Raw genomic sequence first — 115343 nt, forward strand, 5'->3', positions numbered from 1 at the left:
ACCGCTATCGGCGGCGATGAGCGCATAGGCAACCTCGCCGATCTGCCAATAGGCGGCTTCTGCTTTCTCAAGTGTGAGATGGCTGACCGGCTTCACCTCGAAGGCGCCCGGGCGGACGGCGAAGAGCGACAGCCGCTTACCATCCGACTGCACGATCGCCATCTCGACGCTGGGACCGAATTCGGACGGGAAGATCTGCACGTCGGCAACCTTCCAATCCCCAGGCAGTTCCGGCATCACGATCGCGGTGGCGGCGCGAATATCGTCGGCGCCTAAAATGCTTGGCCGTTGCGCAGGCATCGACTGGCGCAGCGCCGCGGTCTGATAGGCGCGGACGGCATCCTCGACATAGGCGGGGGCCGGCACGGAAGCCGACACTTCGGTCGCCGAGAAAGCGCCGAAGGAATTGTGCGCCACCCAGCCGGCGGTCACCAGAATACCGACAGCGGCAATGCGCTGCATGGAATGGAAAATCCGGCCATAGGAAAGGCCCCGTTCCAGCCGGCGGGCAGCATCGCGGGTCTCGGGGCGGCCGAAGGCGCTTTCGCCGGCAAGCGCCAGGCGCAGCTCGCCTTTGACGCTCAGGTCGGCCATGACCTTTGCGGCAATCGCCGGGTGGTCGGAAAGATAGGATTCCACCTGGATGCGGCGGGCGACATCGAGCTCGCCATCGACATAGGCGTCGAGATCGGCATCGAGGATCGGATCAATTGCTTTCATTGCCGTCTCCTCCGATTAATCTCAGATGCGACTTGCGCGGCCTCTTCTCCTCGAATTCGCGCAGTTGCGCGCGGGCACGCGAGATGCGCGACATCAGCGTCCCGATAGGAATGCCGAGCGAATTGGCGGCTTCCTGGTAGGAAAGGTCTTCGATCGCAACGAGATGCAGCGCTTCGCGCTGTTCCTCCGGCAGGTTGAAAAAGGCGTCGCGCACCTGTTGCAGCCGTACCGCATGCTCCTGGCCGGCCGGCAGCGACTGTTCGGCCTCGACAGCCGCCTCGTCATGGCGGCGCGTCAGCGACCGGTTCTGGCGCAGACGGTCGATATGAGCATTGTGCAGGATGGAGAGCAGCCAAGTGCGCAGATTGCCGCCGCTGCGGAAGCTTTTTTTCTTCTCGAGGGCGCGCACAAGCGCATCGTGCACCAGATCCTCCACCTCGTCCGAATTACGCACCAGCGAGCGAGCGTAGCGCCTAAGCGCTGCAAGCTGGCCGATGACGTCGAAGGGGCGGTCTTTGCGTTCCATGATTGAGTATACGCAAGCGCGGTGGATTTTATTCCAACCGACGCAAAAATATGTACGAGCCGAAGATCGCTGCCTGAAAAATGATCAAAATATCCTTCTCCAGCGGACGTGCACCTTAAATCGGCGATTGTTTATGACAATTACATGACAGATCATGACGCCGCTGATTTGTAGGGGAAAATCAAGAATGAAGGAAAAGAAGCGGGTCTACGAAGCTCTCGTAGACGGCGCCATGGAAGGGCTGACGGATCAGGCGCTCTATGATTTCGTCAAGGCGCGTTGTCCAAACGCCACCAGCAAGAAGATCGTCCGGGCCTCGCTTCTCGCGCTCACCGATCCTCATCTCAGGGACCGCAATATTCTCGACGTAATCTACGCGCTGGCGATCAAGCATCGGCTGGATGACGGCGTGCTGGATGATGGCGAGGACGAGGAGCTCGACGAGCGGGCTTGCGCCTCTCTGGCGGCCAACCAGAACATGCCGCAGCTTACCTGAAGCGCGCCGTCTGCGTCTTCCGAAATGCTCAGGCACTGTGCGAAAGCTCTTCGAGGATCGGACAGTCCGGCCTGTCATTGCCGTGACAGGCATGCACGAGATGTTCGAGTGTGCGCCGCAGTTCGGAGAGCTCGCGGATCTTGCGGTCGATCTCCGAAAGCTTGCTCTCGGCGATATCCTTGACGTCGGCGCTCGCCCGGCTTTTGTCCTCGTAGAGCGCCAGCAATTGCCGGCATTCCTCGACGGAAAAGCCAAGGCCACGCGAGCGCTGCAGGAAGCGCAGCTTATGAACGTCGGTCGCGGCATAATCGCGGTAGCCGTTTCCGCCTCTTTCGGGGCGGATGAGGCCGATATCCTCGTAATAGCGGATGGTCTTGGAAGGCAGGCCGGAACGTTCCGATGCTTCGCCGATATTCATCGCCGTCTCCTACAGTTTTGCAAAACGCAGTCTCAGCGCATTCGATATCACCGAGACCGACGAGAGGCTCATCGCCGCCGCCGCGATCATCGGCGACAGCAACAGCCCGAAGACGGGATAGAGCACGCCGGCTGCGACCGGAACTCCGAGCGCATTATAGCCGAAGGCGAAGCCGAGATTCTGACGAATGTTGCGCATCGTTGCCTCTGCCAGCCGCCGCGCCCTGACGATGCCGGTGAGATCGCCCTTCACCAGGGTGATGCCGGCGCTTTCCATCGCAACGTCGGCGCCGGTGCCCATGGCGATGCCGACATCGGCGGCGGCGAGCGCCGGCGCGTCGTTGACGCCGTCTCCAGCCATGGCGATGACGGCACCCTTGGCACGCAATTCGTCGATCAGCGCGCTTTTGCCCTCCGGCAGCATGTCGGCGCGGACCTCATCGATGCCGAGGCTCTTTGCCACCACATCCGCCGTGCGCTTGTTGTCACCCGTCGCCATGATGATCTTCAGGCCGCTGTCGTGCAGCGCCTTGATCGCGGCTGATGTCGTTGGCTTGATCCGGTCGGCAACGGCGACGAGGCCGGCAAGCGCGCCGTCGACCACCACGAACATCACCGTCTTGCCGTCGCCGCGCAGGGCTTCGGTCTTTTCGGTCAGCGCTGCCGGATCGACGCCGAGATCCCCGAGCATTGCCGCATTCCCAAGCGCCACCGCCGTGCCGCCCGCAAGACCTTGAACGCCCTTGCCTGTCTTTGCGTCGAAACCGGTGACCTCGACGAAGGTAACGCCGCGCTCCTCGGCGCCTGAGACGATCGCTTCGGCGAGCGGATGTTCGGAACCGCGCTCCAGACTTGCCGCCAGCGACAGCAACCGGTCTTCAGCGACCCCGCTGACTGCGACGATGTCGGTAAGCTTCGGCTTGCCCTCGGTCAGCGTGCCCGTCTTGTCGACGATCAGCGTATCGACCTTGGAGAAACGCTCAAGCGCTTCGGCGTCCTTGATCAGCACGCCTTCGTGAGCGCCGCGCCCCGTCGCGATCATGATCGACATCGGCGTCGCCAGCCCGAGCGCGCAGGGGCAGGCGATGATCAGAACGGCGACGGCGGCAAGCAGCGCATTGGCCAGACTTGGCTCCGGGCCGACCGCGGCCCAGACGATGAAGGCAAGGATGGCCGCGACGACGACAGCCGGCACGAAGACCGCCGACACCCGGTCGACCGCACCCTGGATCGGCGCCCGCGAGCGCTGCGCCTTGGCGACCATATCGACGATGCGCGACAGCACGGTGTCGGCGCCGACCTTCTCGGCCGACATCACGAGGCTGCCGTTTTTGTTGATCGTGCCGCCGGTCAGTCCGTCGCCTTTCGACTTCTCGACGGGCAGGGGCTCGCCTGTAATCATCGATTCATCGACGGTCGACTGGCCCTCGAGGACGGAGCCATCCACCGGCACACGTTCGCCCGGGCGCACGCGCAGCCGGTCGCCGGTCTGGATCTCGTCCACTTCAACGTCACTCTCGCTGCCATCGGCACCAATGCGGCGCGCCGTCTTCGGCGCGAGGTCAAGCAGAGCGCGGATCGCCGAACCGGTACGCTCGCGTGCCTTCAATTCCAGCACCTGGCCGACGAAGACGAGCGCGACGATGACGGCCGCCGCCTCGAAATAGACGGGAACGGCCGCGCCGTGGCCGCGAAAACTCATCGGGAAAATGCCGGGCGCCAGCGTGGCGACGAGGCTGTAGACGTAGGCGGTGCCAACGCCGAGACCGATCAGCGTCCACATGTTGGGGCTGCGGTTGATGACGGACGATGAGGCGCGGCGGAAGAAGGGCAGCGCCGCCCAAAGCACCACCGGGCTCGCCAGCAGCAGTTCGATATAGGTCGCCAGCGGCTCACCGATCGTTTCCCGCAGCGGCAGGCCAAGCATCGGCCCCATGCCCAGCGCCAGCAGAGGCACGGCAAGGATGGCGCTGACCCAAAGCCGTCTGGTGAAATCGACGAGCTCCGGGTTGGGACCGTCGTCGGCGGGAGGAATGCCCATCGGCTCGAGCGCCATGCCGCATTTCGGGCAGTCGCCGGGGCCATCACCGACCACCTCCGGATGCATTGGGCAGGTATAGAGCGTGCCCTTCGGCGTCGGCTTTGCTACCGGGCGCTTGCCGTCGCGATAGGCGGAGGGATCGGCTTCGAACTTCGTCTGGCAGGCGGCCGAGCAGAAGTAGAATTTCTCGCCCTCGACTTTCAGGAAATGTTTCGCGGTAGAACGATCGACGGTCATGCCGCAGACCGGATCCTTTGCGGTCAGGTAATCCTGCGGCTGAGCCGCAAACTTCGTCCGGCAGCCCTCCGAGCAGAAATGGTAGAGGCGGCCGCTGTGATCGAGCGAGGGTTTGCCGACTTCCGGATCAACGGTCATGCCGCAGACCGGATCACGGGTCATGACGCCGGCAGTGTTTTCCCTGCCATGGCTGCTGCAGCTGTGGTCGTCGCTGTGGCCGTGATGATGATCGTGGTCATGTTTGATACTCATGGCTATCTCCTATGCCCCAGGGGGCAGTTGGAGAGGCTTATCCACCTTCCAGCAACTGGAAGGTCAAGTGCTATTTTTTGACAAGACGGTTTTTTCGAAGGCCGTCTGTCTCGCGCCCGATCCTCAGATCGGGCTGATCAGCGCAACCGGCTGGCTGCCGAGCAGGGCAGCGATCGCAATGCTTCCGCCGGGCTCGATCGTCTTTCCGGTCACCAGATCCGCTTTCAGCCCGTGAAGAGGGGAGGGGACGGCGATTGCGGTATCCTCCCAGAATTCCGGGCCGGCAAAAAGCACGCCGGGATCGAGCCAGCCGAACATCAGCCGGGGTGCGGCGACAATCGCGAAATTATCCTTATGCACCCGGGCAAATGCCAGCACGTGCTCGCGTCGGCTGCCCGTCACCTTCAGCGGCAGATAATCGCCTTTGGCAAAGAGAGCCGCTTGCCGCTGACGCAGCTGCAGGCCGATTGCGACGATGCGCTGCTTCAACGCGGCCGCCTGAAGCTTGGCGATCGGCCCGGCTTCATAAAGCCAGGCCGCCAGCCTGATATGATCGACCGGCCGGCGGTTGTCGGGATCGACGAGGCTGAAATCGAAACCCTCGGAGCCCTGGTAGATGTCGGGGATGCCGGGCGCGGTCAGCTTGAGGAGCGTCTGCGACAGGCTGTTGAGGTAGCCCGCCGCGATAAAGGGTTGCAGCGCCCTTTCGAAATCTTCGAGGAAGGCGTCATTCTCGGGCGAAACCAGCGCCGCCGCATATGCCGTCACCGCTTCTTCGTAAGCGGCATCCTGTTCGATCCAGCCGGTATGGAGTTTTGCCTCGCGCACCGCCTTGACCGCGTAATCGGTGAAGCGCTCGCGAAATTCTTCCGTCTGCCCGCGGTCGAAATCCTCCGGCCAGGCGCCGGCCAGCGCCTGATAGAGCATCCATTCGACATTCGGCTCCGGTGCCGCGCCATCCGACAGATCTTTAAGCCAGGAGCGGTTCATCTCACGCCAGCGCTCTGCCGCCTGCACGAACACATCCGCGCCCTCACTCAAAGCATAGAGCCTGGCGCGCGCATCCTCACCGCGTTTGGTGTCGTGGGTGGCGCTTGCCGACAGCCCATGCGGCTGCAGCCGCGCCCGCTCGGCCATGCGGCGATGGAATCCCTCCGGGCCATCAGGCGCCTTGCCGGGTTCGCCGCCGACTTCGTTTGCGGCAAGCAGTCTGTTGTAGCGATAGAACAGCGTATCCTCCGTCGCCTTCGCCATCACAGGCCCGCTCAATTGCTGGAAACGGATGCGAAACTCGTGGGCCGCATCCCCCTCGACCTTGCCTTCCAGAAGCTTCAGTACATGGTCGAGCGCACGCCGATCATCGAGCTGCGCCATGACTTGCGATGCGGTGGTGGCAAGCACGGCTGAATCCTGCCAGGCGAGCGGGCCGCCGTCGCCATAAGTGCGATAGACGGGAAAGGCGATCAGCAGCTCGCTGAGCGCGGCGGCGATCGCGTTGCTTTTCAAATCGGGAAAAATGCCGGCTGCGATCGATACCAGCCTGCCGGTCTCGCCGGCGAAATTACGCTCGACCATCAGTCGCTTGGCAAGCCGCCGGCCATCGTCGAGATCACCCGTCTCTCCGGCGAGCCTGCGATAGGCATCGTCCAATATCCGCAGGCCGCCGCCGTCGACGAAGAGTTCGCTCAGCGCAGCGATGAATTCATAGCCGGTGGTGCCGGCGACCGGCCAGCTTTCCGGCAAGACCTCGGCGGGGCCGAGGATCTTTTCGACGACGATGTAGGTGTCCGGTCCGACGGCTGCCCTCAGCCTGTCGAGATAGGCCTTGGGCTCAGCGAGCCCGTCGACATGGTCGATGCGCAGGCCCTGCACCTTGCCATGGCGCACCAGCTCGATCGTCAACCGGTGGAGATCTTCGAACACGAAGGGATCTTCGACGCGGGTGCCGACCAGCCCGGTCACCTCAAAAAAACGGCGATAGCTCAGATGCCGCGCCGCTTCCTTCCAATAAATGAGCCGCCAATGCTGTGCCTCATGCAGGCTTTGGAGGAAATCGTGATCGGCCGAGACATCCTCGAGTTTTTGCCGGAGAAGTGCCCGGTCGCCGCCTTCGAAGAGAATGTCGCGCATGGCGCGGGCGAAGTCCTCGCCGGAGGTTGTGGCTGCGGCCTCCGCCATTCTCGTAGCCACCGGATCGTCGAGCCGGTTTGCGATCGCGCCGTAACTGCGGGGGGTCAGCGGCAGCAGCGTTTCGAAATAGGCTAAGGCGAAGTTGCCGTGGGTTTCGTCGAGGGCGATGCGTAGCTCGCCGGCGGCGAGCGCCGCCTCGAAATCCTGGCCGAGCTGCGGCAGGGTCAGCGGCTCGCTCCAGTCGATATCGAAATGTCTGGCATAGGCGCTCCGCGGGCCGAAGGCCAGCACGTCGCGCCACCAGCCGTTCTCAGGCGAAGCGGCCATGTGGTTCGGAACGATGTCGAGGATCAGCCCCATGCTAGCCGCGGCGAGACTCTCCGTCAGCCGCTCGAACCCCGCCCGGCCGCCGAGCGCCGGGTCGATTTCATTGGCGTCAGTGACGTCATAGCCATGGGTCGAGCCGCTGACGGCGGTGAAGATCGGTGAGGCGTAGAGGTGGCTGATACCGAGTGTCTTGAGATAGGGGACGAGGGCGCAGGCACGATCGAAGGTCATGCCGTTGCGGAATTGTATCCGGTAGGTCGCTGTCGGAAGTGACATGAGGCCGTCTGACGTTGGAGGAAGGCCTTCTTCAACGGTTGTGGCCGTGTTTTTGTTCCCTCGTGATGCCGGCGTTTTACCCGCTAGTCGATGAAAACGCCCACGCTGGCCGCCCGTCCGGCCGAGTCAATGACGGTCAGTTTCGAGTAGCCGCCGCCGTCGGGCAGCCATTGCTGGGTGCGGCGGCGGGAGAGATCGGGCAGCGGCTTGCCGTTGGCAAGCCAGCGGAATGGGGCGCGGCCGCCTTGCAGCTTCAGCATCAGCGGTGACAGGTCGCCTGCTCCGGCGCCGAGATCGATATGGGCGCCCTCAGGGGGATAGACGATCTGCGGCGCGGGCTCACGGCCGGAGGCGACGAGCAGGCCGCTGGCATTCAGCGCAAAACGCCGCTGGCTGATCGGCAGCTCGGATTGGGCGATGCGCACCGCACCCGCCGGCGGGCGGGGCAGCGGCGTGGTTGATATGCCGGATTTGGCGAAAGCCTCGAACAGGATAGGTGCGGCGGTGCCATAGCCGGTCAAACCCGGAACGGCGCTGTTGTCGGGCCGTCCGACCCAGACGCCGAGCACATAACGCCCGTCATAACCGACCGACCAGGCGTCGCGATAGCCGTAGCTCGTACCGGTCTTGTAGGCGATGCCGCGCTGCGGCGCGCCGGCGGGGGGAATGACGCCGGAGAGAATATCGGCGACGTTCCAGACGGCGACCGGCTCAAGCAGCGCTTCGCCATCGAGCTCGGCCGGTTGGCCGGTGATGCCGTCGCCGAGCCTTGCCGGCTGGCCGCGATTGGCGAGCGCCGTATAGAGCTGCACCAGATCCTTCAGGGTGATGCCGATGCCGCCAAGACCGATCGCCAGTCCCGGCGTCTCGTTCGGCGGCAGGACCGGGCGCACCTCGGCACGGCGGAAGCGCACCAGCAGCCGCGATGGTCCGACGGCGTCGAGCAGCTTGACGGCCGGCACGTTCAAGGAGAGCTGCAGCGCCTCTCGGACAGTAACGTCGCCCTGATAGCTCATGTCGAAATTGCGCGGCCGGTAGCCGAAGAAATCGGCCGGCCGGTCCTCGATGATCGTCTCCTGCGAGACGAGCCCTTGCTCGAAGGCGAGCCCGTAGATGAAGGGCTTCAGCGTTGAACCGGGCGAGCGGTTGACGCGTGTCATGTCGATCCAGCCGGAGCGGCTGGCGTCGAAATAATCGGCCGAGCCGACCTCGCCGACGATTGCGCCGGTCTGAGCATCCGCCATCACCATGGCGAGCGAAAGCTTCGGCCCGAGCTTCATCGCCGCCGTCCGCGCCACCGATTCCAGCCCCTGCTGCACCTGTTTCTTCAAGGTCGTCTGGTGCTTGAGGACATCAGACTCCTTGCGCAATGCGGCTTCGGCGACATGGGCGGCCAGCGCCGGCAATTGCAGGCGCCGCGGCGGGATGGCGACAGCCTCGGCCCGCTCCGCCTCGCCGTCGCCGACGGCTTCGGCCACGGCGACACGCTCGAGCACGCGCTTGCGCGCCTCTTGCGCCGCCTTAAGATTGCGGTCCGGCCGGCGCCGTTCCGGCAATTGCGGCAGGGCGACGAGCAGGGCGGCTTCCGCGACCGTCAGCCGCCGCGGCTCCTTGCCGAAATAGGCAAGGCTTGCGGCGCGCACGCCTTCGAGATTACCGCCATAGGGCGCATGGGTGAGATAGAGGTCGAGGATCTGCTCTTTCGACAACCGCCGTTCGATCTGCACGGCGCGGACAAGCTGCAGCAGTTTTGCCGATAGCGAGCGTCCGGCCCGCGGCTCGATCAGCCGCGCCACCTGCATCGACAGCGTCGAGGCGCCGGAAACGATGCGGCCGTTGCGGATGAATTGCGTGGCTGCCCGCCCGAGCGCCCAGGCGTCGACGCCGTCGTGGTCGTAGAAACGCTGATCCTCATAAGCGATCAGCATGCGCAGGAATTGCGGATCGATGTCGGCGACCGTGGTCTTCAGCCGCCAGCGGCCTTCCGAAGTCGCGAAAGCGCGCAGCAATTGCCCGTCGGCATCCAGCACCTCGGCGGAAACCACGTCCGCTTTCGCGAGCGGCGGCGGAAAGGCCTTGTCGGCGGCGTCAAGCGCAAAGAGGGCCGCGCCGGCAAGAAGGATGCCGGCGGCGGACCCAATCACAAACTTGTGCCACAGCCTCATTATTGCGCTGTCACGACCTCCATCTTGCCGGTCGCCGTGCGGGCCGAAAGTTCCGGCCGGTACATGTCCTCGACGGTTGCGGCCGGATGGTCGTAGGTGCCGGGGGTGACGGCGCGCACGACATAGGCGACGTTGAATTCGCGCTCATCGCCCTGAGCGCGGTTGAAGGCGGCGACGAAGCGGTCGTAGCGGAATTCGGTATGGGCCGCTGATATTTCGCCGATCCAGTCGAAATTCGTCATCTGGGCGCTGTCGACGAGGTTCGGATTGTCGATCTCGAAACCGGCCGGCAGAAGGTCGGTGATGACGATGCGCGACGGCCAGTCGTTGGCCTCACGCACATGGATGACGACGACGTAGCGTTCATTCTGTTTCGCTTCGCTGACATTCGCCTCCTCGCCGTCGAGCGTGTAATAGCTGCGCTCGATGAGGAAGCCGTCGCCGCCGGCCGGCAACGGCACGGCCGGGGCGGCAACGGTGGTGACGACGGCCGAGACCGCGTCACTCGTCTGGTTGGTCAGCGTCAGCGGATGGTCGGCGAGCGCCTCGCCGGTCAGGCTGGCCATATAGGCGCCGGTGTGCGCGGCGCCGTTGACATCGATTTTAAGGTCGTCATCGCCGCCCTGGATGGCGCGCGCGGCAAGCAGCATCCAGGTCTCTTCCTGGGTGCTCTTATATTTGCTGCGTCCCCATTCCTTGGCGACGGCCTTGGAGAGTTCCGGAATGACCGGCGGCACTGGCCGGCTTTCGGCGGCAAGTGCGAGGATCGCTGCACCATCGCGCAGGATCGTGCCGTAGTCGGTGCGCGAGAGGTTCACGCGTGAGACCATCGACTGCTGCGACATTTGCAGCGCGTCGAGGAAGATGTTCTTCGAACGCTGCGCATCGCCGTAGAGCGCCAATGCGGCGGCGATATGCGCCTTTGCGAGCGGCGTCGGGAAGTCGTTGATCATCGTATCGGCGTAGTAGCGCAGATCGCTGATCGCCGCCTTCTTATTGCGGGCAAGCACGTAGACGGCATAGGCGATCTGGTCGCCCTGGCCCTTGATGTCGGTGGTATAGGAGAGCGTGTTCTGCAGGTTTTCAAGCGCCTGCACGAAAGCCCTTTCCGGCACGTCATATTTCATTTCGCGGGCCCGCGTCAGGAAATCGGTGACGTAGGAATCGAGCCAGACGTCGCCCGAATCCGGTCCCCAGAGGCCGAAGCTGCCGGCCGAGGCCTGGTAGGAGAGCACGCGGTAGATCGCATCCTGCACACGCTTGTGTACGTCGTCGTCATTTTCGATGCCGGCCTGCTTTGCCACTTCGGCGAGGTAGAGCAGCGGCAACGCCCGGCTGGTGGTCTGCTCGGCGCAGCCGAAGGGATAACGGTCGAGCGTCATCAGCAGGGCGGGAATGTCGAAGGCGGCGGACCGCGTGACGTTGACGCTGATCGAGGCGCCGGGCAGCACGCTGTCGGCGAGCAGGTTCTTGTCGACGGTGAGTTTGGCCCCGGGCTTCAGCGCCAGAACCCTGCGTTCGGTGATCGGCAGGGATGACGGGCGCACCGGCACGTCGACGGTCTGGTCGAGCGAGAGGCCGGCGGCGTCGGAGAGATTGATCGAGACGCTGCCGGCGCCCGGCTGTTTGCCGATCAGCGACAGCGTCAGCTCGGATTTGGCGCCGGCTTCGAGGTGGATCGTCTGGGCGGCGGAGGCTGCTTCGATGCCCACGGCGTCATTGCCGGTCAGCTGCAGCTTGTAATCGCCGGCCGGCGCATCGGTATTGGCGATGTCGAGGCGCAGATTGGCCTTGTCGCCGGGGGCCATGAATTTCGGCAGGCTCGCAGTGACGACGACAGGATCGCGGATGATGACGTCCTTGACGCCGTGGCCGACGCCTGATTTCGACCATGCCACAGCCATGACCCGCGCCGTGCCGTTGAACTGCGGAATGTCGAAGGAGACGTGCGCCTTGCCGTCGGCGTCGAGCTTCACCGGGCCGGAGAAGAAGGCGACGAGTTTCTGTGTCGGCGGGCTTGACTGCAGCGCAATGGCGCCGCCGTCGCCGCCGGTTCGGAGCTTGCCGGTAGCACCCAGCGAGCCGTCGATCAGCCGGCCATAGAGGTCGCGGATTTCAAGGCCGAGCTGGCGCTGGCCGAAATACCAGTCCTCCGGATTCGGCGCTTCATAGCGCGTCAGATTGAGAATGCCGACATCGACGGCGGCGACCGTAACATAGGCATCTTCATTGGCGCCGGCCCCAGCCACTTGCACGCCGATATCAAGTGGTCCACGCGGCAGCATTTTTTCCGGCGTATCGAGTTTGACCTGCAGCGCGCGCTGTTCGGGATCGACCTTCAGCCATTTGATGCCGATCGAGCGCATCGGCATATGGCTGTCCTGTGCGTCGCCGGGGCGGAAGAGGGTGGCTGTGACATAGGCGCCGGCGCCCCAGTCGGCGGTGACGGGGATGTCGACTTCGCCGCCGGTCTCGCCCATCGTCGCATTCTGAACGGCGACCAGCTTTTCGGTTCCGGCCGTTACCATCAGCTCGCCGCCGTAGCGCGACGTGACTTTCAGCTTGGCGGTGTCGCCGATCTTGTAGCTGTCCTTGTCGAGGGCGATCTCCAGCCCGTCGGGTGTTTCGGTCGAGGTCGAGGCGACGAACCAGCCAGCGTCGAATTCGACGCTGGAGGTCGGGCCGTCGGCATCCGGGCTTTCTACCTCGAGGCGATAGCGGCCCCACTTCACCGGCACGGAGATCTTGCCGCCATCCATCGTCGCGTCGACGCTGCCGTTGGCAACCTGCTCGGCGGTATAGACAGGTTCGTATTTCCAGGCGGTTCCCTCGCGATACCATTGGTATTCGCGGTTGAGACTGTAGAATTTCCAGCGCAGGCCCTTGCTCTCCTGCTTCTGTCCGTTGGCATCGACGCCGATGACCGTGAAGTTGGCGATAGAGTTTTCGGGCAGCTCGTCGGAAAATTCCGGCTTGATGCCGACCGAAGCGCGCTCGCTCTTCACCGGAAGCACGAGCGAGCGCTCGATGGCGCGCCCGCCCGCCTCCTGCATGCTGATATAGACGGTGGCGTTGAGCAGCTGCGTCGTTGCCGGCAGATCGCCGACGGTGAGATCGGTAGAGGCTTCGCCGTTTTCGTCGAGTTCCGGCAGGCCGTCGATCGGCAGGCGCGAGTCCTCGCTCGCCTCCTCGTCGGCAAGCCCGAACAGGAAGCCCTTATAGGCGGCGCTTTCACGCGTCGGCTTGACGACGACGTTACCCTCGAGCGTCAGGCCGGCGGCCGGCGCGCCATAGAGATACTTGCCCGCAATGGTGATTGTCGCCGGCGTATCCGGGCCAATTTCCTTGGCCTCGGTCTTGATCTCCATGTCGGTGCGATCGGGCACGAAATCGTCGACCAGGAAACTCTTGCTGGCGATCGCGCTGCCCTTGGGATCGGTATAGATATTCATCGTCCAGGTGCCGCGCATGGCGTTCTCCTGGGTGGCGAAATCGACGCTGTAACCGCCAAGATTGCTGGTCTGGCTGACGATCCGCCGGTCTTCGACGCCGTCCGGGCGGCTGAAGATGAAGGTGAGCGGCAGGTTCTCGATGGCGTTGCCGTCGGTGTCGCGGGCGAGCGCCTGCGCATGCACCGTCTCGCCGGCGCGGTAGATGCCGCGTTCGGTGAAGGTGAGGACATCGATCGCCCCGGGGGCAGCGCGGCCGGTAACGCCGCGGTCGGAGAGGTCGAAGCCGGCGCGCGTCATGTCGAGGAAGACGTAGTCCGAGGCGCCGTTCTTGGCAGTGATGACAGCGGGCGTCAGCGCCGCCGTGCCGCGGATCAGGCCGGCAGTGAAGGTGGCGCGGCCGTTTTCGTCGGTGGTCGCGGTACCAAGCACTTCATTGTTCTTGGCAAGCAGCTGCAGCTCGACGCCTGCGATCGGCTTGGCCGAAGCGAGCGAACGGGTAAAGACATTGAGCCCGTCGGTGCCGGCATAGGTAGTGACGCCGATATCGGAGACGAGGAACCATTGCGTCGCCTGCGAATCCCACTCCTGCGTCGGGCCGTTCGGGCCGGTCGCCGTCATCACGTAGATGCCGGGCTTGCGCTCGGGCAGCGCCTCGTCGACCGGGAAGCTGGTGACGATGTCCTTGTTGAGTTCGTTGGCAATGTCGATCGAACCTTGCCAGACGAGTTCGCCGTTCTGGTCTTCAATGTTCTGAGCACTGTAGCCGTCGAGCTGGCTCAGGAACTGCGAATTGGTCAAGAGCGGTGCAATGGCGCGATCGCCGATGCGGTAGAGTTTGAGGTTGGCCGACGCCATGTTGACCGAGACGATCGGGATGCCGCGGCGCGCCGTCGAGGGCAGCACGAAGCTGTCGCCGGTGAAACGCACCATCTGGCTGCGGTCCTTGATATAGACGTCGATGCTGACGGGGGCGTCGAGCGGCTCGTCGACGGATGACGGCAGGCCGGTGCGGAAGCCGATCTTGTAGGTCTCGCCATGGGTCAGCCCCTCGACGCAGATCTGCTTGTCCTTAGTTTCCAGCGCCTTCGGCGCTGCGCCGTTCAGCGTCACGAAGGGCGTGTAGTCGGTGGTCTTGATGAGCGCTTCGGAGAAGGTGACGCAGGCCCGCGGCGTGGCGCTGTCGGCATCGACCGTGTGTTCGGTGATCCGGAAGCCCTGCGTCGCTTTGAGCTGCACGTAGGCGGTCTGCACATCGTCGGAGGCAATCAGCGCCAGGCTCGCCTTATAGGCGTCGAGTGCCGGGCGGTAATTGGCGTTTCGCTCCAGAGCGGTGGCAAGGACGGAGAGCGCCTCGGCGCGCTTGGGCTTGGTGCGCGTCAGCTCGTAGCCATTCAGCGCGTCGACCACGGCCTGGCCGGTGACGCTGCTCTCGGTGCTGCCGTAGGAAATTGCAGCGCGGGCGGTTTCGAGCCAGAGATCGGCATCGTCGGGTGTGATCGACAGTGCGCCGTGGAAGGCGATCAGCGCGTCGGTCAGATTATTGGCGGTCATGTCGAGACGGGCATTGGCCGTCAGGCTGTCGACGCCCTGGCCCTGCTGGCCGTCGGTCAGAGCAAGATTGTCCTTGTAATCGTGCGCCTGCTGAATGAGGTCGTTGCTCAGGAAGGTCAGGCGCGGCGCCGCGCCGAGATCCGGCTCCTTCTGAGCTGCTGTTTCGACGATCTTGCCGGCGATGGCGCCGGGGAAGGCGTTCATCGTCTTGAAGTCCGATTTCAGGAAACACCATTTCACCTTGGGATTGTAGGTAAAGGCCTTGCAGCTCTTGTCGCCGATGCAGGAGGTCTTGCACTGATCGAGCGAGACGTTCTGCTCGGTGCGGAGATCGAAACCGAAGAAATCGGCGTCCTTGATCGTCTGGATGTCGCGCTTGGTTTCCGCGGCCGCGGCGGGAAAACCGACGGCGATCGTGGAAAAAAATGCGATTGTCACGAAAGCAAAGAACGAGCGCACGGACATAGGTTCCCCCCAAGGATACAGGCGATGCAGGCTCTGACCGGCGGGCACTCTCCTCACTCCACACGAGATTGTCAATCTCCACTCGCGCGCTGTTTCATCTTCGCACAGGCGCTTTCGTCCGGTTGTCACATTGGCGTGAGTGATCGCCTTGTGATTTGCGGCTTTTGCAGGGATAGGCAAGGATTTGGCTGATCGCAGGAGGTAGCGCCATGTCCACGTCGTCCCGCCGCCGGAGCCTTGTCGCGCTCCTGGCTGCCACAGTCTTTTCAATCGGTGCGGGTGCCGCAGGCGCGGCTGAAGATGCCGTCACCATCCCGCCACCTGCTGTCGATGAGGCCTCCGTGGCCGGGACCGAGACCGCCATCTTCGCCGGCGGTTGCTTCTGGGGCGTCCAGGGCGTCTTCCAGCACGTCAAGGGCGTCAAGAGCGCCGTTTCCGGTTATGCCGGCGGCGACGCCAAAACGGCGCAGTACGAAACTGTCAGCACTGGTTCGACAGGTCATGCCGAATCCGTCGAGGTGAAGTTCGATCCGAAACAAGTGAGCTATGGCAAGTTGCTGCAGATCTTCTTCTCGGTGGCGCATAACCCGACGCAGCTGAATTTCCAGGGTCCGGATCGTGGAACGCAATATCGTTCGGCGCTGTTCGTCGCCGGGCCAAAGCAGCGGGAGGTGGCCGAGCGCTATATCGATCAGCTCGACAAGGCGCGTGTCTTCCCGCGCAAGATCGTCACCAAGGTGTCCGATACCGCCGGCTTCTATCCGGCCGAAGCCTATCATCAGGATTTCCTGACGCTCAATCCGACCTATCCCTATATCGTCTACAACGACATGCCGAAAATCGAGAATCTGAAGTCGCTTTTTCCAGCCGACTACCGCACCGAGCCGGTGCTCGTCAGGGCCAAGGGATGACTCCCGTCAGGGCATGATGTCGATCGGCGTATGATCGGGGACGCGAGCCCAGATGTCGCGCATCTCGGTGTTGGTGACGGCGATACAGCCATCCGTCCAATCCCACAGCCGATGGGCATCCCCGAACAGGCCCCAGCCATTGGGAAGACCGTGGATCATGATGTTGCCGCCGGGCGGAAAGCCATTGGAGTGCGCATTGCGCCGGTCATCGGGGCCTGGATAGGAAATGTGCAGGCTGAGATGCGCCATCGACTTGGGATTGCGCCAGTCGATTTCATAACGCCCTTCCGGTGTCTTTTCGTCACCTTCCCGTTGTTTGGGACCGGCATCGGCAGCCTGCCCCAGGGAAATCCGATAGGTCGAAATCGGAACCTCCTCTTTGAGAAGAACCATGCGTCGTTCGGATTTATAAACGCGAATGAGATCGGCCTGTTGCTCCCGCGGCGCATCCGGGGGCGGTGAGCCCGAGCCGATCCTGGCCATCAATTTCGTATAGGCGAAAAGACTGACGACCACGATGGTCAGCACGATAAGTCTGTTTCTCACGTGATCCTCGATATCGAGCCAACGGAATAATCATATCGTGTCATTGCGCCATCATCCACAAGTACGCTTGAGATTCAGAATAGTCCGCCGCCAGTTTTTCTTTGCCGGCTTCTTGTTAAGAATTTATCAACGTTAACAACATCTTAATTCAGGAAAATCGCGTTCCACCGCGGAACATATCGTCAAGTTGCCCGTTACGACAATGAGTTTCGCGCAGGGACAGCTGCCGGAGCGGATCCCTCTTTCGGATTATGGCGTAACAAGGGGACGTATCATGGCCACCAATGTCGTGCGGCGCTGGCAACGAGATGATCTCATGAGACAGAGAGTATTGATCGTCGAAGATGAATTTCTGATCGCGCTGGATCTCGGGGCGACGGTGGAAGGCATGGGCATGCAGGTGGCCGGTCTTGCGAGCGATCGCGAACAGGCGCTGCGCCTGGCGCCGCTGGCCGATATCGCCTTTGTCGACGTCAATCTTGCCGACGGCCCGACCGGGCCCGAGATCGGTCGGCGGCTGGCGCAAGAGCACGGCATTGCGGTGGTCTTCATGACCGGCAATCCGGAGGTCGTCGCCGATGGGGTCAAGGGCGCAGTCGGCGTCGTGCAGAAGCCGGTCATGCCTTCTGTCGTGCAGCAGCTGGTGAATTATCTCGCCGCACGCCGTGTCGGCATGTTCGCCGTGGTGCCCTCGCAGATGACGATTTTTGCCTGATCAGCCCGCTATGGCGGCAAGCTCCGGCGGACGGCCGGCCTTATCTGCCGGTCTGCCATAGGCCTTGAGGAAAGTACGCACGGCATTGCGTGCCGCCTTATCAAGCTCTTCATCGGTGGGTGTTTCGCCGAAAAGCGTCATCATCTGCAGATCGGCATTGGCGAGCGCCACGAACTGCCGTGCGGCGACATCGAAATCGTCGATGACGAGCACGCCCTTATGTGCGAGCCGCGCGAGAAGCGCGGAAAGGGCAGTGGTCAGCTTCCCCGGGCCCTGCTGGCGCCAGCTTTCGAACAGGTGCGGATAGCGTTCACCCTCGGTCTGCACCAGCTTGCGCAGGAATTTTCCGTCGTGATTGCAGATGCAATTCTTGTTGAGGCGCACGGCAAATTCCGTCAGCCCGTCCTCCAGATTGTCGGCCTTCTCAGGGAAGCTCGACAGTACCGAGAAGAGCATGGCATTGGCGCGGTTCATGACGTCCTCGACGACGGCGACGAACAGCGTCTCTTTTTCACGGTAGTGATTGTAGATCGTCTGGCGGGAAACGCAGGCGACGGCGGCGATCTCGTCGATGCTGGCGCCGGCAAAACCCTGGCGGCAGAAGACGTCGGCGGCGGCATCGAGGATCGACATGCGCTTGGCGCATTGCCCGCGCTGCGTATGCCCAGCCATGCCTGCCGGTGTCATGCGATCTTTCATGAAGGCGAGGATAAGGCGTCTTGACGTTTTAGACAATGGCGTCTAGTTTTACATCAGTGTCCAAAATTATTGACACGCTTGGTTCCGCCGCTGGAGATATGAGCTCCCAACTTCGTCTTCGCGCGAACGATCATCATTGACCCCAGCGCATCGGCCGAAAATCGCAATCGATTTTCGGATAGCGCGATGCGCCGATTCTAAAGAGCTGTGCGACGGAGCGACGATCCGGCGCCTCCGCTGCGTTTTTATGAAAGATCACCCTATGACGGCTTCCTTCTTTCGCATGGCCCTCATTCTCGGCCTTCTCTCGGCCATCGGGCCTTTCGCCATCGACATGTATCTACCCGCTCTGCCCTCCATCGGCCAGGACCTGCATGCCGATAACAACGTCACCCAGCTGACGCTTCTCGCTTTCTTCATCTCCTTTGCTCTCGCGCAGCTCGTCTACGGTCCGCTGTCGGATATGTGGGGCCGCAAGCTGCCGCTTTATCTCGGCATCGGCGTCTTCGCCGTCGCCTCGATCGGCTGTGCGCTGGCGACCAATATCGAAACGCTGATCGCCTTCCGTTTCATCCAGGGCATTGGCGGTGCTGCCGGCATGGTTATTCCGCGCGCTATCGTCCGCGACATGCATACCGGCGTGCAGGCCGCGCGGCTGATGTCGCTGCTGATGCTGGTCTTTTCGATCTCGCCGATCCTGGCGCCGCTGACCGGTAGCGCCGTCATCGAATTCTATGGCTGGCGCGGGGTGTTCTGGGCGGTGACGATCGCCGCCTTCATCGGTCTCGTGCTGCTTGCGACCCAGCTTGAAGAAACCCGCCCGTCCAAGGAGCGCAGCGGCAGCGGCCTCGGCAGCGCCATGGCGGCCTACCGGCTGCTGCTGTCCGACCGCAATTTCCTGACGCTGACCTTCATCGGCGGCCTCGGGATTTCGAGCTTCCTGGTCTATCTCGCCAACTCGCCCTTCGTGCTGATCCAGCATTACGGGCTGACGCCGACCGAATACAGCTTCGCCTTCTCGATCAATGCCGTCTCCTTCTTCGCGGTGTCGCAGGCGACCGGCTGGCTCGGCGAGCGTTTCGGTCTGGTGCGGGTCATGCGGATTGCCGTCAGCGCCTTCGCGCTTGCCATGGTGGTCATGGCGGTGGTGATGGCTGCCGGCTTCAATCAGCTGCCTGTCATGGCGAGTTTTCTCTTCCTCGGCTACGGCTTCCTCGGCCTCGTCATTCCGATGAGCGCGGTGCTGGCGCTCGAAGATCATGGCGCCATCGCCGGCACCGCCTCGTCGTTGATGGGCACGCTGCATTTCGTCATCGCCGCCGTCGCCATGGTGATATCGAGCCTGTTCTTCGACGGCACCGCCGTTCCGATGGCCGCCGGCATCGCGCTCTGCGCCTTCGCGGCCTTCGTGCTGACCCAGGCGACGATCGGCCGCCGCGCCGCGGTTGCCGCCGCCGAATGATCGACGACAGGCCTCACCCGGTCTCCGGGTGCGGCCGCCAAGATACGCGGCGCTGCAGAGAAAATGCAACGCGCAATTGATTATCGGTGTGCCGCGCTATCTAGGCCTGACGAAGCATTGTTAGTCTGGAGAATACGCATGGTCGACGAGAAGCGGCTGATCTCGAAAATCACCTGGAAGCTGATGCCATTTCTCGGCATCCTCTACCTCATCGCCTATATCGACCGGCAGAATGTCAGCTTCGCCAAGCTGCAGATGGTCGATGCGCTCGGGATGAGCGAATATGCCTACGGCCTCGGCGCTTCGCTGTTCTTCATCGGCTATTTTCTGTTCGAGGTGCCGAGCAACCTCTTCCTCGAGAGGCTCGGCGCCCGCGTCTGGTTCGCCCGCATCCTGGTCTCCTGGGGCCTTGTGACCGTGGCACTCGCCTTCACGCAGAACGCGACGATGTTCTATATCCTGCGCTTCCTGCTCGGCGTCTGCGAAGCCGGCTTCTTTCCCGGCGTGCTCTACCTGCTGACGCTCTGGTTCCCCGCGGATTATCGCGGCCGGATGGTCGGGCTGTTCATGATCTTCAGCGCCATCGCCAATGCCGTCGGCGCGCCGCTCGGCGGCGTGCTGCTCGATCTCGACGGTCTCTATGGTTTTGCCGGCTGGGAGTGGGTGTTCCTGGCGACCGGCATCCCGGCTATTATCGCCGGCATCGTCACCTTCTTCTATCTTCCCGGCAAGCCGGAAAACGCTGGCTTTCTGAACGGCGACGAGAAGGCTTGGCTCGAACGGCGGCTCGCTTCGGAAAATGCCGGTATGGGCGAACATGCCGGAGACGGCTTCAAGGCCCTCATCGACCCGCGCGTGCTGCTGATGGCGCTCTGCTACATCGCCTTTCCACTGTCGGCCTATGGGCTGAGCTACTGGCTGCCGACCATCGTCAAGGCCTTCGGCGTCAGCAACACGGTCAACGGCTTTCTCAACATCATTCCCTGGCTTTTGGTGGCAGTCGCCCTTTATGTCGTTCCCACCATGGCCGACAAGGCGCAATCGAAGACGCCCTATATCGTCATCCCGGCCTTTATCGGCGCGGCCTGCCTGCTGCTCTCGGCGCTGATCCCGAACCACACGCTGCAATTCGCCTTCCTCTGCGTCGCCGCCGCCGGGATTTTCGCGCCGCAGCCGGTGTTCTGGAGCCTGCCCTCGCGCTTCCTCAAGGGGGCGGGTGCCGCGGCCGGTCTTGCCGCCATCAATTCGGTCGGAAATCTCGGCGGTTTCGTCGCCCAGAACGTCGTGCCCTGGATCAAGGATGAGAGCGGCAGTACGATCGCGCCGATGTTCTTCCTGGCCGCCTGCCTTGCCGCCGGCGCCCTGCTGGTCTTCTTCGTCACGCGTCAGCTGTCGAGCCGGGAGCCGCCGGCGGCCCCGAGCAGGATCTGAGCGATCCGCGTCAGGGCGTCAGCGTGAAAGCGTCGCTTTCGCCGGGAACGAGTTCCAGCGGCCAGATGCGGTTGCGGGCCCCCTGCGGATAGTGCTCGGCATAGGCCGGCATGGTGGCGAGCAGGGTTTCGCCGAGCTGGGCGCCGAGATCGCGCAGCGACATGCGGAAGGAGGTCAGCGAGGGCTGCAGGAAATGCGTGCGCGGCTCCTCGCGGAAACCGACGACGGCGAGGTCGCGGCCGGGCACGATGCCGGCCTCGGCAAGCCTGCGGTAAAGCCCGATCGCCATCAACTCGTGGATCAGTATGATCGCGGTCGGCCTCTCTTTAATCATCAGCAGTTCGTGGCCGGCCTGATAGCCGCCCTGCTCGCTCGACTTGACACGGATGACGAGCGCCGGGTCGAAGGGGATATCGTGGCGTTTCAGCGCCTGACGGTAGCTGTCGACGAAGATGTAGCCGAGATTGATGTCGGAGGAAGGGACGGCAACCGCGATCCGCCGGTGGCCCTTGGCCACCAGCCGGTCGACGCCGCGCGCCGCCACGCCTTCGAAGTCGAGGTCCATCCAGGTGTAGCTGCCGCCGGACGCGCTGCGGCCGAGCGTCACGAAGGGGATGCGGGCCTTTTCCAGAAGCTCGATACGCCGGTCGGTACGGCGTGTCGCCGAGATGATCAGCGCGTCGACGAGGCGGCGGGCCACCATGCGTTTCAGATATTCGTGCGGATCCTCGTCGTCAGGGCAGGGCAGCATGACCAGATCGAGCTTGTGGCGGGAAAACACGCTCTGCAGGCCGTCAGTGACTCCAAGGAAGAAGTCGTCGCTGTTTTCCACCGTCTCGCGGCTGACCTCGAGCATCAGGCCGATGACATTGGTCATGCCCTGGCGAAGGCTGCGGCCCGACTGGTTGGCGACATAACCGAGCTCTTCGGCGGCGGCGAGCACCCGCCGGCGCGTGTCTTCATTGACATCCGGCTTGCCGTTCAGCGCCCGGGAAACCGTCCCGATCGAAATGTCGAGATGCTCGGCGAGCTGGCGAATTCCCTTCATCTCCGACGATGTCCCTCCCGATCGGATCGCATTTGCCCTTTCTTGCCACAGGATGACGCCTGCGAAAAGTCGGGAGAGGGATTATGGCCTGAAGCTCTGGCGGATGACGAGTTCCGGAATAACGCGTTCGGAAGCCGGCGGGGCATCCGGATCTTCGAGCCGCCGCTCCATCAGCGCGACGGCGCGCTGCGCCATGGTCTGCGGATCCTGGCGGAAAGTGGTCAGCTGATAGCTCAGCCAGGAGGATTCCGGCACGTCGTCGAAGCCGATGACGGCGACATCTTCCGGAATGCGCTGCCGCGCTTCCTGGCGCACGATATCCATCAGTCCGAAGGCGATCAGGTAGTTGGCGCAGTAGACGGCGTCGGGCTTCATTCGCTGCGAGAATAGCGCACGGCCGGCGGTGACGCCGCCCTCATAATCGGAATCGTCGCCACGTGCGGCGGTGACGGATGCGCCGAGCGACTTGGCCGCCGACAAGAAGGCGTTTTCGCGCTCGACGATCGCAGGCGTTCCCGAATTGGAGCCGATGACCGCCAGCCGTCGCCGGCCGCTGTCGTAAAAGGCCGTCGCCGCCTTGCGAGAGGCTTCGATGTTGCCGGCGCGCACGTGGTCGGCGTCGGGCTCCGAGCGGCCGATGACGATAAGCGGGTGGCCGTTTCGCTGGGCGAGTTCGAGGAAACTTGCCGGCGGCGAGCCGGAGAGGATGATGATCGCCTCGGCGCGATGGCCGATCAGCATCTTCTGGGCGGCAAGCAGTTCCTCTTCCGTCCGGCCGGTGTTGATAAGGATCGGAATGCTGCCGCGGCGGATTAGGACTTTGGCGAGTGCGGCGGCCAGATGGGCGCGAAACCCCACTTCCGGGCGGGTCGCGACGATGCCGACAAGGCGGCTCTGATTGGCGAGCACGCCACGCGCGAGATCATTGACGTGATAACCGAGCTCTTCAGCCGCCCGCAGCACCTTTTCGCGCGTTGCCGGCGCCACGCTTGCGCCCGGCGTGAAGGTGCGCGACACCGCGGAACGCGAAACGCCCGCCAGCTGCGCCACCTGCTCGGCGCTGACGAAACCCATGCGCTCTTTTTTCGGCGTCTTGCCGTCGTTCACCAGACTATCATTCATCGGCTCTCAGCTATTGATCGTCTCTGACAGCTGGATGACAGGCGGCGCGGCGGAGGTTTTTTTCAAAGGTGCTATCGTCGGCATGACCGCCGGTTGGCGTCAAAGACCCTCCCCACAAGGGGGAGGGCAGGTTATGTGAACCGGTGCGGCACATTAGCCCTCCTCCTTGCGGGGAGGGGGGCGCGGCCGGGGAATCACGGCTGATCCCCCGGTCGGGATGTCACTGATGAACAAAAAAACACCGAGGCTGCGGGACGCAACCTCGGCTGAAGGCGAACCGGCGGCGTTGCAATGAACGCCACCGCAACAGGGACTACTCGCAGACGCGCACGGTTTCGGCGTGATAGCCCCCATCATAGCGGTTGCGCACATCGCGGTCCTCGTACCAGCATCTCGGCTCGGGTTCGACATAGCGGGGGCTCTCGACATAACGCGGGCCGTCATCGACGTAGCGAGGGCCGCCATTGACGAGCGCGCCGCCGATCAGGCCGCCGACGACGCCTGCGGCAACGCCGCCGGCGATGATGCGGCCGGTGTTATCGTGATGGCGATGGTGGTCGCGTGCGGCAGCAGGCTGAATGGCCGATCCAACAAGGGCCGTGGCGATCAACAGGCTGCTAATGACTCTCTTCATGACGTTCTCCTGAAATGGCACTCGCCCCGGATAAAAGAGAAATGCGGCAGCAAGTCGATTGTTCGTTCAAACTTTGCGACATGCATTAATGCATGTCTTCGCTGAAGACCATATCAGGTCGCCGATTCCGCAGCGGTCGTCGTTGGGCATTGTCGCTTATATAAGCTACAATGCCGTGAGCTGCCTGAGGCACTGGCTGACAATTTGCTGATGAACCACTTCCATAAAGGAAGCCCGCCTTAGCGGTCTAGGCGGGTTTTGAGTGGAGTGGGCCGCAGAGGCTACTTCCCGACGGTGATTAAAAAGCCCCGCAGTTCGCGGGGCCTAGGGTGCATGGAAAGGTGTTGCGCCGGTTTGGGAACGGACCTAGCGCATCGCTATTCCACCGTGAACGTTCCGGCCCCCTTGGAGTATTTCTTACCTCCAAGCGAATTGATCGTCGCACATTTTTCCTTATCGAACTTCTCGCACATCTTGTTGTCTTTGATGGCCCATGTGCCCTTGTAGGTGGCCTTGTCCCCCTCGACAGTCGCTTCAATCGTTCCGTCTGGTTTATAGGTTGTGACGCCCGATTGAGTCTTTGACTTCCAGTGAATTGGGTGGCCTACCAACTCACTTTTCATCTGCTCCGCTGTCATGGTCGCGGCATATGCACAAGATGCGAAGGCTAGGATAATGAGGCCAGAAACCGTGATCGCTTTCATCGTTCACTCCCTTCTTCTCAAACGAAGATTGTAACCGCGTGAGAGCGCGGCGAATATTTATCCAAAAGGCTTATCTCGACATATCAGTGTGGATGAGGGCTTCGACACGCTCGATTCTGGAAGATCGAAAACCCGGTCGATTCTTCCCGGGGGAAGACCTAGTTGCCCGGCTAGCAGGTTTTCTGTTTGGCGATGCGATTCATTGTCTCAAGTCCAATTGCTTGAAACAAACGGCCGCAGCGGCTCGAACTCCACCGCCGGCACATCCTCCGACGAGGTTATCATCTTTGCCCGCTTTTTGGCGAGCTTCGCCCACCACCTCGAATTGGTTCGGATCTGATCGATGCCATAAAGTATACGAAGCATGTGTCGGGCTTCCGCAGCCTCCATTGTTACGAGTGGTATGCCATCCAGTCGTGCCGGTGCATCAGTTGCTATGTCCACTATGGCCCAAGTGGTATCACTCGCTTCCAAACGGTAATTGCTCGCCATTTCGTCCCTCCGGTCGTAGGGCGAGATTGATGCAAAATCCCCGATGCGCACATCCGGCAAAAGGGATTGGCCCCACCACCAAAAGGTGAATGCGGCCGTTTGAACATAGCTCAGCGCCGACTTCTTCACCCTGCGAGGCGCCGTGGGTAAGCAGAGCATTCAAAGACTATTCGCCGCTCCTTTGTTCTGCCGGCGACTGTTGCGAAAAAGGCGGTCCAGTCGGATCTGCTGGCGCTCTGCTCCGATCCAAATTTTTTCGAGATCATTGTCGGTTTGCGAACGGCTGCTTCGTTGTCAATATGAGCGGGCTTGTTTAGCGGCAATGATGCCGGCGTCTCGCTCCTGGAGGAAAATTCCCATGCGTTTCATGTCCATCGTCACGTCCACCGATTCGATGCATCCGACGCCCGAGCTTATCGAGGCGATAGGCAAGCTTGCTGATCGGGAAATCAAGGCCGGCCGCATGCTCGACACCGCCGGGCTGATGCCGCTGGCGACCGGTGCCCGTGTCACGATCCGGGACGGCAAGTTGAGCGTTATCGATGGCCCTTTTGTCGAGGCCAAGGAGGTCGTCGGCGGTTATGCGATCTTCGAGCTGCAGAGCAAGGAGGAGGCCGTGGCGCTGGCGGTCGAGTTCATGCAGTTGCACAAGGATCTCATGCCCGGTTGGGATGGCACGTGTGAAGTGCGCGCCTATTTTGAACCGGGTGCGGAGGGGATCTGCGACCCGCTCGCCGAAGCAAGGGCATGATCCTTTCGACCCATAATCTGGGCGGGCGGTCGTGACGGCCGCCGGCACCCATCAAACGATCCTGGCCGTCTGGCGGATCGAACAGCCGCGGCTGATCACCAGCCTGGCACGATTGCTGCGCGACGTGCCGCTTGCCGAGGATCTGACACAGGAAGCGCTCACTGTAGCCCTGGAACGATGGCCGAAGACGGGAATCCCCGAACGGCCCGGCGCATGGCTTATGACAACTGCCAAGCGTCGAGCGCTCGATCATCTTCGTCGTCGCCGGATGCTGGATCAGAAGCACCAGATGATCGTTCGGGAAATGGAGGAGGAAGAGCAGATCATGCCCGATCTAGACACCCCTCTGGATGATGATATCGGCGATGAAATGCTGCGTCTGATATTTACGGCGTGCCACCCGCTGATCTCGCGCGAGGCGCGCGTAGCTCTGGCCTTACGGATGATCTGCGGCCTGACGACACAAGAAATCGCCAGGGCATACCTGGCGTCGGAAGCAACGATCGCCCAACGCATCCTCCGCGCCAAGAAGACATTGTCGGATTCGGGGCTCGCCTATGAGACGCCGCATGGCGAGCAACTGTCGCAACGTCTCGCCTCGGTGCTGGAGGTCATCTACCTGATCTTCAACGGGGGTTACACGGCCGCCCGCGGCGACAACTGGTTTCGGCTGCAATTGTGCAATGAGGCGCTGCGGCTGGGCCGGGTCTTGACATCCGTGGCGCCGCTGGAGCCGGAGGCGCATGCGTTGCTGGCGTTAATGGAACTGAACGCGTCCCGTGCTGCGGCGCGGACGGATGCTGCCGGCGATCCGATCCTGCTTCTCGAACAAAACCGTGACCGCTGGGATCGGTTGCAGATTCAGCGGGGGTTGAAGGCGTTGATGAGGGCCGAAGAGCTTGGCGGTGCCGGCGGGATCTATGCCCTGCAGGCCGCGATCATTGCATGTCATGCAAGGGCAATGACGGCCGATGAAACCGATTGGAGGCATATAGCCGGTCTCTATGCGGAGCTTGCCGGGCTTCTGCATTCGCCGATCGTCGAACTCAATCGAGCGGTGGCCATCGGCATGGTCGAAGGCCCCGAGGCGGCATTGGACATCATTGAAAGCCTGCGCGACGAGCCCGCATTGAAAGACTATCATCTTCTGCCCAGCGTTCGCGGCGATCTTCTTTATAAGCTTGGCCGATACGACGAAGCGTGGCGAGCCTTTCAAGCGGCGGCCGCCCTTGCCGAAAATAAGAGGGAGCACGATTTCCTCATGCGCCGTGCTGGTGAAGCTGCCGCAGCGAAGCGTTGATTGTAACGTATCTCGGTCTTCATGGCTGAGGTGGCTCGCCCTACATGGTCTTCCGAGGGTTGCCCGGACAGGCCGAACCGCTCCTCATCGCAGGAGGACATTGGAATCGATTCTGCCAAACTGAAGACCGGCTAGTTTAGGTCATACCGGTATGTTTTAGGTCATAGCCAGTGGCGTCCAACACATCTTCGGGAATATCGTCGAAGGAGGCGTAGTTGAGGTTATAGAGCCTGGAATAGAGCTTGCCGTTCTTCATCAATTGCCGGTGGTTACCGCTTTCGATGATTTCGCCGTTCTGCAGCACGATGATGCGGTCGGCCTCGCGGATCGTGGCCAGGCGGTGGGCGATGACGAGGCCGGTGCGGTTTTCGAGCAACTTCACCAGAGCCTTCTGGATCAGCATCTCGGTATAGCTGTCGATATTGGCGGTCGCCTCGTCGAGCACGAGGATCTTCGCATCCGCCACAAGCGCGCGGGCAAAACTCAAAAGCTGGCGCTGGCCGAGCGAAAGATTGCCACCGCGCTCGCCGAGAACACTGTCGTAGCCATCGGGCAGGCGCATGACGAAATCGTGCGCGCCGACGGCTTTTGCAGCCTCGATCACTCGTTCGCGGGTCGCATCCTGCTTGTGGTAGCGGATGTTTTCGAAGACGGTGCCGGTGAAGAGGAAGGGTTCCTGCAGCACCATGGCGATTTCGGCCCCGAGCGAATCCTGCGTCACGTCACGCACGTCGTGGCCGCCGACCAGAACCTGGCCCTGCTGCACGTCGTAGAAGCGATGGATCAGCGACATGCAGCTCGATTTGCCCGAGCCCGTCGGCCCGACCAGGGCGACCGTCTCGCCGGGATTGACCTTGAAGCTCACATGTTTCAGCACCGGATGTTTCGGATTGTAGCCGAAGACGACGTCCTTGAATTCGACCGAGCCGTCCATGTCGCGCGACAGGGCCTTGGCATCCGGCGCATCCTTGATGTCAACCGGCACGTCGAGCACTTCCGTCAGCCGCTGGCCAGACGCCATGGCGCGCTGCATCACCGAATATTGCAGGGTCAGAGAACGGATCGGGTCGAAGAAGCGCTGGATATAGAAAAGGAAGGCGACGAGGACGCCGACATCGAGCGCCTGGTTGAGAACGCGGGCGCCGCCGACGACGATGACGAGGGCCATCGCCACGCCGGTCAGGCTGTCGACGATCGGCACCATCACCTGCGCATAACGCGCCGCCGTCAGATGCGTCTTGAGGTTGGCACGCGCCTTGTCGTCATAGAGCGTGAAGTTGACGCCCTGCCGGTCCATGCTCTGGACGGCGCGCACGCCGTGAATGGCTTCGGCAAGCGCGCCGTTGGCGACCGAATTGGTCTCGTGGGCTGCCATGAAGGACTTGCGGGCGAGCGGCAGCCAGAATAGCCGGACGACGAAGAGCACCGGCAGCACCGCGAGCGTCAGCAGGCCCAGCTTGAAATCGAGATAGAGCATCACGAAGACGATACCGAAGAGCAGCACGATGTCGCCGACTGAGAGTACCGAGGTTTCGAGGAATTCCTGCATCGAGTTGACGTCGCCCTGCAGACGCGACATCAGCCGGCCGACTTCGGTCTTGTCCATGAAGGAGAGCGAGACGCGCTGCAGATGCGAAAACATCGCCCTGCGGATATCGAAGAGCACGTCTTCCGCCACGCCGCCGACCAGCGTCTCCTGGGCGTAACTTGCCGCATAATTGATGAGAATGGCGACCGCGAAGGCAGCGATCGCCCAGATCAGCGCCGAAGGATTGCCGCCCGGCGCCATGCCGTGGTCGATGGCATAACGGATGATCAGCGGGATCAGCAATTGCATCATCGTGAAGGTCAGGACGGCGACGACGGCCCAGCCGACCTGGCGGCGATAGGGATGAACGAAAGCCCAGATGCGCTTGACGATATTGCCGTCGAAGGCCTTTCCGAACATCTCCTCCTCGACGCGATGCGAACCGACGACTGCCCGCGGCGGGCGGCGCCCATCCTCGCGAACGTCGGGACGCTCGGTTTCCAGTTCCTCGGCCATGCTATTCCTCCCGCGGCCATCCCAGCAGGTGGCCTGCACGTTCATTGCTCGTCCCCTTCTCTCCGCTGGGGAGAAGGGGTGATCTCATTACGCGCTCAACACCTCGTCGCCCGGCCGGACCTGCAGCTCGTAGAGCGCCTTGTAACGTCCGCCGAGCGCCAGCAGCGCCGCATGCGTTCCGCGTTCGACGATCTTTCCGTCTTCGACGAACAGGATCTGGTCGGCATGCATCAGCGAGCTCAGGCGATGGGCGACGATGATAGTCACGCGGTCGGCGGCATAGCGGCGCATGGCGCTGCGGATACGCTGTTCGGTGGCGGCGTCGATTGCCGCCGTCGAATCGTCGAACACCATCACCGCCGGCTTCAGCATCAGCGCGCGGGCGATCGAAAGACGCTGCCGCTGGCCGCCGGACAGCGAAACGCCGCGCTCGCCGACGACGGTATCGTAGCCTGTGGGCAGGCCGAGCACGTAATTGTGCAGCTGGGCGCTTTCGCTGGCGCGTTCGATGCGGCCTTCCTTTGCCCAGGGGTCGCCATAGGCGATGTTGTTTTCGATCGTCGTCGTGAACAGGAAGGAATCCTGCTGGACGACGGCAATCGCCCGGCGCAGCGATTGCAGCGTTGCCTTGCGGATGTCCTGGCCGTCGAGCGTGATCTTGCCGCCGCTGACATCGTAGAAGCGGGGAATGAGATGGGCGATCGTCGACTTGCCGCTGCCGGGAGGCCCGACGATACCGATTGTCTGGCCGCGCCTGGCTTCGAAGGAGACATCGTGGAGCACGGTGCGCTTTTCCGCACCGGGATAGGCGAAGCTGACATTCTCGAAGCGCAGCACGCCGTCGGTAGTGTTCAGGTCGCGCGCATCCGGCGCATCCTTGATCGCGATGTCGAGGTCGAGCAGGTTGAAGAGGCGTGAGCCGCAGGTGGAAGCGCGGGCGAAGGCATTGACCATCAGGCCGAGCTGGCGCACCGGCATCTGCAAAATGGTCATGAAGGTCAGGAAGGAGGCGAGCGTGCCGACGGTGATTTCGCCCGACATGACCTTGCCGCCGCCGACGAAGAGCACCAGGCCCATGGCTGCGAAGAAGGAGAAGGTCATGGCGCTGGTATTGGTCACACGGATGCCGACGCGCTGATGGGCGAGCGCCAGTGCGTTTTTCGAGGCCGCCTCGAATTTCGACATTTCGTGGTCCTGTGCGGCAAAGGCGCGCACGACGCGGATGCCGCCGAGATTTTCCTCCATGATGCGGGTCAGCACCGACAGCCGCTCCTGCAGGTCGAGCCAGGTGGCGCGCAGCTTGAGCTGCGTCACCGAGGAGCGCCAACCGACGAAGGGCACGAAGGAGAGCGCCAGAAGCCCGAGCACGACATCGGTCGACAGCAGCATATAGGCGCCGATGCCGATCAGGATCGACAGCAGGATCATCCGGACCAGCGCCGTCGAAAAATACATGCGCACGCCTTCGAGATCGAGCAGGCCGATGGTGATCAGGTCGCCGGAATGCACCGTGTCGTGAAAGCTGAAGGAGAGGCGCTGGATCTTCTCGTAGCAGGCCAGCCGCAATTCGTAGCCGATGTGATGGCCGACGGCTTCGCTGTAATAGTTCTGCACCATGGTGAACAGGCCGCGCAGCACCGCCGCGCCGAGCAGCAGCAGCGCCGTGGTCAAAAGCGCGTCCTGGGCCGCCTGGCCTGCAGCCCCGCCGCTCATCGCCATCTGCGTGTGGTCGACCGCCTGGCCGAGAAGGCGGGGGATCATCAGCTGGAAGGTGGAAGCGACAAGCGTGGCGCCGATCGCAAAGCCCGATTGCCAAGGGTGGCGGAAGGCCATCATGGTGATGCGCACCAAGGTGTAGAGGCCTCGGCCCCAGCCTGCCGCAGTTGCAAGCGCCATCGAAGCCGAAGGCTTCGTCGCGCGTATTAACGCATCGCTGCTCACGGTATTTTTTCCAATAGATGTGGTGCTCGGACGCTGGCCCGAAAAGACGGCAAATCCATGAAGGGATTGATAGCACCGTCACTTTTGCCGATTCCGCCCGGGGGTTCAAGTAAACAATTCACCAACTGGTTATTTTTACGTGAGGTCCTCTCGCATCCCCTTGGGAACAATCGGCGCGCGGGTGGGTTGCAGCAGGCGAACCCTTGAGGCAACCATCACCGGAGAGAGATCCATGCCGCTGAAAGCCCTCGCTCTCAATGCAACACTGAAGACCAGTGATGCCAAGGAGCCGTCTTCGACCGACCGGATGATCGGTCTTATCGACAAGGCGCTGTCGGCCTATGACGTCAAGACGGAGGTGCTCCGGCTTGCCGATTTCAACGTCAAGCCAGGCGTCACATCGGACGAAGGCGCCGGCGATGACTGGCCTGAAATTCGCGCCAAGCTGCTCGCCGCCGATATCTTGATCATGGCGACGCCGATCTGGCTCGGCCAGCCTTCCAGTGTCTGCAAGCGGGTGCTGGAACGGATGGATGCCTTTCTCGACGAGACGGACGATCAGGGCCGCATGATCTCATATGGCAGGGTCGCGGCCGTTGCCGTCGTCGGCAACGAGGACGGCGCCCATCATGTGTCGGCCGAGCTCTACCAGGCGCTGAACGACGTCGGTTTCACCATTCCGGCCAATGCCGTCGCCTACTGGGTCGGCGAGGCGATGGGCTCCACCAATTTCGTCGATATCGACAAGGTGCCGAAGGTCGTGACGAAAGCCGTCGACATGCTGGCCCGCAATACGGCACATCTGGCGGGCTTGCTGAAGGCGGAGCAATATCCGGGCGAGGGTGGCTGACGCCCGAACACACGCCCTTGACGCTTCAAAATCATATTATCTTTCAATAGCTTGAATCGGCATGACAATAAAGCTCTTGCCATGGGCGCCGTTTAGCGCTTTCATACACGACTAGTTTAATAGACTATCGGATGAGCGTGATTGCTCCGCTCGTGCACTTTCGAGGCCTCCGGCTCGGACCTCGATGCTGCGGCAGATGTTCGTGAATGGCCGTGTGAACCTCATCAACGCATGATCTGCCTTTTTTATGCGTTGAAACCTCGATCGACACACAGTGCGGATGAAGCCGCAAAGGAGTTGCGATGACGGTTCAGGGACTTTTTTCCGCCAGAGCCAATGCGGCGGCGCAGATATCCGCCGTGCCGCGCATTGCGATCGTCGGCCGCGGCTTTTCCGGCATGATGACGGCGATCGCGCTGATGAAGACGGTGCGCGCGCCCTTCCATCTGCAGCTGTTCGACCCCAATTCGTCGGTCAGCGGCGGGCAGGCGCTGGCCTCCGCCCGCGCCTCGACGATCCTCAACACCCGCGTGCGCGATCTCTCGGTCGCGGTCGGCGACAATGACGATTTCAACGACTGGCTCTGTAGCAATACAGCCTTTCGCGCCGCGGTACCCGCCGCCATCCCGGGTTTCCGGCAGATCTTCGTGCCGAAGGAAATCTTCAGCGATTATGTCTACCAGCGCTTTTCCGAAGCGCTTGCCGCCCGCCGCGACATTACCGTTCAGGTCTGCAACGATCCCGTCGTCGCGATCCGCCGGAGCCACGGCAACCGCTACCTGCTCGAAAGCGCCAATCCCGCCAACCCGCTGTTCGATACGGTAATCCTTGCCACCGGCTACGGCCTCGGCGATCAGGATACCGGTAAGCGGGAGGTTTCGCCGGTCAGGGCCCAGCGCCTGGTGGCAAGGCCGCATGCGGTGCTGCTCGGCAGCGGCATCCGCGTCGTCGACCAGTTGCTGCAGCTGCGCGATTGCGGTTATGCCGGCCAGGTGACGATCATTTCCCGGCGCGGCTTCCTGCCTCAAAGCCATACGCCGAATTCGGCCGATCCGGTGTTTCCGGCCGAAGCGCTGCCCGAGAGCCTGCCCGACATCGTGCGCTTCATCCGCCAGGCCTGTCGCGAGGCGGAGGAAGAGGGCCGAAGCTGGCAATCGGTGATGAACGGACTGAGGAAACATGCCCGCTCGCTCTGGCGCTCGCTGCCGGCGCGCGACAAACACCAGTTCAACCGGCATTTGAGGGCAATCTACGACAGCCATCGCAACCGCCTGCCGGAGGCCATGCATCTGCGGCTGAAACGCGAGCTTGCCGAAGGCCGCACGGTGTTGCGCCGCGGGCATGCCGGCCGCCGGGGCCTGAGCGGCCTGTTTTTCACGCCGGCCGGTTCCTCTACCGAGGAGATCATCCATGCCGAGCGCATCATCGATTGCCGCTGTCAGGCGCCGGATCTTTCGGCACCGCTGATCCAGAGCCTGTTTTCCGCCGGTCTCGCCATGCCGGACGAACTCTCCCTCGGGCTGGCGGTCAATGCGCGCGGAGAGCCTTTCCTCGAGGACGGCGCGGCGGTCGCAGGGCTTTTTGCCGTCGGTCCGCTCGGCCTTGGCAGCCTGCCCGATATCGATCTCGTGCCGGAAATCGTCTCGCAGGCCTATGCCGCTGCCGAACGGGTCGGCGAGCGGTTCTATCCGCAGGTGAAAGCCGTCTGAAAAACGAGGCTGGTTCGGAACCATCCGCCCGCCGCCGCGTTATAAAGCGCTGGTGACTCTGAGGGGCCGATGGAAGCATTGAATAGAAATGATACGTCTCTTAACGAGGAGGGACGATTTCGCTTACTGGTCGATGCCATCACCGACTACGCCATCTATATGCTCAGCCCCGAAGGCATCATCACCAGCTGGAATACCGGGGCTCAGCGTTTCAAAGGTTACAAGCCTTCCGAAATTCTCGGCGAGCATTTTTCGCGGTTCTATCTGGATGAGGACCGCGCCGCGGGAATTCCGGAGCGCGCGCTCACCACGGCGAAAGAGCAAGGCCGATTCGAAGGCGAGGGCTGGCGTAAGCGCAAGGATGGCAGCCGCTTCTGGGCCCATGTGATCATCGATCCGATCCGCCGTCCCTCCGGTGAACTCATCGGTTTTGCCAAGATCACCCGCGATCTGACTGAACGCAGGGCCGCCGAAAACGCGATCCGCCAGAGCGAGGAACAGTTCCGCCGGCTCGTCCAGGGCGTCTCGGACTATGCGATCTACATGCTCGATCCCGAAGGCAATGTCAGCAGCTGGAATTTCGGCGCCGAGCGCATCAAAGGCTATAGGCCTAAAGAAATCATCGGCCGGCATTTCTCGACCTTCTATACTCCCGAGGACCGCGAAGCCGGTATTCCGCAAACCGCGCTCAGGATCGCCCGTACCGAAGGCCGGTTCGAGAGGGAAGGCTGGCGCGTGCGCAAGGACGGCACGCGTTTCTGGGCCAGCGTCGTCATCGACGTCATCCGCGGCGATGACGGCGAGGTGCTCGGTTTTGCCAAGATCACCCGCGATATCACCGAAAAGATGGAGACCCAGCGGGCATTGGAGCAGGCGCGCGAAGAGCTCTTCCAGTCGCAGAAGATGGAAGCGATCGGTCAGTTGACCGGCGGTATCGCCCATGACTTCAACAATCTGCTGATGGCCGTGCTCGGCAGTCTCGAAATCCTGAAGAAACGGATGCCGCAGGATCTATCGCTGACATCGCTGGTCGACAATGCCATGCAGGGTGCGCAGCGGGGTGCTGCGTTGACGCAGCGCATGCTGGCCTTTTCCCGCCGGCAGGAACTGCATATGGAGCCGATCGACGTCTCCGGCCTGATGCGCGGCATGATGGATATGCTCAGCCGTTCGCTCGGGCCCCTGACCAGGATCGAGACCTCGTTCCCCATCCGGCTGCCGACGATCCTTACCGATCCCAACCAGCTGGAGATGGCGATCCTGAATCTCGTCGTCAACGCCCGCGACGCCATGCCATCCGGCGGCCGGATCGTGCTTCGCGCCTCCGAGGAATCGGTGCCGTCAGGCAAGGGTCCGCTGCGGTCTGGCCGGTATGTCCGTATCGCGGTGATCGATGAAGGCGAGGGCATGGATGCAAAGACGATGGAGCAGGCAGTGACCCCGTTCTTCACCACCAAGGGTGTTGGCAAGGGCACCGGTCTCGGCCTTTCCATGGTGCAGGGTCTTGCCTCCCAGTCCGGCGGCCGCCTCATGTTGAAAAGCCGCCTCGGCGAAGGCACGACAGCTGAATTGTGGTTCCCGGTCGTCACTGTCGAGCAGGTAGCCGAGGTCACAGCAAACCCGCCGCAACGCGCGGAAAATACGCCGCGCGGGCTGCGTATCGTCGCCGTCGATGACGATGGTCTGGTGCTGATGAATACGACGCTGATGCTGGAGGATCTCGGTCACACCGTGTTCGAGGCGATGGCAGGTCCCGAAGCGCTGGAGATCCTGCGCAGGCAGCCGGTCGATCTGGTCATTTGCGACCACGCCATGCCGCGCATGACGGGCGCCGAGCTCGCCGAGGTGATCCGCGAGGAGTGGCCCGAGATGCCGATCATTCTCGCAACCGGTTACGCCGAGCTCCCCGAGGGCACCCGCATTGCCAATCTGCCCCGCCTCGGCAAGCCCTTCTCGCAGGCGCAGCTCGCCGATGCGATCAGCCGGGTCGCTTCTTAAAGGGCGCGGAGCGGCTATGCGCGACGCTTATCATCGCCACTATCCTGGATGACGTCGCGGTCGGTTCCCCCGCGGAGTTCGCTCGGCGTCAAGACTTGTTGTTCACTCGCCGTGGCTGACGATGCACCGCTGAGGAGGCGTTTTTCGGTCTCTTGCAAGTCAAGGATCGCCCGTTCCATCCGCTCAGCCGGAGTTTCGCGTGCGGTGACTCGCCACCGGTGATGCTGCCACAAGGTAACGAGCAGGCGTCGGCTCGGAACTTCTATCGTTTCATGAAGGAACCATGCTCCCCCCACTGCAACGACAAGCGCGACCGCGATCACGGCCGATTCCGGCATCAGAGTTTCAAAAGTCCGATGCACCAGGAACATTATCGGCACGTGGAAAAGATAGAGCGAGAAGCTGATCGTCCCGAGAAACCTCGCAGGCGCAGCCGCCAGGACATAGGCTGCGATCGGAGGCTGCCGAGCAACCAGCGCGACAATGACGGCTGCGGCGACGGCGCTTTGCAGGCTCCAGAATTCAGGGGAAAAACCAGGCACGAGATGCCGGTAAGTGAAGAACACCGCCAGCAGGAAGAGCGTGAAAGTTCCGGTGAGAGGGGATGGCGTCCATCGATCCCAGCAGGAATGCATCTTCCCGGCAAGTGCGCCGAAAAGAAAATAGGGGAGCTTGGACAAGAGCATGATTCCAGGCCCAGGCAATTCAAGCAGACCATCGACGACGACGACCACTGCGAAGCCGGCGATCACCCCGCTGTAGCGTTGCGGGCGGGCTAGGCAAAGCCACAGGATCGGGAAGAGCAGATAGAATTGAATTTCAGGTGGAATTGACCAGAAAACGCCACTTGAGCCCAGAAGAAAGACATGGCGCACAAAATCGGTGCCGCCGATGATCGGCTGAACGAAGCCCAGATTTTGTATGCCGGACAGCATCGCCACGAGCAGAACGGCAGCCAGATAAACCGGATAGATGCGGGCAAATCGGCTCACCAGAAAATCCAGGACGTTTTCTCGGGTCACCGGCCGCGCGCCGTAGAGATGGGCCATCAGAAAGCCGCTGAGGGCAAAAAACAAGCCGACGGCTTCGCTGCCCATGGTCGTCAAAAGCGCGGATGCCCCTGGAAAGATAAGTCCGACATGCGCCTGCACGACCAGCAGGGCGGCGATACCGCGCAGGCCATCGAGACTGGGAATGTAATCCGGCCGGTTCATGTGCAGCTTTTGTAAAATTCCGTTCCGATAAGAAGTATCGGACATCGCTTTACACGATCTTAATCCGGTTGCGCTCGAGCCGCTTGGCGCAACCGCTTGCCGCACCCGGATTAAGCCCGGCGGCCTCTTCCCATCTCGCCGCGAAGGATGAACAGCAGCAAGGCGAGCGCCATCGCCGCCAACCCATACCAGGTGATCGCATAGACGAGATGGTTGTTGGGGAAATGGATGATCGTCAGACCGCCGACAGGCAAGCCGCCCGGATTGGCCGAGGCGCCGGCATCGATGAAATAGGGCGCGATCGCAGCGACGCCACGCTTTTGCGCGATCGCCGCGACATCGCGCGAATACCAGCGGTCGGCGGCAGCGTCGTTGGCTTGCAGCAGCGATCCCTTCGGCTCGGTCATCCGTATGAGGCCGGTGATCTCGACGGGGCCTGACAATTCGCCCCCGCGGCGCGTCGCCGGATCGCGTCTATCGATCGGCACGAAGCCGCGATTGACGAGAATGGCCGTGCCGTCGGCGAGTGTTAGCGGCGTCATTACCCAATAACCCGGACCGAGCGCCGTCGACGCATAGACCAGCGTCTCCTTGTCGTTTGCCAGAGCTCCGGTCGCACTCACCCGCCGATATTCGTCGTCGGCGGCATTGACCTTGCCCCAATCGGCCTGCGCCGGCGCCGGAACCGGTGGCGCATGCACACGCTGGTCGACGCGGGCGATGAGGCCGCTCTTCCAGGCGAGCCGCTGCACCTGCCAGGTGCCGAGCGCTGCGAGGATTGCGGCAAGCAGCGCCAGGCAGACGCAGAAGAACGCGCGTTTTGCCCGAGAGGGCCGTCTTGCCGATTTGTCCGGAGCCACGCTCATGGGCTGAACCGATGCCGCCGGCGCTGCCGCCGGCGCCCCGTGACCATCACGGCATGTTCTTCATCATCTCGGGGCTCATCGGCATCATGTTGGTGTTGAGATGATGCATGACCCAGAGAGACCCGGAGAGAGCGATGGCGACGATGATGATGGTGAAGATCAGCGCCATCATCGTCCAGCCGCCCTCACTGCGCGGGTTCATGTGCAGGAAGAAGACCATATGGACGACGATCTGGATGGCGCCGATGCCCATCACCAGCACCGCCGTCACCAGCGGGCTGGCGAACACGCCTGCCATGACGAGCCAGAACGGAATGGCGGTCAGGACGACGGAGAGCGCAAAGCCCGTCATATAACTCTTGAACGTGCCATGGCCGGCCTGGTGACCGTGGCTGTGGCCGTGATGGGCCTCGTGGGCATCCTCATGTGCGGGTGCTTGCGAACTCATCCGAGTACTCCGAGCAGATAGACGAAGGAAAAGACGCCGATCCAGACGACGTCGAGGAAGTGCCAGAACATCGAAAGGCACATCAGACGGCGGCGGTTGGCCTCGACCAGCCCGTGCATCGACACCTGCACCATCAGCGTGATCAGCCAGATGATGCCGAAGGTGACGTGCAGGCCGTGCGTGCCGACCAGCGTGAAGAAGGAGGAAAGGAAGGCGCTGCGCGTCGGCCCGGCGCCCTCATGGATCAGGTGGATGAACTCGTAGAGCTCGAGCCCGATGAAGGCTGCGCCGAACAGGCCGGTGACGGTGAGCCAGAACAGCGTTTCCGCCTTGGCATTGCGCTCCATCTGCAACATGGCGAAGCCATAGGTGATCGAGGAGAACAGCAGCATTGAGGTGTTGAGGGCGACGATCGGCAGATCGAAGAGATCGGCCGGCGACGGACCGGCCGCATAGTTGCGACCGAGCACGCCGTGCGTGGCAAACAGCACGGCGAAGATCAGGCAGTCGCTCATCAGGTAGAGCCAGAAACCGAGATTGGTGCTGTTCTCTGGGTGATGGTCTTCCGTCAGGTAGAATTCAGGCTTTTCGGCCGTGTCGATGGTCTGATCGCTCATGGTCTTTACACCTGCTCGGCAAGCAGCGCGGTGCGCTTGCCTTCCGTTGCGGTCACCTCTTCGGCGGGGATGTGGAAGTCGCGTCGGTAGTTGAAGGTATGGCCGATCGCCACGACCAGCAGACCGACGAAGGAGACGACGACCAGCCACCACATGTACCAGATCAGGCCGAAGGCGAGGGCGACGCTGATGGCCGAGAGGATTGCGCCGGTGCCGGTGTTCTTCGGCATATGGATCGGCCGGAAGCCTTCCAGCGGCCGGGCATAACCGCGGTTCTTCATATCGTACCAGCTGTCATGGTCGTGCACGACCGGCGTGAAGGCAAAGTTGTAATCCGGCGGCGGCGAGGCGGTCGACCATTCCAGCGTGCGGCCGTCCCAGGGGTCGCCGCTATCGTCACGCAGTTCCTCGCGCTTCATGAAGCTGACGGCGATCTGGATCAGGAAGGCCACGATGCCGAGCGCGATCAGTCCGACGCCGAAGGCGGCGATGATGAACCAGATCTGCAGCGACGGGTCTTCGAACTGGCTCATGCGGCGGGTGACACCCATCAGGCCGAGCACATAGAGCGGCATGAAGGCGAACCAGAAGCCGATCTGCCAGAACCAGAAGCTCAGCTTGCCCCAAAAGGGATCGAGCTTGAAGCCGAAGGCCTTCGGGAACCAATAGTTCACGCCGGCGAACATCCCGAAGAGAACGCCGCCGATGATGACGTTATGGAAGTGGGCGATGAGGAACAGCGAATTGTGCAGGACGAAGTCGGCCGGCGGCACGGCAAGCATGACGCCGGTCATGCCGCCGATGACGAAGGTAACCATGAAGCCGACCGTCCACAGCATCGGCACCTCGTAGCGGATGCGGCCGCGATACATGGTGAACAGCCAGTTGAAGATCTTCGCCCCGGTCGGGATCGAGATGATCATCGTGGTGATGCCGAAGAAGGAGTTGACGGAAGCACCCGAGCCCATCGTGAAAAAGTGGTGCAGCCAGACGATGTAGGACAGGATCATGATCACGCAAGTGGCGTAGACCATCGAGGCGTAGCCGAACAGGCGCTTGCCGGAGAAGGTGGCGACGACTTCGGAGAAGATGCCGAAGGCGGGCAGCACCAGGATGTAGACCTCCGGATGACCCCAGATCCAGATGAGGTTGATGTACATCATCGGGTTGCCGCCGAGGTCGTTGGTGAAGAAGTTCGTTCCGGCATAGCGGTCGAGCGACAACAGGGCGAGCGTTGCCGTCAGGATCGGGAAGGATGCGACGATCAGCACGTTGGTGCACAGCGCCGTCCAGGTGAAGACCGGCATCTTCATGAAGGTCATGCCTGGCGCGCGCATCTTGACGATGGTGGCGATCAGGTTGATGCCCGAAAGCGTCGTTCCGACACCGGCCACCTGCAGGCCCCAGATATAATAGTCGACGCCGACACCCGGACTGTAGGCCGCGCCCGACAGCGGCGGATAGGCGAGCCAGCCGGTCTGGGCGAATTCGCCGATGAACAGCGACAACATGATGATGATCGCGCCGGCCGTGGTCATCCAGAAGGAAAAATTGTTGAGGAAGGGGAAGGAGACGTCGCGCGCGCCGATCTGCAGCGGCACGACGAAGTTCATCAGGCCGGTGACGAAGGGCATCGCCACGAAAAAGATCATGATGACGCCGTGGGCGGTGAAGACCTGGTCGTAATGGTGCGGCGGCAGATAGCCCTCCGAACCATTGAAGGCGATCGCCTGCTGGATGCGCATCAGGATCGCGTCGGAGAAACCGCGCAGCAGCATGATGACGGCCAGGATCACATACATGATGCCGATCTTTTTGTGATCGACGCTGCAGATCCAGTCGTTCCAGAGCGGACCCCAGAACTTGAAATAGGTGATGAGGCCGAGCACCGCGATGGCGCCGATGACGACGCCGATGAAGGTCACGACCAGGATCGGCTCGTGATAGGGAATGGCATCGAGGGTCAACCGGCCGAAGACGAACTTCAGGAGGTCAGGATTGGAAAACATGGAACAACCCGTTCATTATGTCTTGCGACGCAAAGCGCCAGGTTAATTGTTGTCGTTGAGCTGCGCCGGCGCAGGATCGGCGCCGTTGGTCATGCCGGGCATGGAATGGCCGTCATGCTGCATGTCCATGCCGGGCGTGCTTTGCATGCCGGGCATATCGTGCTGCATGCTGTTGCCGTCGCTTGACTTGGCCGGTTCGCTGCGCGCCGGAGCACCCGTTGCCGGCACGGTGGCGGCGGGCGCCACGATGCCTTCGTCGGCATGGCGGTTGTCATATTGCAGCTTGTCGCGGTTCTCGGCACTTTCCTTGCCGCCGCCGCCCGTCATGTCGATGTGCATCATCTCGTTCATGCACATCTTGCCCGGCGTGGCGCACATGTTGAGGATGGCGTCATAGAGATCGGCATCGGCGCCGGCGAAATAGCGCACCGGCTCCTTCTCGCTCGGCTTTTCGAGCTTCAGATAGGCGTCGCGGTTGAGCATGGTGCCCTTTTGCTTGACCTGAGCCACCCAGGTGTCGAAGCCTTCGCGGCCGAGGCCGTGGAACTTGAAGCGCATATGCGAGAAGCCCGAGCCGCTGTAATTGGCGGAGAAGCCCTCATACTCGCCCTCTTTGTTGATGACGGCGTGCAGCTTGGTCTCCATGCCCGGCATGGCGTAGATCTGGCCGGCAAGGGCGGGGATATAGAAGGAGTTCATCACCGAGGAGGCGGTGATCTTGAAATTGATCGGCATGTCGACCGGGGCAGCAAGCTCGTTGACGGTGGCGATGCCGAGTTCCGGATAGAAGAACAGCCACTTCCAGTCGAGCGCCACGACTTCGACGGTCAGCGGCTTGGTATCGGCCGGGATGGTGCGTTCGGCATCGAGGCGGTCGAGCGGGCGGTAGGGATCGAGCTTATGGGTGGAAATCCAGGTGACGGCGCCGAGCGCGATGATAATCGCCAGGGGTGCCGCCCAGATGACGATTTCGAGGCGGGTCGAATGGTGCCATTCCGGGGCATAGGTTGCGGCGGTGTTGGAGTGGCGGTAGCGCCAGGCAAAGAGCAGCGTCAGGAAGATCACCGGGATGATGATCAGAAGCATCAGCACCGTCGAGATGATGATGAGATCGCGCTGTTGCACGGCGATGTCGCCGGACGGCGCCATGACCACCATGTTGCATCCTGCCAGGAAAAGCAGCGGCAAGACGGATAGAAGGCGGGAAAACTTCATGAGTTTTGGCACGTCTCTAAGCTCTTGTTGTTTCGTTTGTTCCGCGACTAAAGCACTGAACCGGATCGCGACATGAGGCCTTTGGTCGCAGTGCAGCAAGCATGCCGCACTGCGGCGTAAACCCGGGTGTCCTATAGCGTTGAAATCCTGACGGAATCCAGAAGGATTTTTCGCCAGCGCATGTTCAGTCCAATATATCCGCAAGAACCGGCCAGGCCAGCATTTGCAGGGGAAAATCACTGTCCGGATCCCGCAATTTTTTCCCCTCCACGCTCATTTGCGCCGCGATGATGAACTATTTCAGTCTTACGGACTTGATAAGCCTGCAGGTTTGATCAAGATCACGCTTGGGGCGCCTTGCCGGAAGCGCCTTAACGAGGAGGCGTTTATGGCAACAACATCGCATTACGGACCGTCGTCATCGTCGCTTGAACGCGACGCGCGGCGCATTCACGACGACAAGCCGGTTTCGCCGGGCAGCATCGCCATCGGCGTGGTGATCGGCCGCATGTCGGAATTCTTCGATTTCTTCGTCTACGGCCTCGCCTCCGTCCTGGTCTTTCCACAGCTCGTCTTCCCCTTCGCGCCCGACAGGCTGACGGGCACGCTCTATTCCTTCGCCATTTTCTCGCTCGCCTTCCTCGCCCGCCCCGTCGGCTCCGTCGTCTTCATGACGATCGACCGGATGTACGGGCGCGGCACCAAGCTGACGATCGCGCTTTTCCTGCTCGGCGGCTCGACGGCCTCGATCGCCTTTCTGCCGGGATATGAGGAGATCGGCGTCTGGTCGATCGCGCTGCTGGCGCTCTTCCGTCTCGGCCAGGGTTTTGCGCTCGGCGGTGCCTGGGATGGGCTTGCCTCGCTGCTGGCGTTGAATGCGCCGGCCAATCACCGCGGCTGGTATGCGATGATCCCGCAGCTCGGCGCGCCGATCGGCTTTGCGCTGGCCAGCACGCTGTTCGGTTATTTCGTCGCCAATCTTTCCAGCGAGGATTTCCTTTCCTGGGGCTGGCGTTACCCCTTCTTCGTTGCCTTCGCGATCAACGTCGTGGCGCTGTTTGCGCGTTTGCGGCTGGTGATGACCAAGGAATTCGGCACGCTGCTCGAACAGCACGAGCTGGAAGCCGCCCCGATCCTCGACGTGCTGCGCGTTCATGGCCGCGACATCCTGATCGGAGCCTTCGTGCCGCTCGCCAGTTTCGCCATGTTCCACCTCGTCACCATTTTCCCGCTCGGCTGGATGAGTCTCTACGGCAACCAGCCGATCGGCGCCTTCATGGTGGTGCAGGTGATCGGCGCCGCGGTCGGCATCCTCACCATCATCGCCTCGGGCCTGATCGCCGACCGTATCGGCCGGCGCGCCCAGCTTGCCATCTGCGCCGTTATCATCGCCGTCTTCAGCTTCGTCGGCCCGATTCTGATCGCCTCCGGCAATAGCGGCCATGACGCCTTCGTCATCATCGGCTTCGGCGTGCTCGGCCTGTCCTTCGGCCAGGCGACCGGCTCGATCTCGTCGCGCTTCGGCCGCGGCTATCGTTATACCGGCGCCGCCTTCACCTCGGATCTCGCCTGGCTGATCGGCGCCGGCTTTGCGCCGCTGGTGGCGCTCAGCCTCTCCAGCCGCTTCGGCCTCACCTTCGTCGGCTACTACCTGCTCTCCGGCGCCATCTGCACACTGGCCGCACTCGCCTTCAGCAAGGCGTTGGAGCAGCGCGAGTAGGTTTATTAAGCGGGCCTGCGTCCACGACGCGAGCCCCTCATCCGCCTGCCGGCACCTTCTCCCCGCGCGCGGGGCGAAGGGATATGCCGCACCGTTTCCGTTCCCTACCCACCTCTCGCAGGGCACGTACCCTGGGCGCCCGTAAAGGTTACGGGAGAGCGGCCGTCGGTGCGAAGTCGTGAAGCGTGTAAGCCCGGAGAGCAAGTGAAGAAAAGCGCTTACACGCCCTCATCAGATCGCCAGATCCGCAATTGGCCGACCGACGAGGCAGGACGCGGCGGTCGTCTCGATGGGACGCGGGAACTGGTCGTTCCGCGTACCGCATTTCTGCTGGTCTACCGTATCGACAGAAAAGCACAGAGAGTGGAAATATTGCGCTTTCTTCATGGCGCCCAGCAATGGCGGCCAAAACGCTGAATGCGTTTCTACTGCGCCATCTGCGGCTGCTTTGCCGCCCGCGCCGCGGTCAGTTCCGCCGTGGTGTGGTTCAGGCGGTCGGCGAGCACCCGCATGATTTCCACCGCCATCTCCGGAAAGTCGCTGAGCAGCTTCAGGAAGTGCTCCTTGCTGATGCGCAGCACCTCGAGCGGTGAGGTGGCGCGTACCGTTGCCGTGCGCGAGACGTCGCAGAGGATGGCGATTTCGCCGACGATGGAATTGAGTTCGACATCGGCGACCTTGATCTCGCCGGCCGGCGAGGAAACGATGATATCGGCGGTGCCGGAGAGGATGACATAGGCGGCATCGCCGACATCGCCCTGATGGAAGAGATTCTGTCCGGCCTTGTAGGTCATGCGGTCGGAGGTAAAGGCCAAAAGCTTGAGCTTGGCTGGCGCAATCCTTGAAAAGATCGGCACCCGGCGCAGCATTTCCACTTCGTCTCTCAACAGCATGAGCGTTTCAATCCCCTGACGCAGGGTTCTTGGAACCAGGCGCCTTCAATTCCGAGCGTCCCCCCGGGAACGCCTACCATCGCCGCGCCTATAGAATATTACGATAACAGTTCCTTGAACATCCCGTTTTTCTCGGAAAGTTCCGGATAGTTTCCGGCTTCGGCCAGGCCGCCGCGGTCGAAGAGCAGGATTCGGTCGAACATCTCGGCGAGCCGCGCATTGGAGAGTACCCAGATGATCGACGGGCGCTTGCCTTCTTCGTGCAGGTCTTCGACGATGTTGCGGGTGATCTGATCCTGAACGCGCTGGTCGAGCGCCGACAGCGGTCGGTTGAAGATGAAATAATCCGAGCGTTTCAACAGCGCGCGGGCAAGATTCAGCTTCTGCCGCTGCACCATGGTCAGCCGCTTGCCGCCGGAGCCGACGTCGAATTCGAGGCCGATCGCCAGCACGTCGTCGTAAAGATCGAGCGCATCGAAGAGCTCGCCCATGATGGCGCGGATGCGGTCGGAGGCGTCGGCCTGTTGATAGGCGATGCGGCCGAAAAGCACATTGTCCATCAGGCTTGCCGACGGGGTGAACCGTTCGGCGTCATAGCGCTCGATCAACTCGGCGAGGTCGGCCGGAATATGCTCGTGGAACTGCTTGCGGGCGCTGACGATCTTGGCCATCAGTTCGTCGGTCAGCAGACCGAAGCGGTGGCGCGGCTCGATATAGGCAAAACTCAAGCGGATGATGGCCGAACGTTCCTCGGGCGTGGCGTCCTCGAAGCGGCGGCTTTGCAGCTTCTGCAGCAGTGCCTGGTAGGTCGGTATATCGTCGGCCGTCATGAAGGTCAGTTGCTGGAAGAACGGATGGTCCGGCGGCAGGTCGTGGAAGAGTTCGACGGCGTTTTCGGCGATTTCGAGGCCCATGGCGTAGAGATCGGTGCTCAGGCCCGTCTCGCGGAACAGCTGCTGGAAATAGGGATGGGCAGCAAGCCGGCGATTGGTCATCAGCGGCCGCTTCATCGTGCCGAAGAGCAGGTTTTCGCCGACCGTTGCCTGGGCGTTATAGGCGTCGAAATCGAAAGGCACGACGATACCGTCGAGACCCTCGTCACGCAGCCGGTCTCGGAGCGAGGCGCGCAGCGCCACGACATGGTCGCTGACCGCCACATGCACCTCGGTGTTGACGTTCGAGCGCAGCGCCAGATCAAGGATGTCCTGCGAGATCAGCACGGCGTCGAGCACCGGGCGGATGGCTTTCAGCAGGTCCTCCGGCCCACTGGCGCCGGCTGCCTTGTAATCCACCCAGTCGCTGTTGAGGTCGAGCGTTGGATTGCCGGCCTTCACCGCCTCGACGGAATGCCATTTATACTCCAGCGCTTCCTTCTCGTCGTAGACGGGATCCGTCATCGGCGCGTGTTTGAGGCCGTAAAGCAGATTGCTGGCGAGCGTGCCATGGAAGAAGAAAGTATCGGCCGAGGCATAGGAGATGCGCCGGCCGGTGATGGATTCCGGCAAGTCCAGGAGGTCACGGCCGTCGATGGTGATACGGCCGGAATCCGGCCAGACCATGCGTCCGAGGGCTTCGGCGAAGGCTTCCGCGCCGCTGCCGTTCGGGCCGACGATCGCCACCGTCTCGTTCGGCTTGATCTCGACGGAGACGTGGTCGACGAGGCGGGCGCCGCTGTCGTCGGAGAGCGAGAGGTTGGTGACGACAAGTGCGCTCGTCAGCGCGCCGACGGGGGCGGTCGCCAGCTCCTGGATTCGGCTGTCGATCAGCGGCTCGACATTGAACTGCTCGTAGACCTGCTGGTACTTCACCTGCACGTCCTGGCGCATCTGGTCCCAGTCGATCAGTTCCTTCAGCGGTCCGGGCAGGTCCTTATAGGCCGAGATGACGGCGACGAGCTGGCCGATGTCGAGCCGGCCCTGCAGCGCCAGATAGCCGCCGATCGCGTAGAATAGGAAAGGCGTCACCTGGGCGAGGAAGTTGTTGATGAACTTTACCAGGAACTTCCACTGGTAGAGGTCGTAGCGGATGGAAAAGATCCGGCCGAGCCGCGAGGCGATGTCGGCGCGTTCGAGGTTGGATGTGTCGTTGCCGTGGATCGTGCCGATGCCGTCGACGATTTCGCCGACGCGGCCGGACAGTTCGCGCGCCGTCAGCTGGCGCTGACGGCCGAGATCCAGCAGACGCTTGCGCATGCGGGGAATGACGACGGCCTGGACGCCAACGATGCCGGCCGCGATCATGCCGAGCCAGAAATTCTGCACGATGATGAAGGCGAGCGCCGTGATCGCCTGGCCGCCGAGAAGGGCAGGCGAGACGAAGGCATCGCCGGTGAAGCCGCCCATCGGCTCCACCTCGTCCTTGATCATCGTGGCGATCTCTGCCGATTTCACCCGCTTGAAGTGGATGGGCGGAAAACGCAGCACCCGGTCGATCAGTTCGAAGCGGATGCGGCGCAGCATGCGCTCGCCGAGCCGGCCCTTATAGGTGTTGATATAGAACTTGAAGAGGCCGTTCAGTACCACCAGCGCCAGAAACACCAGGCTGAGGGCCATCAGCATCTGAAAGCGGTTGAGCTGCAAGCCTTGAAAGAATTCGACATGTCCGATCAGCGGAATGTCGTAGGCGATGTGCATGAAGGTCTGCCTGGCGCCCGGACCTTCGAAACCGTCGCCCTGAATCGGTCCATTGACGATCTGCTTCGGCAGGTCGAAGGACAGGAAGTAGGGCACCATCGAGGCGGCGACGACAGCCAGAATCCACAGCTGCTGCAGCCGCGTGTTCTTCCAGATGTAGCGGGCGAGGCTTTTTTCCATGGCTAACCGTCAGCGTGCTGGGAAATTCCGGGGGCCGGGATGGGGAGCAATTCTGAGAACAGGACCATGCAGCCGGACCGCCGATATCGCAATGAAAACAAGGCGAAGGGACCGGCTGCAGATGTGCCGATTCTCGCCGGAATATTGCTTATATCACAGGAATTTTGGATTACAGCGCCGCGCGTCTGAAAAGACGGCCAAAGGACACCATAACGCTTGGAATTGCTGCATAATTTTATCCTTAAATCGATTCCGATTTACGGAATTATGCGGCAGCAGATGGCTCGGCAATCATGCGGAGATCGGTGCAGCGAACAAAAACATACCCCCGGAGAAAATCCGGGGGCCGGTCGTTGAAGATCTGAAGAGAGGTCGCGCTCAAGCGGCGATCTTTCGCAGCATGGCGTTTGCAGAGGAGCAGCTCATCGCTTCCGCGATCATATCGGCATCCTCATTGCTGATGCCGAACAGGCCGAAGCGAAGCTGGTAGCCCCAGTTGGGGCCGACCCGTGTGAAGGCCAGCCGATCAAGCAGGGGCCGGATCGGCGTTTCCTCTGCAGCCCGCCAATCGACATCCCGCCGCCAGGGCCTGAAACCGCTTTCCATCTCCACCTGGTAGGGCTCGCCGTCGCGTGCCGCGCCGATCGCGGTGAAAGCCTGCAAGCGGTCCTTGCCGCCAAAGACGACGGTGGGCGAGTAGTAGATCACCCGATCCCCGGGCGTGATTCGCCTCAGAGGTGATGCCTTGCCGTGACAGACCTGCATGAAGCCGGCTTGGCGGCCGATTCGGACATGCGCTGCGGAAGCAACGGCGATCCAGGCTTTGGCCATGGGTCAAACCTCCTCGGCCATGGAGTAGACACGCAGGCGATGCCCATCCGGATCGGCGGCCACGAAGCTTCGGCCGAAATCGAGATCGGTCGGCGCCATGACGATATTCGCGCCCTTGGCCTGCCAATCGGCGTGGGTCGCATCGATCTCGCTTGATGTCGCGACCTTAAAGCCTATTTCGCAGCCACCGCCGGGGACTGCCGGCGCGGGCTCCACGCCCGCTTTGCCCCAGAGACCGAGCCCGAGGCCGGATGGCAAAATGAACATGGCGAAGGTCTCGCTCGCTTCCACGGGCTCCTTCCCGAGCAGCTTGGTGTAGAAGCGGGCGCTCGCCGGGGCGTCGTTTACGTAGAGAAGAATGCTGTTGCTGGCGGTCATAAAAGTCTCCTGTTGTTCGTTGGACAGCAGAAACTTATGACCTGATACTGCCAAATTCTGGCAGTATCATACGTCTCGATGCGGTATTCCCTGGATCTCCCGCCACTGTTTCAGCAGCGCCTGCCTGCGCTTGGGATAACGCGCGTCGAGCGCTTGCGCATGCACGATTCGATCCGTGCGGAACGAGCGGAAATCCTGGCGGAGTTCGCACCATCCGAGGAGGACGCGCACCTGGTCGAAAAAGGCAAGCGCGAACGGCCACACCAAACGCTCCGACGCCACGCCGGCTCCGTCGCTATAGGACAGGGAAAGCTTGCGTTCGGTGCGGATCGCCTTGCGCAGTAGCGCTGGATCGACCGAGTCGACAGGGATTTTGACGCCCGGCCCCACAAGAAGGGCGGATGCATCCAGCGCGTCGCGCAGTTCGGGCGGTAGCACGGCAGCGATCCGCGCCAGCGCATTTCGCGCCGCATCGCGTAATGGATCGTCCCCTCTGTCCGCCACCCACCGCGAGCCGAGGACGAGCGCTTCTATCTCCTCCGGCGGAAACATCAGCGGTGGCAGGAGAAATCCCGGTTTCAGGATATAACCGACACCCGGTTCGCCCTCGATGGCCGCGCCCTGGGCCTGAAGGCTGGCGATATCCCGATAAAGCGTGCGAATACTGACGCCGATCTCGTCGGCCAGCACGCCGCCGCTCACCGGCCGGCGGTGGCGGCGCAATACCTGAAGAAGGTCGAGGAGGCGTTCGGAGCGGGACATGCGGCAAACTTATACAGGCTTGCTGCTGCCAGATAGTGGCAGGATGCGATTTGGACGGGCCGGAGCCTTGCCTCAAAACCTCGAATTGCCGGCAATCATCGAGCGAATGATGCCAGCGGTTTTCTCAGCCCCTTCGAGATCGAGCGAGACCGGCCCGCGGCGCGGCGCGGCGAGCGCTTTTTCGACCGCTTCCTTCACATGGTCCGGCGTCAGTCCCGTTTCCGGCAGGATGTCGGCGAGATCCAGCGCCTGCAGCCGCTCGGCGCGCACCGTCTGCTCGGTCTCGCCGCCGGCGACGAAGGGGATGAGGATCGCCCGGCATTCGGTGCGCAGCAGATCGCCGACCGTGTTGTAGCCCGCCTGCGAGATCGAGACCTTGGCGCCGCGCAGCAGCGAGGGAAAATCCTTGCGGAAGCGCACCAGCGTCACGTTGTCAGCCGCATCCCGCGACAATGCAGCGAAATCGGCTTCCGGCAGGTTCGGGCCTGATATCAGCAGCCAGCGAAGATTGCGCGGCAGCAGGGCCGCCGCCTCTTTCGCCGCGCCGATCAGCGCGGCGCCGACCGCGCCGCCGCCGGCCGATGCGATAATATCGAAGGTTTCAACCGGTTCCGGCGCCGGCGGCGCTGCCACGAGGCCGGTATAACGCAGCCTGTCGGCGATTTCTGACGTCAGCGGGAAGGTGTCCTCGAGCCTAATGAAGCCGGGGTCGCCATGGACGAGCACCGCATCGAAATGGTCCTTGACCAGAGCTGCAGTCTCCGCGTCGCGGCCGGCCTTGCGGTTTTCCTGGAGGATGTCACGCACCGAGCTCAAAAGCTTCGGCCGCGGTTCGGCCGTGTCGATCGCCGCCAGCAGGGGCAGCAGCTCGAAGCGCATCTGCCGCCGGCCGAAGGGGAAGGCTTCGATGATGACGACATCGGGCCTGGCGGCACGGAAGGCGTCAAGCAGCAGATCGCGGCGGGCATTGAGGAAATCCTCGCCGGCCGGGCGGCCATCGGCATCGGCGAGGCCGGAAAAACCGGCATTGCTGGCGACAACCGGCGGCAGGGCGACGGTCTTCACGCCTTCGCCGGGAAAACCCGGCACCGGCAGGCCGCCGGTGACGACCGTGACGTCGAAACCGTCCTTGGCGAGCGCATTGGCGATGCGGCTGGCACGGGCGATATGGCCGATGCCGAGCAGATGCTGGACGTAGAAGAAGATACGCGGTGCCGTCATGACGCCTTCTGCCATTCGGCCTCGAACAAGCCGGTGAGCTGCCGGATGCTGGAGTGATAGTCGAAATCGGCGCGCACCCGCCTTTCGGCGGCGTCGCCAAGGCGCTTGCGCAGCGCCGGGTCGCGGATCGCCGTCTCCAGCGCTTTGGCAAGCAGCGCCGGATCCTCCGGCGGCACGACCAGGCCGTTTTCGCCGTCCTCCAAAAGTTCCGGCACGCCGGATACCGTCGTGGAGACGCAGACGAGCCGCTGGCTCGAGGCTTCCACAAGCACGTTCGGCAGGCCGTCGCGGTCGCCATTGGCGGCGATCCGGCAGGCAAGCGCGAAGAGGTCGGCGCGGCGGTAATGATCGAGCACGTCTTCCTGCGCCATGGCGCCCTTCCAGGCGATGCGGTTGGAGAGGCCGAGCTCTGCGGCCAGCGCCTTCAGTTTGGCCAGCGCCTCGCCGCCGCCGATATGGTCCATGCGCCAATGGAGGTCGGCGGGCAGCAGCGCCAGTGCCCGCAGCAGCACGTCGTAGCCCTTCTTCTCGACGGCCCGGCCGACGCTGAGGATGACGGCGGGATCGTCGGGGTCGCTGCCGGTGCGGTCCGAACGCTCCCCGGCAAAATGGCCGAAACGGGCGAGATCGAGACCGTGGTAGCTCAAGTGCACGGCGTCCTTGCGGGATGTCAGCGATCGCATGTGTTCATAGCCCGTCCGTGTGCAGGTGACGGCCCAGCGGGCGCTGCCGAGTTTTTCCTGCAGCTCCCAGTCGGGCGAGGTCCAGATGTCCTTGGCATGCGCCGAACAGGTCCAGGGTGTGCCGGTGAGGATGCTCGCATATTCCGCCACCGAGGCTGGCGTGTGGATGAAATGGGCATGCAGCCATTCACCGCCATCAGGCCATTCGCGTCCCAGCACCAGCGCCTGGCCGAGACGGCGGAAGCGGTTGCGCGAGAGGTCGCGCGGGAGGTCGGCGAGGAAACGTTTGATCAGCGCCTTGAAACCGGGTTTGGAGAAGCCGGCGACCAGTCCCTTCAGCACGCGGATCGGTTCCTCGTGCAGATATTCCGGCAGGTAGACGACGCGCGCCTTGATCTCGTCATGCACGGGATGGCGTTTCTTGTCGGTTGGCCGGCGCATCGAAATCAAAGTGAGGTCGAAGCCGGCCTTTTCGAGACCGAGCAACTCCTGGGCGATGAAGGTTTCCGAAAGGCGGGGATAGCCTTTCAGCACGACGAGGATCTTGCGGCGTGGCGGCAAGGCTGTGGCCTATTCCGCGACGAGGGAAAGGTGGCTGGCGCGGCCGTCGATCCATCGCCCGACTGTCTGCGAGATGTGGTCCAGCCCTTCGAGATGCATATTGCTGCCGCTCTTCGACGGCGGCAGGCGGAAGGGCAGGCGCTTCAGAGCCTCGGCCATGATGGTGGGATCGGCTGATTGCTCCGGCTGCAGCATATCGACGAGGCCGAGCTCGCTGGCGCGCTTGGCGCGCAGCAGCTGTTCCTCGCGCGGCTTGACGCGCGGCACGATGAGGGCCGGCTTGTCGAAGGAGAGGATCTCGCAATAGGTGTTGTAGCCGCCCATGGCAACGACGCCGGTGGCGCCGTCGATCAACTCTTCCATGTGGTTGTCGAACTCGATCACTTCGATATAGGGAATGGCTTCGCCCTTCTGCACCAGCTTGGCGCGCTCGGCGGCCGGCATATAGGGGCCGAGCACGACGAGCGCCTTCTGCGTCAGCGTCGGATCGGCCTCGTAGGCGTTCATCACGTCGTGGACGAGATCGGAGCCGTCGCCGCCGCCGCCTGTCGTGACCAGCAGGTAATTATCCTTGCGGGCGTTGATCGAGGTCTTGCCCTTGGAGACGCTGCGCTGCAGGAAGCCGACGAAATCCATCTTCCGGCGCAGGCTCACCGGCACGTCGAGACCGATCAGCGGATCGTAGAAATCAGGCGGGCCATAGACCCAGACGCTGTCGTAATATTGGTCGATCTTCTGCATGATGCCGTTCCTCTTCCACTCGGCCTCGAGCAGATGCGGCGCGTCCATGATTTCGCGCAGGCCGAGCACCAGTACGGTGCCGCGGGCCTTCAGATAGGCGAGCGTATCCTCGACCTCGCCCTTTAGCCCCATCGGCTCCTTGTCGACGATGAAAATATCCGGCTGGAACGTTTCGGCCGTGTGGCGGATGCTCGATTCGCGCATCTTCAGCGTTTCGTGCAGGTCGATGTGGCTGGCAAGCGAGGTATATTCGCCGTTGCGCAGCTTGATGACGCTCGGGATCTTCACGAAGTCGACGCGGGCGCGATAGTCGAAGGCGCCGGCGATGGTCGCGCCCGAAATGATCAGGATGTTGAGGCCGCGATAATCCTCGACCAGCGCATGGGCGATGGCGCGACAGCGCCTGAGATGGCCGAGGCCGAAGGTGTCGTGACTGTACATGAGGATGCGCGCATCTTCGAGACGTCTCACCATGGGTGTTCCCTCCGGGGTGAACAACATGCGTTAGTACCCCCACCGTCCGGAGGCCACGTGGCGGGGGCGGTGCCAGAAGGCGCCGCCGGGTTTTCTGCTATTTGTAGGGATCTGCCGCATCACGCAAGCCGTCTCCCAGAAAGTTGAACGCCAAAATGACAAGAACAACAGGAATGATTGGATAGAGCAGCCAGGGATAAAAGGCGATGACACTGACGCTTTTTGCCTCGGTCAGCAGAATGCCCCAACTGGTGATCGGCGGGCGAAGGCCGAGGCCAAGGAAGGAGAGCGCGGTTTCGCCGAGGATCATGCCGGGGATCGAAATCGTCGCCGAGGCAATCAGATGCGACATGAAGCCCGGCACCAGATGCCGGCCGATGATGCGCGGCGTGCTGGCGCCCATCAGTTGCGCCGCCTGGACGTAATCCTCCTCGCGCAGCGCCAGAAGCTTGGAGCGCACGGCGCGCGCCAGCCCCGTCCAGTCGATGATGCCGAGAATGACGGTGATGCCGAAATAGATGACGATCGGACTCCAGGTCACCGGCATGATGGCGGCCAGCGCCATCCACAGCGGCAGGCTCGGCAGCGATTGCAGCACTTCGATCAGGCGCTGGACGACGAGATCGAAAATACCGCCCCAATAGCCGGCAAGGCCGCCAATGACGATGCCGAGCACGAAGCTGATCGATATGCCGATCAGACCGATCGTCAGCGATATCCGCGCGCCGTAGAGGATGCGCGACAGCACGTCACGGCCGAGCCGGTCGGTGCCGAGCAGGAACATCTGGCCGCCGATCGACGGGCAGACCAGATGATAGTTCGAGGCGACGACACCCCAGAATTTATAGGCATCGCCGCGGCAGAAGAAACGGATCGGCTGCACGTCGTTCGGCCTGTCGGTATAGACACGGTGCAGCGTGTCGAGATCGAGCGTCATGCTGCGACCGTAGACGAAGGGTCCGACGAACTCGCCCTTGTCGAAGAAATGGACGCGCTGCGGCGGCGCATGGATGAAATCCACATTGCGCGTATGCAGGCCGTACGGCGCCAGGAACTCGACGATCAGGATCATCAGGTAGACGGCGGCGAGAAAAATGCCGGAGATCAAGGCCAGCTTGTGCTGCTTGAACTTCCACCACATCAGCTGCTTCTGCGAAGCGAGATGGATGCGCGATTGCGCCGCCGTCATGGTCTCGGTCGCGTGCGGATCGAAGGGAGCGGTCGAAACGTAGTGCGGCAGCGGCGCGCCGGGTGCGGGAAGGGGCGACATTATTTGGTGCTCCTGCCTTGCAGACGGATGCGGGGATCGAGGAAGCCGAGTGCGATGTCGGAGATCAAAACGCCGATGACGTTGAGGAAGGCCAAAAACATCAGGAAGGAGCCGGCGAGATACATGTCCTGGCTCTGCAGCGCCTTGATCAGCATTGGCCCCGTCGTCTCCAGTGACAGCACGATCGCGACGATTTCGGCGCCTGATATGATCGACGGAAGGATCGAGCCGATATCGGCGACGAAGAAGTTGAGCGCCATGCGCAGCGGATATTTGAGCAGCGCCCGCATCGGATGCAGGCCCTTGGCGCGCGCCGTCGTCACATATTGCTTCTGCATCTCGTCGAGCAGGTTGGCGCGCAGCCGCCGGATCATGCCGGCAGTACCGGCCGTGCCGACAATGATCACCGGGATCCACAGGTGAGAGAGGATCGAGCGCGCCTTCTCCCAGCTCATCGGCGCCGAGATATATTGCTGGTCCATTAGATGGCCGATCGAGATGCCGAACCAGATATTGGCGAAATACATCAGGATCAGCGCCAGCATGAAGTTCGGAATGGCGATGCCGAGCAGGCCGAGGAAGGTCAGCCCGTAATCGCTCCAGCTATATTGGTGCGTGGCCGAGTAGATGCCGATCGGAAAGGCGATCAGCCAGGTGAGCAGGATCGTTGTGAAGGAGACGAGGATCGTCAGCCACAGGCGCTCGCCGACCACGTCGGAAACCGGCATCTGGTATTCGAAGGAATAGCCGAAATCGCCGTGCAGCATGCCGCCGACCCAGTAGAAATAGCGCACGATCTCCGGTTTGTCGAAGCCGTATTGCTGGCGCATCTCCTCGATTTCCTGGAGATTGGCGGTTTCGCCGGAGGCGCGCAGCTCGGCGATCTGGCTCTCGAAGAAGTCGCCCGGCGGCAGCTCGATGATGGTGAAAACCAGCGCCGAAATGACGAAGAGCGTCGGCACCATGGCGGCCATACGCCAGAGAATATATCTGAGCACGCCTCAGGCCTCCTTGTACCAGAATGCATCCGGCATGTAGATGCCGAGATAGGAGGTGGGATCGAAGCCGTAGAGGGCTTTCTCCGGCAGGTTCTGCAGCTTGGCGGCGCGAAGGATCGGCTGCAGCGTGCTGTTGATCAGGCCGATCGAGAACACCTGCTGCGTATAGAGCGACAGCATCTTGTGCCAGATCACCTGGCGCTCCTCGAATTTCGCCGTCGAGCCCCATTGTTTGAGCAGGTCGACCAGTTCGGCCGCTTCCGGCAGGTCGGGGGCCGTGCCCTCCTGGCCGGCCGAGAGGTAATGCATGCCCCAGAGCGGCCATTGCAGCTGATCGTCGAGGGTCGGCGCCAGTCCCGAGGGCGACATGTCGGCTGTGGGAACGCCATTGTCGAGGCCGTACCAGATCGACATCATGATCGAGCCGCTCATGGCGCGGTTGCGGAAGACGTCGCGCTGCGAGGTGCGGGTATAGAGCGCAAGGCCGATATTGGCCCAGTGATCGTGCACCAGCTCCAGCACGTCGGTATCGAGATTGCTCTCGCCGGCGGTTTCGACGGTAATCTCGGCGCGCCGCCCGTCCGGCAGCAGCCTTATGCCGTCGTCGCCGCGCTTGGTCAGGCCGACCTCGTCGAGCAGGCGGTTGGCTTCGTCGGCATCGAACTTCACGAAGGCGTCGGCATATTCCTGCTTGAACAGCGGGCTGTCCGGCAGGACGGTATCGGCGCTCGGCGTGCCCAAGCCATAGAAGGCGACCATGTTGATCTCGTGCCGGTCGATCGCCAGCGACAAGGCGCGGCGCAAGCGCACGTCGCGGAACAGGCGGCGCCATACCTCGTCGGCGCAGTTGAGGTTCGGCAGCAGCGTGATGCGCGAGCCACGCGCCACCTTCCAGAGATTGACCTTTACCGGGAAGCGCTTCTCGGCCTCCTTGAGGAAGGTGTAGTCGTTGAAGTCGATGCCGGTCGCCTGCAGGTCGGCCTCGCCGGCACCCGCCTTGGCGGCGATGATCGACGAGGAGGAGACGTTGAGGATGAACCGGTCGAGATAGGGCAGCTGCCTGCCGGTCTCGTCGACGCGGTGAAAGAACGGGTTGCGTTCGAAGACGAATTGCTCGGCCGGCAGCGGCGTCGTGTTGCGCCAGGGATCGAGCGTCGGCAGGTTGGGATTCTCCGGCCGGTAGGAGCGGGCCATCTTGATGTGCAGGTCCTGCCATTTCTTGACGCGGCTGGCCTGCATCATCTGTTCCATCTTCGCCTGGTCGGGCTGGAACTTCTTGTGGAACTGCTTGAGATAATGTGCCGGCCCGACGATGACGAGCGGGATGGGGCCGGCGAGCGTCGGCAGGAACATCGGGTTGGGTTTGTCCCAGCTATAGCGCACCGTCAGCGGATCGAGCACCTCGAAGCGCGGCAGATTGCCGTGCGGGCGCAACTCCAGCGCGCCGCCGCCGGGCGTCAGCTTGTCGTTCAGGATGACGTCTTCCCACCAGTAGCGGAAATCGTCGGCCGTGAACGGCTCTCCGTCCGACCATTTATGGCCCTCGCGCAGCGTGAAGGTGAAGACCGTGTCGTCTTCGGAGTGGAAATCGGCGAGAATATCAGGCTGGAACTGCAGGTGCTTGTCGTAGCCGATCAGCCGGGCATAACCGTAGATCGTCATGAAGCGGATGTCGCGCTGGCTGCCGATGATGGTGCGCACCGTGCCGCCGTAGCTGCCGGGTGCAAGCCCCATCTCCTTCAGGTTGACGATGCGCGGGCGGGCGGGAATCCGCTCGGCCATCGGCGGCAGGCTGCCCGAGGTCAGCCGCTCCTTGAGAAACTCCGGCTCGCCGGCCTGTTCGGCCCGAAGCACGGCCGGTGCGATCGCCGCACCGACGAGACCGCCCAGAAAAATGCGACGCGTCACCATCAGCGCAACTCCCTGGCATCGGCGCCTTTGCGGGCGCGCACCAGATGGCCATCGCCGAGATCGGCATAGGCAAGCTCGGAGGCGTCGTCATGCTCGGCGGTGAAGGTCGCGCCCCAGTTCTGTTTGTCGGCGGCGCCGTTTTCGCGCAGCGCCTTGAAATCGAGCGGCCGGTCGAGATCGGGGAAGGGGACGGCGGCAAGCAGCGATTTCGTATAGGGGTGGACCGGATCGCGCAGGATGATCTCGCGCGGCGCGATCTCGACGATCCGGCCCTTGCACATCACAGCGATGCGGTCGGCCATATAATCGACGACGGCGAGATTGTGCGAGATAAACAGATAGGTCAGCCCCAGCTCCTTCTGCAGGTCCTTCAACAGGTTGAGGATCTGCGCCTGGACGGAGACGTCGAGCGCCGAGACCGGCTCGTCGAGGATGACGAGTTTCGGGCCGAGTGCAAGCGCGCGGGCGATGCCGATGCGCTGGCGCTGGCCGCCGGAAAAACTGTGCGGGTAACGGCTGAGATAACGCTTGTCGAGGCCGATCGCCGCCATCAGCCCTTCGACCTTGCGCTTGCGCTCGTCGCTGTCGCCGCGGTCGTGGATCTCCAGCGGTTCGCTGAGGATATTGCGCACCGTCATACGCGGCGAGAGCGAGGAGACCGGATCCTGAAACACCATCTGGATCTTGGTGCGCATATCCTGCAGGGCTTCGCCGCGCACGGACAGCACGTCGATCACGTCCTTGCCGTCGTTGAATACCACCGCGCCGCTGTCGGGTGTGACGGCGCGCATCAGGATCTTGCTGAGCGTCGTCTTGCCGCAGCCGGATTCGCCGACAAGGCCGAGACACTCGCCGCGGCGGATGTCGAAGCTGACATCGTCGACGGCGTGCACGATGGCGGCTTCCTGCTTGCCGAGCAGACTGCGCTTGCGCGTCTTGTAGGTCTTCGAGAGGTTGGCGACCGAAAGCAGCGTGCCCGGCGCTTCGGCCTGCAGCGGCTTCTTCTTGCCGACCAGCGTCTCGAGATTGACCGGCACGTCGCGCAGCGCCTTCAGCCGCTCGCCGGGTTTCATGTCGAAATGCGGAACGGCGGCCATCAGCGCCTTGAGATAGGGGTGCTGCGGATTGCGGAAGATCGCCTCGACCGGGCCGGCTTCCATGATCTCGCCGTGATAGATGACGACCACCTCGTCGGCCATGTTGGCGACGATGCCGAGATCGTGGGTGATGAGCAGCATCGCCATGCCGAGCTTGGCCTGCAGGTCGCGCAGCAATTCGAGGATCTGCGCCTGGATCGTTACGTCGAGCGCCGTCGTCGGCTCGTCGGCGATCAATAGCGCCGGCTTGCAGATCAGCGCCATGGCGATCATGGCGCGCTGGCGCATGCCACCGGACAGTTCGAACGGATACATGTCGTAGGTGCGGTGCGGATTGGTAAAGCCGACGAGGCCGAGCATTTCCTCGGTCTTTTCACGCGCTTCCTGCTTGTCGATCTCGGTATGGATTAAAAGCGCTTCGCTGATCTGGTTGCCGACGGTATGCAGCGGCGACAGCGAGGTCATCGGCTCCTGGAAGATCGTCGCCATGCGCTTACCGCGCAGATCGCGCATCTCTTCGCTGTCGCGCGGCAGCGACAGGATATCGGTGGTGCTGCCGTCGAGCGGATCGGTAAACAGGATGCGGCCGGAGGCTCTGGCCGGGTTGGGCAGGATGCCCATCACCGACTGGCTGATCACCGATTTGCCGGAGCCGGATTCGCCGACGAGCGCGGTTACCTTGCCCGGAAGGATGCGAAGATTGGCTTCCTTTACGACGCGTAGCCGGTCGCCGAAAACCGAGAAGGAGACGTCGAGATTTTCAATACGCAACAAATCGGCTGCAGACGCCATACCAATGAAATTCCCCAGTCTTCTGTGTTCCCTTTAAGGCACACTATCGTACCGCAAACGGGGTGTCTAGCAGATGACAATCAAAGGAAAACCGCCACATCTCGCCGAAGTTCCCCAGACGAGACGCGCAGATTCAGAGCAGGCGTTCGAGGATTTACTGGATGAACTTCTCCGTGGTTGTGCGCTCGACGTTTTTCTTCGCGTCCCGGTGCAGGAGAATGACCTGCTCGGCTTCGGAAAGCCCGTTCTGCACCGCCTCGCGGAAGCCCTGGTCGACGTTGATCTCGGGGGCCGGCGCCCGCGGCTGCAGCACCGTCACCTTCTGGCGGATGCCGCGCAGCTTCTCTTCGCCGAGCGTCGTCCATTCGCCGCCGCAATAACCGGCGAAGGCCTGGCTGGCGACGACCTCGCGGCCGTATTTCTTGGTCAGGATCTGCAGCCGCTGCACCTCGTTGACCGCCGAACCGAAGGCGGAGAAGGTCAGCCGGTCTTTCAGGCCGACATTGCCGAACATGACGTTGCCGACATGCAGGCCGATGCCGTAGCCGACCTTGCTGAGGCCTTTCGCCTCGCGATCCCTGTTGAGTTCGGCGACCCGCGCCTGCGCCTGATGGACGGCGGACAGCGCTGCCTCGCAGGCGATTTTCGACGGGTCCTTGTGACGCCCGCAGGGATAGACGGCGAGGAAGCCGTCGCCGAGGAAGCTCAGAATCTCGCCGCCATTGCGGTTGAACGGCGCGGCGATCGCGTCGAAGAACTGGTTCAGCGTGTCGATATAGGCCTGGCGGCCTTCCTTTTCGGCATACATGGTGGATTCGCGCATGTCGCCCATGACGAGGGCCGCGCGGATCGTCTCGCCGTCGCCGCGGCGGATCTGGCCGTTCAGCACCCGCTTGCCGGCGTCGCCGCCGAGATAGGTGGTCAGCATGTTGTTGGCGAGCTTGCCGAGCACCGCCATCTTGGCGGCGACCGCCAGATGGTTCTGCATCCTGAGCAGCGCGTCGATCATGTCGTCGGTAAAGCCGGTGTGATGGTCGGTTGACCACGAGCCCATCATGCCCTGCACCGAACCGTCGCCGAAGGGCTGCACGAAGGCGAGGTAATCGGTGATGGCGTCCTTGCGCAGGTCTTCGAAGATCGGGAATTCGGCCGGACCTTCCTGCATCAGCCGGCGGCGGATGTGCTGCAGATTGTTGTCGAGGAGGTAATAATAGGGGCTCTGCAGAAAACGGTCCGGCTTCTGCCCTGCCGGCATGCGGAAGCCCTCGATGGTGACGCCGCTGGCGCGCCGCCAGGTAAAACTCAGCGCGTCATAAAGCGGATGCAGCATCGAAAAGGTCAGATGCACGCGCGCGATCGGCAGGCCGGCGGCCGCCAGCCTTTCGCAGAAGCCGCGCACGATATTTTCAAGCTCGTCTCCAGCCAGCGAAGAATTGGTCAGCCATTCAGCAACCCGATCCAACAGGATGGACGACACGCTGGATTCGATCGTGCTCATTCTCGGTATGATCCTCATTAAGGCACGCCCATCCCCAAGAGCCAAAAATCCCCCGGCCGGCACATTGTCATGCGCAGGTCAAAAGGAAATCAGCATGTACGAGCGGTATTATTTGTCAACGATCTGCCGAGAGCCCGACAGCAGCACCCCTCTGCTCCCCGGGCGGAGATCGGACGGGTAGTCCTTTCACGGTGTTCATTATCAAAGTCAAAATAGGGATGCTGCAAATGCGAAACAATGGGACGGGGATTTTTTTGTGCGCTCAAGTTGCAGCAAAGGGTGGCGGCGGGGCATTTTGGCCACACCCGGCTAAGGGGTTTTCGATGTGGGTTATCGGCGAGACCAACCCTCGCCCGCTCTAAGGCTGCGGGCTGGGGTGGAGAAACGTGGCCCGCCTGGGCCGACGAATGGAGGCGGGCGCCGACGTCGAAGTTTGGCAGAAACAGACCCCATACTCCGTCATCCCAGGCCTTGAGCCTGGGATCCATGCTTTCTGCCGGTGTGGAGCCGGCGTGGGTCCTCGAATCAAGCCCGAGGACGACGGAGTGTGGGGTGGCTTTTGGAGCAAGGCAGCGAAAATACCGGGTGCGGCTGCGACTTTTACGTGAACTTTGCCGGCACCTTCATCCGCTCTACGGGCACCGACCCAGGTCGAGGTGACCGTAGCCGGTGAGTAGCCATTGGCGTAAACAGGGGTAGCACCGCTGGGGAAAAGAGGAGCCGGGTTTAATTTGCTCGGATCATGCACTAGATCAGCTTCCTCTTTTCCGTTTGAAAGATCCCGCCTTGGCCATCTCCACCTTCGACACGCTTTTGCAGAAGATCGAAACCCGCGCGGCGCGTGCCGGCGTCATCGGGCTCGGTTATGTCGGCCTGCCGCTGGCAATGGCGGTGGCGCGCAGCGGTTTTGCGGTCACGGGCTTCGATATCGATCCCGGCAAGATGGTGGCGCTCGATGCCCGCCGCTCTTATATCGACGCGGTCAGCGATGCAGCACTTGCCGCCGAGATCGAGGCAGGGCGCTTCCAGGCGACGACCGATTTCGCCGGCCTTGCGGCCTGCGACGTCATCATCATCTGCGTGCCGACGCCGCTGACCAAACATCGCGATCCCGACCTTTCCTTCGTCGAGGCGACGTCGCGCTCGATCGCCCAGCATCTGCGCCCCGGTCAGCTCGTCGTGCTGGAATCGACCACCTATCCCGGCACCACCGACGATATCGTCAAGGTGATCCTCGAAGGAACTGGGCTGAAATCCGGCGCCGATTTCTTCGTCGGCTTCTCGCCGGAGCGCGAGGATCCCGGCAACCAGCATTATCATACCGCCACCATTCCAAAGGTCGTCGCCGGCGATGGCGCCGACGCGCTGTCGCTGATGAAGGCCTTTTACGGTGCGGCGGTCTCGACCGTCGTTCCGGTCTCGTCCAATGCGACGGCCGAGGCCGTGAAGCTTACCGAAAACATCTTCCGTTCTGTCAACATCGCCCTCGTCAACGAGCTGAAGACCGTCTATGCGGCGATGGGCATCGATGTCTGGGAGGTGATCGACGCGGCCAAGACCAAGCCCTTCGGCTACATGCCCTTCTATCCCGGCCCCGGCCTCGGCGGCCATTGCATCCCGATCGATCCTTTCTACCTCACCTGGAAATCGCGCGAATACGAGCTGCCGACCCGCTTCATCGAGCTGGCCGGCGAGATCAATTCGGCGATGCCGCGTTATGTCGTCGGCAAGCTTGCCGAAGCGCTCGACATCCGCGCCGGCAAGGCGCTGAGCCGCAGCCGGGTGCTGGTGCTGGGGCTCGCCTACAAGAAGAACGTCGCCGATATAAGAGAGAGCCCGTCGCTGCGGCTGATCGAGATCATCGAGGAACGCGGCGGACGCGCCGATTACCATGATCCCTTCGTTGCCGAAATTCCGCCGACGCGGGAATACCAGGCGCTGAAGGGCCGCAAATCGGTGTCGCTGACGCCGGAGGCCATTGCCGGCTACGATGCGGTGCTGGTCGCGACAGACCATGACAGCGTCGATTATGCTGCGCTCGCAGAAAGCGCTGCGCTGATCGTCGATACGCGCAACGTCTTCAACCGGCTTGGACTTTCGGCCGATCAAGTCATCAAGGCGTGACGGAAACAGCCGAAAGCGATTTGCCGGTCATCCGGCTGGCGGCGACGGCATAGCCGCCTGATGCGCCGTCGATGAAATGCATGTGGTCGCGCGAAATCGGCGTCGGCACGAAGCAGGTCATCAGCGCCGAGGCCTGGCGATGCAGGCCGTAGCGGGCAATGCCCTTGGCCTGCGCCGCTTCCAGCAGCGTCTCGATCCGTTTCAGGTGCTCGGCATCGACGTCGACGGTCATCTTCAGCCCGTCGTCGAATTTGCGGAAATCAGAATTGCCGGCGACGTCGCTCTTGTAGCGGCGCGCATCGAAGCGGCCGAGCGGGATGCCGAGCTTGTAGCATGCCACGGTGATGGCAAGCTGCAGGACGATGATGAGCTTCTGCCGCAGCCGCCTTCCGGCCGGCGCGGTAGCCTTGGCCTCGCGATTGATGCCCTTCAGCGAGAAGGCGAATTTCGGGCCGTTGGCCGGCACCGGATGGCTGCCGCGGTTCTGCTCGGCGGTGATGGCGACGATGCCGTTGACGAGGGCGCGGAATTCTTCACCCGGCCGGCCTTCGCCGGGCACGGCGATGATCGAGACGATTTCGCCGTTCTCGGCTTCGATCGGGCTCCAGCGGCAGGAGAGGCCGGTCAGATCCGGGCGGGTTCCGGCCGCCGCGCGCTCGACGGCGTAACGGCCGAGCTTCATCTGTCTTTCCGCCCAGCTGGTGCCGCCGCCCCAGAACATCGCATAGGTGACATGCGGGCTGGCGGAATATCGCGCGACCCGCACGTCGAGCCCTTCGGCGCGGGTGTCAGTGACCGGTACGATGGCGATGCGCAGCATCAGGCCGAGATCCTCCTCCACCCAGACCTGCACGGCGGCGAGAGCATCGCGCGCCGCCTGCTCCAGCGAGCCCGGAAGCGCGATCAGGGCGCCGTCGCCGCCGAAGACGAAGGGATAGTCGCCCTTGCCGACGGCATTCAACACCGCCGATATGACGCTGGCGCCCGCCATGTTGACGTCCTTGTAGCGGCCGCCGGCGATTGCCTGCGTCGAGCCGACGATGTCGGCAAGCGCCAGCACCCATCCCTCGGGCAGCGGCCGATAGTTGGCGGCATCGGTCACGCCCTCGAAGGCGCTGAACAGCGGCACGGCGGCAAAGAATTCTTCGTCGGTCACGGTTTTCATGTCATCGACCTTAGCACAGACCCATGTTGCCACTGCAACGCCATTTCCCATTTACGGCAATCGACTTGGCAAGGTTTCATGTGTTAGCACCCGCGGACGATTTTTCATCACGGATACGGATTAGATGAGCCGCCTCGACAGCTTCATTCGCCGGTTGACGGCCCAACGCGACATTCTGAACGCGATCATCGATCTGGTCGGCGAAATCGAGGGGCCGGTGCTGGAATTCGGCCTCGGCAACGGCCGCACCTATGATCACCTGCGCGAAAATTTTCCCGGCCGCCGCATCGTCGCCTTCGACTGGGAGGTCCGCTCCTATTCGGCCTCGACACCGGATGCAGAGGACATGGTGACCGGCAATATCCGCGAGTCCGGTCAGGCCTTCCTCGGCATTGGTGCCGCCCTTGCCCATGCCGATATCGGCACCGGCCATGATGAGATCGACGCGGTGACGCTGACCTGGCTGCCGCAACTGATGGCCGGCGTGCTTGCCCCAAACGGCATCGCCGTCAGCGGCCTGCCGCTGGAGCATGCGCAACTGGTGGCGCTGCCGCTGCCGGAGGGGATCAAGGAAGGGCGGTATTTTCTGTATCGGCGGGTGTGAGGGGAGAGTAAGCTCCCCGCCTTTGAAGGCGGAGGAAAATGAAACGCCTCGAAATGGAAGTCAGCGGCGCCTGCCGGTGCGCTCAAAATACCGGTGCAACCGAAACCAACGGCGCCGACTGGGCCCCGGCAATCAAGCAGAGCAACAACCAGCACCCCGATCGCGATACCGCCTCATGGACGGGTGGGGCGTGACGGCTGATTTCTAGGAGCTTCCGCTCACGAGGCACAGGAATAAGCCGCAGCCGAACGCGCCGTCAGTTTTGCTTCGAATTCAGCCGCAATTTCCTCCAGGGTCACGTTGCCCAGCCGCCTCAAAAGCAGCGCCTCCGCCTCCTTCATCGCATCCGCCAGCGCGTTATTCACCGCCTGTTCGACCAGACATTTGGGCTGATCGTCGGCGGGGCCGATGGCAAAGACGTGCGGTTCGCCAAGCGCGTTGTAGACGTCGAGCAGCGTCATCTCGGACAAAGGCCGCACCAGCGTCCAGCCGCCGCCATGGCCTTTTTCCGAGCGCACATAGCCCTGGTCGCGAAGCCCGGCCATGGTGCGGCGGACGACGACGGGATTGGTGTTCAGCATCTTTGCAATCATTTCGGAGGTCGCCGCATTCTGATGCCGATCCATGTGGATCAGCACGTGCAACATGCGGGAAAGGCGGCTGTCGTTGCGCATGGTTCCATCCTGTCGATCGAGCGAGGCATTATCACGAAGATTTTGTAACAAGACAAGTGACATGAGCCTTGACCGCCGCGTTTCATGTAACTTATGATGATTCATGAGCCAATATCGAAGGAGTCAGCGCATGTCCTACGAAGTCATCGTCATCGGCGGCAATTTTGCCGGCCTGTCGGCAGCCATGCAGCTCACCCGGGCGCGGCGGCGGGTTTTGCTCGTCGATGCGGGCGCGCCGCGAAATCGGTTTTCGCATGCTTCGCACGGTTTTCTCGGACAGGACGGTCAGACGCCGGCGGCGATCATGGGTGAGGGGAAGAGGCAGCTTTCGCTTTATTCGAACATCACGCTGCGCGACGGCAAGGTTATCCGCGCCCAGAAGGAGGGCGAGGAATTCACAATCGCCATCGAAGGCGGCAGTGAAGAACGCGCTGCCCGCCTCATTCTCGCAACCGGCGTCAGCGACACGCTGCCTGACATCCCCGGTCTTGGCGACCGCTGGGGCCGCTCGGTGCTGCACTGCCCCTATTGCCACGGCTATGAGGTGAGCGGCGGCGAACTCGGCGTCCTTGCAAACCATCCGCATTCGGCCCATTCCGCCATGATGATCCCGGACTGGGGCACGACGACCTTTTTCACCCAGGGTCTTTTCGAGCCCGATGAAGAGCAGCTGGCACGGCTGACGAACCGCGGTGTGCGCATCGACCGCAGCCCGATCGTGGAATTGCTCGGCGACAGTCCGAAACTTCAAGCGGTGCGTCTCGCTGATGGCCGCATCGTCCCCCTCAACGCCGTCTTCGTCGCGCCGAAAACGGCGATGGCAAGCCCCATTGCCGGACAGCTCGGCTGCGCCTTCGACGACGGTGTGTTCGGGCCGGTCATCCGCACCGGTGAAAACAAGGAGACCAGCGTCAAGGGCGTCTTCGCCGCCGGCGATGTCGCGAGTTCAATGCACAACGGCACGCTCGCCTCCGCCTCCGGCGTCCTCGCCGGCGTGCATTGCCATCAGTCGCTGATCGTGTAGTTGGCGGCTCAAGGGCAGGCGCGGTCCGCAATAGCGGCTTGCACCCGTGTGGTGCGCGCAGTTTCCAAGGCTGCGCCAACCAAGCCGATATTGCAATTTATGCGTTTAAATCGTAGGCACTTTCCGGCGGAATGACCATCGTTCCGACGCTGGTGAGGCATCAACAGATTTACGGCAGCACGAATGGGGCATGGAAGTGGGGTTTACTGAAGCGGCTGGCACGGTTCTGGTGCAGAAATATGCAACTTTCTCGGGTAGGGCCTCCCGCGCGGAATATTGGTGGTATGTCTTATTCTATATTCTAGTGCTGCTTGCGATAGGCATCTTGTGCAATGTGGTTGCCGACTTTTCCGACTTCCGGGACGGAGTTCCCCCACCACTCGCCCTTCTCTTCTTCCTCGGCGGATTGATTTGGCTCGCGATGTTTTTGCCGGCGATAGCAGTTCAAGTTCGCCGCTTCCATGATCGCAACATTTCCGGCTGGTGGTATCTCGCGCTGTGCATTGCTAATTTCGTTCCCTACATCGGTCTCATTGCGGTTATTGCGATCCTAGTGATCAACGTGCTTCCTGGCACCGAAGGTCCGAACAAGTTCGGGGCCGATCCGTTGCGTCCTGAAGCGCGTGCAGAGGTCTTTGCCTAGGGGCATACCGCAACTTTGGGCCTGCTGGTGGCTCCGTTCCTACGGTTAGTCTCGATAGGAGTTAACCCCTGTTTGAAACAACCGGCTTATTGCAATTTCTGCGTTTGAATTGTAGCTATTTTTCATTCGAAATTACTATCGGGGCAAGACGATGCTGAATCCGCTGGTCACCGCGTTTGCAAGCGGACTTGGGGGCATTTCAAATGGGGTTTACTGAAGCTGTTCGGACAGTTCTAACGCAGAAATACGCAACATTTTCTGGCAGGGCATCGCGCTCGGAGTTTTGGTGGTTTCAACTGTTTTATACGCTGGTACTGATCGCATTTCTAATTGTAGCCGCTTTGTCCGGCGTCTTTACCAATATTGAGAATGAACCGTCGTCACTCCTATTCATTTTTGGAGGAATCGGCGGATTGTTCGCGCTTGCGATGTTTTTGCCGCAGATATCCCTTCAGGTTCGCCGCTTCCACGATCGCAACATTTCCGCTTGGTGGTATCTCACACTGTTTCTGTTGAATATGATTCCCGCCGTCGGCCCCATTGCGGGCCTCGCGATGCTTGTGATTACCATCCTCAGGGGCACCGAAGGTCCCAACAAGTTCGGACCGGATCCGCTGCGTCCCGAAGCGCGAGCAGAGGTCTTTGCCTAGAGTATGACCCTCCGCAACGCCGGCCTGCTGGTGGCTTTGTTCCTCGCCACCTTGGCTCCCTTTCCGCCTGCGCAAGCGCAGGACAGCGCCAGGCAGCAGGTCGATGGCGGTACTCGTCAATCGAGCGCCGCCGGCGCCGAATATGCCTCGCAGTGCCGGCAGAACGGCCTGCGCTGCACGCTCATCTATGGCGACGGTTCTGCGAAAGACGCACCGGCATCGAATACGACAACATCGTCACCGCAACGCAAGCCATTGTTTATCCCGCGCGAGCCGGTCATCAGTGGCCCCCTGGCGGTTGCTGTCGTGCTTGTCGGTCTGATCGTGGTCATCGGGCTGTGGATGCGCTTCGGAAACGGCGGCATCTTGCTGTCGTCGGCCCCTCGAGACATGAAGCGGCAGGGAGAGGCGCCGGAAAGCTGGCGCACCGCCGCGGCCGAGGCCGAGGAAGAGCCGAACGACGTCCTGCAGCGCATTGCGGCCATGGCGGATCGACGGCAGGCGGTTGTCCTGCTGCTCAGACATTGTCTGCTGCACGCGGCTGACATCAGCGGAACACGTCTTTTCCGTTCGGATACGGAACGCGCCGTTTTCGCCCGCCTGCCGAACTCGATACCCGACCGCGAGCGGCTTGCAAATTTCCTGACTGCGGTGGAACTCGTTCATTACGGCGGCCGAGCCGTTGCGGAAAACCATTTCAGCACCCTTCTCGCGACGGCGCGCGACCTGCTGTCGGTCGGCAGATTGACCCATGCGTAAGTCGGCCCCCGTTTTAATCCTGGTTCTGGTCCTCGTTCTCGCGGCACTGGCGCTCTTCCGGCTGCCGCGGGACGACGATTACGATCACTCGCCGCTCGGTAACAAGGGATTGGAATTGTGGCTGCGGGCCAAGGGAATCCCTGTTGTCCGATCCGACCCTCATGTCGCCCGAGCGAGTTCGGAAACCTCGCTGCGCATCGTTCCCCTGTCGATACGCCAAGGCGAGGTCGCACCTCAGCTTGGCGAAGAAACGGATGAAGCGAATCCAGAAAGCGCAGTCCAGGAATCAAGTCGCTACGCGCTGCCGACGCTAGTCATTTTGCCGAAATGGCGCGGCAACGTGTCGACCGATGGTGTTGCCAGCGCAGCGGGACTGGTTGATCTCGCCGACATACGCGGCGAACTCGACAGGATCGGTTATTCTGGTTTGAGTCTCGATCGCAGCGAGAAGGGATTTGAAGAGGCGCATCCGCGCCTGAAGCTGGATCAGCCAATCACGATCGCCTTGTATCACGCACAAACCTTCGATCTGGCGAGCCTGCCGTCCTCCTGCAGGGAGCTTGCCGGCACGCTGACCGGTGCGCTGCTCGTCCATTGCGAGAACTATCATCACGCCTATCTTCTGTCGGATCCCGACCTGTTGAACAACCACGGACTGGCGCTGGCCGATAACGCCTCCTTCGCCGTGTCGCTCGTTACGCGGCTGCGCGGCGCCGGCGAGACGCGGCCGGTCTATCTGGATACATTAGGCCAGCCGCTGGACAGCGAGAAACCGGTGGATGAGGGCAAGTCTTATGAGCGCTCTGCCTCCGATCTCCAGCGGTTTTTCGCCTATCCGCTCTCCGTCATCTGGGGAACGCTGCTCGTCGTCGCAGCGGTCTGCTTCTGGCGCGGCGCCTATCGCTTCGGGCCGCCTTTGCGTGAGGCATCCGCAAACATCGAGCTGTCGAAGACCGCCGCGATCGACGCCACGGCGCGGCTCTTGCGCCTGTCGGGCAATGACGGACGGATGGCCGGCCAATTCGTGCTGCATCTGCTTGCCGACAAGGCGCAACTACTCTTCGGTTCCGGAGCCGGCAATCAGGCAGGGATTGCGCGGCTATTTCAACGCCTGACCCGACAGGACAAGGCAGCCGCGCAGGCCTTGCATGCCGCAGCCGAGGCGATGATCGAACGCGGACATCAGATGACGCGGGCAGACCTGCACCGCAATCTCGAGACATTCAGAAAATCGCTGGGGAGCTTTGACCTTGGATCTAAGTGAATTTCGCAATCTTATCGCCACCGTTCGCGGCGAAATCGGCAAAGTCGTGCAGGGTCAGGATGCGATCATCGATCTCGTCCTGATCTCGATCTTTGCCGGCGGGCACTGCCTCGTCGAAGGCCCGCCCGGCACCGCCAAAACCCTGCTGGCTCGCTCGGTTTCCGCCGCCATGGCGCTCAATTATCGCCGCATCCAGTTCACGCCCGACCTGATGCCCGGCGATGTGCTCGGCGTCAATCTCTTCAATTTCCAGACCAATCAGTTCCATCTGACCAAGGGGCCGGTCTTTACCGACATCCTTCTCGCCGATGAGATCAATCGCGCTCCGCCGAAGACGCAATCGGCGCTGCTGCAGGCGATGAACGAGCGGATGGTGACGCTCGACGGAACCGATTACTCCCTGGGATCGGATTTCTTCGTGCTGGCCACACAGAACCCGATCGAGCAACAGGGCACTTATCCCTTGCCGGAAGCGCAGCTCGACCGCTTCCTGTTCAAGCTTGTCGTCGATTTTCCCGACCGCGATACGGAAATTGCCATCCTTTCCAAACACGCCAAGCAGGCGCTGCAATCGGATATGCGCAATGCCGGCATCCGCCCGCTCGTCACCAGTGCCGCGCTTGCCGAGGGACGGGCGTTGATCGATGCGATCCATCTGGACGGCACGATCCTGACCTACGTCGTCGACCTGGTTCGCGCCACCCGCTCCGATGCCGATATTCTCTACGGCGCATCGACGCGCGCCGCCGACGCTCTTGCCTCGGCCGTGCGCGTGCGTGCGGCATTCGAGGGCCGGGATTACGGCTTGCCGGATGATGTTCAGGCATTGCTCGTGCCGGCGCTGCGCCACCGCATCATTCTCTCGCCTTCGGCCGAAATCGACGGCCGCACACCGGACGAGGTACTCCGCAACATCATGAACCGCGTGGATGCGCCCCGTTAAATGCGGCCGTCCCGGTATCTGATCGCGCTTGTTCTGATTTTGGCGGCGGTGACGGTTTTCGTCAGCGTGTGGTGGCATGGCATGGGCTACCTCTTGCTCGGCCTGTGGGTTGCGCTTGCGGCGTTGACGGCCGGCGATCTGGCCATGTCGGCCTTGTCCGGCCGGATGACGGTGGAATTCGATCTGCCGCCGCAAGGCTTTGTCGGCCACACCGCCACGTTCACGCTCACCATCCGGCCGCAGAAGGGCGTCGTGCCTCAAAATATCGAGATGCGCCTCGATTGCGCGCCCGAGCTTGCCATCGGCGAAAGCAGATTGGCGAGTGGCGCATCGGGCGCGGGAGAAGACCAGACCAGGGCCGCTCTCGATCTCCGTCTGACACGACGGGGACGATACGCGGTCCATGACCTGTGGCTGAAATGGCCGTCGCGGCTGAGGCTCCTCGACATGATTGCGCGCATGCCGGTGGGAAAAGAGATCGCCGTGTTGCCCGACATATCGCCGGTGCTGTCGGGGGCGGTCAAGACCCAGATCCTGGCGCTGGACGCCGGCCAGAAGGATCTGCGGCTGCGCGGCGAAGGCTCGGAGTTCCATCAGTTGCGTGAATTTGCCAGCGGCATGGATCCGCGCAGCATCGATTGGAAGCGCTCCGCCCGCATGCGCAACCTCGTCGTGCGCGAAATGCGGGCCGAACGAAACCACCAGATCATCTTGTGCGTCGATTCCGGACGGCTGATGGCCGAGCAGCTTGGCGGCTTCACCAAGCTCGATCGCGCCATCAACGCGGCACTCGCCATGTGCTGGGCCGCAGGCCTTGCCGGCGATCTCGTCGGTTTTTACAGTTTCGACAGCCGCCCGCGCCTGGTCGTGCCGGCTCTGCCCGGAAGAGCGGCCTTTCCGCGGCTGCAGACGATGTGCGCCGAGCTTCGTTACGAAACCCAGGAGAGCAACCATACGCTGGGACTGACGCATCTGTCCGGGCGCTTGAAACGACGGTCGCTGATCGTGATATTCTCCGATTTTGTCGACAGCATCACGGCGGAGCTGATGATCGAGAACATCCAGGTGCTCGCCCGGCATCATTTCATCGTCTACGTCGCCTTGCGCGATCCGATGCTGGCGAAACTGACGGAACCCGAGGAGGTGACATTGGACGCCGTCGCCCGCTCCGTGGCAGCGCGCCAGATCCTCCAGGAGAGGCGTACCGTGATGGAAAAACTGGCGCGTCTCGGCGTACTCTGCCTCGACAGCACGCCGGAGGCACTGACTTCGGATCTCATTGCGCGTTACATCGAAATCAAATCCCGTGAGATGATATGATGGATATCGGCATCGGTGACAGGAGAGAGATGGGCGCGACGGTCAACGTCGGCGCCATCCAGACCGATATGCTTCGCTCGGCGCGCTTCCGGGTGGAGCGCGAAGCGCATTGGCGTCAGCTTGATGATCTCGTGACGCGGGCCGAGAAGGGTGGCGCAGCCGCACTCGGTTATGACGAGGTCCGCAATCTCGCTGGCGGCTACAGGCAGGCGATGAACTCGCTGAGCGTGGCGCGCGACATTTCCCTCGATCGTGCGCTGATCGCCTATCTTGAGAGCCTCTGCGCCCGAGCCTATCTGGTTGTCTATGCGCCGCAGGAAAGCCTCGGCGGCCTGGTCACCCGCCTGCTGGTCCAGGGCATTCCGCAGGCGGTGCGCCGATCGGCCCTGCCTCTGTTCATCGGTTTCCTCGCGCTCATTCTGGGGGCGCTCGCCGGCTATAAGCTCTGCACCAGCGATCCGAGCTGGTTCTATGCCTTTGTGCCGCCGGAACTCGCCGACCAGCGGACCCCGGACGCATCGGCCGATTATCTCCGCTCGACGATCTATGGCGATGATGAACATGCCGGCGACAGGCTGGCCGCCTTTTCCGCATTTCTCTTTTCCCACAACACCACCATCGTCGTGCTGATTTTCACGCTCGGCATTTTCGTGTCGCTGCCGAGCTTCATCTTGACCTTTTACAACGGGTTGATCCTCGGCGCCTTCTTCGCGATGTTTGCCCGCAAGGGCCTGGGTTTCGACGTGTTCGGCTGGCTCTCGATCCACGGCGTGACCGAGCTTGCGGCCATCGCCATTGCCTGTGCGGGGGGAGCCAGGCTCGGACTTGCCGTTCTCCTGCCGGGTGCGCGAACGCGAAAGGAAGCGTTGCGCCACCAGGGGCATGATGCCGTCAAGCTCGCGATCCTCGCTGCACTGATGCTCATCGTGGCAGCCTTCATCGAAGGCTTCCTTCGCCAGTTGATACAGGATCCGGTCTGGCGGCTCGCCATCGGCTGGGGCATGGGCGTCTTCTGGGTGGGCTGGCTGCTGTTGAGCGGCCGCGAAAACAACGTTTCGCGTGAGCCTGTCCGATGAGCCAGTCAGTTCAGAACGGCAAACGCGTCGAACAGTTCATCCCGCCGGAGGGTGTTCCGATCACTTTCGCGATCGGCTCCATCGGCAGCCGCCTCGGCGCGCAAATCCTCGACATCATCTTCACCGCTATCCTCATCTTCACCTGCGGCTTCGTTATTGCCTTTACGGGAATCCTGCCGTCGAACGTCGAGGCTATGCTGATCATCTTGCTGGGTTTCTTGGTGCGGACCCCCTATTACATTCTGTCGGAACTGATCTGGAACGGACGCACACTCGGAAAAAAGATAACCGGCATCCGTGTCATCAACGCCAGCGGACGGCGGCTGACGCCACACCAGGTTACCGCGCGCAACCTCATGAAAGAGGTGGAAATCTTCGGCCCGATGAGTCTTCTGGCGTCGATAGAATATCAGTCAGCCTGGGAAAACGGTTTGGCGGGCGCCTGGCTTCTGGTGGTCGTGATCGTTCCGCTTGCCAACCGCCGCCGGCAGCGGCTTGGCGACATCATCGCCGGCACCCTGGTGATCGACAATCCGCGCTCGGTGCTGCTTTCCGACCTCGCATTGACCCCTGCCAGCGCATCGTCACAGGCCGCCTTCGATTTCCAGCCCGAGCACCTCGATGTCTACGGCAAATACGAGCTGCAGACGCTGGAGGACGTGCTCCGCGACTCGACGAAGACGTCCAACCATAAAGAGATCGAACAGATCGTGCGAACCATCACACGGCGGATCCGGTATGAAGACAGCGTGAAGTCAGGCCAGGAGCTGCTTTTTCTCAACGACTTCTACCGCGCCCAGCGCGAGCATCTGGAGAGCTTGAAGCTGTTTGGGACGCTGCGGGAGAACAAGTATCATGAGGATACGCGGACAGAAACGAGGCGGCTTATTTGAGGGCTCCCGATCGAACCGTGAAAGAATCGTGGTTTTGAGCTGCAGCCAACTGACTGCGGAAATTCGGGAATTTGTATTGCGTCCAGAGATATAATTTAGGGATGATATAATGAAGCTGCATATCTTAGGCGCGGTCGCGCTTATACTTTCTGCCACAGGTCACGCTCAGGCCGACGATCGCACAGCCGCAACAGCAAACTCCTTTCGGGCTATCACCAAATCGGCATGCGGTTTCAACATGACGCCAGCATCGGCAATGAGGGCTGCAAGCACTCTTGGAATGTTGGATTTGCGCGAGCCATTGATTCCGGCGATGTTGGAAGTTTGCAAAGAGGAAATAAAGGGAAACGAAAGTAAAACCATTGAGATTCGGGTTCCCGACAACCACAAGGTGATGCGGAAAGTCGTGCTTGAAAGGGCCAAGTGGTGGCAATGATGGGGCGGCGAGGTTTGGCGGAGATGACACAGAAGATGACAACTCGCCATAGTCGCCGGATCACCAAGCAAGCGGCCGATGCCTGGCCAGCAGCCGTTTCAGCTGGCGCATGTCCACCTTGTCATTGCTGAACCGCCGGCTTTCGCCCAGCTGATGCAGATGAACATCAAGCCACTCTTTACAAACGCGAGGACGGCCGGACCAATCTCATCCCCGGTTTAAGCCAAGGGGCCTGCGGTCCCCGGCCGTCCGGAGCGCACACCAATCATCCGACAATCAGTGCGAATTGAACATGCAAGGGGCCACAGGCGCGAGGCCGCCTCGACAGCAAGAACAGACTCTACTGATCGAATACCTCTGGCAGGTCGCGGTCCTCGAAGGGGCATGCAGCGAACAAATAGCGGCTGCGTCGAGAGGAAGTCGAAACTATTGCGACAGAGACAATGCTAGAAAGTCGGCCGCGTTCTGCCGCGCTGCCTCAGCGTTTGGGCTTGCTGATCCCAGGAAAAAATCGTGCGCCCCTTCATAGACATCAAGCGCAACAGACCCTCCTAGCCGTTGCGCCGTCTGCTGCAACTCCCAGCCGATCGACAAGGGAAACATACGATCGGCACTTCCCCAAATCAGCAGCAGAGGCGGCAATGAACGGACAGGCTGCGAATAGCCGTTCGGGAAACCCCCATCGACCAGTACCAGAGCGTCAATATCGGCGCGTCCGACCGTAGCGGCCGAAGCAATTTGCGCGCCAAGGGAGATTCCGAGAACGCCGACTTTGCCGCCGTGGCGCGGTTGCTCCTCAAGATAGGTGGCCACGCCCTGAACGGCCGACGTCCACTCCGGCAATCGTTGCGCATAAAAGGCGATCCGCGCACCTGCCCCGCGCGCCGTGGCGATGGCGTTAAGGTCGGCCGCCGACAGGACATGAACGAGATAGGCATTCAAACCCGCCGCCCTGAAGGTCTGGCCGATCTTATCATAAGCGGGCGCTCCAAAGCCCTTGCTGCCGCCCAGGATCAGAACGGCCGGGCATATTGCCTTCGCGCAACTCCCGAAGCTCTCGACCAGAATGCTGCCGCCGGGCGTTAGCACGGTGAATTGCTGACGGGATGCGGCATGAGCATGGCCAAACATAAACGCGAGAAAAACGAGGATGCAGAAAAACAAGCGCATTTGCTTCTGAGGCTCTATTAAGGTGGGAAAGTTAAGCGTTTTTACGGGCGCGGCAATGACGCTTGTGGTCTATGCCGTAAGGTGGCCGATGCATCCTCAACGCAAGAAGCCGCCTCTACGGTAAAAACAGCACGTTATACTGCTCGAATTCCCCCGGCAGATCCCGCACCTTCATCTCCTCCTCGCGATCCTCGAACAATACCAGGCAATCCTCGTAGAATCCTGACAGCATCGATATGAAGGCCTTCGTGCCCTCTGGCCCATAAAACAGCGGCGTGAATTCCATATGCAGCGGCACGCGGCGGGCAAGCAGCGGCTGCATCGAGCGGCAGGCGACCGGCTCGTAGCCTTCGATATCCATCCAGACCAGGCCGATCGAAGCGGGATCGATCGAAAGGTCGGCGAGGATCTCGGAGACCGGTTTTACCGGCACGCTGATCTTCCTGTCGGTCGGGCTCTGGCGGATGGCGCTGCTTTTGCCGTGATTGTTGAGGTTGAGGAAGAAATCGATCTCGCCTTCGTGCTCGCCGGCGGCGCAATTGACGAGCCGGACCTTTTGCTCCAGCCGGTTCTGGCGGATGTTGCGTTCAAGCAGCGGGAAGTTGCGTGGGTCGGGCTCGACACTGACGATCTTGATGTAGGTGTTGCTGAGCGCAAAATAGACGGTCTGGGTGCCGATATTGCCGCCGATTTCGAGCAGTGTGGCATCCTTTCGCAGCAGCCCCCGCTCGCGCAGGATGACGATCAGCCGGTCGACGGCCTCGCGCTCGAAATGGCCCTTCCGGAAGACCTTGCGGCCGATATAGTCGGCTGGCGAGAAGGTCATCAGATGATCGCCGGCATCGACCGTCATCGAGACGACGCGCGGGCCGATATTCTCGATCAGCAGCCGGCGGCCGAAGCGGGTGTCGAAGAAACGCGAGGCGGCTCTGTTGCGCGCCTTGCGCAGCCGGCGGCTCCAGTATTTGGCGGTGAGCCACGGTTTGCCGGGCATCAGTCTTTTCCTTCGTGCGGTGCCGCCGCTTTCTCTCGCGGGATGACATAGACTTTCAAAGGCAGGGCCCGGCCGCGCACATTGATTTCGCGACTCTCGATGCCGGAAAGATCGGCGCCGGAAAGGTTTGCCACCGGCTCGGAGATGACGATCGCCGCTTCGAATTCCTTGGCCGCACTTTCCAACCGGCTCGCGACATTCACGGTATCGCCGATCGCCGTCATGCTGCGCACCCGCCCGTAGCCCATCGTGCCGACGACGGCGGGGCCGGTGTGAATGCCAATCGCGATGCGTAGCGGAAGCGCCAGTTCCTCGGCGAGTTCGGCGGCGAGTTTCTCGATCTCGGCGACGATTGCCGCGGCGGCGGTGAGCGCCTGGCGGCAGGCCTGTTCCGGCGCGGTATTGAGGCCGAAGAGCGCCATGGCGCCGTCGCCGATGAATTTGTCGAGCCGGCCGCCCGCCTGTTCCACCGCCTTGCCGATGATGGCGAAATAGCGGTTCAGCAGGAAGACGACGTCGAAGGGCAGACGGGTTTCGGTCAGCGTGGTGAAATGGCGGATATCGACGAAGAGCACGGCGATCTCGCGCTCGCGGCCAGGGCTGGTCTCCTGGCTGTTGGCCGGAAGGGCGGCTTCGACCGCCGGCACGAGCAACGGCGCGACCGCGAGGTCGCGGTCGGGGCGAAGCTGGCAGGCAAGCCGGACATCCGCGCCGGCATTGATGCGTCGGAGCGTCGTCCGTTCCATTTTGTCGGGGGTGGGCAGGCCTTCGTAATCGCCGAGGATCTGCACGCGGCAGGTGGAGCACTGGCCCTTGCCGCCGCAAACGGAATAATGCGGCAGGCCGCCGAGCCGGCTTGCTTCCAGCACCGAAAAGCCGCGCGGCACACGGATTACCTCGCCGCCCGGATAATGCACGGCCACCTGGTCGAGCCGCTCCTTCAGCTTGCGCCGGGCGCGGGCGACGACGACCGTCAGCAGCGACAGCGAGAATGCGCCGTAGAGCAAGGCACGGATCTCGGCAACTTCGCGGCGAACCTCGGGGTTGGAGGCGAAGTGGCTGTTGACGGTCGCCTTGTAAGGACTGTTGGCGACGGCCTGCTGGTAGGATGGGTCGGCGAGCGTGCGGCCCATTTCGACGAAGCCGAGCAGCGACAGAACCGGCACGAGGATCGCCAGCGCCAGCAGCAGCGGCGCGAAGTCCGGGTACCAGGGGCGATAGCGCAGCCAGAAATGCAGGCCGATGCAGCCGTGGATCCAGACGGCGATAACACCGAGCCCCTGCCGCAGGCCGTTTGCCGGCGCCCTGATCCACAGCGTACTGACGACCGTCTCGTAGTCGTCGACATAGCCGTAGAGCTCGTGGGCGATGCGTGTGCCGATGACATGATCCATGAGAAGCAGCGGGATCATCAGACCAAGCACGATCTGCGCCATTTCGCCCTTTGGCATGACGAGGCTGCGTCTGACATAGATGGCGCGCAGCACCAGTGCGATGTGGACCAGAACCGACGAATAGAAGATCGCCGTTCCGAGAGGATTGCGCCAGATCGCCATGAACACGCGGGCGGCCTTATCGGCGGCGGAGACTGAAATCAGGCCGATGGCATGGTTCGACAAATGCATGAGGACGAAGATGAAAATGACAAGGCCGGAACCAAGCCTTGCCCTTCTGATCGAGCGCTCCGAAAAAAACCCTGTGACTGAGGCCGTCGTCATTCATTCCCGTTCTTGTCGATGCAACCGCAGGCCCATAGAAATTGAGAAGGAGGCGGAATTGCTTCCAGCGCGATCACATTCCATATGCTTATGCGCAAGTTTTCGGGAAATGGACAATAGCGGAGTTGCGCCAGCGGGCATCCCGGGTGGAAACACTGTGTCTTTACGTGAGGGTCGTGAATGCGGGTGGCTTTTTACGCGCCGATGAAATCGCCGAACCATCCGGTGCCGTCAGGCGACCGGCTGATGGCGCGGCTGTTGATCCGGGCGCTGGAGATTGCCGGCCACGAGGTCGAGGTGATCTCCGAATTCCGCAGCTATGCCGCGACACCGGAGGCGGCAGCCGCCCTCGAACCGGCGATCCGCGCCGAGCTGCAGCGGCTGCGGGAAAAATGGTCTTCCGGGCCGCTGCCCGAGCTCTGGTTTAGCTACCACCCCTATTACAAATCGCTCGATTCTTTCGGGCCGGTGATTTCGGCCGAATTCGCCATTCCCTATGTGACGGCCGAAGCCTCCTATGCGGCAAAACGCGACCGAACCGGCTGGGCCGCCCAACAGAAGCGCGTCGGCGACGCGATCCTGAAGGCGGCGGTCAATATCAGCTTCACCGAGCGTGACCAGGCGGGCCTTTCGGCCGCCTTTCCGCAGGCGCGGCTTGCCCGCCTGAAACCCTTCATCGATACGGCGCTGTTCGAGAGCGTGTCGCCGGCCCCCGATCCGCTGCAGCTGATGGTGGTGGCGATGATGCGGGCCGGCGACAAGATGGACAGTTATGCGATGCTGGCAAAAGCGTTGCGGCTGATCGAAGACCGACCCTGGACGCTTGCCGTCATCGGCGATGGTCCGATGCGGCACGAGGTGCAGGCGCTGTTTGCCGGTTTCCCCGCGGGCCGCATCGAGTGGCTGGGCGAGCGGAATGCGGCTGAAATCGCCGGCCTGCTTGGGCGCGGCGGCCTTTATGTCTGGCCGGGCTGCGGTGAGGCCTACGGCCTTGCCTATCTGGAGGCCCAGGCCGCCGGTCTGCCTGTCGTCGCGCAGGAAACGGCGGGGGTGCCCGCCGTGGTCGAGGCTGGGGTGACCGGCCTGCTGACAAGGGATGGTGATGTCGCCGCCTATGCCGCGGCCGTGGCTGCCCTGCTGGACGACCGGGAAAGGCGCGACGCCATGGGGCAGGCGGCGCGGCGCTTCGTGCTCGAGGAGCGCTCGCTGGCGACGGCGGCCGAGCGGCTGGACGGAATTTTGCGGGATTATGCAGCAACAGGAGCGATGAGATGACCGACAGCAAGAGCTGGGAGCCGCTGCGCCGCGAGCTCGACCGCTGGCAGGCCGCCGGCCGCGTAGCCCGCTTCTGGCTGCGGGACGACGATGCGATCGAACCGACGCCTGATCTGGAGACACTGCTGGCATCGACCGGTGACAACGCGGTCCCGCTGACGCTCGCCGTCATTCCCGGCCTGACCGGAGAAGCATTGGCGGCGCGGCTGGCGGGGAAAGCAGGTGTCAGCGTCGCGGTGCACGGCTGGTTGCATACGAACCATGCTGGGCCGGAGCGGAAAAAACAGGAACTGGGGGCCGAGCGGCCGGCGGAAATCGTGCTCGGCGAGCTAGGCGACGGGTTCCGGCTGCTGCAGGGGCTCTATCCGGCCCGCTTCCTGCCGGTGCTGGTGCCGCCGTGGAACAGGATCGACGCCGCCCTCATCCCGGCACTGCCGGATCTTGGCTTTGCAGGGCTCTCGGTCTATGGGCGGGCAAAGCAGGGCGGGCCGATACCGCTTCTCAACACCCATGTCGACATCATCGATTGGCACGGCACGCGCGGCGGCCGAGCCGAAGAGGAGCTGGTGGCAGAGCTGGTGGTGGAGCTCAGCGACCGGTTTGCCGGCAGCGACGAGCCAATCGGCGTGCTCGCCCACCATCTGGTGCATGATGCCGCGGCCTGGGATTTCCTGTCGGCCTTGTTTGCGGTGACGAGCCATCCCGCCGTCCGCTGGTTGCCGGCGTCGGCACTTCTCGAGCGTTAGAGCAGCAGCAATCAGCCGGCATGAACACGCCCGAGGAAGTCTCGTATCAGCGCTGCGACCTCACCCAGATGTGTCTCAAGCAGCCAGTGGCCGCCGCCGAGCAGATGTAGTTCGGCATCCGGCAGATCGCGGAGATAGGCTCGCGCCGATTTTTCCGGGATGTAGTGGTCGTGAGGCCCCCAGACGATCAAGGTCGGAGGCTTGTTTTCGCTGAGGTATTTCCGGTGTTGCGGAAACCAGGCCCGGTTCTCCTTCAGCCCGGCGATCAGATCGATGGCGATTTCCTTGCGCCGCGGTGTCATCAGCGACCAATGTAGCTTCCAGAGATCGGGGGGGATGGCGTCGGCAAGGTGCGGCGGCAGGTCGTTGAGAAATTCCTCTTGGAAGACCTCCTCGCTGATCGTCTCGGCCAGCACCTTCCTCATCTCCGCTCGCGGAAGCGCCCACGTCGCCTCGATATCCGCATATTTCGGCCCGAGGGCATCCTCATAAGGAATATCGCCGTTCTGGATGATCAGCGCCACGATGCGCTTCGGATCCTTGATGGCCAGCCGGGCACCGATCGGCGAACCGAAATCGTGGAGGTAGAGGGCGAAGCGGTCGATCTCCAGCGCGCCGGCAAAGGCCTCCAGCCAGGCGGCGTAGCCATCGAAGCTGTAGTCGAAATCGTCAGGCGTGCCGCTATAGCCAGCACCCGGGAAGTCCGGCGCAATCAGCCGCCAGCGGTCCGCAAGCCGCGGCATGAGATTGCGGAATTCATAGGAGGAGCAGGGATATCCGTGCGGCAGCAGCAAGACCGGAGCATCGTGCCGCCCGGCTTCGCGATAAAAGGTCTCGACGCCCGCGACGGTGATGCGGCGATGCCGAACGAGGGCGGCCATCGCAGGCCCGCCGCCGCTCATCTTCGGTCTTCCTCATGCTGCGCGGCGCCCTCGACCGGCCGCAGCCACGGTTCGCGGCGTTTGATCCACAGTTCATAGCCCGGAACAAGCGGCGTTGGCGCCTCGGATAGGATGCCGAGCTTGATTTCCGCCTCCTCGTCATCGACGTAAAACAGCCGTGAACCACAGCCGGTGCAGAAATGCCGGCCTTTGAACTCGCGGGTTTCCCCCGTGTGCTCAAATTGGCCGGCGGGCCAGATTCCATAGAAGGTGAAGGCCGAACCGCTTTCCTTCCTGCAGTCCATGCAATGACAGATACCGACGCGTAAGGGCTCGCCGCGAACAGAGATGTGCACCTGCCCGCAAAGGCATTGTCCGGAAATTACGCTCATGGCTGATACCCGTTTCGACATTCTTGCGATGCCGGGAAAACGGTCTGGCCCGGGATCGGTTCCGCAAGAAGCCCCTGCGCAGGCCACAGCAGCCGGCAAAAGCGGCCTGCAGCGATCAGATCACAACGGTCTGATTGTCGCGGGCGGCGAAGGATTCGGGGAAGGCGGCCTGGGCCTGGGCTTCCATCTCCGCCAGTTGCTCGTCGGTGCGCGAGGGGGCGTGGTGGAACAGGGCGAAGCGTTTGGCGCCGGCGATCTTTGCCAGTTCGGTGCCGTGCTGCCAGGTCGAGTGGCCGAAACCCTTGAAACGCTGCATCTCGTCTTCGTTGTAGGTGCAATCGTAGACGACGAGGTCGGCGCCCTGCATCATCTCCAGCGAGACCGGGTCGTAAGCGCCCGGAATATGCTCGATGTCGTAGATCAGCGCGACCGAACGGCCCTGCCATTCGATGCGGTAGCCGATGGCGCCGCCCGGGTGGTTCAGCATGAAGGTCTTGATCTCGATGCCCTCGTGGGGCGTCAGCGCCTGGCCGGGATGGAAGTCGCGGAAGTTCATCGTCGCCTGGCAGATGTCGGTCTTGACCGGAAACCAGGGCGGGCTGATGAACTGCTCGACCATTTCGCGCGTGCTCATCTTGCCGTCGAGATGGCCGGACCAGATGTTGACGTTGATCGAGGGATAATAGATCGCCTTGAAGAAGGGCAGACCGATGATGTGGTCGTAGTGACAGTGACTGAAGAACAGGTCGACATCGCTGACGCCGTCGGCGAGCAACGACAGGCCCGCCTCGCGCAGGCCGGAGCCCGCGTCGAAGATCATCCTGTGTTTTCCGCAGCGAATTTCGATGCAGGACGTGTTACCGCCGTAGCGGTCGAACTCGGGGCCCGAAACGGGAATACTGCCGCGGACGCCCCAAAATTTTACCTGAAACAGTTCTATCGTCATCTTTCTTCAAACCGGCCTTCCCGCATCGCCATCGTAATCATAGTTTATCCCGATGCGAAGCAGCAGAATTTCACGGGTTTGCCTGTGTCCCCTTTCATTCTCCTAACCGCTAGCGGAAGAAGGAGTAGATTTTCCTAAGCAATCGGCTTTCGCGTCGGAAAGCAACCCAGTATGGTTGGTTTTCGGTAAACGGGCTGCTGGGGCGGGGACATTTCCCGTAACTCATGCCTATTAGATGGTTGCGCGCGATTGAAAAAACAATTGCCGCCGTTCTAGGCCCGAATCCACTGTCACTGCGCGCGTCAAGGTCTCGAGAACGCCCTGCAGCCACTGGCTCCGTTGGCGGGGCGTGGGCGGATTTTTCATCCCGGCCTCAACCGGAGACCCCGGTATCATATGAGAAAATTGTGTTCGTTCTGGCACGAATGTTTCCTTGATCGGCGTCGGCGAAAAGCGATATATCGGATGATATGAGAAATATAAGAGACTCGGTGATGCTGCAGCCTGTCGTGAACGAGACCATCGCCGAGAGCAGTTACCGGCGCATTCGCGCCGACATCATTTTCGGGCGGCTGGCGCCCGCTCAAAAACTCAAGCTGGAAAGCCTGAAGGAGTCCTACGAGACCAGCATCAGTACGCTGCGCGAGGTGCTGAACCGGCTCTCCTCCGAAGGGCTTGTCGTTGCCGAAGGACAGAAGGGGTTCGAAGTCTCGCCTGTGTCGGTTTCCGACCTCGAGGAGACGGCGGCGATGAGGCTGCTGCTCGAGAGCCATGCCTTGGAGCAATCACTTGCGCGTGGAGACGTGGAATGGGAGGCGCCGCTGGTCGCGGCCCACTACAAACTGGCGCGGATGGAAAAGGTCATGGCATCCGGCGATACCAGCCGGGCCGAGGACTGGAAGCGTTACGACTGGGAGTTTCACCAGGCGCTGATTTCCGCCTGCGGGTCGAAACTGCTGATGCAGACCCACTCGGTCATCTTCGACAAATATCTGCGATATCAGATGGTTGCCCTGTCCTACCGCGGCGACGTCGCCGCCGACGAACATCAACAGCTTTTAGATGCGGCCTTGCGGCGGGATGCGGAGACCGCCAAGCGGGTGCTTGCCTTCCATATTCAAGGCGGGGTCGAACATGCCTTGGCGCGGGGAACGTTGAAATGACAGCGGACGCTCGTCGGGCCATCACAGCAGGAAAAGCCATGCTCAAACAAGTCCACGACCCGGCCGAAACGGTCAGCGATATCGTTTTCCGGCAGATCCGCGAGGATATCATATCTGGGGTATTGCCGCCGGGGGCGAAGATCAAGCTGGAGCAGGCGAAGGAGCGATATTCCATCGGCATTTCGTCGCTGCGCGAAATTCTGAGCCGCCTGACCACGGAGAACCTCGTCGTCGCCGAAGGGCAGCGTGGTTTCGAAGTCAGCCCCGCGTCGCGGCGGGAATTGCTGGAGCTTGCCGACCTGCGGATCGTTCTTGAAACGCATGCAATCGGCCTTGCCTTCGCTGCCGGAAATCTCGAATGGGAAGGGCGCATCGTCGCTGCCCATCACCGTCTGGCTGCCGCTGAGCGCAAGCTGCTGGCGGGCGACGTCTCGCGCACCGTCGATTGGGTCCGCTACGATTGGGAGTTTCATCAAGCGATCGTCTCGGCCTGCAATTCAGCGACGCTGATGGCGACACTCTCGTCCGTCTTCGACCGCTTTCTTCGCTACCACATGCTGGCCGAAAGCTTTCGCGGCAGGCCTGTCGTCGACGACCACAGGCTGTTATTCGAACTGTCCATTCGACGTGACGTCGCCGGCGCCACCGAGGTGGTCAGACGGCACGTTCAAAGCGGCGTCGAGCATGTGCTGAAGAGCAGCCGAATTCTTTAAAGCGGCTCAGCTTTTCACGGAAACGCAGAACCGCTCTCAACTATTGTTTTGCGCAACTGCGGACGGAAAAACTGCCGACACTTTCGGCATCCTGCTTGGACAGAGTTCAATCACCTTTCGGAACGCCTTCCGGGCGCATCTGTCTTTTCAGCGCGGCGATCCGGAAAATGGCGTTCGGCGCACCATAACCGCGATAGCCGCGACGCTCGACGATCTCGAAAAAGAAACCCTCTCCATAGGTGCCGCTGTAGAGCTGGAAATATTCGCCATGCTCGTCGCGGTCATAGAGAATGTTTTCCGCTTTCAGCCGCTCGGTCATGACAGGATCGAGCCCGAAGCGGGCTTCGACGTCGTCGTAATAGTTCGGCGAAATATGCAGGGATCTGAAACCGCAGGCGCGAAGTTTTTCGGCGGTTGCAAAGATGTCGTCCGTCGAAAACGCCAGGTGCTGGATGCCGGATCCGAACTTCTCGGCAATGAAATGTCCTGCCAGGGTGCGGCGGTTTTCGGCGCCGTTCATGGTGATGCGCAGCGCACCCGACTGGTTTTCGACGACCTGGCTGCGCACCACGCCGGCCGGATCGATGATGTCGACCATCGGGGTCTTATGGGTCTCGAAGATCGAGGTAAAGAACAGCAGCCAGGTAAGCATTTCATCATAGCCGACCGTCTGAGCGACGTGATCGACGCGCAAAAGGCCGGCCGACGCCGTGTCGGTCTCGTCGGTGACCGGCCGGAAGTCGATTTCGGAAAAGCGGCCCAAGGCGCTCTTGTCGTCGATGAGATAGACGATGCCACCGCCGACGCCCCGAATGGCCGGCAGCTCGAGCTCGCCGTCGGCGACGGGCTGGATGAAGGGTTCGGCATCGAGCGCAAGCGCACGTTCATAGGCCTTTGCCGCATCGTCGACGACCAGTGCCATGGCATAGGCAAAGGTACCATGAACGACGTAGGCGGCATTGGCAAATCCTGCCTGATCGACATTGACGAGGATCCGGATCCCGCCCTGTTCGAACAGGGATACTTTCTTCGTGCGGTGGACGGCGGTCTGTTTGAATCCGAGGGTGCGCAGCAAGGCCACCAGCTCGACTTCATCCTGTTCGTCGGTGGCAAATTCGACGAAGCCGACACCTTCAACAGCGGCCCTTTGCGGCATCGCCGCACCGGCCATGCTGCCGGTGCCGAGATGGCGTCGGACCTGATCGCCGAGATAGATCAGCGAGCGGTGGCCATCGGCGGCAATCGCACGCGACAGGCCGCCTCGAAACTGATCATTGAAAATCTCGAGCGAGAAATAGCCGTCATAACCTGTAGCAGCGACGGCTTCGGTGAAGGCCGTAACGGGAAGGTCGCCTTCGCCAGGCATATTGCGGAAGTGGCGGCTCCAATAGAGCAGGTCCATGTCGATATCAGGCGCGTCGGCAAGCTGGACGATGAAGATCTTCTCCTTGGGAATCGAGCGGATGGAATTGACGTCGATCTTGCGCGACAGCGTATGGAAGCTGTCGAGGATGAGGCCGACATTCGGATGATCGGCGCGCCGCACGATCTCCCAGGCGTCGCGGTGGTCACTGATATGGCGACCCCAGGCGAGCGCCTCGTAGCCCACGCGCAGTCCGCGCCGGGCAGCACGTTCACCGAGTTCGCGGAAATCCTCAGCCGCCCGATCGATGCCGCCCAAGGCTGCCGGCGAGACGTTCGAGCAGACCAGCACCAGGTCCGTTCCAAGCTGCTGCATCACGTCGAACTTTCGTTCGGCGCGATCGAAGGTGCGGCTTCGCAGCGGCTCTGGCATGCCTTCGAAATCCCGGAACGGCTGAAACAGGGTGATAACAAGACCATGGTCGCGGACGAGTTTTCCGACGTCGGCGGGGCTTCCGTCGAAGGCCAGGAAATCATTTTCGAAGATCTCGACGCCGTCGAAGCCTGCTCGGGCGATCGCCTCGAGCTTTTCCGGCAGTTCGCCGCTGATCGTCACAGTCGCAATCGAGGTCTTCATATCAAACCCTTTCGGCATCCACCACGAGCGGCGAAAAATCGCTCTCACCTATTATTGCAAATCTCTTGAGTAATTCAAATAGCTTGATGTATCATAAATTCTCATACGATTTTGAAAAACTCTGTTGATTTAGCGGTCCGTCTCTGGCAATCATTCCTCCACAGTCAAAAGGTGAGGTGGCTGTCCGGTCGAAAGGCCGCCAAAGAGGAGGAAACATGATGTTCAAATCTATGCTGACGCGTCGAAACGCGATGCTCGGTGCCGCGGCCCTGGTGGCTGCCGTTACCTTGGCGCAACCGGCCGCCGCTATCACGCCCGAGGAAATCAAGGCTCGCGGCAAAATCATCGTCGGCATTCAGGGCGACAACCCGCCTTGGGGTTTTGTGACCAGCGGCGGCAAGCAGGACGGCCTTGACGCCGATATCGCGACGCTGTTTGCCAAGGAACTGGGCGTTTCCGTCGAGTTCGTGCCGCTTGAAGTCAACAACCGCATTCCGGCATTGACCGCCGGCCGCGTCGACGTTCTGTTTGCGACGATGGCAATGCTGCCGGATCGCGCCAAGGCCGTGCAGTTCAGCAAGCCCTATGTTGCCAATGCCATCGTTTTGATCGGGCCCAAATCGGCGGAAATCAAGACGAATGCCGATATGGCGAAGTTCACGATCGGCGTCGCCAAGGGTGCTGCGCAGGACACACAGGTGACCAAGAACGCGCCTGAGGGCACGACGATCCGCCGCTATGACGGCGACGCCGCCAGCGTTCAGGCCCTGGTGTCCGGCCAGGTCGAGACGCTGGGCGGCAACATCTTCTACATGGACCGCGTGAACAAGGCGCGCCCGGGCGAATTCGAAAACAAGCTTGAATTCCAGAAGCTTTACAACGGTGCCTGCACGCGTCTCGGCGAGAAGGAAATCAATGCGGCGCTCAACACCTTCATCGACAAGATCAAGGCAAACGGCGATCTCAAGGCCGTCTACGACAAGTGGATGAAGGTGCCGGTTCCGGAATTCCCGGAAACCCTGGAGGGCATCCCGTTCGCGGCGAAGTGAACTCGTCCCGCTGCGGACCGATTGGCAACGCAGGCTGCCCCTCACCCTAGCCCTCTCCCCGTAAGTACGGGGAGAGGGGACGTGCCCTGCGAGAGGTTGGTGGGGAACATAGAAGGTGCGGCTTGGTCCCTTCTCCCCGCGCGCGGGGAGAAGGTGGCGGCAGCCGGATGAGGGGCAGGCGACCTCCACCCTTACCAATGAAGGCGAGCAGGCCATGCCCGTCAAACGCAACCGCCATGCCCAAGGCCCTGAGGTGCGCGACATGACCAGAACCATCTTTGTGCTCAACGGACCGAACCTGAACCTGCTCGGTGAGCGCGAGCCGGCCATTTACGGCTCGACGACGCTGGCCGACATCAGGGACAACTGCCTGGCAAAGGCCGAAAGCCTCGGCTTTGTCGTCGACTTCCGCCAGACCAATTTCGAAGGCGAGTTGGTGGAAAGCGTGCATCAGGCCCGCAAACAGGCCTGCGGCATCATCATCAACCCGGCCGGCTATACCTTCACGTCGATCGCGCTTCTCGATGCGCTGAAGATGTTCGATCCGCCGAAGATCGAGCTGCATATTTCCAACGTGCATGCCCGCGAGGAGATCTATCACAAATCCCTGATCTCGCGCGTCGCCACCGCCATCATGATCGGCTTCGGCGCCCGCGGTTATGAGCTCGCCATAGAGGCCATGGCCGGCATGGCGGGAGCAGCGAAGGCATGAATTACACGTTGGATTTCACGCCCGTCATCGATGGTCTGCCGAGCCTGCTGCTCGGCTGCCTCGGTACATTCCTGCTTGCCATTTGCGGAATGCTGCTGGCGATCATCATCGGAATTGGCGGCGTTGCCTTGCGCGACGCGGCTTTCAAACCGGCGCGCTGGCTGGTCATCGCCTTTGTCGAACTGATCCGCAACACGCCGTTCCTGGTGCAGATCTTCTTTATCTATTTCGCGCTGCCGCTCACCGGCATCCGGCTCGATCCGACGCCGACGGCGATCATCGCGCTCGGCATCAACGGCGGCGCCTATGCCATCGAGATCATTCGCGGCGGCGTCCAGTCGATACCCAAGGGGCAGATGGAAGCCGGACTGGCGCTTGGCCTGCACAAGGCGCAAGTTTTCCGGCTGATCATTCTCAAGCCGGCATTGCGGGCGATCTATCCGTCTCTGACCAGCCAGTTCGTGCTGTTGACGCTGACAACCAGCATTGCATCGGCGATCTCGGCCTATGAGCTGACCTCCGTTTCCCAGCGCATTGAATCGGAGAGCTTCCGCAGCTTCGAGGTCTACTTCACGGTCACGCTTTTCTATTTCGTGATCTCCTGGGTGATGATGCGCCTGTTTGCGCAGTTTTCGGCCCGCTACTTCAAATATCCGGTCAAGTAGGAGGAATTCCATGGGTCACGACGAGTTCGTCTTCCTCCTGATCGGCCTGAAATGGACGGTGGTCCTGTCGGCCGTCGGCTTCGTCTGCGGCGGCATTGCCGGTCTTGGCGTTGCTCTCGCCCGCGCCTCGGGCAACCCGCTCCTGGAACGCGTGACATCAGGCTATATCGCCGTCTTCCAGGGAACGCCGCTGCTGATGCAGCTTTTCGTCGTCTATTACGGCCTGGCTCTGCTCGGGCTGATGCTCGATGCCTGGGTGGCCGTCGCCATCGGTCTGACGCTGCATGCCAGCGCCTATCTCGGTGAGATCTGGCGTGGATCGATCGAAGCGGTGCCGCGCGGCCAGACGGAAGCGGCAAAGGCGCTCAGCCTCAGATACATCTCCCGCATGAGGGACGTCATCCTGCCGCAGGCGCTGCGCATTTCGCTGCCGGCCACGATCGGCTTTCTCGTGCAGCTGATCAAAGGCACCTCGCTGGCCTCGATCGTCGGCTTCACCGAGCTGACGCGGGCCGGCAACATCATCTCCAATCAGATCTTCCAGCCGCTGACGGTCTTCGGCGTCGTCGGCATCCTGTACTTCCTGATGTGCTGCCCGCTGACCATTCTCGGCGCGCGCCTCGAGCGAAAGTTTGCCGCTTCTGCGCGCTGACCCGCATCCTCTTTTCTTCGATGCGGTCTTGGCCGCCAATCCTGGAGTTCTACCGATGACCAGACCCGTTCCCCCCCAACGCGCAGAAACCATGATCACCATGGCGCAGGTGGAAAAGTGGTACGGCTCGTTTCAAGCCCTTCACGATATCAACATGACCGTTCGCAGCGGCGAGAGGATTGTGCTGTGCGGCCCTTCCGGCAGCGGAAAGTCGACGCTCATTCGCTGCATCAACCATCTCGAGACCTACCAGAAAGGTGAAATCCGGGTCGGCGGCATCGTGCTCAGCGACCAGGCCAAAACCATCGATGCGATCCGCCGCGAGGTCGGCATGGTCTTCCAGCAGTTCAATCTGTTTCCGCATCTGACGGTGCTGCAGAACTGCATGCTGGCGCCGATGAAGGCGATCGGCGTCGGCAGGGCGGAAGCCGAGGAACGCGCCCGCGGGCTGCTCGAGCGGGTCAAGATCCTGGAGCAGGCCGACAAATACCCGGTCCAGCTATCGGGCGGCCAGCAGCAGCGCGTCGCCATTGCCCGCGCACTCTGCATGCGGCCGAAAGTGATGTTGTTCGACGAACCGACGTCGGCGCTCGACCCGGAGATGGTCAAGGAGGTGCTGGATACGATGATCGCACTCGCCGACGAGGGCATGACGATGATCTGCGTCACCCACGAAATGGGCTTTGCCCGCCAGGTCGCCGATCGGGTGATCTTCATGGCGAGCGGCGCAATCGTCGAAGAGGCTCCGCCCGCCGAGTTCTTCACCAACCCACAGCACGAGCGGACCCGAAAATTTCTCGGAGAAATCCTGCACAAGTAGGGCAAGCCGATACGTCGTCGAAATTCAGGAGCCGATCATGAAGCCGTTAGAGATTGCAGTGATGGGAGCCGGCCTGATCGGCAGACGCCATGCCGAGCGCGTGATGTCCGAACCCGGAACCGTACTTTCCGCGGTGATCGATCCTTCCGCTGCCGGTCGTGACTTTGCCCGAAATGCCGGAATCCGCTGGTACGCCAACTTCCAGGACATCGGTGCCGAGGACAGGCCTGACGGCGTCATTGTGGCAACGCCGAACCAGCTTCACGTCGAAAACGGAATGGAGGTTATCGCTGCCGGCATTCCTGTTCTCTTGGAGAAGCCGATCGCCGACGATGTCGATGCTGCAGCAAGACTCGTTGCCGCCGGCGAGACGGCGGGGGTGCCGCTCCTCATCGGCCATCACCGGCGCCACAATCCGATGATCCAGGCGGCCAAACAGATCGTCGACGGCGGCAGGCTTGGCCGGATCGTCACCGTCCACGGCACGTTCTGGGTCGCCAAGCCCGAGGATTATTTCGACATCGGCTGGCGGCGTGAAGCGGGCGCCGGACCAGTCTTCGTCAATCTGATCCACGATGTCGACCTCTTCCGCTTTCTCTTCGGTGACGTCGATGCCGTCCAGGCAATGGAATCGCACGCCGTGCGGGGCCACGCTGTCGAGGATAGCGCTGTCGTCTTGTTACGGTTCGCAAACGGTGTTCTCGCCACGCTCAACGGCAGCGATGCCGTCGCCGCGCCCTGGAGCTGGGAGGCGACCACCGGTGAAAATCCGGCTTATCCCCGTTACGATCAATTCTGCTACCAGGTCGGCGGCACGAAAGGGTCGCTCGGAATTCCCGACCTGACGATTTGGACAAGCCCGTCGAAGCCCGATTGGCTAAAGCCGCTTGCCGAGGAGCGCGTGCCTTTCCCGGCAGTTGATCCACTCTGCGTTCAGCTCAAGCATTTTTGCGATGTCATTCGTGGCGACGCCGCGCCCCTCATCAGCGGCCGAGAGGGGCTCGCGACCCTCAGGGTCATCGAAGCGATCAAGAGGTCGGCAGGCTCGGGGCAGATGATCCACCTCTCTGATGACGGCGCCTCTTCCGATCCCCAGAAAGTTTAGCCACATGATCACCGGGACGACCAAACTCATCGCCCATCTCGGTTATCCCACCGAGTCCTTCAAGGCGCCTCTAATCTACAATCCCTATTTCGAAGAGACCGGGATCGACGCGGTCGTCGTGCCGATGGGCTGCAGGCCGGAGGATTATCCGGCCTTCTTGAAGTTGGTTTTCCGGCTATCCAATATCCACGGCGCACTCATCACCATGCCGCATAAGATTGCGACGATGGCGCTGCTCGACGAAACGTCTACCAGCGCTAAAGTCGCCGGCTCGTGCAACGCCGTGCGTCTCAGCTCCGACGGCAGGCTGATCGGCGACATGTTCGATGGCGAGGGCTTCGTCCGCGGCGTTCTGCGCAAGGGCAAAAAACTCGAGGGCGCTCATGCGCTCGTCGTCGGCGCCGGCGGCGTCGGCTCGGCGATCGCCGCGTCGCTGGCGCAGGCCGGCGTCGCCCATCTGGCAATCTTCGATGCCAATGCAACGACCGCGACCGAGTTGCTCGATCGGCTGAAGACATATTATCCGCAGCTGCAGGTCACGATCGGCTCTCTCGATCCGGCCGGATTCGACATCGTCGTCAATGCGACCCCGCTTGGAATGCGAGGGGGCGATCCTCTGCCGATCGATGTCGACCGCATCTCGCCCTCGACCTTCGTCGGCGAAGTCGTGATGAGCCGGGAGATCACCCCTTTTCTCGAGGCGGCCCGAGCTCGAGGCTGCGCCTTTCAAGTCGGGACGGATATGCTGTTCGAACAGATCCCGGCCTATCTCGAATTCTTCGAATTCCCGACAACGACGGCCGATAATCTGCGGGCAATAGCGAAGCTTGGGTGATGGCTGAGCGGGTAGACGCGCTTTAAGCCGTTCCAAGCCGTCTGATATTCCCCACCAATTCCCCCGCCAACCGTAGCGAGGCGGCGGTTGCCATCGTCATCTGCGGCAGCAGCAGCCATTCGAGCGTCCAGGCGGCACCGGAGCGTTCCTGTTCATGAACAAGGGACTGGTGGATGCCTGAAAGAACAGTGGCGGTGAAGCGGGCGAGCGAGACCAGGACTTCGGCGGCAACCGGGTTCTGCTTGTGGGCCATCGCCGACGAGGTGCCGCCGCCTGCGATTTCGATCTCGTGGCCCATCTGAGCAAGCAGGGCGATATCCTGGCCGATCTTGCCGAGGCTGCCCGAAATCGACGAGAACAGGCCGGCAATATCGGCGATCGGAAGCCGCCCGCTCTGCCATTGCGTTATATCGGTCAGGCCGAGTTCCTGGGCGAGCGAGGCGCGGATTGCCGGGCCTTGCGCCCCGAGCTTGTCCAGCGTGCCGGCGGCGCCACCGAACTGGACGGGAAAATTTTGCTCGGTCAGGCGGTCGCGATAGGTGATCAGCGGTGCGCGCCAGGCATTGAGCCGGTCGGAGACCGTGATCGGGATCGCCACCTGCATGCGGGTATGGCCCATCAGCCGGTTGCCGCCGAACTGGCGATCGAGCCCATCGAGCCCTGCGGCAATAGTAGAAAGCCGGCCGGCAAACAGAAAGGTGATCGCCTTCAGGCGGATCATCAGGCTGGTGTCGATCACATCCTGGCTGGTGGCGCCGAGATGCAGGCTGTTGGCCGCTTCCTCGCCGACCGCGGCGCGCAGCTGTTTGACGAGATCGGGGACGACGACCCCGTCCCGTGCCGTTGCCGATCGCAGGCTGGCGAGATCGGGAGAGAAGCCGGCGCAGATTTCGGCGATCCGTCTTGCGGCTTCGGCAGGGATGAAACCATGGCCGGCTTCGGCCTTGGCCAGTGCCGCTTCGAAGGAGAGCATGGCGCGGATATCGGCCTCGGCGGAGAAGTAGGGCGCGATTTCGTCGTCGCCGAGCAGGCCGGAGAGGAAGGGGTGGTCGAAGGGCGATGCGGTCATGGTCTTCTCGTTCGTGATGGTGGCCCCCTCATCCGGCGCCGCCACCCCCGGGGTCGAGCCACTGGTCTCGACCCGTCCTTCGGGCCCCCGAGGGGCGAAAGGACTTGGGCAATGTCGGTGCCTATGAGCAGGCGATCTCGTATGGCACTGTTCCCCTCTCCCCGTCGAGGAGAGGGCAGGGTGAGGGGGCCACTTGCGCGGAGCCCTCAAACAAGCCACCCGCATACTCTCAAATATCCAGAAACACCGTTTCGTCAGCACCCTGCAGACGAATGTCGAAATGGCAAGTCGCGCCGTCACGACTGGCAATCATGGTTGCGACGCGCTCGCGATGTTCGATGCGCGACAGCAGCGGGTCGCCAGCATTGGCCTCCGTCTCCTCCGGGAAGTACATGCGCGTCTGCAGGCCGATATTGATGCCGCGGGCGACGATCCAGACCGTGATGTGCGGGGCCTGCCTGCGACCGTCCTTGAAGGGGACGCGGCCGGGCTTGATGGTCTCGAAGCTGTAGACGCCGTCTTCACTGCGGGTCGGGCAGCGGCCCCAGCCGGTGAAATTCGGATCGGCGGCGCCGCGCATCTCCGAGGGGCTGTTATAGAGGCCGGCGCTGTCGGCCTGCCAGATCTCGACGACGGCATCGCGCACCAGCGCGCCGGCGCCGTCGAAGATACGGCCGGTGACGGTGATGCGCTCGCCGAGCGTCTTGTCGTTGACCATCTGCGTGCCGAGATCGCTGTCGTAGACGCCCGTTATGTCGCAGAAATTCGGCGTCAGGCCGATATGGACGTACGGCCCTGCCGTCTGCGACGGGGTTTCCTTGAGATAGCCGAGCTGCTGCATGGTCAATTGCCCTCCAGCCTGTTTTCGAACATCGTCGAGCGGCGGCCGCGCAGGACGATATCGAATTTATAGGCTCGTGAATCCATCGGGATCGTGTTGCCCCAGTCGAGCGGCGCGATCAGCTGCTCGATCGCCGCCTTGTCGGGGATGGTGCCGACGATCGGACATTTCCAAATCATCGGATCGCCCTCAAAATACATCTGGGTGATCAGCCGCTGGGCAAAGCCGTGGCCGAAAATCGAGAAATGGATATGGGCGGGGCGCCAGTCGTTGACGCCGTTCGGCCAGGGATAGGCGCCGGGCCGCACTGTGCGGAAATGGTAGCGCCCCTCCTCATCGGTGATGGCGCGGCCGCAGCCACCGAAATTCGGGTCGATCGCCGCCAGATAGCTTTCCTTCTTGTGGCGGTAGCGACCGCCGGCATTGGCCTGCCAGAACTCGACCAGCGCGCCGGCAACCGGTTTTGCGCGTTCGTCGAGCACCCGGCCATGAACGATGATGCGTTCGCCGATGGCGCTTTCGCCGGGCCGCGCGTAATTCAGGATCAGGTCGTTGTCGAGTTCGCCGATCATCGAATTGCCGAAGACCGGGCCCGTCGTTTCGGAGATCGTGCCGTCGAGCGACAGCAGCGCGCGTTGCGGCGCGCGCAGCACTGACGTCTTGTAGCCGGGGGTCAGCGCCGGCGCATGCCAGGCTCGGTCGCGGGCAAAGAAGGCGCCGGTCTCGGGCTTTTGGTTGGGTCGTTCGGACATATCTCTCCCTCAGGCCGCCTTCTCGGCGTCCATCTGTGCAAAGGCCTGCTTGGCAATCTTGATCGCGTGGTTGGCAGCGGGAACGCCGGCATAGATCGCCACATGTAAGAGCGCCTCGCAAATATCCTCGCGGGTCGCACCCGTTTGGGCGGTGGCGCGCACATGCATGGCGACCTCGTCATCCTGGCCGAGAGCGGCGAGCAGCGCGATGGTGACGATCGAGCGCTCGCGTTTGCTCAACGCCGGGCGCGACCAGACATGGCCCCAGGCGGCTTCGGTGATCAATTCCTGGAAGGGGCGGTCGAATTCGGTCGTCGCGGCCGCGGCGCGGTCGACATGGGCGTCGCCGAGCACGGCACGGCGGGTCGCCATGCCCTGCCGGTAACGCTCGGAGGAGGAGGCGGTCTCGTTCATCGGTTGGTGTCTCCAGGTGGGATGGATGTGAGGAAGGCGCGGATGATCGCCGTCAGCGCCTCCGGCTGCTCGACGCAGGGAATATGCGCGCAGTCGGCGATCACCTCGTAGCGGGCGTCCGGGATCAGCCGCGCCGTGGAGAGCACGAGATCGGGCGGCGTCGAGCCGTCCTGGTCGCCGACGATGCAGATCGTCGGCACAGCGATCGCCTTGGCCGCTTCGGAAAAATCAGCATCACGGATGGCTTCGCAGGCGGCGATATACCCCTCGACCGGCTGGCGCGTCAGCATGTTGCAATAGCCGGAATAGGCGGTGTTTTCGGGCCGGCGGAAGGCCGGCGTAAACCAGCGCTCCATGATGGCGTCGACGATGCTGGCGATGCCGTTTTTCGCCACCGCGGCGATGCGGGCGTTCCAGCTCTCAGCCGTGCCGATCTTGTGGGCGGTGTCGCAAAGAATCAGCGCGCCGACCAGATCCGGCCGCCGCTGATAGAGCGACTGGGCGATCAGGCCGCCGACCGAGAGCCCACAGACAACGGCATTTTTCACCGACAGCAGATCGAGCAGGCCGGCGAGATCGGTGGCATGATCCTCGATCGACGAGGGGAGCTGACCGACATCGGAAAGGCCGTGGCCGCGCTTGTCGTAAAGCACGATGGCGTAGTCCCCGGCAAGCCGCACCACGACGTCGCGCCAGATGCGGAAATCCGTCCCGAGCGAATTGGTAAAGACGATCACCGGCCGGTCGGCAGGCGCACCGATGACCTGATAATGGATCGTCACGTCGTTTATGCGGGCAAATTGCACGTCGCTCTCCTCCATCAAGTCAGTCCAACCGAGAGGCTGGCATTGGTTTGGTTCCGCTAGCGAGGTCCGGACAAGGGCGCCTACGCTGCGAATGGCTCCGTCCGTCCCTCCATCCTCTCTCATGCTCGGCCTTGAGCAGAGCATCCCACGGCACCCACCGGTAGCTGTGGCATGGATCCTCGGGTCAAGCCCGAGGATGACGGAGAGTGGGGTTGGCTTCCCGCCAAACTTGTCACCGCCTCCGGATAGCAAAACTGAATGGTTGATCCGGTTAAGTAAAATGATATTTTCAGGCGTTTCGATAACCCAGGAGTTATGGGAGATGATCGACAGCCGCGTCAAGTTTCGTCATCTGCAGACCTTTGTCGAGGTGGCGCGGCAGAAGAGCGTCATGAAGGCGGCCGAATTGCTGCATGTCAGCCAGCCGGCGGTGACGAAGACGATCCGCGAGCTGGAGCAGGCGCTGGGTGTCGCCGTCTTCGAGCGTGACGGCCGCGGCATCAAGATCACCCGTTACGGCGAGGTCTTCCTGCGTCATGCCGGGGCGGCGCTGACGGCGCTGCGCCAGGGTCTCGATTCCGTCTCGCAGGAGCAGTTCGCCGATGCGCCGCCGATCCGCATCGGCGCGCTGCCGACGGTGTCGTCGCGCATCATGCCGCGGGCGATGGAACTCTTCCTCAAGGAGCGGACCTGGAGCCGGGTGAAGATCGTCACCGGCGAGAATGCCGTATTGCTGGAGCAGCTCCGCGTCGGCGATCTCGACGTCGTCGTCGGCCGCCTGGCCGGGGCGGAGAAGATGGCGGGCTTTTCCTTCGAGCATCTCTATTCCGAGCAGGTGGTCTTTGCCGTTCGCCCCGGCCATCCGCTGCTCGACGGCCGGCAATCGCCCTTTGCTGGTTTCGGCGACTATACGGTGCTGATGCCGACGCGGGGTTCGATCATCCGGCCGGTGGTCGAAAATTTCCTCATCGCCAACGGCGTCTCCAGCCTGCCGAACCAGATCGAGACGGTGTCGGATTCCTTCGGCCGCGCGTTCCTCAGGGGAGGCGACGCAATCTGGATCATTTCCAACGGCGTGGTGGCCGACGATGTGGCCGACGGCCGGCTGGCGCTGCTGCCGGTCGATACCGGCGAGACCAAGGGGCCGGTGGGGCTGACGATGCGTGCCGATGCCGTGCCGTCCGTGCCGCAATCGATCCTGATGCAGACGATCCGCGAAGCGGCCGGGCAGCTTTCCTGAAGCCAGGCTCTTTAAATCCGCTTGAAGATCGCCCAGATTTGGACTATGTCTAATTCAAGACAGGAGACTTTCATGCAGCACGCGCGACGCACGCAGCGGGAAAGCCAGGCGCCACAGCGGCTGGACATGAAGCGCTTTGCGCCGGCAAACCGTCGGAAGCTCAGCGCACCGGCCTTGCGAACCTTCCTGGCAATCGCCGATCTCTGGGGCCTGAGCGAAGAGCAGCGGCTGCTGGTGCTCGGCTATCCCTCCCGCTCGACCTACCACAGCTGGGCCAAGCAGGCGCGCGAGCATGGGGCTTTCACCCTCGATGTCGATACGCTGACCCGGATATCCGCCCTGCTCGGCATTCATCAGGCGCTCGGTGTGCTGTTTGCCGATGAACGCGGCGGCGTCGCCTGGCTGCGCACACCGCATCAGGCGTCGGTTTTTGGCGGGCATCCGCCGCTCGACGTGGTGACGAACGGAACCCAGGACGGCTTGATAACCGTGCGCCGCTTCCTCGATGGCGCCCGCGGTGGTGTCTATATGCAGCCGAACAGGCTCGACGACGCTTTCACGCCCTATGAAGATGCGGACATCGTCTTCCGGTGAGCGACCGTTTTGCCGAGGCACCGCGTCCATCCTACCGGCTGATCCCGTCGCAATTTCCGCCGATCGGGCTTTTCGAGACGGTGGCGAGGGCGGCCGATCTCGAAGCCGTGATGGAGCTTGTGGGATGGACCAACGACCGTCTCGTTGCCGACCGCATCCAGCGGCTTCCCGAGGATGAATGGGTTTACGGCGTGCCGAACGCCAGCATCGTCATGGCGGCTTTCCTGCATGTCGCCCCCGGTGGCATGCGCTTCAACGGCGCCGATCTCGGCGCCTGGTATGCCGCCGACCACCTCAAGACAGCCGCCGCCGAGGTCGGCCATCACCTCAGGCGCGAAACCGTCGCGCGCGGTGTGGCGACGATGGTGCGGACCTATCGAAGCTATTCGGCCATCCTGATCGGCGACTATCTCGACATTCGCGGCGAACAGGCGCTGCGGCGCGACGTCTATGACGGTACCAGCTATGCGGCGTCGCAGGTGCTGGGCGAAGAGGTGCGTTCGAGCGGCGGCGCCGGCATCCTCTATGACAGTGTCCGGCTGAGGGGCGGGGTCAACATCGCCGCGCATCGGCCGAGGAATATCCGCGACGTGGCGCAGGCCGATCACTTCGAAATCACCGTTTTCGCCACTGACCGCCGCATCGATGTCAGGAAGCTTGCCCCCTGACGACGGCAGTCGCAGGCGGCTTAAACCGGCAACCGCTCGGCCCAGGCCTTGGCCGCCTTTGCCATCGTGGCGAGGTGGTCGGCAGCGGAAAAGCCTGAGATTGTCTTGCGCGGCTTGAGGTCGTGGTCGCCGTCCTCGAGCCAGAGGATCTCGATCCGGTCGGAGAGATCATAGCCCGGCACCTCGTCACGCTCGGCCCAGGCCTTGGCCGCCTTTGCCATCGTGGCGAGGTGGTCGGCAGCGGAAAAGCCTGAGATTGTCTTGCGCGGCTTGAGGTCGTGGTCGCCGTCCTCGAGCCAGAGGATCTCGATCCGGTCGGAGAGATCATAGCCCGGCACCTCGTCCCGCGTCCCGAATTCGTCGCGTGTTCCCTGGCAGATCAGCGCGGGTGTTGTCATCCCCTTGAGATGACCGGTGCGCAGTTTCGTCGGCTGGCCGGGCGGATGGAAGGGATAGCCGAGGCAGAGCAGGCCGGCGATCTTCCCCCTGCCATGGAGATCGTCGGCGACCATGCTGGCGACGCGTCCACCCATCGACTTGCCGCCGATGATCAGCGGACCGCCGGCTTCGAGTTCGGCGATTGCCGCCTCATATTCAGGATTGAGTGTTTCGGCCCGCGGCGGCGGCTTGCGGCCTCCGGTGCGGCGGGCGGCCATATAGGCGAATTCGAAGCGGGCAACCCTGAAGCCGACGCCGGCAAGCGCTTCTGCCGCTGCTGTCATCGACCCCGAATCCATCGGCGCTCCGGCACCATGCGCAAGCAGGATGGTGAAACGGGCATTACGGGGGCCTTGAAGCAGAAACCTGTCAGACATCGACAATCCTCCATTCGGTCATCGGAACCATGTCGGCGCCCGTGACTTTTTCCTCGAAAGGAGACGGACAATGTCGACGAATGATGAAAACGTAAAGCCCGAGCAGCGCCGCCCCAAAGATGTGAGCGCCGTTCCCGAAAAGCCGGAGCCCGCCGACGCAGAATCGATGGCGCCGCCGACAGTACAGCCGGCCGGAGCAGGCGACAAAAGCGAACGGCCCGTGGTCAACCCAGTCACCGGCGTCGCCATTTAGGCGTCGCAAAACTATGATGCGGATCGGCCCTTGAAACCGCGGCGGAGAGGGTCCATATAGCGGTCCTGCCTGAAAAATGGATGCGCACGGTATCGACGTCGTCGAACTGTTCGCTGTCCGACAGGATAAGGGCGCTCCCCGCAAGGGTCGAGCGCCCTTTTTGCTTTTCGGACGTCAGCTGGAATGACGGTCTTGGGTTCGTGCTGGTGGCGATAGCGAGCATCTCCCACCATAATCTATATAGCACTTCGGAATCCCGAAATTGGTTGCGGCGTTGAAATCATTGCATGTTTTTCGCGGGTGACTCCTCAAAAACACCGGCGCATTTCGGAATCCCGAAGCGGTAGTCCTTCGGGATTCCGAAGTGAGAATTTTGCTGTGCCGTCAGCCGGTTTTCCCACGGTCCTGTCGATTTTCGCATCTGTGGATCGTCTTCCTAACGATGTGCTGGAAATCCGTTGCGGTCGCGGCACATCCTTTGAGCGTCCGAGACGCGCGACAACAGAAGGAGGATATGTGATGGATCATCAGCAGCTGGTACCCGCCGCCGTGCTCGCGGCCAAGAATGGTGTCCGTTTTCCCAATGAGAGCGAGGAATACCGCATCGCCCGCGACGCGCTGCTCGCCGAAGAGATCGAATTGCGCCGCCATATCGAGCGAGTGGCGGTACAGCGCCGGGCGCTGCCGCCCGGCGGCGAGGTGATAAAAGACTACCGCTTCGAAGGCGTTGACGGGCCGATAAGTTTCAGCGAGCTCTTCGCTGACAAGGACACGCTGGTCGTCTACAGCTATATGTTCGGCCCGGAGCGCGAGCGTCCGTGCCCGATGTGCACCTCGCTGCTATCGGCCTGGGACGGCGAGGTGCCTGACATGCAGCAGCGCGTCGCCCTTGCCGTCGTCGCGCTTTCGCCGATCGGCAGGCTGCTCGCCTTCAAGAAGGAGCGGGGCTGGCACTACTTGCCGCTCTATTCCGATCCGACGGGCGATTACAGCCGCGACTATCACGCCATCGGCCGGGGTGGCGGCGATGACGCGGCTTTCAACGTCTTCACGCGGCGCGACGGCACCATCCGGCATTTCTGGAGCGGGGAGATGGGCCAGGTGACGGCCGATCCGGGCGAGGATCCGCGCGGCGCGCCCGATCTGATGCCGCTCTGGACCGTGCTCGATTGCACACCCGAAGGCCGGGCGCCGGACTGGTATCCGAAGCTGTCCTATTAAGATTAGGCCGGCCGCGTCAGCCGGTGGAGCGGTTTCTGGAGGTCTCGATCCATTCGAGGTTGGCGACCGAGGCCTCCGGCAGCAGCGATGGATCGATGTCGTATACATAGCCGCTCAACATGTCGGCGGCGCGTTCGGTCGCCTTGATCTTCGCCTCGGTTTCCGCAACCGCCTTGGCGATCGCTTCGATGCGGGCGCGGAACATGTGGGCGAGCACATCGCGGCCGGACTGTTTTTCGAGCCGTTCCAGATGCAGGCCGACGCGCGAGGCGTGGCGCTCCAGCTCGCTCTTGCTGAAGCGCGCCTTGCGCAGTTCCTCCGAAAGGCTTTCCTGCATGACGGCGACGGGATCGAAACTTCCCGGCGCGCGCTCGTCGAGCACCGCGTCGGTGACGAGCTTCTCGATGATCACAAGCGCCTGCAGCTCGGCGGCATCGGCCAATTCGACATCATAGCCGGTATCATCGAACACCTTGCGCCGGACCGGATCGAGAAGCAGCGCATAGGCTTTCTGCAGATTGTCAAAGGCCTGCGAATCGCCCCCCGAATCCGGGTGGGCAACTTTCGCCAGGCGCCGATAGGCGGCCTTCAGCTGGGCCTCGTCCGCATCGCGTTCAACGCCGAGAATATCGTAGGGATCCGTCACGCCTGCTCCATTGCTACCCGGCACGCCCGGACAGTCTAGGTCTTCTTCTGCATCAGCAAGGCGAAGTTTAGACCAAAAGCAGGAATGACGTCCATGGCCGGAAATCGCAATCGTCGCCGCGAAAGCCTAAGCCACTTTTCGATTGTCCCATTTTTTCAAGCCGTTGTGCGAAGATCAGGGCGTGCTGATCGAGACAAGATAACATCTGGCTTCGCCATGGAGTTCCAGTGCGGTTCCAGCAGCATCCGCAATCAGCAGCGCATCGCCGGCCCCAAGCGCGCCGGTCTCATAGCCGTGCCGGAATGACAGCGCGCCGCGATGGCAGAGCAGCAGGCATGTCGACGAGGTCAGCGGCACGGACTTGCCGCCGTCGATGTCGATGCGGATCAGCGTGTGGGCGAGACCGTCGCGGCGGGTCATGACGTTGAGATCGGTGATCGCGCCGTCCTGAAGTGTCGCCGCGACCGGGATATCCGCCGGGAAGGGCAGGGGGTCGCTCGCGGTCGTCAGCAGCGCCGGTGCGCTGCCTTCGATGTCGAGCACCATGCCGTTACCGTCGAGAATCACAAGCGTCCGGTCGATGCCGGGGAAGATCGAAAACGGGCCGTCCGTTGCGACGGTCGCCATGCTGACGCGCCAGTCGAAGCCGGCGAGGCCGGCATCATCGGGCGAAGCGGCGATCTCCACCGTTTCGCCGCCGCCGTTTTTCCAAGGCATCCGCTTGTAATCGCCGGCGCGCAGGATCCGCACGAGGCTCAGTTCCCGAGAATGCCGGGCAGGCGCAAGCCCTTGTCCCGGGCGCAGTCGAGGGCGATGTCGTAGCCGGCATCGGCGTGGCGCATGACGCCGGTCGCCGGATCGTTCCAGAGCACACGCTCGAGACGCTTTGCCGCATCGTCGGTGCCATCGGCGCAGATGACGACGCCGGAGTGCTGGGAGAAGCCCATGCCGACGCCGCCGCCATGGTGCAGCGATACCCAGGTGGCGCCCGAGGCGGTGTTGAGCAGGGCGTTCAGCAACGGCCAGTCGGAGACGGCGTCCGAGCCGTCCTTCATCGCTTCGGTTTCGCGGTTCGGCGAGGCGACGGAGCCGGAGTCGAGGTGGTCGCGGCCGATGACAACAGGCGCGGAAAGCTCGCCAGTCCTGACCATTTCATTGAAGGCCAGAGCCAGGCGGTGACGGTCGCCGAGGCCGACCCAGCAGATGCGCGCCGGCAGGCCCTGGAAGGCGATGCGCTCCCTGGCCATGTCGAGCCAATTGTGCAGGTGGGTATTGCCGGGGGTCAGTTCCCGCACCTTGGCATCGGTCTTGTAGATATCCTCCGGGTCACCGGAAAGGGCGGCCCAGCGGAAGGGGCCGATGCCGCGGCAGAACAGCGGTCTTATATAGGCCGGCACGAAGCCGGGGAAGGCGAAGGCGTTTTCGAGGCCCTCCTCCTTGGCGACCTGGCGAATGTTGTTGCCGTAGTCGAGCGTCGGAATCCCGGCGTTCCAGAAAGCGATCATCGCCTCGACATGTTCGCGCATCGAGGCACGGGCGGCCTTTTCCACCGCCTTCGGATCGCTTTCGCGCTTGGCCTTCCACTCGGCCATCGTCCAGCCCTTCGGCAGGTAGCCGTTGATCGGATCATGCGCCGAGGTCTGGTCGGTGACCATATCGGGGCGGATGCCGCGACGAACCATCTCGGGCAGGATTTCGGCGGCATTGCCGAGCAGGCCGACGGATTTGGCTTCGCCTGATTTGGTCCAGCGGTCGATCATCTCGAGCGCTTCGTCGAGCGTTTCGGCCTTGGCGTCGAGATAGCGGGTGCGCAGGCGGAAATCGATCGAGTCGGGATTGCATTCGACGGCGAGGCAGCAGGCGCCGGCCATGACGGCGGCGAGCGGCTGGGCGCCGCCCATCCCGCCGAGGCCGCCGGTCAGGATCCATTTGCCCTTGAGATTGCCGCCATAGTGCTGGCGGCCGGCCTCGACGAAGGTCTCGTAGGTTCCCTGGACGATGCCCTGCGTGCCGATATAAATCCACGAACCGGCCGTCATCTGGCCGTACATGGCAAGGCCCTTCTTATCCAGCTCGTTGAAATGGTCCCAGGTCGCCCAATGCGGCACGAGGTTGGAATTGGCGATGAGCACGCGCGGCGCATCCTTGTGGGTGCGGAAGACACCGACCGGCTTGCCGGATTGCACGAGCAGGGTTTCCTCTTCCGTCAGCGTCTTCAGCGTGGCGACGATGCGGTCGAAATCTTCCCAGGTGCGGGTCGCCCGGCCGATGCCGCCGTAAACGACGAGCTCGTTCGGATTTTCGGCGACGTCGGGATCGAGATTGTTCATCAGCATGCGCAACGGCGCTTCGGTCATCCAGCTCTTGGCATTGAGTTCGTTGCCGCGAGGCGCGCGGATTTTGCGGATATTGTGGCGTGGATTGTTCATGGCGGTTCCCCTGTTCTCAGGTTTCAATCTTCAGCGTTTCAGGCCCGGTGCGATCTGTTCGATGCGCACCAGAATGTCTTTGAGATGGATGCGAAGCCTGTCGGCCTTGGCGGCGTCATAGGCGAAGGGCGGTGCCTCGGTCTGCAGATGGGTCGATTGCGCGAGCTCCATCTGGATCGCATGCACACCGGTCTCCGGCCGGCCGTAGTGGCGTGTCGTCCAGCCACCCTTAAAACGGCCGTTGAGCACGCTGTCGTAACCTTGCGCCGCTTGCGTGACGGTGAGCGTCGCCTGCTCGATGGCGCTGTCGCAGGTCTTGCCCATATCGGTGCCGATATTGAAATCCGGCAGCTTGCCTTCGAACAGGAAGGGGATATGCGAGCGGATCGAGTGGCAATCATAGAGAATCACAACGCCGTGAATTGCCCTGACGCGTTCGATCTCGGCGGCAAGTGCAGCATGATAGGGCGCATGAAAATCCCGCAGCCGCGCCGCGATATCGGCCGCATCAGGCGCTTGCCCATCCTTCCAGATCGCCTTGCCGTCGAAGTCCGTTTCCGGGACGAGGCCGGTGGTATTCTGGCCGGGATAGAGGCTCCCGCCCTCGGGATCGCGGTTGGCGTCGATCACATAGCGGTGGAAGGTGGCGCGCACCGTCGTGACGTCATCGAGCAGGCCGTCATAGAGCCGGTGGATGTGCCAGTCGGTATCGGCGAGGATCCGGCCATTGTCGTTGAGCCGCTCGGCGATATCAGTCGGCACATCGGTGCCGGTGTGCGGGAAGCCGAGGATGATGGGCGAGGTGCCCTGGCGGGTTTCGTATGGTGTGGTCACGGGTGAAACGCTCCGGCGTTGCGGGGTGCCAAGTGCAGAACCATCACGATCAACCCTCCAGAACCGGCAAGATGCCCGTCGAAACCGAGGCGTTCAGCGCGCCCGTCGCCACCAGTTCGGCGGCGGCGGCGAGGTCATTTGCCATGTAGCGGTCGGTCTCAAGGGCAGGAACTCTAGCGCGGATCGCGGCGATCGCCTTCAAGAGCTCCGGGCTGGTCGACAGCGGCGCGCGCAGTTCGACGCCCTGGGCGGCGGTCAGCGCCTCGATGCCGATGATGGCGAACAAGTTTTCGGTCATGCCGAGCAACCGGCGGGCGCCGTGGCAGGCCATGGAGACATGGTCTTCCTGGTTGGCCGAGGTCGGGGTCGAATCGACCGAGGCTGGGTGCGACATCTGCTTGTTCTCCGACATCAGCGCCGCCGAGGTGACCTCGGCGATCATCAGGCCGGAGTTCAGGCCCGGCTTCTTGGCGAGGAAGGCCGGCAGGCCGTAGGAGAGGGTGGGATCGACGAGCAGCGCGATGCGGCGCTGCGAAATCGCGCCGATCTCGCAGACGGCAAGCGCGATCTGGTCGGCGGCGAAGGCGACGGGCTCGGCGTGGAAATTGCCGCCTGAGACGACGGAGTTGTCCGAGAGCACCAGCGGATTATCGGTAACCGCATTGGCTTCGATCTCCAGCGTGCGGGCGACCGAACGCAAGAGATCGAGGCAGGCGCCGTCGACCTGCGGCTGGCAGCGGATGCAATAGGGATCCTGCACCCGCTCGTCGCCCTCGATATGGCTCTGGCGGATGACCGATTGTTCGAGCAGGGCGCGAAGGGCTGCTGCCGTGTCGATCTGGCCCTTATGGCCGCGCAGCGTATGAATGTCAGGATGGAAGGGCGCCGAAGAGCCCATGGCGGCATCGGTCGACATGGCGCCGGTGATCAGGGCCGCCTGGGCGGCGCGATGGGCACGGAAGAGGCCGGCAAGCGCCAGGGCTGTCGAGGTCTGGGTGCCGTTGATCAGCGCCAGGCCTTCCTTGGCGGCGAGCACGACCGGTTTCAGCCCCGCTCTTTCCAGAGCTTCAGCACCGGAAAGACGTTCGCCGGCGAAGAAGGCTTCGGCCTCGCCCATCATTACCGCCGCCATATGGGCGAGCGGCGCAAGATCGCCGGAGGCGCCGACCGAGCCTTTTTCCGGGATCAGCGGGATGACGCCTTTATCAAGCATGCCTTCGATCAGCCGCACCAGCTCCAGCCGCACGCCGGAGGCGCCGCGCCCGAGCGAGACCAGCTTCAACGCCATGATCAGCCGCACGATATTGTCGGGCAAGGGTGCGCCGACGCCGCAGCAATGCGACAGGATGAGATTGCGCTGCAGGGTGGCGACATCGGCGCTGTCGATCTTGATCGAGGCGAGTTTGCCGAAACCGGTATTGATGCCATAGACCGGAGCATTGCTGGCGGCGATCTCGGCGATGCGGGCGGCAGCCTTGTTTATGCCGGCATCGAAGGCGGGATCGAGTCTTGCCGGCGCACCCGTCCAATAGATGATTTCTAGATCCTTGAGCGAGACGGAGCCCGGGTGGAGGGTGATGGTCATCGACCGTTCCTTTCGCCCTTGAAGAGACGTGTGTGAAGTGGGTTGAAGCCGATGCGATAGACGAGCTCGGCGAGGCTTTCGACATTCCAGACGGCGAGGTCGGCGGACTTGCCGGGTTCGAGCGTTCCGGTCTTGTCGAGCAGACCGAGTGCCCGGGCGCCCTCACGGGTGGCGCCGGCGATGCATTCCTCGACGGTGAGGCCGAACAGCGTCGCCGACATGTTCATGGTCAGCAGCATCGAGGTCAGCGGCGAGGTGCCGGGATTGCAGTCGGTGGCGATCGCGATCGGCACGCCCGCCTGGCGCAGTGCTTCCACCGGCGGCTTCTGTTTCTCGTGGATGGCGTAGAAGGCGCCGGGCAGGAGCACGGCGACAGTGCCGGCTGCGGCCATCGCGGCAACGCCGTCTTCGTCGAGATATTCCAGGTGATCGGCCGAAAGCGCGCCGTAGGATGCGGCGAGTTTGGCGCCGCCGAGATTGGAGAGCTGCTCGGCATGCAGCTTGACCGGCAGGCCGAGCCCCTTGGCCTTGTCGAAGACACGGCCGATCTCGGCCGTCGAAAAGGCGATACCTTCGCAGAAGCCGTCGACGGCATCGGCAAGGCCGAGATTATGCACATCGTCGAGGCCGGGCAGAACGACATCATCGAGATAGTCGCCGTTGCGGCCCTTGTATTCCACCGGGGTCGCATGCGCGCCGAGATAGCTGGTGGCGACGCGCACCGGCCTGATATGGCCGAGCAGGCGCGCACTCTGCAGCATCTTTATTTCGCCGGCCCGGTTCAGCCCATAGCCGGACTTCACTTCGATCGTCGTGACACCTTCGGCAAGCAACGTGTCGAGCCGCGGCAGCGCCTCGGCGACCAGATCTTCGACCGACAGCGCATTGGTCGCCTTCACCGAGGAAACGATGCCGCCCCCGGCTCGCGCAATTTCTTCATAGGTCGCGCCGGCAAGGCGCATCTCGAATTCGCGGGCGCGATTGCCGCCGTGAACGATATGGGTGTGGCAGTCGACGAGACCGGGGGTGACCCAGCGGCCTTCGAGATCGACGATCTCGGACCGTTCGATGGCGGCCGCCGGCAGGTCGCTTTCAGCGCCGGCAAAGGCGATGCGGCCGTTTTCGACCAGCACTGCGCCCTTTTCGACGATGCCGAGCCCCGCTTTGTCAGGAGCAAGCGTGGCCAGCCGCGCATTGCGCCACAGCGCCGGCCGGATGTTGGCGGATGGGCTTCCTTCTGAAAAATTGTTCCCGGTCATCAGCTTTGCGCCTTTCCTTATGCCAAAACATGTATATACATAATCAACAGGTGACAAGAGAAATTTTGCGCGCTTTTCTGGAAAAGAAAGATCGGCGGCGCGGCAGGAGGAGAAGACGGCCATGACCACACTTCACGCAGAGACAGCGCTCACCCCGCAAGGCTGGCAGAAGAATGTGCGGCTGACGGTTGAGGCCGGGCGCATCGCCCGGGTCGTATCAGGCGTTTCCGCAGCACCCGGTGATGAGCGCCATGCCCTGATCGTTCCCGCCATGGGCAACCTGCACAGCCATGCCTTCCAGCGAGCCATGGCCGGTCTTGCCGAAGTGCGCGGGCCTGCAAATGACAGCTTCTGGAGCTGGCGCACCGTCATGTACAAGTTTGCCCTGGCGATGACGCCCGATCATGTCGAGGCGGTCGCTGCCAAGCTCTACGCGGAAATGCTGGAGGCGGGGTTTTCCCGCGTCGGCGAATTCCACTATCTCCATCATGACCGGGATGGCGGCGCTTATGCCAATATCGCCGAGCTTGCCGAACGCATCGGGGCGGCGAGCCAAGAGTCCGGCATCGGCTTGACGCTGCTGCCGGTCTTTTATGCCCATTCCGGCTTCGGCGGCGCCGCGCCGATCGACGGCCAGCGACGCTTCATCAATTCGCTCGACAGCTTCGAAAGGCTGATGGAGGGATGCCGGGCGCTGACCGGCCGGCTCGACGGCGCCGAACTCGGGCTGGCGCCACACAGCCTGCGCGCCGCAACGCCTGAGGAACTGGCAAGGCTGGTGCCGATGGCGGGCGACGGCCCGATCCATATCCACGTCGCCGAACAGGTGAAGGAAGTCGAAGACTGCATCGCCTGGTCGGGCGCCCGGCCGGTGGAATGGCTGCTCGAGCAAATGCCGGTCGATGAGCGCTGGTGCCTGATCCATGCGACGCACATGACCGAGGACGAGACGCGGCGGATGGCGAAGAGCGGCGCGATTGCCGGCCTTTGCCCGATCACCGAAGCCAATCTCGGCGATGGCGCCTTTGCCGCGCCGCTCTTCCTCGAAGAGGGCGGGCGTTACGGCATCGGTTCGGATTCCAACGTGCTGATCTCGGTACCGGAGGAATTGCGCCAGCTCGAATATTCGCAGCGCCTGGCGCTTCGCGCCCGCAATGTCGTGGCCGCACCCGGCGGCTCGACGGCGCTTTCGCTCTTCACCCACGCCCTTGCCGGCGGCGGTGCCGCGCTGAAAGCGCCGGCCGGTCTCGTAGAAGGCTTTCATGCCGATCTCGTTTCGCTCGATACGTCAGCCATTCCCTATCTCTCGGGCGACCAGATCCTCGATCACTGGCTGTTTGCCGGCGGCATTTCCGTCGATTGCGTCTGGGCACGCGGCCGCAAGCAGGTGGAAGGCGGCCGCCATATCGGGCGCGACGCCATCGACCGGCGGTTCCTCGCTGCGATGGGCGAATTGCTGGCGGCCTGATAAAGCACTTTTCCTTTCAGGGCATTCGATCTAGAGCGGGGAGACCAATCGGAACGTGGCGATGAACCAAAGCAGGGATCTGACCTTGCATCAGCGCATCCTCGGCGAGATCGAGGGCCGTATCGTCTCGGGCGATTGGCCGCCGGGGCATCGTATTCCCTTCGAGGTCGATCTCGCCACGCAGTATGACTGCTCGCGCATGACAGTGAACAAGGTGCTGACCCAACTCGCCAAGGCCGGGCTCATCGAACGGCGCAAGAAATCCGGCAGCTTCGTCACCCAGCCGCAGGCGCAATCGGCGGTTCTCGAAATCCACGACATCAAGGCCGAGGTGCAGTCGCTGAACCTGCCCTATTCCTATGCCGTTTCCAAGAAGGCGAGCCGCAAGGCCAAGGCGGAAGACAGAAGCCGGCTGGAATTGCCGGCGGCGTCCTCGGTCGTCGAGGTCGTCTGCATCCACAATGCCGGGGCGCGGCCCTTCTGCCTGGAGGAGCGGCTGATCAGCCTTGAGACCGTACCTGAGGCCGCCGATGCCGATTTTCTAACGGTGGCCCCGGGGCCCTGGCTGCTCAATCAGGTGCCATGGAGCACGGCTGAACACCGGATCCACGCCGTTTCTGCCAATGCCGAACTGGCCGCGGCCCTCGATATCGCGCGCAATACGGCCTGCTTGGTGGTCGAACGCCGCACCTGGAGCGGCGCTGGCCCGGTGACCCATGTACGCTTCACCTATCCCGGCGACCGCCACGCACTGGTGGCGCGTTTCACGCCGGCTTCGCAATAGTCGCCATGTTCCATATACAACATGGCGACTGTTTTCATTCCTCGAACATCTTACCGCTGCGGGCTTCAAGCCGGTAGCGATAGCCGGGATAGACGAGGCGGGCGGTCGACACCACCTGTTTTGCCGACCATGTACGCCGGCGGATCGTCAGGCACGGCTCGGTCTTCAGGATGGTCAGCAGCTTGCATTCCCAGGCCTGCGGCATTGCCGCCTCGACGACGTGTTCGGAGCCGCTGAGCGGGGCGGCCGCCGTCAGATAGGCATTCGGCGTCAGGGTGGTGAAATCCTGGTGGAGATATTCGGGCGCGGCCTCCGGATGGACGAAACGGTCCTCGATCTGCACCGGAACGCCATTTTCGCTGTGCACGATCAGCGAGTGGAAGACCGCCGCGCCGATTTCAAGTTCGAGCGCGTCGGCGATCTCGGGGGAGGCGGTTTCCTGGGCCAGAACGACGACGGAAGCCTCATGGACGTGGCCACGTTCGGCGATTTCCTCGGCGATGTTGCGCACTTCGAACAGCGCCGAATAGCCCTTGCGCTCCGCCACGAACGAGCCGACGCCCTGGATGCGGACAAGTTCGCCTTCATTGGCGAGTTCGCGCAGCGCCCGGTTTGCGGTCATCTTGCTGACGCCGAGCTCGACGACCAGCTCGTTTTCCGACGGTACGCGGTATTTCGGCGGCCATTCGCCGCTATGGATGCGGTCGAGGATCACCTGCTTGACGCCGGCATAAAGCGGCGTGCTATCATTTTCCGCCAGCTCACGCTTCATTTCCCCGGGACGCTTCATTGCCTATTCCTTTTGCACGAATGCAATTCGCCGCATAAACCGACTTTCCTCTTGCATATCACAAAATATCTCATATGGTACCATATACAACCTCCCAATCGGTCCTGGACACAGAAATAGGACGGAAAGGGCAAGCCGGCGAAGATCGGCGTGGTGCCGCAAGGTCTGTTTCAACTCCAGAGGAGAATTCATCAATGAAATTCAGCACAATCCTGTTTTGCGGCGTCGCCGCTCTTTCCGCTTTCGCAGCGCCCGCCTTTGCCAAGGACTGGACGAAGGCGACCATTACGCTCGAAGGCGCCTATGCGCCGTGGAACCTCACCAATGCCGACGGCACGCTCGGCGGCTTCGAGCCGGAGCTTGCCAAGGTGCTCTGCGAACGCGCCAAGATCGAATGCACGCTGGTCGCTTCCGACTGGGACGGCATGATCCCGGCGCTCAACGCCGGCAAGTTCGACGTCATCATGGATGCACTGTCGATCACCGAAGAGCGTAAGCAGGTTATCGGCTTCACCATTCCTTATGCCGCCACCCCTGCTGCCTTCGCCACCGCCAAGGACAGCCCGCTCGCTAAGGCCGCCGGCACCGGCGCCACGATAAAGATGACGCCCGGCCAGACCGGCGTGAAGGAAATCGATGCGCTGAAGGCTGCTTTCAAGGGCAAGACGATCGGCATCCAGGCAGCGACCGTCTACGCCAAGTTCGTCTATGACAATTTCGGCGACATCGCCGAGATTCGCGAATACAAGACCGGCGCCGACCGCGACCTTGACCTGCAGAACGGCCGCATCGACCTCGGCTTCGACGATGCCGTGTATTTCGCCAATGCGTTCAAGTCCGCCAACGACACGCTTGATTTCACCGGTCCGGAGATCGTCGGCTCGATCTGGGGCGAGGGCGAAGGTCTCGGCATCCGCCAGGCCGATACGGATCTGCGCGACAAGTTCAATGAGGCGATCAAGTCGACGCTTGCCGACGGCACCGTCAAGAACCTCTCGATGAAGTGGTTCAAGGTCGACGTCAGCCCGCAGCAATAAGCGTTTCGGCCTTTCGGCCGCAAACACCTGTCTCCGGCTTTATCGCCGGAGACAGCATGTTATTGTCAATCCACAAAACGCTGCCGCGGACGGGGAACGGACGACATGGCAAGTTTGGAACTGCTTGGCTTCGGCTCGACCGGATGGGGCGCGCTGCTTATTCTCGCCACCTTGATGACGCTGGCCGTCACGGCGACGGCGCTTGCGATCGGCGCGGTGCTCGGCGCGATCGTCGCGGCGGCAAAACTCTCGGGCAACCCTGTCTTCGTGGCATTCGGCAATGTCTATACGACCGTGTTTCGCGGCGTGCCGGAACTGCTGATCATCTATCTCATCTATTTCGGCGGCTCCTCGGCCATCACCTCGATCGGCAAGGCGATGGGCTACGAAGGATTCCTCGGCCTGCCTTCCTTTGCCGCCGGGGCGCTTGCCGTCGGCATCATTTCCGGCTCCTATCAGGCGGAGGTGTTCCGCGGCGCCTTCCTCGCCATTTCCAAGGGCGAGCTGGAAGCGGCCTCGGCGATCGGCATGCATCGCGGCCTGCGCTTTCGCCGCATCATCATGCCGCAGGTGCTGCGGCTGGCCATTCCGGGCCTCGGCAATGTCTGGCAGCTCAGCCTCAAGGATTCGGCGCTGATCTCCGTGACCGGCCTTGCCGAACTGATGCGCACCAGCCAGGTGGCGGCGGGCTCGACCCGGCAATATTTCCTGTTCTTCATTGCCGGCGGCTGCCTCTACCTGATCCTGACCAGCCTTTCCGACCGCATCTTCAACCGCGCCGAACGCCGGGCCAATCGCAGCATGCCGGCATCGGCCATGGGCCAGGCGTAAGGAGGCGACGATGGATTTCACCTTTCTTGCTTCGACCATGGTAACCCTGCTCAAGGCGGTGCCGACGACGCTGATCCTGTTTTCGCTATCGATCTTCTTCGGCGGCGTGCTGGCGCTCGTCATTGTCTCGATGCGGGTCAGCGGCAACCCCGTGCTTTCAGGGTTCGCCAAGGGCTACATCTTCGTCTTCCGCGGCTCGCCGCTGCTGATCCAGATGTTCCTGGTGTTCTACGGCCTCGGCCAGTTCGGCGTCATCCGCTATTCCTTCCTCTGGCCATTCCTGCGCGAGCCGATGGTCTGCGCCGTGCTGTCGCTGGCGCTCTGCACCGCCGGCTACACGGCGGAGATCTTTCGCGGCGGCATCCGCGCCGTCTCGCCGAAGGAGATCGAGGCGGCGCGCTCGATCGGCATGTCCGGCTTCCTGCTGGTGCGCCGCATCCTGGCGCCGATCGCCTTCCGCCATGCGCTGCCGGCCTATTCCACCGAGATCGTGCTGATGATGAAATCGACGGCGCTCGCAAGCCTCGTCACCGTCTGGGAGGTCACCGGTGTCGCCCAGCGGCTGATCTCGCAGACCTACCGCACGATGGAAGTCTTCCTCTGTGCGGCGATCATCTATCTCGTGCTGAACTTCATCATCCTGCAGGGCATGGCCCTGCTCGAATATTCGCTGTCCCGACACCGCCGCGCGGCCCCGCAGCCGCTGAAGGCATAGGCAGTTTTTGACCTGATTGGAGCAATCATGCCAGGCGTTACCAGACTTTCGGTCCGCAATATCCGCAAGAGCTTCGGCACGCACGAGGTCTTGCGCGGCATTTCCCTCGATGCCGAGGACGGCGACGTGATTTCGCTGCTCGGCGCTTCCGGCTCCGGAAAATCGACGTTCCTGCGCTGCATCAACATGCTCGAAACAGCCAGCGACGGCGAGATCTGGGTCGACGGCGAGCATATTGAAATGGTTCACAAGAACGGCAAGTCGAAGCCGGCCAGCCAGAAGCAGGTGGATCATATCCGCTCCGAACTCGGCATGGTGTTCCAGTCCTTCAATCTCTGGTCCCATATGACCATCCTGCAGAACGTCATCGAAGGTCCCGTTCATGTGCTGAAGCGGCCGCGCGCCGACTGCATCGCCGAGGCTGAGGCACTGCTCGAAAAGGTCGGCATCGCAGATAAGCGTCATGCCTATCCCGCCCATCTCTCCGGTGGCCAGCAGCAGCGCGCCGCAATCGCCCGCGCTTTGGCGATGAAGCCGAAGGTCATGCTCTTCGATGAGCCGACCTCGGCGCTCGATCCGGAACTTGTCGGCGAAGTGCTGCGCGTCATGCGCGCGCTTGCCGAGGAGGGCATGACCATGCTCGTCGTCACCCATGAGATGAGCTTTGCCCGCAACGTCTCGAACCGCGTCGTCTTCATGCGTCAGGGACTGATCGAAAGCAGCGGCAAGCCCGATGAGATGTTTACCGGCGGCGCCACGCCCGCCTTCCGCCAGTTCATCGGCCATTTCGGAAGCGGTCAATGACCATCACCATCGATGAAGTGCTGACCTGGCGCGATGTCGCGTGCGTTGGGGCAGGGGCTGCGCTTGCGCTGTCGCCGGCCGCCTGGGCGCGCGTCGAGCAGGCAAGCCACATCGTCGCCAGCATCGTTGAATCAGGCGTGCGTGCCTATGGCGTCAATACCGGTGTCGGGGCGCTCGCCGACACGGTGGTCGACCGGGCCTCGCAGAGCCTGTTGTCGCGCAGCATCGTGCTCAGCCATGCCTGCGGCGTCGGCCCATTGCTCGATGCCCGCGCGGTGCGCGCCATTATTGCCGCTCAGATCGCCAATTTCGCCCACGGCCATTCCGGCGTGCGGCGCGAGATCGTCGAGCATCTTGCGGCCCTGCTGGAACATGACTGCATTCCCGACGTCCCATCGAAAGGCTCGGCGGGTTATCTCACCCACAACGCCCATACGGCGCTCGTCCTCATCGGCGAAGGCAGCGCCACGCTCGGCGGCCAACGCATGAGCGGTCGCGCGGCACTGGCGGCGATCGGCCTCGAACCGCTGGTGCTCGGCGCCAAGGAAGGGCTTAGCCTTGTCAACGGCACGGCCTGTGCCACCGGTTTAACTGCCGTCGCACTTTTGCGCACCGAACGGCTGCTCGATTGGGCCGATGCGATCGCGGCGCTGACGCTGGAAGCGGCGGGCTGCCAGATCGCCGCCTTCGACGCGGCGGTGCTGAAGCTGCGCCCGTCCGCCGGGATCGAAAAGGTCGGGGCGACACTACGCGCCCGCCTTGGCGGCAGCGGCCTTGTCGCCGCCGCCTTCGGCCGGCGCACCCAGGATGCGCTCAGCCTCCGTTCGGTGCCGCATGCCCATGGCGCCGCCCGCGACGTCTTCGACAATTCCGCCCGCATCGCCGATCAGGAACTGGCCTCGGTGACGGACAATCCTGCGGTCTCAGGCACGCCGGAGCGGCCGATCGTCTCCTCGGAGGCACATGCCGTCGCCCCGGCGCTCGGGCAGGCGGCCGATAGCCTGGCGATTGCGCTCGCGCAAATCGGCGCGATCAGCGAACGGCGTATGGACCGGCTGGTCAATCCGCTGGTGAGCGGCCTGCCGCCGTTTCTGGCAAGCGACGCCGGCAGCCATTCCGGCTTGATGATCGCCCAATATACCGCAGCAGCGCTCAGCAACGAAAACCGCCGCCTTGCCGCACCCGCGGCCATGGATGGCGGCCTCACCTCGGGCCTGCAGGAGGATTTCCTCGCCCATCCGACAGCTGCCGTCGGCAAGCTGCTCGCGGTCGTCGACAATGCCGAATATATCCTGGCGATCGAGCTGATGGCCGCCGCCCAGGCGCATGATTTCCTGGCGGCGACGGCGCCGCGGGCGCCAGGTACGGATCTCGTCTATCGGGCTGTGCGGGAGCGTATCTCCCATTATGGCGACGAGCGGCCGCTCAACGGTGATATCGAGGCCGTGCGCAGCCTCATCCGCGAGATAGCGCCGCCGCCGATGGATTGAATTGTGCAGACCGTCAGAATGGCTTGCTGGTGTCGGAATCCTGCTTCGGCTTTCCGCCGGCTTCCAGCCGCTTGAGGCACTGGCGATAGGTTGGATAGAGCTGGTCCACCCGCGAGAGCGGCAGCGTCCAGTCGCCTTCGTCGCCGGCAAAGGTCAGTTGCACG

Annotated in this window: 103 protein-coding genes and 4 pseudogenes (2 of these 107 cut by a window edge); 48 read left to right on the top strand and 59 right to left on the bottom strand. The window is 62.4% G+C overall.

The annotated features are described in order from the left end of the window. A protein-coding gene (locus tag ATY29_RS35595; RefSeq protein ID WP_025418735.1) for an anti-sigma factor family protein crosses the window boundary here: on the bottom strand, positions 1-720 show its 5' portion. Its footprint begins 48 nt before the window's first position; only the first 720 of its 768 coding nucleotides appear in the window; the start codon lies at positions 718-720; its stop codon lies off the left edge, out of view. Then, on the bottom strand, positions 707-1246 hold the full coding sequence (locus ATY29_RS35600) for a sigma-70 family RNA polymerase sigma factor (RefSeq protein WP_097534338.1): 540 nt from the start codon (positions 1244-1246) through the stop codon (positions 707-709). The genes ATY29_RS35595 and ATY29_RS35600 overlap by 14 nt, the downstream gene beginning before the upstream one ends. 187 nt (positions 1247-1433) lie before the next feature. Between ATY29_RS35600 and ATY29_RS35605 the strand changes: the two genes are divergently transcribed. Next, on the top strand, positions 1434-1742 hold the full coding sequence (locus ATY29_RS35605; RefSeq protein WP_003563556.1) for a hypothetical protein: 309 nt from the start codon (positions 1434-1436) through the stop codon (positions 1740-1742). A gap of 28 nt (positions 1743-1770) precedes the next feature. On the opposite strand, the gene cueR is transcribed toward ATY29_RS35605, so the two are convergent. The 5 genes from cueR to ATY29_RS35630 all read right to left on the bottom strand — a co-directional run bounded on the left by cueR (position 1771) and on the right by ATY29_RS35630 (position 15055). Next, positions 1771-2160, bottom strand: coding sequence for a Cu(I)-responsive transcriptional regulator (gene cueR / locus ATY29_RS35610; RefSeq protein ID WP_003563555.1), 390 nt, complete (start codon positions 2158-2160; stop codon positions 1771-1773). Between the two features lie 9 nt (positions 2161-2169). Beyond that, positions 2170-4689 (bottom strand): heavy metal translocating P-type ATPase, encoded by a 2520-nt coding sequence (locus ATY29_RS35615; RefSeq protein ID WP_025418733.1) that lies wholly within the window; start codon positions 4687-4689, stop codon positions 2170-2172. 123 nt (positions 4690-4812) lie between these two features. Then, complete coding sequence (gene treY / locus ATY29_RS35620) at positions 4813-7422, bottom strand: malto-oligosyltrehalose synthase (RefSeq protein WP_097534339.1); 2610 nt, start codon at positions 7420-7422, stop codon at positions 4813-4815. A gap of 83 nt (positions 7423-7505) precedes the next feature. Next, positions 7506-9587 carry a penicillin-binding protein 1C gene (gene pbpC / locus ATY29_RS35625; protein ID WP_097534341.1) on the bottom strand — a complete coding sequence of 694 codons (2082 nt, stop codon included), beginning with the start codon at positions 9585-9587 and terminating at the stop codon, positions 7506-7508. Beyond that, positions 9587-15055 carry an alpha-2-macroglobulin family protein gene (locus ATY29_RS35630; protein ID WP_097534343.1) on the bottom strand — a complete coding sequence of 1823 codons (5469 nt, stop codon included), beginning with the start codon at positions 15053-15055 and terminating at the stop codon, positions 9587-9589. The genes pbpC and ATY29_RS35630 overlap by 1 nt, the downstream gene beginning before the upstream one ends. A gap of 209 nt (positions 15056-15264) precedes the next feature. Between ATY29_RS35630 and msrA the strand changes: the two genes are divergently transcribed. Then, a complete protein-coding gene (msrA, locus tag ATY29_RS35635) occupies positions 15265-15966 on the top strand; it encodes a peptide-methionine (S)-S-oxide reductase MsrA (RefSeq protein ID WP_003563549.1) in 702 nt (233 codons plus the stop codon). 6 nt (positions 15967-15972) lie between these two features. On the opposite strand, the gene ATY29_RS35640 is transcribed toward msrA, so the two are convergent. Then, complete coding sequence (locus ATY29_RS35640; RefSeq protein WP_003563547.1) at positions 15973-16512, bottom strand: L,D-transpeptidase family protein; 540 nt, start codon at positions 16510-16512, stop codon at positions 15973-15975. Positions 16513-16786: 274 nt separating this feature from the next. Between ATY29_RS35640 and ATY29_RS35645 the strand changes: the two genes are divergently transcribed. Beyond that, positions 16787-17227: a response regulator gene (locus ATY29_RS35645; RefSeq protein WP_003563545.1), complete on the top strand. Its 441-nt coding sequence runs from the start codon at positions 16787-16789 to the stop codon at positions 17225-17227. On the opposite strand, the gene ATY29_RS35650 is transcribed toward ATY29_RS35645, so the two are convergent. Then, a complete protein-coding gene (locus ATY29_RS35650) occupies positions 17228-17962 on the bottom strand; it encodes a TetR/AcrR family transcriptional regulator (RefSeq protein ID WP_025418728.1) in 735 nt (244 codons plus the stop codon). A gap of 226 nt (positions 17963-18188) precedes the next feature. Here ATY29_RS35650 and ATY29_RS35655 point away from each other — a divergent pair, with 226 nt between their 5' ends. Continuing rightward, positions 18189-19388, top strand: coding sequence for a multidrug effflux MFS transporter (locus tag ATY29_RS35655; RefSeq protein WP_097534345.1), 1200 nt, complete (start codon positions 18189-18191; stop codon positions 19386-19388). A gap of 138 nt (positions 19389-19526) precedes the next feature. Then, positions 19527-20819, top strand: coding sequence for an MFS transporter (locus tag ATY29_RS35660; protein WP_097534347.1), 1293 nt, complete (start codon positions 19527-19529; stop codon positions 20817-20819). A gap of 10 nt (positions 20820-20829) precedes the next feature. Here ATY29_RS35660 and ATY29_RS35665 read toward each other — a convergent pair whose 3' ends face one another. The 5 genes from ATY29_RS35665 to ATY29_RS35685 form a co-directional block, all read right to left on the bottom strand. Then, positions 20830-21867 (bottom strand): LacI family DNA-binding transcriptional regulator, encoded by a 1038-nt coding sequence (locus ATY29_RS35665; protein WP_003563540.1) that lies wholly within the window; start codon positions 21865-21867, stop codon positions 20830-20832. Between the two features lie 81 nt (positions 21868-21948). Continuing rightward, on the bottom strand, positions 21949-22989 hold the full coding sequence (locus tag ATY29_RS35670; protein ID WP_097534349.1) for a LacI family DNA-binding transcriptional regulator: 1041 nt from the start codon (positions 22987-22989) through the stop codon (positions 21949-21951). Between the two features lie 313 nt (positions 22990-23302). Further along, positions 23303-23623 (bottom strand): hypothetical protein, encoded by a 321-nt coding sequence (locus ATY29_RS35675; RefSeq protein WP_003563537.1) that lies wholly within the window; start codon positions 23621-23623, stop codon positions 23303-23305. A 377-nt stretch (positions 23624-24000) separates the two neighbouring features. Then, a complete protein-coding gene (locus ATY29_RS35680) occupies positions 24001-24327 on the bottom strand; it encodes a hypothetical protein (protein ID WP_003563535.1) in 327 nt (108 codons plus the stop codon). Positions 24328-24534: 207 nt separating this feature from the next. Beyond that, positions 24535-24948 (bottom strand): hypothetical protein, encoded by a 414-nt coding sequence (locus tag ATY29_RS35685; RefSeq protein WP_244597503.1) that lies wholly within the window; start codon positions 24946-24948, stop codon positions 24535-24537. A 229-nt stretch (positions 24949-25177) separates the two neighbouring features. On the opposite strand from ATY29_RS35685, the gene ATY29_RS35690 reads away from it, so the two are divergent. Both ATY29_RS35690 and ATY29_RS35695 read left to right on the top strand, forming a co-directional pair. Beyond that, positions 25178-25570, top strand: a complete 393-nt coding sequence (locus ATY29_RS35690) for a YciI family protein (RefSeq protein ID WP_025418725.1) — start codon at positions 25178-25180, stop codon at positions 25568-25570. Between the two features lie 31 nt (positions 25571-25601). Next, the gene (locus ATY29_RS35695; RefSeq protein WP_097534351.1) at positions 25602-26870 is read left to right on the top strand and encodes an RNA polymerase sigma factor; all 1269 of its coding nucleotides are present in this window, start codon (positions 25602-25604) and stop codon (positions 26868-26870) included. Positions 26871-27006: 136 nt separating this feature from the next. Here the strand turns inward: ATY29_RS35695 and ATY29_RS35700 are convergent, their stop codons facing one another. Further along, positions 27007-28914, bottom strand: coding sequence for an ABC transporter ATP-binding protein (locus tag ATY29_RS35700; protein WP_025418723.1), 1908 nt, complete (start codon positions 28912-28914; stop codon positions 27007-27009). Between the two features lie 87 nt (positions 28915-29001). Beyond that, positions 29002-30810, bottom strand: coding sequence for an ABC transporter ATP-binding protein (locus ATY29_RS35705; RefSeq protein ID WP_097534460.1), 1809 nt, complete (start codon positions 30808-30810; stop codon positions 29002-29004). A gap of 277 nt (positions 30811-31087) precedes the next feature. Between ATY29_RS35705 and ATY29_RS35710 the strand changes: the two genes are divergently transcribed. The 3 genes from ATY29_RS35710 to ATY29_RS35720 all read left to right on the top strand — a co-directional run bounded on the left by ATY29_RS35710 (position 31088) and on the right by ATY29_RS35720 (position 35412). Further along, positions 31088-31705 (top strand): flavodoxin family protein, encoded by a 618-nt coding sequence (locus tag ATY29_RS35710; RefSeq protein ID WP_097534353.1) that lies wholly within the window; start codon positions 31088-31090, stop codon positions 31703-31705. Positions 31706-32007: 302 nt separating this feature from the next. Further along, on the top strand, positions 32008-33414 hold the full coding sequence (locus tag ATY29_RS35715) for an FAD/NAD(P)-binding protein (protein ID WP_003563522.1): 1407 nt from the start codon (positions 32008-32010) through the stop codon (positions 33412-33414). Between the two features lie 69 nt (positions 33415-33483). Beyond that, positions 33484-35412: a hybrid sensor histidine kinase/response regulator gene (locus ATY29_RS35720; RefSeq protein ID WP_025419040.1), complete on the top strand. Its 1929-nt coding sequence runs from the start codon at positions 33484-33486 to the stop codon at positions 35410-35412. Positions 35413-35426: 14 nt separating this feature from the next. On the opposite strand, the gene ATY29_RS35725 is transcribed toward ATY29_RS35720, so the two are convergent. From ATY29_RS35725 to cyoA, 6 genes are all read right to left on the bottom strand, one after another. Then, on the bottom strand, positions 35427-36626 hold the full coding sequence (locus tag ATY29_RS35725; protein WP_097534355.1) for an acyltransferase family protein: 1200 nt from the start codon (positions 36624-36626) through the stop codon (positions 35427-35429). Between the two features lie 110 nt (positions 36627-36736). Continuing rightward, positions 36737-37492, bottom strand: coding sequence for an SURF1 family protein (locus ATY29_RS35730; RefSeq protein WP_097534357.1), 756 nt, complete (start codon positions 37490-37492; stop codon positions 36737-36739). Between the two features lie 46 nt (positions 37493-37538). Beyond that, a complete protein-coding gene (gene cyoD, locus ATY29_RS35735) occupies positions 37539-37940 on the bottom strand; it encodes a cytochrome o ubiquinol oxidase subunit IV (protein WP_097534359.1) in 402 nt (133 codons plus the stop codon). Further along, on the bottom strand, positions 37937-38557 hold the full coding sequence (gene cyoC, locus ATY29_RS35740; protein ID WP_097534362.1) for a cytochrome o ubiquinol oxidase subunit III: 621 nt from the start codon (positions 38555-38557) through the stop codon (positions 37937-37939). Before cyoC ends, cyoD begins: the two co-directional genes overlap by 4 nt. Positions 38558-38562: 5 nt before the next feature. After that, positions 38563-40566, bottom strand: a complete 2004-nt coding sequence (cyoB, locus tag ATY29_RS35745; RefSeq protein WP_097534364.1) for a cytochrome o ubiquinol oxidase subunit I — start codon at positions 40564-40566, stop codon at positions 38563-38565. A 42-nt stretch (positions 40567-40608) separates the two neighbouring features. Further along, positions 40609-41793 carry a ubiquinol oxidase subunit II gene (cyoA, locus tag ATY29_RS35750; protein ID WP_097534366.1) on the bottom strand — a complete coding sequence of 395 codons (1185 nt, stop codon included), beginning with the start codon at positions 41791-41793 and terminating at the stop codon, positions 40609-40611. A gap of 376 nt (positions 41794-42169) precedes the next feature. On the opposite strand from cyoA, the gene ATY29_RS35755 reads away from it, so the two are divergent. Continuing rightward, positions 42170-43501, top strand: a complete 1332-nt coding sequence (locus ATY29_RS35755; RefSeq protein WP_097534368.1) for an MFS transporter — start codon at positions 42170-42172, stop codon at positions 43499-43501. A gap of 264 nt (positions 43502-43765) precedes the next feature. Further along, a pseudogene (locus ATY29_RS38160) lies at positions 43766-43918 on the top strand (type II toxin-antitoxin system RelE/ParE family toxin); the annotation flags it as partial. A gap of 8 nt (positions 43919-43926) precedes the next feature. Here ATY29_RS38160 and ATY29_RS35765 read toward each other — a convergent pair. From ATY29_RS35765 to ATY29_RS35825, 13 genes are all read right to left on the bottom strand, one after another. Continuing rightward, positions 43927-44394 (bottom strand): cyclic nucleotide-binding domain-containing protein, encoded by a 468-nt coding sequence (locus ATY29_RS35765; RefSeq protein WP_003563501.1) that lies wholly within the window; start codon positions 44392-44394, stop codon positions 43927-43929. A gap of 98 nt (positions 44395-44492) precedes the next feature. Next, positions 44493-47207, bottom strand: coding sequence for an ABC transporter ATP-binding protein (locus tag ATY29_RS35770; RefSeq protein WP_025419036.1), 2715 nt, complete (start codon positions 47205-47207; stop codon positions 44493-44495). Positions 47208-47585: 378 nt separating this feature from the next. Next, complete coding sequence (locus ATY29_RS35775; protein ID WP_097534370.1) at positions 47586-48038, bottom strand: EVE domain-containing protein; 453 nt, start codon at positions 48036-48038, stop codon at positions 47586-47588. A 3-nt stretch (positions 48039-48041) separates the two neighbouring features. Further along, positions 48042-48416: a VOC family protein gene (locus tag ATY29_RS35780; protein ID WP_025419034.1), complete on the bottom strand. Its 375-nt coding sequence runs from the start codon at positions 48414-48416 to the stop codon at positions 48042-48044. A gap of 66 nt (positions 48417-48482) precedes the next feature. After that, on the bottom strand, positions 48483-49178 hold the full coding sequence (locus ATY29_RS35785) for a helix-turn-helix transcriptional regulator (RefSeq protein WP_025419033.1): 696 nt from the start codon (positions 49176-49178) through the stop codon (positions 48483-48485). 72 nt (positions 49179-49250) lie between these two features. Then, the gene (locus ATY29_RS35790; protein ID WP_003563488.1) at positions 49251-50399 is read right to left on the bottom strand and encodes a glycosyltransferase family protein; all 1149 of its coding nucleotides are present in this window, start codon (positions 50397-50399) and stop codon (positions 49251-49253) included. Further along, a complete protein-coding gene (locus tag ATY29_RS35795) occupies positions 50396-51643 on the bottom strand; it encodes a glycosyltransferase family 4 protein (protein WP_097534372.1) in 1248 nt (415 codons plus the stop codon). Before ATY29_RS35795 ends, ATY29_RS35790 begins: the two co-directional genes overlap by 4 nt. 9 nt (positions 51644-51652) lie before the next feature. Continuing rightward, the gene (locus ATY29_RS35800; RefSeq protein ID WP_003563484.1) at positions 51653-52858 is read right to left on the bottom strand and encodes a glycosyltransferase family protein; all 1206 of its coding nucleotides are present in this window, start codon (positions 52856-52858) and stop codon (positions 51653-51655) included. Positions 52859-52955: 97 nt separating this feature from the next. Beyond that, entirely contained in the window at positions 52956-54128 is a 1173-nt protein-coding gene (locus tag ATY29_RS35805) for an ABC transporter permease (RefSeq protein WP_003563482.1), read from the bottom strand. Then, complete coding sequence (locus ATY29_RS35810) at positions 54128-55126, bottom strand: ABC transporter permease (RefSeq protein WP_003563480.1); 999 nt, start codon at positions 55124-55126, stop codon at positions 54128-54130. Before ATY29_RS35810 ends, ATY29_RS35805 begins: the two co-directional genes overlap by 1 nt. A 3-nt stretch (positions 55127-55129) precedes the next feature. Next, positions 55130-57037 carry an ABC transporter substrate-binding protein gene (locus ATY29_RS35815; RefSeq protein ID WP_025419030.1) on the bottom strand — a complete coding sequence of 636 codons (1908 nt, stop codon included), beginning with the start codon at positions 57035-57037 and terminating at the stop codon, positions 55130-55132. Next, complete coding sequence (locus ATY29_RS35820) at positions 57037-58926, bottom strand: ABC transporter ATP-binding protein (RefSeq protein ID WP_003563476.1); 1890 nt, start codon at positions 58924-58926, stop codon at positions 57037-57039. Before ATY29_RS35820 ends, ATY29_RS35815 begins: the two co-directional genes overlap by 1 nt. Before the next feature lie 154 nt (positions 58927-59080). Further along, a complete protein-coding gene (locus tag ATY29_RS35825) occupies positions 59081-60424 on the bottom strand; it encodes an adenylate/guanylate cyclase domain-containing protein (RefSeq protein ID WP_025419029.1) in 1344 nt (447 codons plus the stop codon). Positions 60425-61210: 786 nt separating this feature from the next. On the opposite strand from ATY29_RS35825, the gene ATY29_RS35835 reads away from it, so the two are divergent. Further along, complete coding sequence (locus tag ATY29_RS35835; protein WP_097534376.1) at positions 61211-62548, top strand: nucleotide sugar dehydrogenase; 1338 nt, start codon at positions 61211-61213, stop codon at positions 62546-62548. On the opposite strand, the gene ATY29_RS35840 is transcribed toward ATY29_RS35835, so the two are convergent. Continuing rightward, complete coding sequence (locus ATY29_RS35840; protein WP_097534378.1) at positions 62538-63713, bottom strand: DUF3095 domain-containing protein; 1176 nt, start codon at positions 63711-63713, stop codon at positions 62538-62540. The two genes, ATY29_RS35835 and ATY29_RS35840, sit on opposite strands and share 11 nt — an antisense overlap. A gap of 124 nt (positions 63714-63837) precedes the next feature. Here ATY29_RS35840 and ATY29_RS35845 point away from each other — a divergent pair, with 124 nt between their 5' ends. Both ATY29_RS35845 and ATY29_RS35850 read left to right on the top strand, forming a co-directional pair. Further along, positions 63838-64317, top strand: a complete 480-nt coding sequence (locus tag ATY29_RS35845; RefSeq protein ID WP_097534380.1) for a class I SAM-dependent methyltransferase — start codon at positions 63838-63840, stop codon at positions 64315-64317. A gap of 83 nt (positions 64318-64400) precedes the next feature. Further along, positions 64401-64518 (top strand): annotated as a pseudogene (locus ATY29_RS35850) (GFA family protein); the annotation flags it as partial. Positions 64519-64535: 17 nt separating this feature from the next. Here the strand turns inward: ATY29_RS35850 and ATY29_RS35855 are convergent. Further along, complete coding sequence (locus ATY29_RS35855; protein WP_097534382.1) at positions 64536-64991, bottom strand: Rrf2 family transcriptional regulator; 456 nt, start codon at positions 64989-64991, stop codon at positions 64536-64538. A gap of 130 nt (positions 64992-65121) precedes the next feature. Between ATY29_RS35855 and ATY29_RS35860 the strand changes: the two genes are divergently transcribed. The 10 genes from ATY29_RS35860 (at position 65122) to ATY29_RS35905 (ending at position 73999) form a co-directional block, all read left to right on the top strand. Continuing rightward, on the top strand, positions 65122-66015 hold the full coding sequence (locus tag ATY29_RS35860; protein WP_097534384.1) for an NAD(P)/FAD-dependent oxidoreductase: 894 nt from the start codon (positions 65122-65124) through the stop codon (positions 66013-66015). Between the two features lie 196 nt (positions 66016-66211). Next, positions 66212-66658 carry a DUF805 domain-containing protein gene (locus ATY29_RS35865; RefSeq protein ID WP_097534461.1) on the top strand — a complete coding sequence of 149 codons (447 nt, stop codon included), beginning with the start codon at positions 66212-66214 and terminating at the stop codon, positions 66656-66658. A 203-nt stretch (positions 66659-66861) separates the two neighbouring features. After that, on the top strand, positions 66862-67308 hold the full coding sequence (locus ATY29_RS35870; RefSeq protein WP_097534462.1) for a DUF805 domain-containing protein: 447 nt from the start codon (positions 66862-66864) through the stop codon (positions 67306-67308). Between the two features lie 3 nt (positions 67309-67311). Further along, on the top strand, positions 67312-68067 hold the full coding sequence (locus ATY29_RS35875; RefSeq protein ID WP_097534386.1) for a hypothetical protein: 756 nt from the start codon (positions 67312-67314) through the stop codon (positions 68065-68067). Beyond that, positions 68060-69331 carry a hypothetical protein gene (locus ATY29_RS35880; RefSeq protein WP_097534388.1) on the top strand — a complete coding sequence of 424 codons (1272 nt, stop codon included), beginning with the start codon at positions 68060-68062 and terminating at the stop codon, positions 69329-69331. Before ATY29_RS35875 ends, ATY29_RS35880 begins: the two co-directional genes overlap by 8 nt. Then, positions 69318-70274 carry an AAA family ATPase gene (locus ATY29_RS35885; RefSeq protein WP_097534390.1) on the top strand — a complete coding sequence of 319 codons (957 nt, stop codon included), beginning with the start codon at positions 69318-69320 and terminating at the stop codon, positions 70272-70274. Before ATY29_RS35880 ends, ATY29_RS35885 begins: the two co-directional genes overlap by 14 nt. After that, a complete protein-coding gene (locus ATY29_RS35890; RefSeq protein WP_097534392.1) occupies positions 70275-71594 on the top strand; it encodes a DUF58 domain-containing protein in 1320 nt (439 codons plus the stop codon). Then, entirely contained in the window at positions 71594-72670 is a 1077-nt protein-coding gene (locus tag ATY29_RS35895; protein WP_097534394.1) for a stage II sporulation protein M, read from the top strand. The genes ATY29_RS35890 and ATY29_RS35895 overlap by 1 nt, the downstream gene beginning before the upstream one ends. Then, positions 72667-73563 (top strand): RDD family protein, encoded by an 897-nt coding sequence (locus ATY29_RS35900; protein WP_097534396.1) that lies wholly within the window; start codon positions 72667-72669, stop codon positions 73561-73563. The genes ATY29_RS35895 and ATY29_RS35900 overlap by 4 nt, the downstream gene beginning before the upstream one ends. 109 nt (positions 73564-73672) lie before the next feature. Beyond that, complete coding sequence (locus ATY29_RS35905; RefSeq protein ID WP_097534398.1) at positions 73673-73999, top strand: hypothetical protein; 327 nt, start codon at positions 73673-73675, stop codon at positions 73997-73999. Between the two features lie 426 nt (positions 74000-74425). Here the strand turns inward: ATY29_RS35905 and ATY29_RS35915 are convergent, their stop codons facing one another. From ATY29_RS35915 to ATY29_RS35925, 3 genes are all read right to left on the bottom strand, one after another. Beyond that, entirely contained in the window at positions 74426-75169 is a 744-nt protein-coding gene (locus ATY29_RS35915) for a dienelactone hydrolase family protein (protein WP_097534400.1), read from the bottom strand. Between the two features lie 115 nt (positions 75170-75284). After that, positions 75285-76163, bottom strand: coding sequence for an FkbM family methyltransferase (locus ATY29_RS35920; protein WP_097534402.1), 879 nt, complete (start codon positions 76161-76163; stop codon positions 75285-75287). Beyond that, positions 76163-77881: an adenylate/guanylate cyclase domain-containing protein gene (locus ATY29_RS35925; RefSeq protein ID WP_097534404.1), complete on the bottom strand. Its 1719-nt coding sequence runs from the start codon at positions 77879-77881 to the stop codon at positions 76163-76165. Before ATY29_RS35925 ends, ATY29_RS35920 begins: the two co-directional genes overlap by 1 nt. A gap of 180 nt (positions 77882-78061) precedes the next feature. Here ATY29_RS35925 and ATY29_RS35930 point away from each other — a divergent pair, with 180 nt between their 5' ends. Then, the gene (locus ATY29_RS35930) at positions 78062-79156 is read left to right on the top strand and encodes a glycosyltransferase family 4 protein (RefSeq protein ID WP_097534406.1); all 1095 of its coding nucleotides are present in this window, start codon (positions 78062-78064) and stop codon (positions 79154-79156) included. Then, on the top strand, positions 79153-79902 hold the full coding sequence (locus ATY29_RS35935) for a polysaccharide deacetylase family protein (protein WP_097534408.1): 750 nt from the start codon (positions 79153-79155) through the stop codon (positions 79900-79902). Before ATY29_RS35930 ends, ATY29_RS35935 begins: the two co-directional genes overlap by 4 nt. An 11-nt stretch (positions 79903-79913) precedes the next feature. On the opposite strand, the gene ATY29_RS35940 is transcribed toward ATY29_RS35935, so the two are convergent. From ATY29_RS35940 to ATY29_RS35950, 3 genes are all read right to left on the bottom strand, one after another. Continuing rightward, complete coding sequence (locus ATY29_RS35940; RefSeq protein WP_425299380.1) at positions 79914-80783, bottom strand: alpha/beta fold hydrolase; 870 nt, start codon at positions 80781-80783, stop codon at positions 79914-79916. 17 nt (positions 80784-80800) lie between these two features. Next, complete coding sequence (locus ATY29_RS35945) at positions 80801-81175, bottom strand: GFA family protein (RefSeq protein WP_097534412.1); 375 nt, start codon at positions 81173-81175, stop codon at positions 80801-80803. Between the two features lie 115 nt (positions 81176-81290). Further along, entirely contained in the window at positions 81291-82121 is an 831-nt protein-coding gene (locus ATY29_RS35950) for an MBL fold metallo-hydrolase (protein ID WP_003563445.1), read from the bottom strand. A gap of 494 nt (positions 82122-82615) precedes the next feature. Between ATY29_RS35950 and ATY29_RS35960 the strand changes: the two genes are divergently transcribed. Both ATY29_RS35960 and ATY29_RS35965 read left to right on the top strand, forming a co-directional pair. Continuing rightward, on the top strand, positions 82616-83284 hold the full coding sequence (locus ATY29_RS35960; RefSeq protein WP_097534414.1) for a GntR family transcriptional regulator: 669 nt from the start codon (positions 82616-82618) through the stop codon (positions 83282-83284). A gap of 38 nt (positions 83285-83322) precedes the next feature. Then, positions 83323-83997 (top strand): GntR family transcriptional regulator, encoded by a 675-nt coding sequence (locus ATY29_RS35965; RefSeq protein WP_003563441.1) that lies wholly within the window; start codon positions 83323-83325, stop codon positions 83995-83997. A gap of 106 nt (positions 83998-84103) precedes the next feature. On the opposite strand, the gene ATY29_RS35970 is transcribed toward ATY29_RS35965, so the two are convergent. Further along, on the bottom strand, positions 84104-85996 hold the full coding sequence (locus tag ATY29_RS35970) for a bifunctional sugar phosphate isomerase/epimerase/4-hydroxyphenylpyruvate dioxygenase family protein (protein WP_097534416.1): 1893 nt from the start codon (positions 85994-85996) through the stop codon (positions 84104-84106). 218 nt (positions 85997-86214) lie between these two features. On the opposite strand from ATY29_RS35970, the gene ATY29_RS35975 reads away from it, so the two are divergent. The 7 genes from ATY29_RS35975 to ATY29_RS36010 all read left to right on the top strand — a co-directional run bounded on the left by ATY29_RS35975 (position 86215) and on the right by ATY29_RS36010 (position 91834). Continuing rightward, entirely contained in the window at positions 86215-87045 is an 831-nt protein-coding gene (locus ATY29_RS35975) for a transporter substrate-binding domain-containing protein (RefSeq protein ID WP_037091246.1), read from the top strand. 262 nt (positions 87046-87307) lie between these two features. Beyond that, a complete protein-coding gene (locus tag ATY29_RS35985) occupies positions 87308-87757 on the top strand; it encodes a type II 3-dehydroquinate dehydratase (RefSeq protein WP_037091244.1) in 450 nt (149 codons plus the stop codon). Next, positions 87754-88422 (top strand): amino acid ABC transporter permease, encoded by a 669-nt coding sequence (locus ATY29_RS35990; protein ID WP_003563435.1) that lies wholly within the window; start codon positions 87754-87756, stop codon positions 88420-88422. The genes ATY29_RS35985 and ATY29_RS35990 overlap by 4 nt, the downstream gene beginning before the upstream one ends. Before the next feature lie 10 nt (positions 88423-88432). Next, the gene (locus ATY29_RS35995) at positions 88433-89074 is read left to right on the top strand and encodes an amino acid ABC transporter permease (RefSeq protein WP_003563433.1); all 642 of its coding nucleotides are present in this window, start codon (positions 88433-88435) and stop codon (positions 89072-89074) included. Between the two features lie 55 nt (positions 89075-89129). Continuing rightward, positions 89130-89894, top strand: coding sequence for an amino acid ABC transporter ATP-binding protein (locus tag ATY29_RS36000; RefSeq protein WP_003563431.1), 765 nt, complete (start codon positions 89130-89132; stop codon positions 89892-89894). 37 nt (positions 89895-89931) lie between these two features. Then, positions 89932-90999, top strand: a complete 1068-nt coding sequence (locus ATY29_RS36005) for a Gfo/Idh/MocA family protein (protein ID WP_097534418.1) — start codon at positions 89932-89934, stop codon at positions 90997-90999. A gap of 4 nt (positions 91000-91003) precedes the next feature. Further along, the gene (locus ATY29_RS36010; RefSeq protein ID WP_097534420.1) at positions 91004-91834 is read left to right on the top strand and encodes a shikimate dehydrogenase family protein; all 831 of its coding nucleotides are present in this window, start codon (positions 91004-91006) and stop codon (positions 91832-91834) included. Between the two features lie 22 nt (positions 91835-91856). On the opposite strand, the gene ATY29_RS36015 is transcribed toward ATY29_RS36010, so the two are convergent. The 5 genes from ATY29_RS36015 to pcaD form a co-directional block, all read right to left on the bottom strand. Further along, positions 91857-92903 carry a 3-carboxy-cis,cis-muconate cycloisomerase gene (locus tag ATY29_RS36015; RefSeq protein ID WP_097534422.1) on the bottom strand — a complete coding sequence of 349 codons (1047 nt, stop codon included), beginning with the start codon at positions 92901-92903 and terminating at the stop codon, positions 91857-91859. 229 nt (positions 92904-93132) lie between these two features. After that, a complete protein-coding gene (gene pcaG / locus ATY29_RS36020; RefSeq protein WP_003563423.1) occupies positions 93133-93744 on the bottom strand; it encodes a protocatechuate 3,4-dioxygenase subunit alpha in 612 nt (203 codons plus the stop codon). Positions 93745-93746: 2 nt separating this feature from the next. Beyond that, entirely contained in the window at positions 93747-94496 is a 750-nt protein-coding gene (gene pcaH, locus ATY29_RS36025; RefSeq protein WP_097534424.1) for a protocatechuate 3,4-dioxygenase subunit beta, read from the bottom strand. A gap of 9 nt (positions 94497-94505) precedes the next feature. Further along, positions 94506-94910, bottom strand: a complete 405-nt coding sequence (gene pcaC, locus ATY29_RS36030) for a 4-carboxymuconolactone decarboxylase (protein ID WP_003563419.1) — start codon at positions 94908-94910, stop codon at positions 94506-94508. Continuing rightward, the gene (gene pcaD / locus ATY29_RS36035) at positions 94907-95716 is read right to left on the bottom strand and encodes a 3-oxoadipate enol-lactonase (RefSeq protein ID WP_097534463.1); all 810 of its coding nucleotides are present in this window, start codon (positions 95714-95716) and stop codon (positions 94907-94909) included. Before pcaD ends, pcaC begins: the two co-directional genes overlap by 4 nt. A gap of 322 nt (positions 95717-96038) precedes the next feature. Between pcaD and pcaQ the strand changes: the two genes are divergently transcribed. The 3 genes from pcaQ (at position 96039) to ATY29_RS36050 (ending at position 98218) form a co-directional block, all read left to right on the top strand. Continuing rightward, positions 96039-96956, top strand: coding sequence for a pca operon transcription factor PcaQ (gene pcaQ / locus ATY29_RS36040; RefSeq protein ID WP_097534426.1), 918 nt, complete (start codon positions 96039-96041; stop codon positions 96954-96956). A 72-nt stretch (positions 96957-97028) separates the two neighbouring features. After that, positions 97029-97550: an MbcA/ParS/Xre antitoxin family protein gene (locus ATY29_RS36045; RefSeq protein WP_097534428.1), complete on the top strand. Its 522-nt coding sequence runs from the start codon at positions 97029-97031 to the stop codon at positions 97548-97550. Beyond that, the gene (locus tag ATY29_RS36050) at positions 97547-98218 is read left to right on the top strand and encodes an RES family NAD+ phosphorylase (RefSeq protein WP_025419010.1); all 672 of its coding nucleotides are present in this window, start codon (positions 97547-97549) and stop codon (positions 98216-98218) included. The genes ATY29_RS36045 and ATY29_RS36050 overlap by 4 nt, the downstream gene beginning before the upstream one ends. A gap of 20 nt (positions 98219-98238) precedes the next feature. Here ATY29_RS36050 and ATY29_RS38610 read toward each other — a convergent pair. Together ATY29_RS38610 and ATY29_RS36055 are read right to left on the bottom strand one after the other, a co-directional pair. Continuing rightward, positions 98239-98403 (bottom strand): annotated as a pseudogene (locus ATY29_RS38610) (alpha/beta family hydrolase); the annotation flags it as partial. Between the two features lie 3 nt (positions 98404-98406). Beyond that, positions 98407-99033, bottom strand: a pseudogene (locus ATY29_RS36055) (alpha/beta hydrolase family protein); the annotation flags it as partial. A gap of 70 nt (positions 99034-99103) precedes the next feature. Here ATY29_RS36055 and ATY29_RS36060 point away from each other — a divergent pair. Both ATY29_RS36060 and ATY29_RS36065 read left to right on the top strand, forming a co-directional pair. After that, positions 99104-99286 (top strand): hypothetical protein, encoded by a 183-nt coding sequence (locus ATY29_RS36060; RefSeq protein ID WP_003563407.1) that lies wholly within the window; start codon positions 99104-99106, stop codon positions 99284-99286. Positions 99287-99805: 519 nt separating this feature from the next. Continuing rightward, a complete protein-coding gene (locus ATY29_RS36065; protein WP_097534430.1) occupies positions 99806-100507 on the top strand; it encodes a DUF899 family protein in 702 nt (233 codons plus the stop codon). A 16-nt stretch (positions 100508-100523) separates the two neighbouring features. On the opposite strand, the gene ATY29_RS36070 is transcribed toward ATY29_RS36065, so the two are convergent. The 6 genes from ATY29_RS36070 to hutI form a co-directional block, all read right to left on the bottom strand. After that, on the bottom strand, positions 100524-101153 hold the full coding sequence (locus tag ATY29_RS36070) for a J domain-containing protein (RefSeq protein ID WP_003563403.1): 630 nt from the start codon (positions 101151-101153) through the stop codon (positions 100524-100526). A gap of 174 nt (positions 101154-101327) precedes the next feature. Beyond that, positions 101328-101903 (bottom strand): HutD/Ves family protein, encoded by a 576-nt coding sequence (locus ATY29_RS36075; protein WP_097534432.1) that lies wholly within the window; start codon positions 101901-101903, stop codon positions 101328-101330. Positions 101904-101908: 5 nt separating this feature from the next. After that, on the bottom strand, positions 101909-103582 hold the full coding sequence (hutU, locus tag ATY29_RS36080; RefSeq protein WP_097534434.1) for a urocanate hydratase: 1674 nt from the start codon (positions 103580-103582) through the stop codon (positions 101909-101911). Between the two features lie 30 nt (positions 103583-103612). Continuing rightward, a complete protein-coding gene (gene hutG, locus ATY29_RS36085; protein WP_097534436.1) occupies positions 103613-104416 on the bottom strand; it encodes an N-formylglutamate deformylase in 804 nt (267 codons plus the stop codon). A 49-nt stretch (positions 104417-104465) separates the two neighbouring features. Continuing rightward, complete coding sequence (gene hutH, locus ATY29_RS36090; protein ID WP_097534438.1) at positions 104466-106001, bottom strand: histidine ammonia-lyase; 1536 nt, start codon at positions 105999-106001, stop codon at positions 104466-104468. Further along, on the bottom strand, positions 105998-107260 hold the full coding sequence (gene hutI, locus ATY29_RS36095) for an imidazolonepropionase (protein ID WP_097534464.1): 1263 nt from the start codon (positions 107258-107260) through the stop codon (positions 105998-106000). The genes hutH and hutI overlap by 4 nt, the downstream gene beginning before the upstream one ends. 121 nt (positions 107261-107381) lie before the next feature. Here hutI and ATY29_RS36100 point away from each other — a divergent pair, with 121 nt between their 5' ends. Together ATY29_RS36100 and hutC (ATY29_RS36105) are read left to right on the top strand one after the other, a co-directional pair. After that, positions 107382-108728, top strand: coding sequence for a formimidoylglutamate deiminase (locus ATY29_RS36100; RefSeq protein WP_097534440.1), 1347 nt, complete (start codon positions 107382-107384; stop codon positions 108726-108728). 61 nt (positions 108729-108789) lie between these two features. Continuing rightward, entirely contained in the window at positions 108790-109512 is a 723-nt protein-coding gene (hutC, locus tag ATY29_RS36105) for a histidine utilization transcriptional repressor HutC (RefSeq protein WP_003563389.1), read from the top strand. Positions 109513-109546: 34 nt separating this feature from the next. Here hutC (ATY29_RS36105) and hutC (ATY29_RS36110) read toward each other — a convergent pair whose 3' ends face one another. Further along, positions 109547-110302: a histidine utilization transcriptional repressor HutC gene (hutC, locus tag ATY29_RS36110; protein ID WP_025419001.1), complete on the bottom strand. Its 756-nt coding sequence runs from the start codon at positions 110300-110302 to the stop codon at positions 109547-109549. A 194-nt stretch (positions 110303-110496) separates the two neighbouring features. Between hutC (ATY29_RS36110) and ATY29_RS36115 the strand changes: the two genes are divergently transcribed. From ATY29_RS36115 to ATY29_RS36135, 5 genes are all read left to right on the top strand, one after another. Next, complete coding sequence (locus ATY29_RS36115) at positions 110497-111339, top strand: transporter substrate-binding domain-containing protein (protein WP_003563384.1); 843 nt, start codon at positions 110497-110499, stop codon at positions 111337-111339. Positions 111340-111444: 105 nt separating this feature from the next. Beyond that, entirely contained in the window at positions 111445-112170 is a 726-nt protein-coding gene (locus tag ATY29_RS36120) for an ABC transporter permease (protein ID WP_003563381.1), read from the top strand. Between the two features lie 10 nt (positions 112171-112180). Continuing rightward, positions 112181-112885 carry an ABC transporter permease gene (locus tag ATY29_RS36125; RefSeq protein WP_003563379.1) on the top strand — a complete coding sequence of 235 codons (705 nt, stop codon included), beginning with the start codon at positions 112181-112183 and terminating at the stop codon, positions 112883-112885. 27 nt (positions 112886-112912) lie between these two features. Beyond that, complete coding sequence (locus ATY29_RS36130) at positions 112913-113689, top strand: ABC transporter ATP-binding protein (RefSeq protein WP_003563377.1); 777 nt, start codon at positions 112913-112915, stop codon at positions 113687-113689. Next, the gene (locus ATY29_RS36135) at positions 113686-115179 is read left to right on the top strand and encodes an HAL/PAL/TAL family ammonia-lyase (RefSeq protein ID WP_097534442.1); all 1494 of its coding nucleotides are present in this window, start codon (positions 113686-113688) and stop codon (positions 115177-115179) included. Before ATY29_RS36130 ends, ATY29_RS36135 begins: the two co-directional genes overlap by 4 nt. A gap of 13 nt (positions 115180-115192) precedes the next feature. Here the strand turns inward: ATY29_RS36135 and ATY29_RS36140 are convergent, their stop codons facing one another. Further along, positions 115193-115343, bottom strand: the end of a protein-coding gene (locus ATY29_RS36140) for a hypothetical protein (RefSeq protein ID WP_025418997.1). It continues 392 nt past the right edge of the window; 151 of the gene's 543 nt are visible here — the last part of the coding sequence; its start codon lies off the right edge, out of view; it ends in the stop codon at positions 115193-115195.

The organism is Rhizobium hidalgonense (assembly GCF_002914525.1).
Classification (GTDB): Bacteria; Pseudomonadota; Alphaproteobacteria; order Rhizobiales; family Rhizobiaceae; genus Rhizobium; species Rhizobium hidalgonense.

Coding starts and splice junctions, on each gene's coding strand:
- cyoC (WP_097534362.1), bottom strand. CDS start 38,557: ATGAGCGATCAGACCATCGACACGGCCGAAAAGCCTGAATTCTACCTG.
- ATY29_RS36015 (WP_097534422.1), bottom strand. CDS start 92,903: ATGACCGCATCGCCCTTCGACCACCCCTTCCTCTCCGGCCTGCTCGGC.
- ATY29_RS35840 (WP_097534378.1), bottom strand. CDS start 63,713: ATGAAAACCGTGACCGACGAAGAATTCTTTGCCGCCGTGCCGCTGTTC.
- pbpC (WP_097534341.1), bottom strand. CDS start 9,587: ATGAGGCTGTGGCACAAGTTTGTGATTGGGTCCGCCGCCGGCATCCTT.
- ATY29_RS35705 (WP_097534460.1), bottom strand. CDS start 30,810: ATGGCGCTTGCAACTGCGGCAGGCTGGGGCCGAGGCCTCTACACCTTG.
- ATY29_RS35665 (WP_003563540.1), bottom strand. CDS start 21,867: ATGAAGGGAATTCGCCAGCTCGCCGAGCATCTCGACATTTCGATCGGG.
- ATY29_RS35930 (WP_097534406.1), top strand. CDS start 78,062: ATGCGGGTGGCTTTTTACGCGCCGATGAAATCGCCGAACCATCCGGTG.
- ATY29_RS35615 (WP_025418733.1), bottom strand. CDS start 4,689: ATGAGTATCAAACATGACCACGATCATCATCACGGCCACAGCGACGAC.
- ATY29_RS36100 (WP_097534440.1), top strand. CDS start 107,382: ATGACCACACTTCACGCAGAGACAGCGCTCACCCCGCAAGGCTGGCAG.
- ATY29_RS35965 (WP_003563441.1), top strand. CDS start 83,323: ATGCTCAAACAAGTCCACGACCCGGCCGAAACGGTCAGCGATATCGTT.
- ATY29_RS35895 (WP_097534394.1), top strand. CDS start 71,594: ATGGATATCGGCATCGGTGACAGGAGAGAGATGGGCGCGACGGTCAAC.
- ATY29_RS35960 (WP_097534414.1), top strand. CDS start 82,616: ATGCTGCAGCCTGTCGTGAACGAGACCATCGCCGAGAGCAGTTACCGG.
- cueR (WP_003563555.1), bottom strand. CDS start 2,160: ATGAATATCGGCGAAGCATCGGAACGTTCCGGCCTGCCTTCCAAGACC.
- ATY29_RS35855 (WP_097534382.1), bottom strand. CDS start 64,991: ATGCGCAACGACAGCCGCCTTTCCCGCATGTTGCACGTGCTGATCCAC.
- ATY29_RS35765 (WP_003563501.1), bottom strand. CDS start 44,394: ATGCTGTTGAGAGACGAAGTGGAAATGCTGCGCCGGGTGCCGATCTTT.
- ATY29_RS36120 (WP_003563381.1), top strand. CDS start 111,445: ATGGCAAGTTTGGAACTGCTTGGCTTCGGCTCGACCGGATGGGGCGCG.
- ATY29_RS35720 (WP_025419040.1), top strand. CDS start 33,484: ATGGAAGCATTGAATAGAAATGATACGTCTCTTAACGAGGAGGGACGA.
- ATY29_RS35600 (WP_097534338.1), bottom strand. CDS start 1,246: ATGGAACGCAAAGACCGCCCCTTCGACGTCATCGGCCAGCTTGCAGCG.
- ATY29_RS35860 (WP_097534384.1), top strand. CDS start 65,122: ATGTCCTACGAAGTCATCGTCATCGGCGGCAATTTTGCCGGCCTGTCG.
- ATY29_RS35670 (WP_097534349.1), bottom strand. CDS start 22,989: ATGAATGATAGTCTGGTGAACGACGGCAAGACGCCGAAAAAAGAGCGC.
- pcaC (WP_003563419.1), bottom strand. CDS start 94,910: ATGAACGAGACCGCCTCCTCCTCCGAGCGTTACCGGCAGGGCATGGCG.
- ATY29_RS35950 (WP_003563445.1), bottom strand. CDS start 82,121: ATGACGATAGAACTGTTTCAGGTAAAATTTTGGGGCGTCCGCGGCAGT.
- ATY29_RS35790 (WP_003563488.1), bottom strand. CDS start 50,399: ATGACGGCACCGCGTATCTTCTTCTACGTCCAGCATCTGCTCGGCATC.
- ATY29_RS35675 (WP_003563537.1), bottom strand. CDS start 23,623: ATGAAGAGAGTCATTAGCAGCCTGTTGATCGCCACGGCCCTTGTTGGA.
- ATY29_RS35605 (WP_003563556.1), top strand. CDS start 1,434: ATGAAGGAAAAGAAGCGGGTCTACGAAGCTCTCGTAGACGGCGCCATG.
- ATY29_RS35870 (WP_097534462.1), top strand. CDS start 66,862: ATGGGGTTTACTGAAGCTGTTCGGACAGTTCTAACGCAGAAATACGCA.
- pcaG (WP_003563423.1), bottom strand. CDS start 93,744: ATGCAGCAGCTCGGCTATCTCAAGGAAACCCCGTCGCAGACGGCAGGG.
- ATY29_RS35820 (WP_003563476.1), bottom strand. CDS start 58,926: ATGGCGTCTGCAGCCGATTTGTTGCGTATTGAAAATCTCGACGTCTCC.
- ATY29_RS35680 (WP_003563535.1), bottom strand. CDS start 24,327: ATGAAAGCGATCACGGTTTCTGGCCTCATTATCCTAGCCTTCGCATCT.
- ATY29_RS35780 (WP_025419034.1), bottom strand. CDS start 48,416: ATGACCGCCAGCAACAGCATTCTTCTCTACGTAAACGACGCCCCGGCG.
- ATY29_RS35970 (WP_097534416.1), bottom strand. CDS start 85,996: ATGAAGACCTCGATTGCGACTGTGACGATCAGCGGCGAACTGCCGGAA.
- ATY29_RS35920 (WP_097534402.1), bottom strand. CDS start 76,163: ATGCCCGGCAAACCGTGGCTCACCGCCAAATACTGGAGCCGCCGGCTG.
- ATY29_RS35940 (WP_425299380.1), bottom strand. CDS start 80,783: ATGGCCGCCCTCGTTCGGCATCGCCGCATCACCGTCGCGGGCGTCGAG.
- ATY29_RS35985 (WP_037091244.1), top strand. CDS start 87,308: ATGACCAGAACCATCTTTGTGCTCAACGGACCGAACCTGAACCTGCTC.
- pcaH (WP_097534424.1), bottom strand. CDS start 94,496: ATGTCCGAACGACCCAACCAAAAGCCCGAGACCGGCGCCTTCTTTGCC.
- hutC (WP_003563389.1), top strand. CDS start 108,790: ATGAACCAAAGCAGGGATCTGACCTTGCATCAGCGCATCCTCGGCGAG.
- ATY29_RS35925 (WP_097534404.1), bottom strand. CDS start 77,881: ATGACGACGGCCTCAGTCACAGGGTTTTTTTCGGAGCGCTCGATCAGA.
- ATY29_RS35825 (WP_025419029.1), bottom strand. CDS start 60,424: ATGAGCACGATCGAATCCAGCGTGTCGTCCATCCTGTTGGATCGGGTT.
- ATY29_RS35800 (WP_003563484.1), bottom strand. CDS start 52,858: ATGGTGAGACGTCTCGAAGATGCGCGCATCCTCATGTACAGTCACGAC.
- ATY29_RS35990 (WP_003563435.1), top strand. CDS start 87,754: ATGAATTACACGTTGGATTTCACGCCCGTCATCGATGGTCTGCCGAGC.
- cyoD (WP_097534359.1), bottom strand. CDS start 37,940: ATGAGTTCGCAAGCACCCGCACATGAGGATGCCCACGAGGCCCATCAC.
- ATY29_RS35815 (WP_025419030.1), bottom strand. CDS start 57,037: ATGGTGACGCGTCGCATTTTTCTGGGCGGTCTCGTCGGTGCGGCGATC.
- ATY29_RS35915 (WP_097534400.1), bottom strand. CDS start 75,169: ATGCGCTTGTTTTTCTGCATCCTCGTTTTTCTCGCGTTTATGTTTGGC.
- ATY29_RS36135 (WP_097534442.1), top strand. CDS start 113,686: ATGACCATCACCATCGATGAAGTGCTGACCTGGCGCGATGTCGCGTGC.
- hutC (WP_025419001.1), bottom strand. CDS start 110,302: ATGAAGCGTCCCGGGGAAATGAAGCGTGAGCTGGCGGAAAATGATAGC.
- ATY29_RS35805 (WP_003563482.1), bottom strand. CDS start 54,128: ATGTCGCCCCTTCCCGCACCCGGCGCGCCGCTGCCGCACTACGTTTCG.
- ATY29_RS35715 (WP_003563522.1), top strand. CDS start 32,008: ATGACGGTTCAGGGACTTTTTTCCGCCAGAGCCAATGCGGCGGCGCAG.
- hutI (WP_097534464.1), bottom strand. CDS start 107,260: ATGACCGGGAACAATTTTTCAGAAGGAAGCCCATCCGCCAACATCCGG.
- ATY29_RS35890 (WP_097534392.1), top strand. CDS start 70,275: ATGCGGCCGTCCCGGTATCTGATCGCGCTTGTTCTGATTTTGGCGGCG.
- treY (WP_097534339.1), bottom strand. CDS start 7,422: ATGTCACTTCCGACAGCGACCTACCGGATACAATTCCGCAACGGCATG.
- ATY29_RS35775 (WP_097534370.1), bottom strand. CDS start 48,038: ATGGCCAAAGCCTGGATCGCCGTTGCTTCCGCAGCGCATGTCCGAATC.
- ATY29_RS35905 (WP_097534398.1), top strand. CDS start 73,673: ATGAAGCTGCATATCTTAGGCGCGGTCGCGCTTATACTTTCTGCCACA.
- ATY29_RS35875 (WP_097534386.1), top strand. CDS start 67,312: ATGACCCTCCGCAACGCCGGCCTGCTGGTGGCTTTGTTCCTCGCCACC.
- ATY29_RS36065 (WP_097534430.1), top strand. CDS start 99,806: ATGGATCATCAGCAGCTGGTACCCGCCGCCGTGCTCGCGGCCAAGAAT.
- ATY29_RS36045 (WP_097534428.1), top strand. CDS start 97,029: ATGCAGCACGCGCGACGCACGCAGCGGGAAAGCCAGGCGCCACAGCGG.
- pcaQ (WP_097534426.1), top strand. CDS start 96,039: ATGATCGACAGCCGCGTCAAGTTTCGTCATCTGCAGACCTTTGTCGAG.
- ATY29_RS35785 (WP_025419033.1), bottom strand. CDS start 49,178: ATGTCCCGCTCCGAACGCCTCCTCGACCTTCTTCAGGTATTGCGCCGC.
- ATY29_RS35935 (WP_097534408.1), top strand. CDS start 79,153: ATGACCGACAGCAAGAGCTGGGAGCCGCTGCGCCGCGAGCTCGACCGC.
- ATY29_RS36060 (WP_003563407.1), top strand. CDS start 99,104: ATGTCGACGAATGATGAAAACGTAAAGCCCGAGCAGCGCCGCCCCAAA.
- ATY29_RS35660 (WP_097534347.1), top strand. CDS start 19,527: ATGGTCGACGAGAAGCGGCTGATCTCGAAAATCACCTGGAAGCTGATG.
- msrA (WP_003563549.1), top strand. CDS start 15,265: ATGTCCACGTCGTCCCGCCGCCGGAGCCTTGTCGCGCTCCTGGCTGCC.
- hutU (WP_097534434.1), bottom strand. CDS start 103,582: ATGAACAATCCACGCCACAATATCCGCAAAATCCGCGCGCCTCGCGGC.
- ATY29_RS35770 (WP_025419036.1), bottom strand. CDS start 47,207: ATGGAAAAAAGCCTCGCCCGCTACATCTGGAAGAACACGCGGCTGCAG.
- cyoB (WP_097534364.1), bottom strand. CDS start 40,566: ATGTTTTCCAATCCTGACCTCCTGAAGTTCGTCTTCGGCCGGTTGACC.
- ATY29_RS35730 (WP_097534357.1), bottom strand. CDS start 37,492: ATGAGCGTGGCTCCGGACAAATCGGCAAGACGGCCCTCTCGGGCAAAA.
- ATY29_RS36130 (WP_003563377.1), top strand. CDS start 112,913: ATGCCAGGCGTTACCAGACTTTCGGTCCGCAATATCCGCAAGAGCTTC.
- ATY29_RS35655 (WP_097534345.1), top strand. CDS start 18,189: ATGACGGCTTCCTTCTTTCGCATGGCCCTCATTCTCGGCCTTCTCTCG.
- ATY29_RS36010 (WP_097534420.1), top strand. CDS start 91,004: ATGATCACCGGGACGACCAAACTCATCGCCCATCTCGGTTATCCCACC.
- ATY29_RS35945 (WP_097534412.1), bottom strand. CDS start 81,175: ATGAGCGTAATTTCCGGACAATGCCTTTGCGGGCAGGTGCACATCTCT.
- ATY29_RS35975 (WP_037091246.1), top strand. CDS start 86,215: ATGTTCAAATCTATGCTGACGCGTCGAAACGCGATGCTCGGTGCCGCG.
- ATY29_RS35645 (WP_003563545.1), top strand. CDS start 16,787: ATGGCCACCAATGTCGTGCGGCGCTGGCAACGAGATGATCTCATGAGA.
- ATY29_RS36005 (WP_097534418.1), top strand. CDS start 89,932: ATGAAGCCGTTAGAGATTGCAGTGATGGGAGCCGGCCTGATCGGCAGA.
- ATY29_RS35755 (WP_097534368.1), top strand. CDS start 42,170: ATGGCAACAACATCGCATTACGGACCGTCGTCATCGTCGCTTGAACGC.
- ATY29_RS35700 (WP_025418723.1), bottom strand. CDS start 28,914: ATGGCCGAGGAACTGGAAACCGAGCGTCCCGACGTTCGCGAGGATGGG.
- ATY29_RS35710 (WP_097534353.1), top strand. CDS start 31,088: ATGCCGCTGAAAGCCCTCGCTCTCAATGCAACACTGAAGACCAGTGAT.
- ATY29_RS36115 (WP_003563384.1), top strand. CDS start 110,497: ATGAAATTCAGCACAATCCTGTTTTGCGGCGTCGCCGCTCTTTCCGCT.
- ATY29_RS36125 (WP_003563379.1), top strand. CDS start 112,181: ATGGATTTCACCTTTCTTGCTTCGACCATGGTAACCCTGCTCAAGGCG.
- ATY29_RS35630 (WP_097534343.1), bottom strand. CDS start 15,055: ATGTCCGTGCGCTCGTTCTTTGCTTTCGTGACAATCGCATTTTTTTCC.
- ATY29_RS35725 (WP_097534355.1), bottom strand. CDS start 36,626: ATGAACCGGCCGGATTACATTCCCAGTCTCGATGGCCTGCGCGGTATC.
- ATY29_RS36000 (WP_003563431.1), top strand. CDS start 89,130: ATGACCAGACCCGTTCCCCCCCAACGCGCAGAAACCATGATCACCATG.
- ATY29_RS35845 (WP_097534380.1), top strand. CDS start 63,838: ATGAGCCGCCTCGACAGCTTCATTCGCCGGTTGACGGCCCAACGCGAC.
- ATY29_RS35880 (WP_097534388.1), top strand. CDS start 68,060: ATGCGTAAGTCGGCCCCCGTTTTAATCCTGGTTCTGGTCCTCGTTCTC.
- hutH (WP_097534438.1), bottom strand. CDS start 106,001: ATGACCATCACCCTCCACCCGGGCTCCGTCTCGCTCAAGGATCTAGAA.
- ATY29_RS35900 (WP_097534396.1), top strand. CDS start 72,667: ATGAGCCAGTCAGTTCAGAACGGCAAACGCGTCGAACAGTTCATCCCG.
- ATY29_RS35690 (WP_025418725.1), top strand. CDS start 25,178: ATGCGTTTCATGTCCATCGTCACGTCCACCGATTCGATGCATCCGACG.
- ATY29_RS35995 (WP_003563433.1), top strand. CDS start 88,433: ATGGGTCACGACGAGTTCGTCTTCCTCCTGATCGGCCTGAAATGGACG.